This is a genomic window from Pseudoflavonifractor sp. MCC625, assembly GCF_018784545.1.
Taxonomy (GTDB): domain Bacteria; phylum Bacillota; class Clostridia; order Oscillospirales; family Oscillospiraceae; genus Pseudoflavonifractor_A; species Pseudoflavonifractor_A gallinarum.
In genome coordinates, this window is the sequence record NZ_WQOJ01000030.1 from 5,973 (window position 1) to 121,315 (window position 115,343).

Genomic DNA, 115,343 nt, shown 5'->3' on the forward strand with positions numbered 1-115,343 from the left:
CGATCTGGAGGTTTTGGCAGCTCACCCGCACCCAGAGGACGGCTTTGCCGGTATGGAGATTCGTGGAGACCTGCTGACCGATAAGGAGAACGCAGGTGCAGCTCTTTTGGATGCCTGCAAGGAGGTCAAAACCTCCGATCCGGTGCAGATCGGCAGCTACCGGGGGTATGCCATGTCCGTGGAATTTTCCGCTTGGAAACAGGAGTATACGCTCCTGCTGAAAGGACAGATGACCCACCGGGCAACCCTTGGTACAGACCCTCGCGGAAATCTTACCCGTATCGACAATGCCCTCGCCCAGATGCCCCAGCGTCTGGAGGCGGCAAAGGCCCAGCTGGATAACCTCTATCAGCAGCAGGTTGCCGCAAAGGAGGAAGTCGGAAAGCCATTCCTTTATGAAGAAGAACTGAGAAGCAAAAACGCCCGTCTGGTGGAGTTGGATACCCTGCTCAACATCGACGGAAAGGGGCAGGCACACACCGAGTCTGTTGTTGCCAAAAGCACACGGCCTTCGGTGCTGGATAACCTAAAACGCCCGGTGCAACCCCGCAGTACAGACAAGAAACCAAAACAGCATGAGGAGGTGCGATAACATGAATACTAACGATCTGAATACAGCTCTTTATGAGAAAATGTCTGATGAACAGGATAAATTCCGGGACTGGCTGAAAAGCCAGCCCCCGGAGGAAATCCTGCACCACACCTATGAGTACACGGTCCGGGAGGACATCGTGATGGCGATGGAGCAGCTGGAGCTGACCGACGCACAGGCACAGGCGCTTTTGGATTCCCCCTCGCCGCTGGCTGATGTGTACCGTTATTTTGAAAAGCTGGAGACCGGCTACATGGATGTGATCCGGGACAGCATTGAAAACCGTGCCGACGATGTGTGCAGAGCTAAAGAGGAACTGCGAACAACACCGGTCTATCCACATTCTGCTGCCTATGCGAGAGAACATGGGGAGCTGGAGCAGTACCGAGCTTCCAACAATGTAAATCGCCAATGCAAAGAGTCCATTGAAGCGGCGGTGCGGGAACACTTCGACGGAATGTATCTCAGTCACGATGCGGCAAAGGGTGTGATCGAGACCTATGGCATGGAGCGTGTGGCGCTGGTCCTTGCCAACACCGTCCAGCTTCAGGACTGGGATGGGCGTTACTCCCGACGCAATAAGGAATGGGCCAAGACCATTCCCAACGATAACCCCGAAACTGTCCGTTGTGGTTATGTCCTGAACAGCCACCCTGCTGTGCTGGATGGTTTTATTGATCTGGTGCGAGAAGAACAGCAGCGCAGCCGTACTCAGGGAGAAAAACTGCAACCGTCCCGTCCCTCTGTACGGGATAAGCTCAAGCAGGAACTGCCTGCCCATAAGCCTGCCGCCCCGAAGAAACGGGAGCCGGAACGATGAGCAGCCAAAAGCGCAAACGGGATGTGCCGGTCCTGTTTTGGGTATCCGCTGCGGAGATGGAAGCAATCCAGAAGAAAATGGCGCAGTTTGGGACAAAAAACCTGAGCGCCTATCTGCGGAAAATGGCTGTGGACGGCTATGTGGTGCAGCTGGATTTGCCGGAACTGAAAGAACTGGTATCCCTGCTGCGCCGGAGCAGCAACAACTTAAACCAGCTGACCCGTAAGGTGCATGAGACCGGGCGGATTTATGATGCCGATTTGGAGGATATATCCCAGCGGCAGGAACAGTTATGGGACGGCATTAAGGAGATACTGACCCGGCTCTCCAAACTTTCGTAACCGGGACAAATACCTCATCTGCGGAGGGAGGAACGGCGTTCTTTTCGCCGCGCCTTCCTCCGCTTTTTCTTTTTGCCCGTATCCTTGTCTTTTGGCTATGAGACAGGGATAATGGAATCAGGAACAGGAACTGTGATTTTGAGAGGAGGCATAACAATGAGGGCATTGGTATTTTTGTTGAAACTGCTGTTGAAGATTTTAGCGGCTCCCGTAATTCTGGCGTTGACATTGTTTGTATGGATTTGTGTGGGGATCGTCTATATCTCCGGTCTGGTGCTGGGGCTTATCAGCATGGTGATCGCCCTGTTGGGCGTGGCGGTCCTGCTGTCCTGTTCCCTGCAAAACGGTATTATCCTGCTGGTGATGGCATTTCTTATTAGTCCCTATGGTCTGCCGATGGCTGCCATCTGGCTGCTGGGCAAGGTGCAGGACTTGAAGTTTGCCATTCAGGATTTGGTTTATGGATAAAATGCGCGGTCACAAAAATGCCAGACAGTGTCTGTTAAATCGCTATATTTACTTCCGTGCTACATTCGTGTATAATGGTAGTACGAAAGGAAGTGATGAATGTGACCAAATCAGAACGGTTTGAGCAGTTAGACAGACTTCTGACCGAGCATGATGGGATGCTGCAAACCGCACAGGTAATCGCCAGCGGAATTGTAAAACCCATTTTTTATGAATATGTCAAAGAGAAAAATCTTCAGCAGGTTGCTCACGGAATTTATGTCTCCGAGGATACCTGGCTTGATGCGATGTTTCTGTTACATCTGCGGTGTGGTCAGGCAGTATTTTCCCATGAATCAGCGCTATTTTTCCATGACCTGACAGACCGGGAACCATCTCCATACGCTATCACGGTGCGCAGAGGGTACAGCACCACTCGCTTAAAGGCAGAGGGCCTTTCTGTTTACACCATCAAACCAGAACTATATGAGGTAGGGCTGACAACTGGCCAAACACCTTTTGGGCATACGGTTCCTGTCTATGATATGGAGCGCACCATCTGCGATCTGCTCCGCAGCCGGAACAGCATGGAAATACAGACGTTTCAAGGTGCGCTGAAGATGTATGCCAGAGGAAAGGACAAGGATCTGCGGACTTTGATGCGGTATGCCGGTATGTTCCGGGTTGAAAAAATTTTACGGCAGTATTTGGAGGTGCTTTTATGATAAAAACAGCAAGGCAGCTAAAAGATTTAATTCGCAATCTTTCCAGAGAAAAATCTGCGGATGCACAGCTTTTAATGCGAAACTATATGATGGAGCGTTTTCTGGAGAGAATTTCCCTTTCTGAATATCGTGACAAATTTATTCTGAAAGGCGGGATGCTGGTAGCGGCAATGGTTGGACTGGATGCCCGTTCCACCATGGACTTGGACGCTACTGTAAAAGGAGCCAATGTTAATGTAGAGGACATCGAGAACCTGATTTCTGCTATTGTGAGTGTACCGATTGATGATGGCGTCAAATTTCAGCTGAAAAGCATTTCAGAGATTATGGATGAAGCGGAGTATCCTGGGATTCGGGTCAGCATGACTACAACCTTTGACGGTGTGGTGACACCTTTGAAGATTGACATTTCCACAGGGGATGCCATTACCCCCAGGGAGGTACGCTACTCTTTCAAGCTGATGCTGGAAGATCGCTCCATTGATATTTGGGCATACAATCTGGAAACCGTTCTGGCTGAAAAGCTGGAAACAATCATCACCAGAACCACCACAAACACCCGCATGAGAGATTTCTATGACATTTATATTCTGGAACAGTTGCATGGGAACACATTGAACCCACAGATTCTCCATGATGCGCTGTGGGCCACTTCTCACAAACGCGGGACAGAACGACATCTTGCAGAAGCTGCCGAAGTTTTTGAGGAAGTGGAAAACAGCTCGGTTATGCAGAAACTTTGGGAATCTTACCGCAGGAAGTTTTCCTATGCGGCAGATCTGGAGTGGAGCATCATCATGGGGGCGGTTCGCAGCTTATACGCTCTATGTGAAAAGGGATCGAGCCTATGAAAAAACACGGTCATTATTGCAAAGTCTGCGGAGAATACAAAGCCAACGAAAAATTTTCCGGCAAAGGCCATGCGGCTCATATCTGTAAATCCTGTGCTTCTTTGCCGCCGGAGAAGCAAGCGGAGCAAATGACAATAAACCGCTTGCTAAATCTCCCCTGGCGATTATCAAAGGAACAAATTTCCTGGCTGAAAAACCGAATGAAAGATAAGCGCCCGGAAGTCCGTGCGCTGGCGAAAGAACAATACGAGATGAGGTTTCCTCCAAAACAGTTAGAGGACACCGATGACGATTTTGATTTTCTTGATGAGAATGATTTTATAGAATAACGAAAGCGGTCTGCACCATGCAGGCCATTTCTTTTTTGGAAAGGAGGCTCCATCTATGGCAACCACACGAATCATGCCGCTGCATATCGGCAAGGGCCGCACCGAAAGTCAAGCAATCAGCGACATTATTGATTATGTGGCAAATCCACAAAAGACCGACAACGGAAAACTAATTACCGGCTATGGCTGTGACAGCCGGACCGCCGATGCAGAGTTTCTGCTGGCAAAGCGGCAGTACATCGCCGCCACCGGGCGGGTGCGCGGAACGGATGATGTGATCGCTTACCATGTGCGCCAGTCGTTCAAACCCGGTGAGATTACCCCGGAGGAAGCCAACCGCCTGGGCGTGGAGTTTGCCAAGAGGTTTACCAAGGGCAATCACGCCTTTGTGGTCTGCACTCACATAGACAAATCGCACGTTCATAATCACATCATCTGGTCGGCGGTCAATACGGATTGTGACCGAAAATTCCGCAACTTTTGGGGCAGCACCAGGGCTGTCCGGCGCTTGAGCGACACCATTTGCATTGAGAACGGACTGTCCATTGTGGAGGACCCGAAACCCCACGGAAAAAGCTACAACAAGTGGCTGGGCGAACAGGCCAAGCCATCCCATCGGGAGCAGCTGCGGGTGATGATTGACCGTGCGCTGGAACAGAAACCGGCAGACTTTGATGCGCTGCTGAAGCTGCTTTCGGAAATGGGCTGCGAAGTATCCCGGCGCGGGAAAGCCATCCGGCTCAAAGCACCCGGCTGGAAGAATGTAGCCCGCATGGATGACAAGCTGGGAGCCGGGTACAGTGAAGCGGAAATTCGTGCGGTGCTGGCCGGTGAAAAACAGCACATCCCCCGTAAGAAATCCATCGTGCAGCCGGAGCAGCCCAAGGTCAATCTGCTGGTGGACATTCAGGCAAAATTACAGGCTGGGAAAGGCGCTGGGTATGCGCGCTGGGCCAAGGTTTTTAACCTGAAACAGATGGCGCAGACTGTAAATTTTCTTACCGAACATCAGCTGCTGGACTATGCGGAGCTGGCAGAAAAAGCGGCGGCAGCCACCGCCCACCACAACGAACTGTCGGCGCAGATCAAGGCAGCGGAAAAGCGCATGGCGGAGATTGCCGTACTGCGTACCCATATCACCAACTATGCCAAGACCCGCGAGACCTATGTGGCCTACCGGAAAGCTGGTTACTCCAAGAAATTCCGCGAGGAACATGAAGAAGAAATCCTGCTCCATCAGGCAGCCAAAAATGCCTTTGACGAGATGGGCGTGAAGAAGCTGCCCAAGGTTAAAGACCTGCAAGCCGAGTATGCCAAGCTGCTGGAAGAAAAGAAGAAAACCTATGCCGAGTACCGGCGTTCCCGTGAGGAAATGCGGGAACTTCTGACCGCCAAGGCCAATGTGGACCGGCTGCTGAAAATGGACGAGGAACAGAAAAAGGAACAGGAAAAAGACCACGGCCAGCGGTGAGCCGGTCATGGTCCAAAGCGTTCGCAGAACGCGCAGCCGCAGAATGAAATTCTGTGTCCAAAGGGGTTTGGGGGCGCTGCCCTCAACAAGCAAAGCGGAGGGGAAAATCACGGCAGGATTTTGCCCTCTGCGGGCCGAGTGTATTAACACCGGCATTGCTTGCCTCTTTTATCACCCCCTGTATCAGGAATTCTTGATAACCGCTTTTATCTGTACCTGTTAGGATTAGCCGATGAGCACATTGCGAGTGTCGGAATAAAGAACTATTTTTCAAAGGTTGATTTATGCTTGATTTTACAGATAGTCCGACAAAAATATTTGACATCATCTTTTGTCCATTCTATACTTAAATATAGTTAGATGTAGCAAACCGACAGGAGGTGTGAGAAATGCACTCTTATGAAAAACAAGCACTCTCTGGTGCGATTGAGATATTATCACAGTCGGAATTGCCAGATAGATTTGAGGGCATGAAGCTATATGGTTTCTCAGAAGAAGCTAAAGATGAATTGCGCCAGGACTGCAAAATTTTCCGACTATCAAATGAAACAGGACACGGAAAGATTACCGTCTATCAGGTTTTTCCAGGTATTGAGCTTTACTATAACGATATGCACATGGGGTATTGCAACCAAAACCAAGCTACCGCAAAAAATATGATAGAGATTAACCACTGTCTGATTGGACGTTTTGAGTGTAGCTTTGGTGAAAACAGTTGTTGCTACATGGCTGAAGGTGATTTATCCATCAGTTCTGGGATGAAGAAAAAATCAAATTCGTGTTTCCCTCTGAACCATTATCATGGTATTTCCATTATCATCAATCTGGATGAGCTACTGCCAGAGGTGCGGCGGATTATGGAACTGCTGAATATTGATTTGAAGTATATTCAAACATATATCTGTGAGGGCAACCGTTGCTGTATCATGCGAGCCAATCCGTCGATTGAGCATATTTTTTCAGAACTTTACCATGTCCGAGAAAAACGAAAACCGGGATATATGAAAATTAAAATGCTGGAACTGCTTTTGTTTTTAAGCGATCTTAATACGGCAGACGAAGTTTTGCAGATGGATTATTTCAATCGAAATCAGGTTGCATTGATTAAAGAAGTGGCGTCCTATATTACGGAGGATTTAACGACACATCACACAATTGAACAGCTTTCTCAGAAATTTGAGATTTCTACAACAGCGCTGAAAAAGTGCTTTCGGGGCGTATATGGAACCTCTGTTTATTCCTATCTTCGTACCTATCGGCTTCAAGTAGCTCAAAAACTACTACTGGAAACAGAGTTGTCAGTGACGGACATTGCAAGCAAAATCGGATATGAAAATCCGAACAAATTTACTTCTGCCTTCAAGGAAACGTATGGAAGTTCTCCAACGGAATTTAGAAAGAGTGTCCGTTTGGATAGGAATGGGTCTGTATGGAGTGGCGAAGAAATCTGAGTTGCATTAAAATATCCTTTGTCAGATAAAAGCAGAAAGAGCGCTTGAGGCTGGCCTATTTTTTGAATAGCCAGTTAGATGGTGCTAACTCTCTGCAAGACAAAGGAGGATTTCCAAATGGAAAATGAAAAATCGACAGGCAACAAGTACACTGTCAAAGACGCGGCAATCATCGGTATCTTCTGTGCGGTCATGTTCGTTGTATTTATGGTCTATTCGACCCTGACTGGCGCTTCTCTGTTCTATTCCATGATTTTTAACGCCGCCGGTGCGGCACTTATCCTCGCACCGTTCTATGTTTACATGTGCATGAAAGTTGGCAAGCATGGCCCCGCCCTTGTCTACAATATCATGTGGGCGATTATCGCCGGACTCATGATGGGGCCGTTTATGATCCCGTGGTTTCTGGGTGGTGGCATCATTGCGGAGCTCTCTATGTGCGGAAAGGGTGCCTACCATGACATTAAGCGCGTGTCTATTTCGTGGGTAATCACAGCATTAGTTCGTGCTGCACACGGGATGTCCGAAATCTGGTTCTTCAAGGACGCATTCCTCGCCACCGGCGTCAGTGAGCAGCAGGTTCAGGTTCAGACCCAGTATTACACTGATCCGAAGTATGTTATTCTGAGCCTGGCCGTTACCGCAGTCCTGGCCATCCTTGGCTGCATGATTAGCAACAAACTGATTGTGAAGCACTTCAGAAAGAGTGGCGCGATTAAATAAACTATGAACATGAAATTTGATTTTCGGACCAAATTGCTTGTCATAGTTCTCACTATGTCGCTTGTGGCGGTGCTCACAAGCGACATTTTGATATACACACTTTTGGGTGTCTTGAGTGTGTATCTGATTATTCAGGGCTTTGGCAGGCAGACAATAAAATATCTGATCGTCTGCGGCATTTTTATCGTGTTGAGGCTGCTTTCCGGGGGGCAGGGCATTACCATCCTTATGCCGGAAATGTTCCTGTTTATGGTGCTTCGTATTTTGATGATGGTTATGGCTGCACAGCCTGTGATCGGTATGCCTCCAGGAGAAGTTGTGGCAGTTTTTAAGAAAATCCACGCTCCAGACGGAATTGCGCTTCCCGTAACCTTTATGCTGCGCTTCTTTCCTACAGTACGCAGTGAGTTTTCTGATGTGTTTGCCTCACTTCGGCTGCGAAAGCTATTGTCATGGAAACACCCTTTGGACGCAATGGAGTATATTGTTACACCTGTTATTTTCCGTTCATCCAGAATAGCCGAAGAACTTGCTGCTTCTGCTGAAAGCAGGGGGATTTCCAATCCAGGGAAACATACTTGCCGCAGAAAGATAGAATTTCAAAAGCGGGATTGGATTATGTGCGCGATTGCTGTTTGTGTAACCGCACTCTATTTTGTGCTGGAAAGGACGGTAGCATAATGGTAAATGATGAAGCAAAGCAATCCGTTATCCAGTTTGAAGATGTATCTTTTGAATATCCGGGAGCTGAAACAGAGAGTATTCAGCATATCAACCTCGACATAAAAGAGGGAGAATTCCTTGTCTTGACTGGAGGAAGTGGCTGCGGAAAGACAACTCTGACACGATTGATAAACGGGTTAGCTGAACAATTTTATGAAGGAACACTGAAAGGGCGCGTCACCCTGTTGGGACGTAGCATATCGGAATATCCTCTGTATGAAATCGGGAAAAAAGTAGGCTCAATCTTTCAAGACCCCAAAAGCCAGTTTTTTGCCAGTATTACAGAGGATGAAATTGCGTTCGGGTGTGAAAATTATGGCGTTTCCTATGAAGAACTGGATGGGCGGGTTTCCAATGCAATTAAGCGTATTAACGGAGATATGCTGCGTGGGAAAGAGATTTATCCCATGTCCAGCGGAGAAAAACAGAAAATAGCGGTGGCCTCCGTCAATGCTGTTGATCCAGAAATTTATGTATTTGATGAACCTTCGGCCAATCTGGATATGTATTCCGTTGAGGCACTTAAAAATCTTATGCGCGAATTGAAGGCGGAGGGACATACCATCGTTGTTGCTGAACACAGGCTTTATTATCTTACAGACCTTGCAGATCGCTTCCTCTACATGGAAAATGGAAGCATAAAAGAAGAATGGAGTCCTGAAGAACTGCTTTCCATGTCAGAAAATAAACGGCAGAAAATTGGAATCCGGGCCGCGGATTTGCGCCATATCGAGGTAGATATTCCTCCCAGAGAAGATAAAAATGTGACATTAGAGGTAAAGCAGCTGGCCTTTTCTTACCGCAAACATCCAGTCTTTCACGACATATCTTTCCAGGTGTATGCTGGTGATCTGATTGCGATCGTAGGACATAATGGAATTGGGAAAACGACGTTGTCTAACATTCTTTGCGGGATACAGAAAGAAAAGACAGGGCAGGTTTTATACAATGGGCAAGAAATTTCCAAGGGTAAAAGAAAGAATTTTGCCTATTTCGTTATGCAGAATACGGATTGCCAGCTGTTTGGAGACAGTGTGGAGGAAGAATTGCTCTTGAACGGTAAAGGAAGTACCCAGGAGCAAAGGGATGATCTGCTGAAATTATATGGACTTTTTGAATGGAAAGACAAGCATCCTGCTACCCTGTCTGGAGGTCAGAAACAACGGCTTACTCTTGCCGTATCAGATTGGATAGATACGCCTGTTTTGCTTTTGGACGAACCTACCAGCGGCCTTGATTTCAAAAATATGATGAGAATATCTGAGCATTTGAAGGCTCTGGCTCAAAAGGGAAAGACCATTTTGATTATCACCCATGATTATGAATTTGCTGCTATGACTTGTAATCGAGTGCTTCATTTTGTTGATGAAGGTCATGCAGAAACATTCCCCCTGCAAGGAAACCTCCCTCGGTTATATTCTTGCCTCATGTGTCAGTAGTTGTGTGTCTGAATGGATAGATATGCCCTGTATGGAGTGGCAAAAACCATAAAATACTTTTATGATAATAGGCGGGTTAGAAGATTCTAACCCGCCTATTACTGCGAAAGGAGCCTTGCTTATGGAGAAGCAAAAAAATGGAGAGCTGTCCAGAATGTTCGGATATGCAGGAAACTACCATGTCCTGACTGTTTTAGGCTGTATCCTCTCCGGGATTAGTACCATTTTGTCTATGCTGCCCTTTGTTTGTATATGGCTTGTTATCCGTGATTTGATTCAGGCATTCGCTGCGGGGGATATATCTCTTGCAACGGAAAGTACTCGTTATGCGTGGATGGCAGTCGTGTTTGCAGCAGCAAGTATTTTAATTTATTTCATCGCGTTGAACTGCACCCACCTGGCGGCATTCCGCACAGCAACCAATATGCGGAAAACAGCAATTCATCATATTGTGACACTTCCGCTGGGATATTTCAGCCAGAACGCCAGTGGACGGCTGCGAAAAATCATTGATGACAACGCAGGACTTACAGAAGGATTCCTGGCTCATCAACTGCCGGATTTGACTGGTGCGGTTGTTATGCCGGTTGCTGTTATTGTGTTGATTTTTCTTTTTGACTGGCGGTTAGGAATCTGCTGCCTGATCCCTATGGGGATCAGTGTCATCTTTCTGAAACAGATGATGGGTGGAGACAATGCACAGTTTATGGGTAAATACATGACTGCACTGGAAACTATGAATAAAGAGGCCGTGGAATACATTCGCGGTATTCCTGTAGTAAAGGTGTTTCAGCAGACAATTTACTCCTTCAAAAATTTCCATGCAGCCATAGAAGAATATGAAAAATTTGCTTCCGGGTATGCTTTGAAATGCCGTATTCCTCTTACCGGATTTACAGTCACACTGAACGGCACATTTGTTTTACTTATCCCGGTCGCTATGTTGATTTTATCTGGAGTCAGCGGACAGGCCGCTTATGAAAATGTTGTACTGGATTTCCTGTTTTACAGTCTGTTTACTCCGGTCTGTGCAACTATGATGAACCGTATCATGTTTGCCAGTGAGCAGCTCATGGCCGCAAAAAGCGCAGTCAGCCGAGTGGAGGAAATTTTACAGGAACAGCCATTAAAGGAACCGGAGCATCCCATGATCCCGGCAGACGCTTCGATTGTATTTTCGGATGTGTCTTTTGCCTATCCGGGTGCCAAAGGAAACGCCTTAAACCATATCAGCTTTGAGGTCCCGGCAGGAAAAACAGTTGCACTTGTCGGAGCTTCCGGCAGCGGCAAAAGTACGGCGGCAAGTCTCATTCCCCGCTTTTATGATGTCCAATCAGGCTCCGTTACGATTGGCGGTGTGGACGTACGCAATATTGAAAAGCAGGAATTGATGAAAAGAGTTGCTTTCGTGTTTCAGAATACCCGCCTGTTCAAAGATACTTTACTTAACAACATTAAGGCGGCCCGTCCAGACGCCACCAGAGAAGAAGTGTTGAAAGCGGCCAATGAAGCACAGTGCAAAGATATTATTGACCGGCTTCCGGACGGGCTTGATACGCTTGTCGGAACAGGAGGCACTTATCTCTCAGGAGGTGAAAACCAGAGGATTGCGTTGGCAAGGGCAATCTTAAAAGATGCTCCCATCATCGTTCTCGATGAAGCCACAGCATTTGCAGACGCCGAGAACGAACATCAGATACAACTTGCCTTTGAGCGGTTGACCAAGAATAAAACTGTTTTGATGATAGCTCACCGGCTTTCTACAATACAAGACGCAGACCTTATTCTGGTATTTAAGGATGGACAAATTGCTGAAAGAGGTACACATGAAGAATTAGTCGCTTTGAATGGCATTTATTCTTCTATGTGGAAGGATTATCAAACTTCGATTGCATGGAAAGTCGGAAAGGAGGGTGAGCAGCATGATTAAAGCACTGAAAAACAAGTATGCGTTAAGCAATCAGGGTGCAAAGGATCTGCTGAAAGGAATTATTTATTCCGTACTGGCAAATATCAGTCTGATGTTTCCTGTTATTCTTCTGGCAATCGTTCTCAACCAGCTTCTTGCGCCTATTTTGGGAATGAATGCGCCGGAGATCAGCGCCATTGTTTATACAGTGATTGGTATTGTGATTTTAGCCGTTGTTTTTATCTTTCACTATTGCCAGTACACCGCAGCATATCTGGGAACTTATGATGAAAGTGCAAGGCGGCGTATCAGTCTTGCGGAAAAATTACGAACCCTTCCACTGACCTTTTTCCACCAGCGTGATATTGCTGATCTGACAAGCACAATTATGGGGGACTGTGCAAATTTTGAACACGCATTTTCCCATACCGTTCCGCAATTTTTTGGAGCGGTTATCTCAACAGGTATTGTTTGTGTGGGCCTGCTGATTTTCAACTGGCAAATGGGCCTGGCCCTTCTCTGGGTAGCTCCGATTTCCTTTGCGATTGTACTTCTGTCACGGAAATGGCAGGAAAAGCTAAGCAAAAAGCATATGAATGCCAGACTGGAACTTGCCGAAGGCATCCAGGAATGCCTGGAGACCGTACAGGATATAAAAGCCTGCAATCAAGAGGAAGATTATCTCCGCAAACTGGATGCAAAGATGGATGCTGCCGAAAAAGCACAGATTTCTTCTGAAATGACGACAGCGAGCTTACTGACAACCGGCCAGATGTTTTTACGGCTTGGGTTGGCGACAGTAATCGTTGTCGGAAATAGTCTTGTGGTAAACGGCAATGCGACCCTTTTTACCTATATTCTGTTTTTGATTGCGGCTTCTCGCTTGTACGATCCCCTTTCTGGGGCAATGGCAAATATGGCAGAACTGTTTTCCGTACAACTTCAAGTGAACCGTCTAAAAGAAATTGAAGAATACCCGGAAGAAACCGGCGAAAAAGAAATCCATACAAACGGATACGATATTACTTTCGATCATGTCCGGTTTTCTTATGAGAAGGACAAGCCGGTGCTGCGGGATGTCTCATTTACTGCAAAGCAGGGACAGGTTACCGCATTGGTCGGCCCGTCTGGTGGCGGTAAAAGTACGGTTGCAAAGCTGGCTGCCAAATTTTATCCCCTGGATGGAGGAAGAATCCTTTTGGGCGGAACCGATATCGCTCCGCTCAATTCAACCATGCTGATGAAAAATTTCTCTATCGTTTTTCAGGATGTCGTACTTTTCAATAACACCATCATGGAGAACATCCGTGTTGGTAAAAAAGACGCTACGGATGAGGAAGTCATTGCCGCAGCAAAGGCGGCTCAGTGTGATGAATTCATTTCAAAATTGCCGGATGGCTATCAGACGGTGATTGGAGAAAACGGTTCTACATTGTCTGGTGGAGAATGCCAGCGTCTTTCTATTGCCCGCGCTCTTTTGAAAGACGCCCCTGTGATTCTCTTGGATGAAGCAACCGCTTCTCTTGATGTAGACAACGAAACTGAAATTCAGAACGCAATTTCCAGACTGGTCAAAGGTAAGACTGTCCTTATTATTGCCCATAGAATGAGGACGGTTGAAGCTGCGGATAACATCGTTGTGTTGTCGGATGGCATGGTAGTTGAAAACGGAACTCACGAGAAACTTATGAAAGAAAATGGACTGTACCGTAAACTGGTCGATTTGCAGACAGCCTCTGCAAATTGGAGATTAAGCGTCTAACTCATAATAAGGAGGTACTGATGAAACTTCATGCGTCCGGCGAAGATTACTTGGAGGCCATCCTTGTCCTCCATAAGAAGATGGGCATGGTACGCTCCGTGGATGTTGCCAGGCACATGGAGGTTACAAAACCAAGCGTGTGCCATGCTGTAAACACCCTAAAAGACGGCGGCTTTCTGACGATGGATGAAGATCACTTTCTTTATCTGACCGATATAGGCCGGGAGGTTGCCGAAAAAATCTACGAGCGGCACTGCTTTTTCCGAGACAGGCTCATCGCCGCAGGCGTTGACCCAAAGACGGCGGAAACTGATGCCTGCCGGATGGAACACAACATCAGTATGGAATCCTTTGAAAAACTTCGGGATTACTATTCCTCTCAAAAGGGAAAATAGCTGGCCTGTACAGCAACGGACAAAGCAATGCGGCCGGGTAATACACCCGACCGCATTATTTGTTAGCGTTATTTTCTTTGGTATCCAACATTTTATCAATCAGGGCAAGCAACAGCTCCTGATCCCGCTGGCTGCATTGTGGAACCAACCGTCTGATCCGGTCAACAATTTCGCTGTCTGTGTTCGTCTGCGGCGCAAGGATTTCATCAAAAGAAGCGCCAATGGCATTGACAAGGCGAATCAAAACATCCAGGCTCGGCTTGCGCCTGCCGCTTTCTATGGCCGCTAAAAAACGAGGACTGATTTCTGCACGCTCCGCAATCTGTTCTCTCTTATAGTTTCGTTTTTCTCTGGCATTCCGCAAGGATGTCCCAAACGAAAAATCTATATGTCGTACTTTTTTATCCACTCTCCGTCACCTCACATAATAATATTTTACGAGTTACAAATATTATGCGGAATGATTGCAGAGTGGCTTTTTTATAGCTACTATGCGTTGCCTTTTTTGCTTAGGAGGAGATGATAATGCAAAAAGACAATGGCCTGCCTGCTCGTGGCAGGTCCTCTTAACGAAAAAAATCTGGCCGTGAAATTGCGCCAGAATCCGAAAAAAACAGTTTCTTCCCTGCCGGTTTTTTATGGCCTGCACAGGAACTATCAGTAGCAGAAAAAGAGCAACAAGATAAAACGGACACTGACATGGGATATTCCCATGCCTGTGTCCGTTTTGTTTTTCTTGTATTTCCACGATGCCGTTCGCCGCCTTCCGAGAGTTTGAAAACCACCCACTTTTCAAACTCTTGGAGGTAACGGCTATGAGTAAAAATCGTGAAGAAAGTACGAATTATTATCTTTACATAGATGGACAGGCTGTGCCGGTAAGCGAACAGGTTTACCGCGTGTATCAGCACTACGAGCGAAAAGAAGAATACTTTTCCTATGATCTGAAAACAGAAAAGTTCCAGAAAGACACTGCAATTTTCCTGCCCAGCAGAGAGGATTCCTATGAGCGCCTGCTGGAAAAGGACAAGCAGTTTGCCGCTTCTGGTCAGCCTGTGGAGGAACAGGCGGTCTCGTCCGTTTGGTTGGAGGAATTATTACAACATCTGTCATCGGATGAGAGGATCATTCTCCACAAACTGTATTTCGAGGACAAGTCAGAACGGATTGTCAGCATGGAGCTTGGAATTTCCAAAACAGCTCTGCATCAGCGTAAAGTCAAGCTGCTCCAAAAATTAAAAAATTTTTTGGAAAACATGGGAAAAGCATAGACCAAAACCACTCTCCCAACGGGGAAATAAGTGAGAGGGTCTATCTCTCTCATGCAGCTTGACAACTGAATACACGGCAGAACAGGTACATAACCCGCGCATGAGCGAGTGCAGGACGCCGCGAAGATGGAGCAGCCAGGAGGTGATGGACAAGCTGTTTCGGAGCGATCGACGTCTCTGTGACCCGGATGGTGGCACATCCGGCGCGATGAGGGCGCGGGGGCTTAAAGATACTTCCTCACGGCCCGCCAAAGACTTGGGGGGAACCCTGCGGCACACGATACGAACGATGCTGCGGAGTTATGACAGCCGCGCCAGCGGAGACCTGTTGTGTTCCCATCGTCAGGGGGCGTGGCAAATATGACGAGTAATCCGAACAGAATAACAGTAGCCGCACCAGGTTTTTATCCGAAGATTTCTTTCAGACTGGTGCGGCTATTTAAGTATTAAGATATTAAGGAGGCGAGAGTGATGTTTGAAAAATTCCATCGAGGTGACATATATTCGGCTGATTTAAGCCCTGGTATCGGCTCTGAACAAAGTGGCTCTCGTCCTGTACTCATTCTTCAAAATAATGTGGGAAATTGTTTCAGTCCTACGATTATTATTGCAGCAATTACCAGTGTAAGCAAAAAAAACAGAAAGTTCCCCACGCATTACCACTTAAATGACAGATGCGGTTTGGTGAAACCATCTGTTGTTATGCTGGAACAGATCAGAACAATCGACAAGTCGAGGTTAAAAAACTATATTGGTCATCTAAACAAGGATGACATGGAAAACATAAACAAGACGCTCTTGTGCAGTCTGGGGATTACATAAAAGTGCCGAAAGGCCGTATCATTTTCAGGCTGTGCAAGTAGAGTTATAATTTCGTTAGGAATTGCGGAGGTGATTCTGAATGGAGAATATCCAGAATAAAAGCGCATTGATTCCTTCAGATGAAATCCGGTCAGAAGAACTTCTGGCGGAACAAAAATTTGAAGCGTTTATCACTTCACTGGCACATATCATCGAGAAATATGGTATGAGAGTGCTGGGCGAGGTTGACGGAGCTGCGTGAGAATCGCAGCTTTACATAGGATATTTTCCAAAAGTAAATTTTGGAGGTATGAATTATGAACCGATATGGAAAACGCTGTGTTTTGTATCCGAGGGTCAGCACAGAGATGCAAGTGGACGGATACAGCCTGGAAGGTCAAAAAAATATGCTGACACGATTTGCGGATCGTGAGGAAATGATCATTGTTGATACTTATGAAGATGCCGGTAAATCCGGTAAATCTATTGAGGGACGGCCTGCCTTTCAAAAAATGCTCAGAGATATTGAGGATGGCTTGGACATTGACTATATTTTAGTGTATAAGCTGTCACGGTTTGGCCGTAATGCAGCAGATATACTTAACTCTTTGGAGTTGGTTCAATCTTATGGTGTAAATCTGATTTGCATAGAAGAAGGGATTGATTCCTCTCAGACAAGCGGAAAACTTTTGATTTCTGTACTATCTGCTGTGGCTGAGATTGAGCGTGAGAATATTATCGAGCAGACGATGAACGGGCGGCGCGAAAAGGCACGGCAAGGTGGATGGAATGGTGGCTTTGCTCCCTACGGGTATACACTGGAAGATAACAAGCTGATGATTGAAGAAACAGAGGCTGTGGCAATACGGAAGATTTTTGAATTATATACTTCATCGGAAATCGGTTTGGGTGGTATTGCGAATCAGTTGAACTTACAAGGCATACGGAAAATTCCGAGGCAGAATGGCACATTAGAGGATTGGACAGGACATTTTATTAAACTGATATTGGATAACCCGGTTTATTGCGGTAAAATTGCCTATGGACGGAGAACGAAGGAAAAAGTCAAAGGCACAAAAAACGATTACCAGATGAAAAGAAATGACGATTACATTCTGACAGAGGGACAGCATAAAGGAATCGTTAGTGAGGAGGTATGGGAAAAGGCTCATGCCAAGCGTCTTAGAACCGGAGTAAAGCAACCGTCAAAAATTGGGCGGGATCGAGTTCATTTGTTATCAGGTCTGCTGAAATGCCCGGTTTGTGGAAGTCCCATGTATACGAATAAACACGCATGGACAAATAAAGATGGCACTTACAAAGAAATTTACTATTATGTATGTAGTCGGAATAGGATGGTCAGGGGTAAGCATTGTGAATATAAGGCAATGCTGAAAAAGACCGATATTGAACCGATGGTCATTGAGGCAATTCGTGAGATCGTAAGGAATGAGGAATATGCCCAGGCCATTAAAAAACGGATTGGCGTTCAGATTGACACGAAAGCAGTGGATAAAGAACTGGAGGGCTATCAGGCAAAGCTGAAGGAAGTTGATCTGAATAAAACAAGATTGGAACGGGAAATTGACAGTCTCCCTGCTGATGCAAAATACCGGGAACGAAAGCTCCATGATATGACCTTGCGGTTAGATTCCCTATATGATGTCATTGTTGAGCTGGAGGAAAAAATCGAAGATGCCAGACTTCGGCGAGATGCAATTAAGCAACAGGCAATTACTCTTGAGAATATTTACAAAATCATGGTGAATTTCGACTGCGTTTATAATATAATAAATGACGAAGAAAAGAGAAATGTGGTCACAGCCTTGATTAAGGAAATTGAAATTTACAGGAATGACGAGTCTGAATATCCGCTAAAGCGGATTGGCCTGAATTTTCCGGTGTTCAAGGATGGCGGGGAAGTTACGGAACTTTTGTGGGACAAAGGGAATACCGTTGAATGGAGGGATCTCAATGGAACAGCGTATTGCCGACCTTCGGTGCAAGGAGATCATCAGCATCAACGACGGGACGCGGTACGGATTCGTGGGTGATGTGGAGGTAGAGCTGGACACCGGCCGGATCCGGGCCTTAGTGGTGCCGGGCCGCCTGCGGCTGTTTGGCCTGCTGGGGCGGCGGGAGGACCGGCTCTTCTCCTGGGAGAGCGTGCGCCGCTTTGGAGAGGACATCATCCTGGTGGAGGAGCATCCGAGGCGTTTGCCGGAGGAATAAATTTTTTGTTCGCCCGTTTGGTATGAAAAGCATGCTTTTTTTTCACAAACGGGAGGAAACGTCAGGAAATAGTAAAGGATGTTCCGGAAGGGGGCACCGCCCTCCGGAATCGGGGACTTTACGACGCTAAAAGATGTGATATAATAACGGGTATAGTTTAGGAACGATTTTTAAACTTGTTAGTATGTTAAAAAATGCACGAGACAGGCTGGGGGAACTATTATGTGCGGAATCGTAGGATTTGCAGGAAAAGAGGAAGCGGCGCCCATTTTGCTGGACGGCCTGCGCCGTCTGGAATACCGGGGATATGATTCGGCCGGTGTGGCCGTCTATCACCCGGAGCGGGGTCTCCAGGTCATCAAGACCAAGGGCCGCATCCAGGCGCTGGCCAACCAGGTGGAGGCCGCCGGCGGCATGCCCGGAAGCATCGGCCTGGGGCACACCCGCTGGGCCACCCACGGAGAGCCCTCCGACGTCAACTCCCACCCCCACATGAGCCAGAACGGCCGCATTGCGGTGGTACATAACGGCATCATCGAAAATTATGCCGAGATCAAGGAATTTCTCCAGTCCACCGGCGTGCATTTTGTCTCCCAGACCGACACGGAAGTGGTGGCCCAGCTGCTGGAATACTACTATGACGGCAACATTCTGGACGCGGTCACCAAGGTGCTCCACCGCATCCAGGGGGCCTATGCCCTGGGCATCCTGTGCGCCGACTGCCCCGACCGGCTGATCGCCGCCCGGAAGGACAGCCCGCTCATCCTGGGCTTTGGGGAGGGATTCCACCTCATGGCCTCCGACGTGACGGCGGTCATCCGCCACACCCGGGAGGTCTGCTACCTGGACGACGGGGAGATCGCCGAGCTCACCCCCGACCACTGCTGGGTGTACGACGCCTATCTCCGCCCGGTGGAAAAGAAGCACCACCAGGTGGACTGGGAGATCTCCGCCGCCGAAAAGGGCGGATACGAGCACTTCATGCTCAAGGAGATCCTGGAGCAGCCCAAGGCCGTGCGGGACACCATCTCCCCCCGCATCCAGAACGGGGAAGTGGTCCTGGACGGGGTGGAGCTGGACGCGGACTATCTCCACGGTCTGGACAAGATCTATGTGATCGCCTGCGGCTCCTCCTACCATGTGGGCGTGGCGGCCAAGTACATTCTGGAAAAGCTGCTGCGCAAGCCGGTGGAGGTGGCCCTGGCCTCCGAGTTCCGGTACTGCGACCCCATCGTGAGCAGCCGGACCCTGGCCCTGGTCATCAGCCAGTCGGGCGAGACCATCGACACCCTGGCCGCCCTGCGGGAGGCCAGACGGAGGGGGGCCCGGGTCCTGTCGGTGGTGAATGTAGTGGGCTCCACCATCGCCCGGGAGTCCGACGAGGTGCTCTACACCTGGGCCGGGCCCGAGATCGCGGTGGCCACCACCAAGGCCTACTCCACCCAGCTGGCCCTGGTGGATCTGATCGCCCTGTACGCCGCCCGGCAGATGGGGACCATTCCCGATGCGGAGTATGCCGCCGCTGTGGCTGCCCTGGAGGGGCTGCCTGAGCTGCTGGAGAAGGTCCTGGAGCAGCGGGAGCAGATCCAGTATCTGGCCTCCCTGTACTTCAACCACCCCTCGGTCTTCTTCATCGGCCGCAACCTGGATTACGCGGTGGGGCTGGAGGGCTCCCTCAAGCTCAAGGAGATCTCCTATCTCCACTCGGAGGCCTACGCCGCCGGAGAGCTCAAGCACGGCACCATCTCCCTGATCGAAAACGGGACCCTGGTGGTGGCCCTGGCCGGATACGCCCCCCTCTTTGAAAAGACCATGAGCAACGTGGTGGAGGTCAAGAGCCGGGGGGCCGACGTGCTGGGCCTGACCATGGAGGGCTTTGAGAAGCCCATGTCGGAGGCGGTCAACCACACCCTCGCAGTGCCCGCGGCCCATCCCATGCTGCTCCCCTCCCTGGAGGTGGTGCCCATGCAGCTGTTTGCCTACTACGTGGCCCTGATGCACGGGTGCGACATCGACAAGCCCCGCAACCTGGCAAAATCGGTGACCGTGGAATGACGGCACGTTTTTGACAAAGCGCCCCCTCTTCCGCCGGGAAGAACGGACGTAAAAAAGATCTGGAGGTATCCTGAATCGTGAAAAGACTGCTTGCACTGACGCTGTCCCTGGCTGTGGCCGGCACCCTGACCGCCTGCGGTTCCGCGCCCTCTGACTCCTCTGCGCCCTCTGGTTCCCCCGCGCCGACCCAAGAGCAGAACTCTGCACAGCCTGTTGTGATCAATTACGGACTCTCCAACCCGTGGGATTCGCTCATGCCCTACAACAGCCCCTCGGGCAGCAACTACTCCCGCATGATTTACGATAAGATCTACGACCGGCTGGTCTTTGTCCACGCCGACGGCACCCTGACCCCCAGAGCGGCCAAGTCCTGGGAGAGCGCCGCCGACGGCCTGGCGGTGATCTTCCACCTGGACGAGAAGGCCGCCTTCCACGACGGCACTCCGGTCACGGCCCAGCACTGGGTGGACAGCATCGCCCTGGTGACCAACCCCGACTGTCCCGCCCTGGGACGCTCGGCCTTCGCCGTGCTGGCCGGCACCGACAGCACCGGCGCCGCCGTGGCGGGGGAGAAGCTGGGCGCGGAGGCCCTGGACGACACCACGCTGAAGCTGACCTTCAAGAACGTGACCACGCCCGAGGACTTTTTGCTGGACAAGAACCGGGAGTTCTACGTCCTGCCCACCCATCTGCTGGAGGGGACCGACCCGTCGCAGGTGATGGAGCTGGACCTGTGGAAGGCCCCCATCGGCTCCGGCCCGTGCAAATTTGTCTCCGAGGTGGCGGGCAGCACCCTGACGCTGGAGGCCAATCCGGACTACCAGCTGGGCGCGCCCGGCTTTGACCAGCTGGTCATCACGGTGATGGACAAGTCCAGCCTCCTCACCGCCCTGATCGCCGGGGATCTGGACTACTACGGCATCGGCGGCAGCGTCACGGCGGACACCGCCCCCGCCGCCACGGAGGCCGGGCTGACCGTGCAGGAGGGCACGGTGCCCAACACCTTCTATGAGCTGATGCTCAACAACGAGACCATCTCGGATGCCCGCATCCGCCGGGCCATCGAGCTGGCCCTGGACAAGGAGCTGCTGAGCGAGCAGTCCACCGGCGGATACGGCACGGTCACCGGCACCTCGGTGCTGCCCACCTGCGCCAGCTACGCCGGAGACTACAACACCCCCTACGACGTGGAGGGGGCCAAGGAGCTGCTGACCGAGGCCGGGTATGACGGGACCACCTATACCCTGGCCTGTGCCTCCAACCGCGCGGGTCTCGCCGCCCTCATGCAGCAGGAGCTGGCCGAGGCCGGCATCACCATCACCATTGAGACAGTGGACTCCGCCACCATGTTCTCCGGCATGGCGGACGGCACCTATGACATGGGCATCGCCAGCCATACCCCCAGCGCTCTGCCCCTGTGGTTCGTGGAGAGCCGGTTCACCGAGAACAACAACATCTTCCACGTCCAGGACCTGAGCGAGGTGTCGGCCCTCATCCAGGCGGTGAAGGAGGAGACCGACCCCGATGCCCGCACCCAGGCCGTGAAGGCGCTGGAGGACTGGATGGCCCAGGAGCGTCCCTTCATCCCCCTGTGGTTCGGGACGGCCCTCCACGTGGAGTCCCCCACGGTGAGCGGCATCGAGTACACCGCGGCCAGCTTCTCCAACGAGAACGTGTGGGAGTGGGTCAAGAACTGACGGCCGGACCAGACGCCCGGCGGTGAAATTTGGAAAACCTCCGTAAGAGCCTGCGGGCTCTATGCTCCCCCACCGGGGAGCCGGAAGTGTAGGAGGAAACAATCGTGCTACATTATATCCGCAAGCGGCTTTTGACGGTGATCCCGGTCTTTTTTGGGATCACACTGTGTGTCTTTCTCTTTCTCCATCTGGGGCCGGGGACCATCGCCGACCTGATGGGGGACGGAAGTTCCTTCAACGACACGGACCGGGCGGCGCTGGAGGCCCAGCTGGGCCTGGACCAGCCCTTCCTGGTGCGCTATGGCCACTGGCTGGGGGACCTGCTCCAGGGAGATCTGGGCAGTTCCTACCAGACCGGCCGTCCGGTGGCCGAGACCATCGGACAGCGGGTGGTCCCCTCACTGATCCTGACGGGGACGGGCGTAGTCCTGGCGGTGGCCCTGGCCATCCCCCTGGGGGTGGCGGCGGCCTGGAAGCCGGGCTCCTTCTGGGACAAGCTGGCCTCCGGGTGCGCCATGGTGAGCTTTGGAGTGCCCGGGTTCCTGCTCAGCCTGATGGCGGTCTATGTGTTCTCCATCACGCTGGGCTGGCTCCCCTCGGCCCGGATGTACACCACCGGGAGCACGGGCACCCTGCCCGACCTGCTGCGGCATCTGATCCTGCCCGCGGCGGTCATCTGCGTGAGCAATATGGGAGAGCTGGTCAAGCAGACCCGCTCGGCCTGCCTGGAGACCCTGGGGGAGGACTATATCCGCACCGCCTGGGCCAAGGGGCTGCGGGGGCGGGTGGTCATGGTGCGCCATATGTTCCGCGGCTCCCTTATCCCCATCGTGACCACCGTGCTCAGCCACATCCCCCACATCATCGGCGGCTCGGTGGTGGTGGAGCGGGTCTTCGGCTGGCCGGGGATGGGAAGTCTCATGTTCTCGGCCATCAATAACCGGGATTTTACCATCGTCATGGGCGTGACGGTGGTCATCGCCCTGACCGTGCTGTGCACCAATCTGCTGCTGGACCTGGTCTACGGACTGGTAGACCCCAGGGTCCGGTATGGGAGGTGCGGCGGATGAGGCGGGGAGGAATGGCCGGCATCTGGAGCCGGTTTTGCCAGGACCGCCGGGCGGTGGCCGGGCTGTGCATCCTAGTGGCTGAGATCCTGTGCGTGCTCCTTCTGCCCCCCCTGATGGGGCTGGAGCCCAATGTGACCGACCGCTCCGCAGGCTTCTGGGCGGCCCCCTCCGCGGCCCACTGGCTGGGCACGGACGATGTGGGCCGGGATCTGTTTGCCCGGCTGGTCTGCGGCGGGCGGATCTCCCTGCTGGTGGGCTTTGCCGCCGCCGGGATCAGCGTGGCGGTGGGCGTCCCCCTGGGACTGCTGGCCGGATACCGCCGGGGCGCGTGGGAATTCTGGATCATGCGCTGTGCCGACGTGGTCCAGAGCTTTCCCAGCATCGTGCTGGTGCTCTGCCTGGTGGCCATGGTGGGCGCGTCGGTGTGGAACATCATTCTGGTGATCGGACTGCTGGGGTGGACCTCCATCGCCCGGCTGGTCTACGGCAACACCCTCTCCATCCGGGAGAAGGAGTATATCCTGGCGGTCCGGGCGCTGGGCGGGAGCACCGCCACCATCCTGCGGCGGAACGTCCTGCCCAACGCGGTGGCCCCGGTGTGGGCCGCGCTGGCCCTGCGGGTGGGGCGTGCCATCCTGTCCGAGTCCAGCCTGAGTTTTCTGGGCGTGGGCATCCGGACCCCCCAGGCCTCCTGGGGCAACATGATCCAGTATGCCACCAATCCCGTGGTCTTCGCGGGAAAGCCCTGGGTGTGGATCCCGCCCAGCATCTGCATCGTGGTGACGGTGTTCTGCCTCCAGTTTATCGGGGACGGCCTGCGGGACGCCATGGACCCCAAGTGGGTCCGCACCGCGGGGGTGGCCGAGTCCCGCGGCGTGTGCCACGAGACGCCCGAGGAGCTGACCCAGGTGGAGCACTGCGCCGTGGAGACGGAGGAGCCCGACGGCCGGGTCTGTGCCTTTGGCCGCAAGCGGATGAAAACCCATCATTTGACCTGAGAGAAAAGCAGCGGTCCCGCTTCCCAAACAGGAGGCGGGACCGCTTTTTAGTTTGCCCGGTATTCGATGTGGAGCCGTCCCCCGGGCAGCGGGATGGAGGCGGCATGGGAGCGGGGGGTGAGCCGGGTTGGGAAGGGTCCCTCCCGGGCCAGGGTGTCCATCCGGAACACCGACAGGAGCACCCCTGCCAGGAGGAAGGAGGGAATCTGCCCGGCGGGCGCGTAGGAGACAAAGGGGAGGGGGAGGGCGTTGGACAGCGGGCTGCACCCCAGGTTGCCCAGCCAGTAGAGGATGCCCTGGAAGAACAGGGGCCACAGGGCCGCCCAGGCCAGCAGGCGGCCGGAGGCACTTTGCAGGGCCAGAATGCGGCGGGCGCAGAGGAAGAAAAAGAGCAGGATGCACAGCAGAGCCGCCCAGAACACCACGCTCCCCATCCGGGAGGCCAGATTGGCCAGCATCAGGCTTATATCGTGGTAGAGGGCGGTGACCCGGTAGCCAGTATCCGTCCCCTGGAAGAGGGAGAGGCTGTCCCACAGGGAGCGGAGGGTGGCGTACAGATAGCCCGCCCCGTCCCGGTCCGGGTGCAGGAAGGTCTGGAAGCGCTGGGAAAAGAGAGCGGCGTGCCGGAGGCAGAAGGCCCCGGCCAGGAGGCACGGGGGTACCCAGATTGCCAGCAGGCCGGTCCGGCGCTTCAGGGAGAAAAACCCCTGCCAGACAGCGGCAGTCAGGACCAGAAGCATGGAGGCGTAGAGGATGGCACAGACCTCCAGCGCGGGAAAGAGGGCGGGGACCAGCGCCCCCAGGAGCATCACCGGATGGCAGAGGAGGAGGGAGGGGAGGCCCCGCCCGGGCCGGGCGCTGAGCCAGGCGGCAAAGAGAAGAGGGACAAAGAGAAAGAGGTAGAGGAGCCACCGTCCGGGTGCGCCGGGGAGGGCAGACCGGGAGAGCGGGGCAGTGAGGCACGCGGCGGCGAAGGCCAGGACCAGCAGCAGGAAGCAGAGGGGGACCCACCGCCGCCCCTTCCGCAGCAGGCGGGGATAGTCACACAGCCAGACCGCCCCCATGCCCAAGAGGCCCAGGGAGATTCCCAGATACTGCTCCGGCCCGTTGTAAAAGTGCGAGTTGGTAAATCCGTGCAGCACAAGGCCCACAAACACGATTCCCACCAGAAAGAGGACGATCTCCCAGCGGGTTTGGGGCCGGTGCAGGCGGTCCAGCTCCCGACCCACGGCCACCGGGTCCCCCATCTCTTCCACCGCCCGGGCGGCGGCCTCCTCCGGGGAGAGCCCCTGGTCCAGGAAGTCCCCCTCCTGGTCGGCAATGTGGTCGGAGAGCTCCCGGAGGAGATAGGTGCGGGCCCGGCCCCAGCGGATCTCCCGGCCCACGGAGTGAAGGTAAGTCCGGATCACATCACGCTCCACACAGGGCACCTCCTTCCAGTACGCCCCGCACCGCGTCGGCATAGGCATTCCACTCGGATTTCTGCTCCTCCAGGGCGGCGCGGCCCTGGGGGGTGATGCGGTAGTAGCGGCGCACCCGGCTCCCCGGCGCGCCGTCGTCGTAAGAGGTGACCCAGCCCTGCTGCTCCAGGGTGTGGAGCAGGGGATAGAGGGTCCCCGCCTTGAGAGCAAAGACCTGGTTGGAGCGCAGGTGGAGGGCCTCGATCATCTGATAGCCGTACATGTCCTGTCCGGCCAGAAGGGCCAGCAGCAGCATACCCAGCCCGCCCGGACCATGCTTTTCCCGGGGCATATGCATTCCTCCCTGATAGATAGATTATCTATATAAGATTATAGATAGATGATCTATCTATGTCAAGAGGGCGGTGGGGCTGATCTGGAGGAACGGGCCGAAACAGAAAACTGGGACCGCTCGCATCCGAGCGGTCCCAGTGGCGCAGAGACAGGAGAACGGGATGGGAAACACAGTGTGCGGTCCCTTAAAATCCCATGTTGCTGGACAGGTCGTCGGCCAGATTTCCCATGTTGCGCATGGCCTTGCGGGCGGTGCGCTTGAGGTCCTTTTTCTTGGGAGCCATGGCCATGCTCAGTGCGGCGCCGGCCACCATGCCCAGGCCCATCAGGCCCATACCGCCGAGAACGGGATGATGATTCATATGGTTTACCTCCTTACTTGAGTCTGCTGTTATTCTTCCCGAAAACCAGCAAAAATGCGTTGCTAAATCCTGAAAGTCACGGTATAATAAAAATGGATTTCCGGGCGATGGTGCGCCCGGAGGACCTTCATTCAGACAGGAACCGGATGCGGCCCCCAGGGGCGGTCCGGAGCAAGGGGCGGGGGAGGAACCTGGTCCCTTTTTCTATGTTCAAACGACCAGATTAATATGGTATCAAACGGGATACTGATCATGAGAAAGGAGTGATGGCGTGAAGCTGTTGATTCAACAGGGACGCCTGGTGGACCCGGTGAGCGGGATCGGCGGCGTCATGGACGTCCTGGTCGAGGACGGGAAGATCGCGGTCCTGGGCAGCGACATCCGTGATCCGGAGGCCGAGGTGCTGGACGCCCGCGGATTGACCATCTGTGCCGGCCTGGTGGATATGCACGTCCACCTGCGGGACCCGGGACAGGAGTATAAGGAGACCATCGAGACCGGCACCCGGGCGGCCGCCCGGGGAGGCTTTACCTCGGTGGCCTGTATGCCCAATACCCGTCCGGCCATTGACTGCGCGGAGCAGATTTCCTATGTCAAGCGCAAGGCGGAGGAGGCCTGCGGGGTCAACGTCTGGCCCATCGGCGCGGTGAGCCGGGGGGAGAAGGGCGAGGCCCTCACCGATTTTGAGGAGCTCAAGCAGGCGGGCGCGGTGGCCCTCTCGGACGACGGGATGCCGGTGCAGAACGCCAATCTCATGCGGGACGCCCTCATCCTGGCCCACCGGCAGGACCTGACCGTCCTCTCCCACTGTGAGGACGCCGACATGGTGAAAAACTATGCCGTCAACGAGGGACGGGTCTCCCGGCAGCTGCGTCTGCCCGGCCGTCCCGCCATCGCGGAGGAGATCATGGTGGCCCGGGACGCCATGCTGGCAGAGGAGACCGGCGCGGCCGTCCACATCTGCCACATCAGCACGGCCAAGGCGGTGGCCATCGTGCGCCGCTACAAGAAGAAGGGGGTCCACATCACCTGTGAGACCTGCCCCCAGTATTTCTCCCTCACCGAGGACGAGGTGTTGGAGCAGGGGGCCATGGCCCGGGTGAATCCCCCCCTGCGCACCCGCGCCGATGTGGAGGCCATCATTGAGGGCCTCAAGGACGGCACCATCGACGCCATCGCCACCGATCACGCCCCCCACTCTGCCGAGGAGAAGGCCCGCCTTCTGGAGGAGGCCCCCAGCGGCATGGTGGGCCTGGAGACCGCTCTGGGCGTGACCCTGACCTACCTCTACCACACCAAGCACATGCCCCTGTCCGACATCCTGCGGAAGATGACCCTGAACCCGGCCTGCATCCTGCGGATCAACAAGGGCCGTCTCGCCATCGGCGGGGACGCCGACATGGTGATCTTCGATCCCGACGAGGAGTGGACGGTGGACCCGGAGCAGTTTGCCTCCAAGGGCCGCAACACGCCCTTCGGCGGCCACAAGCTCAAGGGCAAGGTAAAGTATACCATCGTGGGCGGAAAGATCGTCTACCAGGACGCGTAAGCCCGGCAGATCCCGCCCCGGAAGAGAGAAAATAGAAAAGAAGGAGAACATTCACATGTCTTTTGATGCACTTCAGGAGAAGATCCTTGCGGTAAAGAACCCCACCGTGGCCGGCCTGGACCCCAAGCCCGAGTATGTGCCTGAGCACATCCGCAAGGCCGCCTACGCCGCCCACGGCGAGACCCTGGCCGGCGCCGCCGAGGCCATCTGGCAGTTCAACAAGGGCCTGATCGACGCCCTGTGCGACATCGTCCCCTCGGTCAAGCCCCAGAGCGCCTACTATGAGCGCCTGGGCTGGCGTGGCATGGAGGTCATGGAGCGCACCATCCGCTACGCCAAGGAGAAGGGCATGTACGTCATCGCCGACATCAAGCGGGGCGACATCGGCTCCACCGCGGAGGCCTACAGCGACGGCTGGCTGGGCGCCACTCAGGTGGGCGAGCAGAGCTGCACCGTGTTTGACGCCGACTGCGTGACCCTCAACGGCTACATGGGTGCCGACAGCGTCAATCCCTTCCTGAACACCTGCAAGGAGTATGGAAAGAGCTGCTTCGTGCTGGTCAAGACCTCCAACCCCGGCTCCGGCGAGCTGCAGAATGTCTCCGCCGGGGAGAACGACACGGTCTACGGTCTGATGGCCGACCTCATCGAGAAGTGGGGCGCGGGCACCGAGGGCAAGTACGGCTACACCATGGCCGGTGCGGTGGCAGGCGCCACCCATCCCGAGGAGCTGCGGCAGATCCGCGCCCGGATGCCCCACACCTTCCTGCTAGTGCCCGGCTACGGCGCTCAGGGCGGCACCGCCGAGGATGTGCAGTACGCCTTCCACCAGGGCGGCAAGGGCGCCATCGTCAACTCCTCCCGCGGCATCATCTGCGCCTGGAAGAAGACGGGCCACAACGGCGAGGACTACCAGGAGGCCGCCCGCAACGCCGCCATCGCCATGCGGGACGATATCTGCCGTTTCATCACCATCGAATAAAAAAGCGAAGAGAGCGCCATTCTGCGGAAGGAGGGTGTGCATATGGACTGTCCCATCTGTCACAGAGCCATGGAGCCCGGGAGCGTGAAGCTCCGGACGCTGGGGGGATTTATGAGCAGCCGGACCACCCTCACATGGTATCCCCGGAAGGCATCCGAGAAGCGCGGACTGGGCGCCATCCTGCCCGCTGTGGGGAAGCAGCTGTCCGTCATCAGCGGGATGCAGAGTGAGACCTGTCCCGACGCCTGGTACTGTCCGGCCTGCGGGCACGTGATGGCGCTCTTTTCCGCCGATCCATGAACATAACATAGAAGAGACAAGGGCGTGATACCAATGAAAGTGGAACGCAAGTGTAAGATTGTATCCAAGGAGTGGCTCAACCAGGACGCGGTGTATATGGTCCTGGAGGTGGGCGACATGGTGCGTACCTCCTGCAAGGGACCGGGCCAGTTCGTCCATGTGAAGTGCGGCGACGGCCTGCTGCTGCGCCGTCCCATCTCGGTGTGCTCCTGCATGGAGGACGAGCCGGAGGACACCCTGGCCATCGCCTTTGAGGTGCGGGGCGAGGGCACCGCGTGGCTCTCTGAGCGCCAGGTGGGGGATACCCTGGATGTGCTGGGCCTGCTGGGCAACGGCTTCCAGGTCCGGCCTGAGGGCCGCTACCTGCTGGTGGGCGGCGGCATCGGCATCCCCCCCATGCGAGGCTGCGCCCAGTACACCCAGGGCCGCTCCACCGCCATCCTGGGCGGCCGGTCGGCGGACAAGGTCATCCTGCAAAACTGCTTCCAGGACGAGTGCGCCAAGGTGCTCGTCGCCACCGACGACGGCTCCCTGGGCTACCACGGCTTTGTGGACGCCCTGGTGCGCCAGGAGCTGAGCGAGGACAAAAACTACGACGCGGTGCTGGCCTGCGGTCCCAAGCCCATGCTGCGCAATGTGGCGAAGGTGGCCGAGGAGTTCGGCGTGCCCTGCCAGGTCTCCATGGAGGAGCGGATGGGCTGCGGCGTGGGCGCCTGCCTGGTGTGCGTGTGCGACATGAAGGACGGCACCCGCAAGCACGCCTGCAAGGACGGCCCGGTGTTTGATTCCAAGGAGGTGGACTGGGATGCATAATGTGGATCTGTCGGTCACCCTGGCCGGGATGACCATGAAAAACCCGGTGGTGGTGGCCTCCGGTACCTTCGGCTTCGGCCGGGAGTATGGGGAGTTCTATGACCTCTCGGAGCTGGGCGGCATCTGCGCCAAGGGCCTGACCCTCCACCGGCGGGAGGGCAACCCCGGTCCCCGCATCGCTGAGACCCCCATGGGCATCCTCAACTCCGTGGGCCTCCAGAACCCCGGTGTGGACGCCTTTATCGCCACTGAGCTCCCCTTCCTGCGGCAGTATGACGTGAAGGTCATCGCCAACATCTCGGGCAACAGCCCCGAGGAGTACGGCGTGATGTGTGAGAAGCTGGCCGAGGCGGGGGTGGATATGATCGAGGTCAACATCTCCTGCCCCAATGTAAAGGCGGGGGGCCTCGCCTACGGCACCCGGCCCGAGCTGGCCGCCGAGGTCACCGAGGTGGCCAAGGCCCACGCCGGGCAGGTGCCCGTGATGGTGAAGCTCTCCCCCAACGTCACCGATATCACCGAGATCGCCCGGGCGGTGGAGGGCGCGGGGGCGGACGCCCTCTCCCTCATCAACACCCTGCGGGGCATGCGGATCGATGTGAACACCCGCCGCCCCATCCTGAAGATGAACACCGGCGGCATGTCCGGTCCCGCCGTGCTCCCCGTTGCGGTGCGCATGGTGTGGGAGGTCTCCAACGCCGTCAAGATCCCCGTGCTGGGCATGGGCGGCGTCTCCAAGGGCGAGGACGCGGCCCAGATGATGCTGGCCGGCGCCACCGCCGTGGCGGTGGGCACCGCCTGCTTTGCCGATCCCTACGCCCCGCTCAAGGTGCGGGACGGCCTGGCTGAAATCGCCGCCAGGCAGGGACTCTCCGCCGTGTCGGAGCTCACCGGCGGCGTAAAGCCCTGGTAAGACGCGGAGAGGAGGCGCGGAACATGGAGGACCACTACTATGTATCCCTGAGCCTGGAGGAGTGCATCGACCGGGTCCACGCCGCCGTCACCGGCAGCATCACCGGCGAGCTCATCGACCGGTATGAGGTCCCCCATCCCAAGGGCGGGACCTGCGTGGTGCTGGTCTACGAGAAGCACTACTGGCGGGCGGGCAACCGCCTCACCCTCACCGTGGTGCTGGACGACTTTGCCGGAACCGACGTGACGCAGGTCCACTGTGCCGGCGGAGGCGGGGGCGAGGGCCTGTTCCGCTTTGACTGGGGCGCGGCGGGGAGCTTTGAGGACGCCGTCCACCGTGCCCTGGAGGCATACCGGCTCTGAGGCCGGAGAGACTGAGAGAGGGGGAGGAGTCCCATGGCTTGTACACTGTATATCGTCCGCCACGCCGAGGCGGAGGGGAATCTCTACCGCCGCATCCACGGCTGGTATGATTCCCTCATCACCGACAACGGCTACCGCCAGATCGCCGCGCTGGAGGAGCGCTTCCGGGACATTCCGGTGGACGCGGTGTACTCCAGCGATCTCTTCCGCACCAAGACGACCGCCGGGGCCATCTACCGCCCCAAGGGGCTGGCGCTCCAGACCCGGGCCGACCTGCGGGAGCTCTCCATGGGCGTGTGGGAGGACCACACCTGGGGCGAGGTGGCCCACTTCCAGCCGGAGCACTATCTCCGGTACAGCACCTGTGACCCCGGGTGGAAGAACGAGGGGGGCGAGTCCCGGCAGGAGGGCCGCCGCCGCATCCGCGCCGCCATCCTGGACATTGCCGCCCGGCATCCGGGCGAACAGGTGGCCGTGGTCTGCCACGGGGACATCATCCGCTGTCTCCAGGCCGAGGTGCTGGGGGTGCCGGTGGAGGAGATGCCCTCCCTGGGGCACTGCGACAACACCGGCGTGACCGCCCTGCGGGTGGAGGGGGAGCGGATGGAGCTCCTCTTCCAGAACGACAACTCCCACCTGCCGGAGGAGTGCTCCACCCTGGCCCGCCAGCGGTGGTGGAAGGACGTGCGCAACACCATGGGGGACGCCAACTTCTGGTTCCGTCCCCTCACCGCTGCGGATGAGGCCTTTTACTGCTCCCTCCACCGGGAGACCTGGACCGGGCTGTACGGCGCCGAGTCCGGCTATGACGCGGGGGCCTTCTTCCGGGACGCGCTGGAGGCCGCCGGGCGGGATGCCCGGGCGGCAAGCGTGGCCATGCTGCGGGAGGAGGCGGCCGGGGTGGTCCAGCTGGACCTCGCCCGGGACGAGGCCCAGGGAGCAGGCCACATCCGCTTTCTGGCCCTGGCCCCCGAGCGGCGGGGGAAGGGGCTGGCCCCCCAGCTCCTGGGACAGGCCGTGTCGGTCTACCGGGGCATGGGCCGGGACCGGCTGCGCCTGCTGTGCGCGCCGAAAAATGAGCGGGCCCGGCGGTTCTATGACCGCCACGGCTTCCGCACCATCGCGGCTCAGCCCGGACACCGGGGGAGTCTGGATCAGATGGAAAAATACATCGGCTATCGTCCGGACGCCCGGGGAGGGCTCCTCTGACGGGGCCCATTTTAAGACAAGACGAGGTTTTTATGAATCAGTTTTTACCCGTATCCAAAGAGGAAATGGTGGAGCGCGGCTGGTACTGGTATGACTTTCTGGTCATCACCGGCGACGCCTATGTGGACCACCCCACCTTCGGCCCGGCCATCATCTCCCGGGTGCTGGAGGCGGAGGGCTACCGGGTGGCCGTGCTGGCCCAGCCCGACTGGCACAGTGCCGACGCCTTTGCCGCCATGGGGCGTCCCCGGCTGGGAGTGCTTCTCTCGGCGGGCAACATCGACTCCATGGTGGCCCACTACACCGCCGCCAAGCGCCGCCGGCACGACGACGCCTATTCCCCCGGCAATCAGGCCGGACGCCGTCCCGACCGGGCCACCATCGTCTACTCCAACCGGGTGCGGGAGGCCTTTGGGGACATCCCCCTCATCATCGGCGGCCTGGAGGCGTCCCTGCGCCGGTATGCCCACTACGACTACTGGGAGGACAAGGTGCGCCGCTCCATCCTGGTGGACAGCCAGGCCGACCTTCTGACCTACGGCATGGGCGAGCGGGCCACCCGGGAGATCGCCAGGCGGCTGGCCAAGAAGGAGCCCATCTCCTCCATCACCGATGTGAAGGGCACCTGCTTCCTGGCCCGCAGCGCCGACGCGTGCGCCTATCCCAAGGTGGAGGTGGCCTCCTTTGAGGAGGTGGCCCGGGACAAGCGGGCCTACGCCCTGGCCAACCAGGTGGAGTATGAGGAGCACGACCCCATCCGGGGCCGGGCCATTGTCCAGCGCCACGGGGATGCCTATGTCATCGCCAACCCGCCCGCCATGCCCCTGAACACGGCGGAGCTGGACGCGGTGGCGGAGCTCCCCTATGTGCGGGAGCCCCATCCCATGTACGACGCCATGGGCGGCGTGCCCGCCATCGAGGAAGTGCGCTTCTCGGTGGCCCACAACCGGGGCTGCTTCGGGGCGTGCAACTTCTGCTCCCTGGCCTTCCACCAGGGGCGGATGATCACCTCCCGCAGCCATGAGAGCGTCATCCGGGAGGTGGAGATGCTCACGAAGCATCCGGGCTTCAAGGGCTATATCCACGACGTGGGCGGCCCCACCGCCAACTTCCGCCATCCCTCCTGCGCCAAGCAGCTGGAGCACGGCCTGTGCAAAAAGCGGGCCTGTCTGGCCCCCACGCCCTGTCCCAACCTGGACGCCGACCACAGCGACTATTTAAAGCTCCTGCGGGAGCTGCGCGCCATCCCGGGCATCAAGAAGATCTTCATCCGCTCGGGCATCCGCTTTGACTATATGCTGGAGGACAAGAATGGGGAGTTCTTTGCCGAGCTGGTCAAGCACCATGTCTCCGGCCAGCTCAAGGTGGCCCCGGAGCACTGTGTCAACGGCGTGCTGGACTATATGGGCAAGCCCCATATCCAGGTCTATGAGAAGTTCAAGCAGAAGTACGACCGCCTGAACCAGAAGTACGGCAAGGAGCAGTATGTGGTGCCCTACCTCATGTCCTCCCACCCGGGCTGTACCCTCCAGGACGCGGTGAAGCTGGCCGAGTGGCTCAACAAGACCGGACGCCAGCCCGAGCAGGTCCAGGACTTCTATCCCACGCCGGGCACCCTGTCCACCTGCATGTACTATACCGGCATCGATCCCCGCACCATGGAGCCGGTCTATGTTCCCACCGATCCCCACGACAAGGCCATGCAGCGGGCGCTCATGCAGTGGAAGCGCCCGGACAAGCGCCCCCTGGTACTGGAGGCCCTGCGGAAGGCGGGCCGGGAGGATCTCATCGGCTACGGGAAGGAGTGCCTGCTCCGTCCCGTCCACGGAGCGCCTGCCGGCGGACCGGCAGAGAGCCGGAAGAGCGCCGGGAAGGGCCGTACCGGGGAGAAGAGCCGGGGCGGCAAGCCCAAGCTCAAGCAGGCGGGCCTCCGGGTGGAGCACAACGAGTCCCACGCCAAGCGAAAGGCCGGCTGGGCCAAACCCAAGAGCAAGAAGAACGCCAAGCCCGGAAAGGGCCGTTAAGCGCGTGTCAATGGCAAGGCCGCCGATAAAGTGTATTTCTGCGCTTTGTGCTGCAAGAGCCTCGCAGAGTTCCGCCGTCCGCAGACGGCGGAAGAGGGTCGGATCGTGTTTTCCGGCGGCATGTACGTCGGAAAACACTCTGCTCAGGCCACAAGTGTGCGAGCGGAAGCGAGTGCGCGCAGCGGCCTGCATCCCCTCGAAAAAATGCTTGCATTTTTGAGAAGCGTGTCGAAGTTTTTCGACACGCGGAAGGCCGCCGCGAAACCATTTCGGTTTCGCGGCGGCCTCTTTGCGTCAGATGTGGTTTCCCTGGATGACGGCCAGGAACTGCTTGCCGTACTGGGCCAGCTTGTGGCTGCCCACGCCGGGGACCCGCTCCATCTCGGAGAGGGTGGCGGGCTTGCGGGCCGCCATCTCCCGCAGGGTGCGGTCGGTGAAGATGACGTAGGCGGGCAGGCTCTTTTTCCGGGCCAGCTCTCCCCGCAGGGCCCGCAGGTTCTGGAAGAGGGTCTCGTCCACCGGTCCTCCGGGGAGGGGCTGAGGCCGCTCCCGGCGGGCGGGACGGGACTGCCCGGCCTTCATGCGCATGGTGACCTGTGCGCTTTCGGCGGAGAGCTCCCGGGCCCGGGGACCCTGGGAAAGGACGGGGTAGTCCCCGTCGCTGAGGGCCAGATACCCCTGGTCCACCAGGTGGCGGATCTGGGCCTTGACCTGCTCCACCTTCCGGTGGGACAGGAGCCCGAAGGAGCGCCGCCGGTCCAGATCCCAGCGGAGGGTGCGCTCGTTCTCCCGGCCGCAGAGGAGGTCTGCGATGGTGGTCACGCCGAAGCGCCCGCCGCACTCATCCACGGCGGAGAGGATGGCCCGGGCCTCCTTGGTGATGTCCACATCCTCCCACCCATCGGTGCAGTTGGAGCAGTGGCCGCAGGAGGGGGACGGGGGCTCCTCCCCAAAGTAGCGGAGGATGAAATGGCGCAGGCAGTCGTTGGTGGTGGCGTAGAAGGTCATGGTCTTGAGCCGGTCCATCTGCCGCTGGCGCAGGGCGGAGAGGGCCTCCTCCTCCACCCCCTCGGGGGCCTGGGACTGGTCGATGAGGTAGCGGTTCGTGATCACGTCCCGCCCGCTGTACAGGAGGATGCAGTCGGCGGGACTGCCGTCCCGTCCGGCCCGGCCCGCCTCCTGGTAGTACCCTTCCAGATCCAGGGGCATGTTGTAGTGGACCACATAGCGGACGTTGGACTTGTCGATGCCCATGCCGAAGGCGTTGGTGGCCACCATGACGGGGCACTCGTCGGTGGCAAAGGCGTCCTGGTTGGCCTGCCGTTCCTCGGGGCTCAGTCCGGCGTGATAGCGGGTGGCGGCCACGCCGTGGGCCTGGAGAAAGGCGCAGACCTCCTCCACCGCCTTGCGGGTGGAGCAGTAGACCACGCCGCTCTCATTCTGCCGCCGCAGGAGGATGGAGAGAAGCTCGTCCTTCCGGTTCTGGGGATGGCGCACCTCAAAATAGAGGTTTTTCCGGTCAAAGCCGGTGGTGGTGGTCACCGGGTCCTGGAGGGAGAGCTTTTGCAGGATGTCCTCCCGCACCTCGGGGGTGGCGGTGGCGGTAAAGGCTCCCAGGGCGGGGCGCCTGGGCAGGGAATCCAGAAAGGCGGGGATCTTCAGATAGCTGGGCCGGAAGTCGGTGCCCCACTGGGAGACGCAGTGGGCCTCGTCCACCGCCACCATGGAGATCTGGGCCTGCTGGGCGAAGCGGAGAAAGCCGGGACTCTCCAGCCGCTCGGGGGCCACATAGATGATCTTATAGCGGCCCTGCCAGGCCCGCTCCAGGGCCAGGGCATACTGCCGCTCGGTGAGGGAGCGGTTGAGATAGGCCGCCGGGATGCCGGCCTGCACCAGGCTTCCCACCTGGTCCTTCATCAGGGAGATGAGGGGGGAGATCACCAGCGCCACCCCCGGGAGCATGATGGCCGGGAGCTGGAAGCACAGGGATTTGCCCGCGCCGGTGGGCATGATGGAGAGCACGTCCCGCCCCTCCAGCAGGGCGTCCACCGCCCGCTCCTGGCCGGGAAGAAAGCCGCGGTATCCAAAATAGGCCTGGAGCATCTCCAGTTTATAGGACATGGGGGACCCCTCCTGTCTGCACTCGAACAATCGTTGCTATTGTAGCACAGATCGCGCCCCGAGACAACGGGGGAGGAAATTGCAAATGCCCTTTTACCATTTAGACTGATTTCGATGAAATGGGAATTCTATGTTCCAAATCGGAAGGGGTACAGATAAAAACCTCCACGAGATTTTCAATGCCTCGTGGAGGTTTTCTTCACATGATCCTCAGAAAGTAATATTCACAACTTCGGTATCCACAATGGTTTCCCAGTTCTCGAAGTCGAACACATGGAACGACAATTCCACATCATTGATTGCTGTGATGTCGTTTTCACTCAGATCGGATTCCATAAATGTGATGGTATCCACCGCTTTCTTTCCTGCAACCACATTGCAGGAGAACATAGCATTCACCATAAAACCGTTGATGGATACGTCCCTGGTCTGCACCGTGATATCCTTGTCGCTGTTGTTTTCCATATAAACTACGATGCTTGGGCCAAAGATGGATTCATCCTCTGCAAGGCCCTTGATGACAATTTTTACACCATTTCCATCATAGGCTAAACTGCCGCTGTCGTCAAAAGTGTATTCATAAGTATCCGCGATGGAAGTTTTAAGCTGGATTGCATCGGTATCGAGGTAGGTCTCCCATTCGGCCGTATCAAAGATGTGGAATGCAATCTCCATATCAGCGATTGTATCAATACCGCAGGCTTCAAAACTTGATGCCGCAAAAATTAAACTGTCGTTGGCTTTTTTGCCATTCACAACATCCACAGACATCATCGTTTCTGCCATGTATCCGTTCACGCAGGCGTTTTTACATTGAAAGGTTAAGTCTTTACCGGAATTGTTCTCAATAAGGAGTTTAATCTCCGGTCCAAAGATTCCGTCCATTTCGAGGCTTTTTGCTGTGATTTTTACTCCGGATTCCTCCAGAAGTACCGTTTCAGGAATCGTCACTTCTTCCGGCTCCGTTTTTCCTGCCTGCTCGCTCGGCTGTGCTTCTGCACCGCTGTTTCCAGTCGTAACAGAGGAAGCATCTTTGATTTCTCCACCGGAAGAATCTCCGCAGGCGGCGAAGGACATCACGATGACGAGGGAAAGGATAGCGGCTAAAACTCTTTTCATGTTCTCTTCTCCTTTACTTTGCATCTTGTGGCATGAAAATAACTCCAATATTACCAGACAAACATACAGCTCAGCATTTCTTTTCTCGCCACATTTGGGTTCAGTATACCAAGTTTAAAAATATATGTCAATAATCGTATATATGAATTATCGTATATATTAAAAATCGCACATACCTCCTATACTTCATAGTAATAGGAGGTACTGGTAGATGATCAGCTATGAACCGTTATTTCGGACAATGAAGGAAAAGGGGATCACATCCTATCGTTTGGGAAAAATGGGATTTCCCTTATCGAATTATTATGCTATGAAGCGTGGTGAGAATATATCTACACACACATTAAACCAGTTATGTAAATTACTTCAATGCAAAGTAGAAGATATATTGGAATATTTAGACGAAGAATGAACTGCGGATATGGGGAGTGATCCTGTATCTGTGGTTTTTTTATATCGTAAAATATGACTTGAGTGCACCTGTTGGAGCATATTTGGACCCTAAATCAGGATTTTACAAATCCGGGCAAATAGGATATAATAAAGTGTTATAAATCCCTATAATTCCCTATAAGACCTAGATTCTGAGGTGCTTGCGTGAAAAAAACTTACCTGGCAGGCCTGGCGGCCTGCGCACTCCTGCTGACCTCCTGCGCGCCTGCGGGGGAGGGAAAGCAGGATCTGCCCACCGTAGCGGCCACCACCTGGCCGGTCTACTGCTTTGCCTCCGCCGTGGCGGAGGGCGTGGAGGAGATCCGGGTGGTGCCGGTGGTGAATCAGCCCATGAGCTGTCTCCATGACTATACCCTGTCCATCCGGGACATGAAGGCCCTGGACGGGGCCGACCTGATCCTGGAAAACGGCGTGGGGATGGAGGACTTCATGGCGGATGCCGTGGCCGCGTCCAGAACGCCGGTGGTGGACTGCTCCGCCGGCGTGGAGCTGCGCCACCTGGACGAGGACGAGGAGGGCCATGTCCACGAGGAACACGAGGGGCATGACCACGGCGAGTATGACCCCCACATCTGGATGGACCCGGAGCGGGCCGCCGTGATGACCGGGACCATCGCCCAGGCTCTGGCCCAGTGGGACCCGGACCATGCCGAGACCTACTATACCAACGCCCAGGCGGCTCAGGAGAAGCTGTGCGCCCTGGCGGAGGAGGGGCGGGAGACCCTGTCCGGCCTGACCAATCGGGAGCTCATCACCTTCCACGATGGCTTCGGCTATTTTGCCGAGGCCTTTGACCTGCACATCCTCAAGGCCATTGAGGAGGAGGAGGGGAGCGAGACTTCCGCCCGGGAGTTCAAGGAGCTGGTGGAGCTCATCCGCGCCGAGGAGATCCCGGCGGTCTTCACCGAGGTCAACGGCTCGGACGCCACGGCCCGGGCGCTCTCCCGGGAGACGGGGGTGACCAGCGCCCCCCTCACCATGATCATGAGCGGAGAGGGGAGCGGCCTGGACCCCTACCTGGAGGCCATGGAATCCAATCTTGAGACCATTTTGGAGGCACTTGCATGAGCGTACAGAAACATCAGAATGCCGGAGAGGGGTGCACGGGCGCCTGCTGTCTCCGGCTGGACAAGCTGGGGGTGGACATCGGCGGAGACTCCATCCTCCACGACGTGAGCTTCCACCTCCACTGCGGGGAGATCGTGGCCCTCATCGGGCCCAACGGCGCGGGAAAGAGCTCTCTATTCCGGGCCATCCTGGGGCAGATCGGCCACACCGGCAGCATCGACTTCCAGCAGGCCGGCGGGAGCCGGACCCGCCCCCTCATCGGCTATGTGCCCCAGAGCCCCAGCTTTGACCGGGGGGACCCGGTGAGCGTGCTGGACTTTTTTGCGGCGGCCATCTCGGACTGGCCGGTCTTTCTGCCCACACCCCGCCGGCTGCGGGAGCGGGTGCGCAGCTGTCTGGAGCGGGTCCACGGGGCCTCCCTCATCGACAAGCGCCTGGGGGCCCTCTCGGGCGGCGAGCTCCAGCGGGTGCTGCTGGCCCTGGCACTGGAGCCGCTGCCCCACATCCTGATCCTGGACGAGCCCCTCTCCGGCGTGGACATCGACGGGGAGCGGCAGCTCCTGGACATGCTGGATGAGATCCGGCGCAGCTATGATCTCTCCATCCTCCTCTCCACCCACGACTTTGCCACCCTGGAGCAGTTTGCCGACAAGGTGGTCCTCCTCAAGAGCAGCGTGCTGCGGGTGGGCCCGCCCCGGGAGGTCCTCACCTCGCCGGAGTTCCGGGAGGTATTCCATCTGGATCTGCGAAAGGAGGGGATGTAACATGGAGCTGTGGTATGCTCTGGTAGAACTGCTCCCCTTTGAGTGGGCCCAGCCGGACAGCATGTATTTCATGAAAAACGCGCTGCTGGCCATCCTGGTGATCTCGCCCCTCTTTGGCCTGCTCTCCACGATGGTGGTGGAGAGCCGGATGTCCTTCTTCTCCGACGCGCTGGGCCACTCGGCCTTTACCGGGATCGCCATCGGGTCCCTGTGCGGTCTGGCCGAGCCCATGTGGTGCGCGGTGGTCTTTGCGGTGATCTTTGCCGTGCTGTTTACCTACGTCCGCCGGCACACCAACCTGGCCAGCGACACGGTGATCGGGGTCTTTTCCTCCACGGCGGTGGCCCTGGGCATCTTCATCGCCACCCTGGGCGGGGGAAGCTTTACCAAATTCAACGCCCTGCTGGTGGGCGATATCCTGAGCGTGGAGCCGGGAAAGATCGGCCTCCTGGCGGCCATCCTGCTGGTGGTGGTCGTGCTGTGGGTGTGCTCCTTCAACCAGCTGATGCTGGCCTCGGTCCATCCGGCCCTGGCCGACAGCCGGGGCATCCGGGTGTTCTGGCAGGAGAGCCTCTTTGCCGCCGCCATCGCCGTGGTGGTGACGGTGTCCATGACTTGGGTGGGCCTGCTGGTCATCAACTCGCTTCTGGTGCTGCCCGCGGCGGCGGGGCGGAATCTGGCCCGGAACCTGCGGCAGTATCATCTCTTCTCGGTGGTGGGCGCCCTGGTGGCCGGAATTGCGGGGCTCTTGACCTCCTATCAGGTGGGGGCCTCCACCGGCGCGTGCATCACCCTCTATCTGGCGATCTATTTTGCGCTGACCTTCTGTTTCCGCACCCGGCGGATGTAAGAAAAGAAGGGGGAACACTTCATGAAACAACGGCAGAGTCTTCAAATCGTCCTGGTCCTGGTGCTGCTGGCACTTTTGGTGGGCGCGCTGTCCTACTGGGATGGACAGCACCGGAGGGAAGGGCCCCCGGGCCAGACCTCTGCCGTCTGTATGACGGTCCCAGCCGTGGGATAGAAAGAAGGAATGAAACCATGAAAACGGGAATCGTGCTGGAGGGCGGAGCGCTGCGCACCATCTTCTCCAGCGGCGTGACGGACGGCCTGCTGCGGGGCGGGGTGGACTTCTCCTATGTGGTGGGGGTCTCCGCCGGGATCGCCTACGGGGTGAGCTACCTCTCGGGGCAGTTCGGGCGGAATCTGGAGATTCTGACCCGCTATGCCAACGATAAGCGGTATATGAGCAAGCGCAACCTCCTCCGTCCGGGCAACCACTGCTACTTCGGCCTGCGCTTTACCTATGAGGAGATTCCCAACCGCCTGGTCCCCTTTGACTATGAGACCTTTGCCGCCTGGCCCGGAAAGGCCGAGGCGGTGGTCACCAACCTGGAGACCGGGCGGCCCGAGTACCTGGAGGTCCCCCGCCGGGACGACCAGTTCCTGCTCTTACAGGCCACCTGCGCCATGCCCCTGCTCTTTCCCATCTATAAGCTGAACGGGATCAAGTGCCTGGACGGCGGGGCGGCCGACGCCATCCCCTTCCGGCGGGCCTTCCAGCAGGGATGCGACCGGGTGGTGGTGGTCCTCACCCGGGAGCGGAGCTACCGCCGGCAGCCGGAGAAGCTCCAGCCCCTCATCGACCTGCGCTATCACAAGTATCCCCATTTCTGCGAGACCATGCGCCGCCGGGCCGAGACCTACAACGCCGACCGGGAGGAGCTCTTCCGCCTGGAGCGGGAGGGAAAGGTCCTGCTGCTGGCCCCCGAGGACACCCGTGGATTCTCCCGGGTGGAGCGGGATGTGGACAAGATCCGCGCCCTCTGGCAGTCCGGCTATGACCAGGCCATGGAGCGCATGGAGGAGATCCGGGACTTTCTCGGTCTGGAAGAGACGGCGGGGCGGTAAAACGGTTTTGCAGGAAAATTTACAGGACCATTCATAATATGGTAACATTTTCATGCTATAGTAGACCTCAAACAATTGCGCCATAGGAGGCAAAAGTGTATGGTGCCGTGGAAAAAGTGCGCATAGAATGGAGGTTTTTGTATGGCGAGCAATCCGAATTACGGCGTCGTGACCGAAGAGATCCGGCGCTTGGCGGCCCTGACCCAAGAGAATAGTTGCATCAACCCGGATGACTACGTGCGTTATGACGTCAAGCGCGGTCTGCGAGACCTGAACGGCAAGGGCGTTGTGGCCGGTCTGACGGAGATTTCTGATATTGTGGCCAAGCAGGTGGTCAACGGTGAGAGCGTCCCCTGTGAGGGCAAGCTCTATTACCGGGGCATCAATGTGGAAGACCTGGTACAGGGCGTGCTGAAGGAGGGGCGCTACGGCTTTGAGGAGACGGCGTACCTTCTGATGCTGGGCCAGCTGCCCAATGAGGCCCAGCTCCGGGAGTTCCGCGGGCAGCTCTCCTACTACCGCACTCTGCCCAACAACTTTGTGCGGGACATCATCCTCAAGGCCCCCAGCCGGGACATCATGAACTCCCTGGCCCGGAGCGTGCTCAACCTGGCCTCCTATGACGAGGACGCCGACGACATCTCCCTGCCCAATGTGATGCGCCAGTGCCTCCAGCTGCTGGCGGTCTTTCCCATGCTGGCGGTGTACGGCTATCAGGCCTACAACTACAAGAGCGGCAGCAGCCTGTACATCCACGCCCCCCAGCCCGAGCACTCCACCGCCGAGAGCATCCTGGCCCTCCTGCGGCCTGATTCGGCCTACTCCTACTGGGAGGCCCACGTGCTGGACATCTGCCTGATGCTCCACGCCGAGCACGGCGGCGGCAACAACTCCACCTTTACCACCCACGTGGTCACCTCCTCGGGGACCGACACCTATTCCTGCATCGCAGCCGCCCTGGCCTCCCTGAAGGGCCCCCGGCACGGCGGTGCCAACATCAAGGTCATCCAGATGTTTGAGGACATGAAGCAGGTGGTCCGGGACTGGAAGGACGAGGACGAGGTGCGGGCCTATCTCCGGGCCCTGCTGGACAAGCGGGCCTTTGACAAGTCCGGCCTGATCTACGGCATGGGCCACGCGGTCTACTCCCTGTCCGATCCCCGCGCCAACATTCTCCATGGGATGGTGGAAAAGCTCTCCCGGGAGAAGGGACGCATGGAGGAGTACGAGCTCTACTCCCTGGTGGAGCGCCTGGGTCCCGAGGTCATCTCCGGCGAGCGGAAGATGTACAAGGGCGTATCGGCCAACGTGGACTTCTACTCCGGCTTCGTCTATCACATGCTGGACCTGCCCCAGGAGCTCTATACCCCCCTCTTTGCCATGGCCCGCATGGCAGGCTGGGGCGCCCACCGGATGGAGGAGCTCATCAACATGGGCAAGATCATCCGGCCCGCCTATCAGTATGTGGGCACCCATCAGGATTACCTGCCCCTCAAGGAGCGGGACTGAGCGCCCAGACATCCATGAAAAAGCCCCCGGCTGTCCTCCCGCAACAGGGAGGAAAGCCGGGGGCTTGTTTTGTGCTCAGGCCCCGGGCTTCTGGATCTGATCCAGGATGGAGGCCTTTTCGGCCCAGTTGTTGCCGTAGTCGGGGCGGTGGACGGTATCCATGATGTCCCGCACGTCATAGAACTGGGTGTAGTGGTGTCCGCCGTAGCGCAGGGTGGTCCCGTCCGGATGGAGCCGGTCGCAGATGACGGCGGAGAGATCGTCCTTGATGTAGGAGAAGGAGTTGACGCCCACGCTGGCAAAGATCCGGAAGCCCTGGCTCTGGAGGTACTGGAGCTTGGGGCCGGTCTGATGCCAGTCGTCCCCGTCGGGGCGGGCGCCGTGGGGATAGAAGAGGATATTGGTGGGACCCACCAGGGAGCCCACCTCCTCGGCCCAGCGGACGGTGTCCCGCTTGACCCAGTCCAGATCCACCTTGGAGGAGCCCAGGTTGATGTGGCCCCAGGTGTGGGAGCCGAAGGTCCAGCCGGTGTCCTTGAGGCGCTGAATAATGGGCTTGACCGCCTCGATCTCGGCCTGGCGGTTGGCGTCAAAGGCGGGACGGCGGGGGTCGTCGGCGGCGATGTCGATGTCGTTCTGGGTGCGGTAGCCCAGGATGCCCTCATAGCCGGTGAGGGAGAAGCAGCCCTTAGCGCCGTTGAGGGAGAAGTCCGGGTGGGCCCGGACAAACTGGTCCAGAATGGGAGTGGCGTCCAGATCCTGGGTGAGGAAGGTCTCCTTGGTGTTGGGATCGGTGCACTCGGCCCAGATGTCCCCGTCCTCGCCCAGCACCAGCTTGGAGGTGAAGCCCTCGGCCAGCATGTACTCGTAGTAGTTCACATCGTCAAAGGAGAGGACCAGGGGCTTCTTGCCCTCGGGCAGCATGAGGGTGTTGCGCTGCATCCGGGACTCGCCGCTCTCAGTGGTGTACTCGCTCCACACATCGCACATGTTGACCAGGATATAGTCCCGCCGGTAGAGCTCGTCCAGGATCTTCTTGAACTCGTCGGCGGTGAGCATCCAGTCGTCCAGGCCCTTCTGCCGGTTCTCCGGCACGGCACTGGAGAAGGTGAACTCCGGATAGGCGATGACCGGGTGGAAGAAGAGATGCTCCACCACCTGGTTGGGGCCCCAGGCCTGGGTGAGCTGGTCCTCCGACCAGTAGGTGCGCACGGCCTCCTCCGGGTCGGGCGTGGGTGTGGGCGTGGGGGCCGGGGCAGCGGAGGCGCTCGGCTCCGGTCCGGGTGTTGCGCCGGGCTTTTGGCAGGCGGCCAGAGAAAAGGTCATCAGTAGGGCCAGAGAAAAGGCCGCGCCGCGTTTCAGGCAATTCATAAAGCTCGCATCCTCTCTTTATCATCTGTATTTCCGGAGGAAGGAGGAGAAGACGGCGTCCCAGGGGACGATGCTCCTCCGGCAGACACTATCATAGCGCGGAAAGGACCGAAAAAAACCACAAACAGGTTACAAATTCTTACGAAATTCCGTCGAATCGTGTAAGATTTGGAAAAGGTCCGGTCAGGCGGCGGAGAAGGGTGCGGGCACCCGCCGTACCAGCAGGAGGGAGACCGCTCCGGTGACCGCCCCCGTCACCAGAGAGCAGAGGAGCAGCGGGGCCAGATAGACCAGCGGGGCCCGGCTGCCCAGCACAGCCATGGCGGCCAGGATCTGCCCGGTGTTGTGGGCGGCGGCCCCGGCGATGGATACGCCGTAGAGGGAGAGGGCGGGGAGCCGGAGCAGGAGGGCCATGACCCCCAGCGCCAGCAGTCCGCCGGTCAGGGAGAAGGCCAGGGCCATCAGATTGCCCCCCAGAAGGTTGCCCAGGAAGCAGCGGGCCAGGAGGATGAGGAGAGCCTCCCGCCCGGAGAGGCGGCACAGGGCGTATACCGTCACCAGATTGGCCAGGCCCAGCCGCAGGCCGGGCAGGGGGATGAGGATGGTCAGCGGGGCCAGACCCTCGGCCACCGAGAGGGCCAGGGCCAGAGCCGTCAGTACGGCGCAGCGGGTCAGTCGGGAAACAGACAAGGCGGGCGCTCCTTTCACAGCAGGGGAGAAATCAGGATCTGCCCCGGCAGGCCCTGCGCAGCTGGGCCGGGGTGGAGGTGATGGCGCCGGTGGGACAGGCCTGGAGGCAGTCGCCGCAGCGGATGCACTCCACGCTGTTGGGGCGCTGCCAGACCGGGATGTCCAGCTTACAGGCGCTCTGGCAGTGGCCGCAGCTGGTGCAGCGGTGGGCGTCCACCTTCAGCCGGTACAGGGAAATGGGGTTCAAGAGGCCGTAAATGGCCCCCAGGGGACACAGATACCGGCAGAAGGGACGGTAGACCAGAAGAGAGAGCACGATCAGCAGGATGAGGAGCAGACTCTTCCAGGCGAAGAGAAACCCGAGGACGTCCCGCAGCATGGGATTGACGGCGGCCAGGGGCCAGCCGGCCAGCAGGGTGCCGGAGGGGCAGACGTACTTGCAGAACCAGGGGGAGCCCTGTCCGAAGGCGTCCACCGCAAAGAGGGGGAGCAGGATGACAAAGCCGATCAGCAGCAGGTATTTGATCCTGCGCAGCCATTTCTCCCCGGGCAGACGGCGCAGCTTCCGCACGAAGGGGATCTTGTGGAGCAGGTCCTGCACCAGGCCGAAGGGACACAGCCAGCCGCACACAAAGCGGCCCAGGGCCGCGCCGATGAACATCAGAAAGCCCAGCACATACAGAGCGGTCCTGGCCCGGCCGCTGGCCAGGGTGGACTGGAGGGCGCCCAGGGGGCAGGCGCCCAGCGCGCCGGGGCAGGAGTAGCAGTTGAGCCCCGGGACGCAGTAGGCCTTGGAGGGACCCTTCCAGATGGTCCCGGAGGTAAAGCCCTGCACATAGCCGTTGGTGAGGGCGGTCCAGGCCAGCTGGACCCAGGTCCGGAGACCGCGGCGCTTCTTATCCAATGCCCACACACTCCAGACAGAGATTCACGGCCTTCATAAAGACCGCGTCCCGTCCCCCCAGACGGGTGCCCACCACCATCAGGGCCGCCCCCAGCCCCAGCACAAGCAGAGTGGGGAGAAAGGCGCGCACGTTCTTCACTGCACTTCCTCCAGGGTCTCCTCAATGACGGCGGCCCACTGGTCCTTGGTCTTGGCCCCCATGTAAAACTTCCCCACCTGGTTGCCCTCGGAGTCCACAAAGAAGGTGGAGGGCAGGGCGTAAATCTGCCCCAGGATGGGATAGAGGCTCTCCGAGGGGAGGAGATTGGTGTAGGTGACGCCCGAGCCCTCCGCGATGGTGCGGGCCTCCTCCACCTGCTCCGGATTGAGGGTGCCGTCCTGGTTGAGCACGTCGCTGACGATGCCCACGATCTGGAAGCCCTGGTCGGCGTACTCGGTGTGCAGCTCGGCCAGCGCGGGCATCTCCTCCTTGCAGGGGGGACAGAAGGTACCCCAGACGTTGATCATGGTCAGGTCATAGTCGGCCAGGATGGACTGGTCCACCGCCTGGTCGTTCAGGTCGGTGGCGGTAAAGGTGCTGAGGACGCCGCTCTGTTCCTGGGCCGTATCCTCCGCAGCGGCAGAGGGCGAGGGGGAAGGGGAGGGCGAGGGCGAGGCGGCGGTGGTTCCGCCGCCGCAGGCGCTCAGGGTACAGGCCAGCAGCAGAGCCGAGGGGAGCAAGAGTCGGGGAAATTTCATAAAATACTCCTTATAGATTTGGAATCAATGGGGGATTGCAGTAGTTTGATTCTACCACAGGGGAGCGGGAACGTCCATGTCTTTACCGGGCAGGGGACATGGACCAGGCCTGAAAGACGTGTCCGTCCTCCAGGTCCTTCCACTGGAAGCGGCCGTCCTCCAGCAGCAGGACGCTGTGGGGGCTGTTCTCCTTGGGAATGGAGACCGAGCCGGGGTTGAGATAGGTAAAGACCGGCCCCTCCACACAGACCGGGACGTGGGTATGTCCGTGGAGCAAAATGTCTCCGGGCTGGAGCTTGGGCGGGTGGTCCAGATGAAACTGGTGCCCGTGGGTGGCGAAAATCAGGTGCTCCCCCTCCTGGAGGAGGGCATAGTCGGCCAGGACGGGAAAGTCCAGCACCATCTGATCCACTTCCGCCTCGCAGTTGCCCCGGACGCACAGGATCTGGGAGGCGAGGGGATTGAGCATGGCGATGACCTCCTTGGGGGCATAGTCCCGGGGCAGGTCGTTGCGGGGCCCGTGGTAGAGCAGGTCCCCCAGCAGGAGCAGCCGGTGGGCGCCCTCGGTGTGGAAGGCGTCCAGCAGGCGGGCTGTCCAGTAAGCCGACCCGTGCAGGTCGGAAGCGATGAGCCATTTCATGAGCGGATACTCCTTTGCGTTGGAATACGATTGAGTATACCACAAAGACATGGGGAAAGAAAAGAGCGCCTGTCCCCCAAACGGGTGGACAGGCACTCAGCGTGCGTGAATAGGTTCGACAGGTCTCTCAAACAGGCTTTAGGACTTTGGCTTGGGCTTGAAGAGAAGGGCCACCAGGTAGCCGAAGAAGATGGCGGCGGTGATCCCTCCGGCGGCGGCAGTGATCCCGCCGGTGAGCGCCCCCATTACGCCCTGTTCCTCCACCGCCTTGCGCACGCCCTTGGCCAGCAGATAGCCGAACCCGGTCAGGGGGACGGTGGCCCCGGCGCCGGCAAAGTCCACCAGATGTTCATAGATCCCCAGCCCGCCCAGGACCACGCCGGAGACCACATAGGTCACCAGGATCTTGGCGGGCGTGAGGGAGGTCTTGTCAATGAGCAGCTGTCCGATCAGACACAGGACGCCCCCGCACAGAAAGGCGCGGGCATATTCCCAAAAGAGATCCATATGCATTCCTCCTCAAACCTGGGTGGAGATGGCCACCGCGTGGCAGATGGCTGGGATGCTCTCCCCCTGCATGGTGGAGGTGGGGGAGAGGAGGGCGCCGGTGCCGCAGAACAGGATGTGCTTCCACCGGCCCTGGAGCATGCCGTTCAGAAGATGGCCCGCCAGCACCACCGCGGAGCAGCCGCAGCCCGAGCCGCCGCAGTGGACGTCCTGCCCCTCCAGATCGTAGATGAGCACCCCGCAGTCCACCAGGTTTTTCAGATCCACGCCGTCCCGGTGGAAAAAGTCCAGCACGATCTCATGGCCCAGCTTGCCCAGATCCCCCGTGACGATGAGATCGTAGAAGGAGGGCTTGCGCCCCGTGTCCGAGAGATGGTTGCGGATGGTGTCGTAGGCCGCCGGGGCCATGGCGGCCCCCATATTGGCCGGGTCCTGGATGCCCTTGTCCACGATCTTGCCGGTGGTGACATGGGTCACATAGGGGCCGCTCCCCTCGGCGGTCAGGATGAGCGCGCCCGACCCGGTCACCGTCCACTGGGCGGTGGGGGTGCGCTGGCCGCCGTATTCCAGGGGGGTGCGGTACTGCCGCTCGGCGGAGCAGAAATGGGAGGAGGTCACGGCGGCCGTCAGGGTGCCGAACCCCCCGTCCAGCAGCATGGCTGCCAGAGAGAGGGACTCGGACATGGTGGAGCAGGCCCCATACAGGCCGAAAAAGGGGACGTCGGTCCCCCGGACGGCAAATCCGGTGCCGATGCACTGGTTGAGCAGGTCCCCGGCCAGGATATAATCCAGACAGGAGGCGGCCTTTTCCGCCTTCTCCAGGGCGGCGGACAGGGCCAGACGCTGCATGGCGCTCTCGGCCTTCTCCCAGCTGGTCTCGCCGAAGGTGTCATCCGCGCCGATCTGGTCAAAGGTGGCGGCCAGCGGCCCCTCGCCCTCTTTTTTCCCCACCACGCTGGCAAAGCCGGCGATGGAAGGAGGGCGCGTCAGAGCCACGGTCTGCTTGCCCCGTCGTTTGCTGTTCATGCCTTTCGCCTCCAAATGTTGTTCTCGGGCCTAGTTTGAACAAAAAGAAAGGGTCTTATGCACGCGGATTTTGTGGGGGGAACGTCTGGTCAAAGCGGGATGTTTCGAGTATAATATTTTTATCCTGTGCGGCCGCGGAAGACAGCGGGCACTCCTTTTGGGAGGAGTGCATGCGCGGCGCGGCGGCACTGCTTTTGTGGAAAAAAGGAGTTTTTATGGCGGAAGAGAAACGAACCATTGCCTATATCTGTCCCGCCTGCCGGCAGAGCGTGATCCTGGAGCGGAGCGTGTTCCAGCTGGCCGCGGCCCCCAATGAGCTGCCTTGTCCCTGCGGGAAATCGGCCCTGCGGGTGGAGATGATGGGGGATCGGGTGCATTTGACCGTGCCCTGTGTCTCCTGCGGAGGCGAGCACCGGGTGACCTGCGCCAGCCATGACTTTCTCCACCGGCGGGGACTGGCCTTCTCCTGCGGGAAGTCGGGCCTGGACTGCTGCTATGTGGGCGAGGAGGACACCGTGTTCGGCGCGGTGCGCCGCCTGGAGGAGGCCGTGGACAAGCTCCACCGGGAGGCCGGCGAGCGGGGCGCGTTCCTGGATGAGATCGTCATGCACGAGGTGCTCTCCGAGATCCGGGACATCGCCAAGCGGGGCGGGATCTCCTGCTCCTGCGGCGGGAAGGAGTGGAAGCTCCAGGTCAATTACAGCTCGGTGGACCTGGTCTGTGCCGCGTGCGGGGGCGATCTGCGCATCCCCGCCGCCACCGAGAGCGATATTGAGGACATCTGCTGCAAGCACACCCTCCGCATCCACGGACGCCGGGCGTGACGGCGGAAAGAGGAGGGAAATATATGTATTTCACCTATGAATATACCATTGACTCCCGGGATACCGATCCCTTCAACCAGTGCCGCCCCTCGGCCCTGCTGGGGCTTTTGCAGGAAGCGGCCACCGAGGCGGCCGTGGCCCTGCATGTCTCCCGGGAGGAGACGCTGGAGCGGTACAACTGCTTCTGGATGCTGGCCCGGATCTGGTACCGGCTGGAGCGGCCTCTCCACTGGAACGAGACCGTCACGGTAAAGACCTGGCACCGGGGCGGCAAGGGGGCCTCCACCTACCGGGACTATGACCTGTATGTGGACGGGGTCTATGTGGGCGAGGCGGTCTCCACCTGGGTGCTGGCCGATCTGGAGACCCACAAGCTCCTGCGCCTGTCCAAGGTGACGGAGTTTGTCGGGACCGACGGGGGAGAGCTGTGCAAGGAGCGCACCCTGGGCAAGATCCACCTGCCCGCGGAGATGGCCCTGGCGGAGGAGCGGCGCATGCACTACAGCGACGCCGACGTCAACCGCCATGTGAACAACAGCAAATACGCCGATTTTATCTGCGACGCTTTGCATATGGAGAAGCTGGGCGAGGGGAAGTTCCTCTCGGAGCTCCAGGTGGGATTTTTGGCGGAATGCCTGCCGGGCGAGACCATTGAGGTCTATACCGGCACGGAGAACGGCATGTGGTATGCCCACGGCTCCGACCGGGATGGAAAGAGCCGGTTTGACGCGGCCCTCACCCTTGCGCCCCTTTCGGAAACGGAGGGTTGACAACCTTCGACACAGATAGTAAAATAGGAAAAATTCATTGCAGATAAGGAGATGCACTATGGTCAATACGGATGCAAGCCAGAAGTTTACCAAGCAGGGGCTCACCTTCGATGATGTGCTCCTGGTGCCTGCTGAGAGCAACGTACTCCCCGCGGACATTGACCTGACCACCAAGCTCACCAAGAAGATCACCCTGAACATTCCTCTGATGAGCGCCGCTATGGATACCGTGACGGAGTACCGCATGGCGATCGCCATCGCCCGGGAGGGCGGCATCGGCATCATCCACAAGAACATGTCCATCGGCGCCCAGGCGGAGCAGGTGGATATGGTCAAGCGCTCGGAGAACGGCGTTATCACCAACCCCTTCTGGCTGGCGCCCGGCCACACGCTGGCCGAGGCCGACGAGCTGATGGCCAAGTACCGCATCTCCGGTGTGCCCATCTGTGACAACGGCCGTCTCATCGGTATCATCACCAACCGCGATATGAAGTTTGAGACCGATATGAACCAGCTCATCGACAACGTGATGACCAAGGAGAACCTGGTCACCGCCCGGGAGGGCATCACCCTGGAGGAGGCCAAGGAGATCCTGCGCCGCCACAAGATCGAGAAGCTGCCCCTGGTGGACGAGAAGGGCAACCTGAAGGGCCTCATCACCATCAAGGACATCGAGAAGGCCAGCGTCTACCCCAACTCCGCCCGTGACGAGAAGGGCCGCCTGCTGGTGGGTGCCGCCATCGGCGTCACCTCCGACGTGATGGACCGCGTCTCCGCCCTGGTGGACGCCGGCGCCGACGTGCTGGCTCTGGACTCCGCCCACGGCCACAGCCACAACATTCTGGAGTGTGTCAAGCGCATCAAGGCCCTGTACCCTGACGTGCAGCTCATCGCCGGCAACGTGGCCACCGCCGAGGGTACCCGTGCCCTCATCGAGGCGGGCGCCGACTGTGTGAAGATCGGTATCGGCCCCGGCTCCATCTGCACCACCCGCGTGGTGGCCGGTATCGGCGTGCCCCAGATCACCGCTGTGTATGACGCGGCCTGCGTGGCCGCCGAGTACGGCGTGCCCATCATCGCCGACGGCGGCGTGAAGTACTCCGGCGACATCGCCAAGGCCATCGCCGCCGGCGCCAACGTGGTCATGCTGGGCTCCCTGCTGGCCGGCTGTGAGGAGTCCCCCGGGGACACCGAGGTCTACCAGGGCCGTCAGTTCAAGGTGTACCGCGGCATGGGCTCTCTGGGCGCCATGGCCTGCGGCTCCAAGGACCGCTACTTCCAGCAGAACAACAAGAAGCTGGTGCCCGAGGGCGTCGAGGGCCGCGTCCCCTACAAGGGACTCACCGGCGAGACCATCTATCAGCTCATGGGCGGCCTGCGCGCCGGTATGGGCTACTGCGGCTGCCCCACCATCGCCGATCTGCAGCAGAAGGCTCAGTTCATCCAGATCACGGCGGCCGGCCTGCGGGAGTCTCACCCCCACGATATCTACATCACCAAGGAAGCTCCCAACTACACCGTCAGCCCCCAGTAAACTCAAACACAAGGGCCCGCGCCAGGCGTTGGCGCGGGCCCTTCCGCATGTCGGACAAGTCCGACATGCTTCTCAAAAATGCGAGCATTTTTTCGAGAGGATGCAGGCCGCTGCATGCATCGTCGGGTCAAAGTCCGCACCATTCGCCCCGGCCTGACAGCCAGGGCTCATTTCACTCCCTTGCCCCTCCTCTCCCAAACAAACCCGCTTCGCTGGGCTTCGTTTGGGTTCCTGGGAAGGGGCGCACGCTTGCGGCCTGAGGGGTGTGTTTTCCGACGTACACGCCGCCGGAAAACACGCTTTGCCTCTCTTCCGTTGTCTGCGGACAACGGAACTCTGCGAGGCTCTTGCAGTGCAAAGGGCAGAAGTACACGTTATTGACAGTCTGGAGGGACGGCCAGAGGCCGCCCTGCGGAAGGAGGAGGTCCAGTATACTGCATCTGTTGTTGAGCCGGGGAGGAGGCGCGGCCTCCGGCGAGCTCTTCCGGCGCATTCGGGAGAGCGGGGGGGAGCGCCCCCAGATCCTCATCGTGCCGGAACAGCACTCCCACGACAGTGAGCGCCGGCTGTGCGCCGCCGCGGGGAACCAGGTCTCCCGCTATGCGGAGGTCCTCTCCTTCACCCGGCTGGCCGGGCGGGTCTTTTCGGTCTACGGAGGAGTGGCCACCCTGGCACTGGACGCAGGGGGACGGCTCCTGCTCATGTATGCCGCCCTGCGGCAGATTGCCGACAAACTCACGGTCTACCGCCGGCCCTCCCGCAAGCCGGCCTTTTTGACGGGGCTCCTCTCCACGGTGGATGAGCTCAAGAGCTGCTGCATCTCTCCCGAGGCCCTCTGGGAGGCCGGGGAGGAGACCGGCGGGGGCGAGGGGGACAAGCTCCGGGACATCGCCCTGATCTTCGGGGCCTATGAGGCCCTCACCCAGCAGCAGGGGGCCGACCCCCGGGACCGGCTCACCCGGCTGGTCACCGCCCTGGAGGGGAGCGGCTGGGCCCAGGGAAAGGACTTCTATCTGGACTGCTTTACCGACTTCACTCCTCAGGAGCGCCAGGTGCTGGCCGTCCTGCTCCGGCAGGCCCGGTCGGTGACGGTGACCCTCACCTGTGACACCCTGGAGGAGGGGGACGGAGAGGGCGGACTCTTTACCACGGCCCGGCGCACCGCCCGGCAGCTCCTCCGCCTGGCCCGGGAGGGGAGAGTTCCCGCCGATACCCAGGTGCTGGAGGGGAGAGGGGAGCGGAGCCCGGCCCTCCAGGCGGTGGAGGAGGAGCTCTTCGCCCTGCGCCCGGGCGAGGCCAGAAGCGACTGGGAGGGGATCTCCCTCTTTGAGGCGGCCGCCCCCTACGCCGAGGTGGAGCGGGCTGCCGCCGGGATCCTCCGCCTGGTCCGGGAGGAGGGCTACCGTTTCCGGGACATCGCGGTGACCGCCCGCTCCATGGAGCTCTACGGCCCCCTGATCGAGACGGTGTTCGGGCGCTACGGAGTGCCCGTGTTCCTGGGGGAGATGAGCGACATCCTGCAAAAGCCGGTGCTCTCTCTTATCACAGCCGCCCTGGATACGGTGGCGGGGGAGTACCGCTATGAGGATCTCTTCCGCTATCTCAAGACCGGGCTCACCGACCTCACCGACGAGGAGCGGGACCGGCTGGAGAACTATGCCCTCAAATGGAACCTGCGGGGCGGGCAGTGGACCCAGAAGGGGGACTGGACCATGCACCCCCAGGGCTACGGCCTGTCCTGGAGCGAGGAGGACCGCGCCGCCCTGGCAGAGCTCAACGCCCTGCGCCGGAAGGTGACCGGGCCCCTGGAGAAGCTCCGGCTGGGGGTGGACCGGACCGGCCGGGGACAGACCATGGCCCTCTATCAGTTTTTGGAGGAGATCGGCCTGCCCCAGCGCCTTCTGGAGCGGGAGGAGGCCCTCCGCGCCCGGGGAGAGCCCGCCCTGGCGGAGGAGTACCGCCAGCTCTGGGACATCCTGTGCGACGCCATGGAGCAGTGCGCCCGCATTCTGGGCGATCTGCCGCTGGAGGGGGAGGAGTATGCCCGGCTCTTCTCCCTGGTGCTCTCCCAGTACAGCGTGGGCTCCATCCCGGTCTCCCTGGACCGGGTCCACGCCGGGGAGATGCCCCGCCTGGCCCACAAGAGGTGCAGGGCCCTCTTCCTGCTGGGGGCGGACGATGCCTCCATCCCCCAGGCCTCCCCTGGGCCGGGCCTGCTCAACGACGACGACCGGAGTCTTCTGGCCTCCTTCGGGCTGGAGCTGGCCCCCAGCTTGCCCGACCGGCTGGACCGGGAGATGACCACGGTCTATGAGTCCCTGTGTATTCCAACGGAGCGGCTCTCGGTGAGCTGGCCGGCCGCCGGACCGGAGGGAGAGGAGCGCCGTCCCGCCTTCCTGGTGGGCCGCCTGTGGGGGATGTTCCCCGGCCTGGGGGTGGAGCGGGAGAGTCAGACGGGCGGGACCTTCCGCCTGTGCGCCCCACGGCCCGCCCTAGAGCTGGCCGGGCGCTATCCGGAGGTGGAGGAGGCCCTGGAGGCCCTCCCGGAATACGCGGCGCTGGTGGAGCGGATGAAGCGGGCCGCCGCCCTGGAGCGGGGGCACCTGTCCCCCGCGGCGGTGGCCGCCCTGTACGGACAGCAGGTGCCTATGTCCGCCTCCCGCATGGACAAGTTCAAGTCCTGCCACTTCTCCTATTTCATGCAGTACGGCCTCAAGGCAAAGGCCCGCCGCCCGGCGGGCTTCCAGGCCCCGGAGTACGGCACCTTTGTCCACTATGTGCTGGAGCACGTGCTGCGCACCCTGACGAAAGAGGGCACCGTCCCCGTCCCCCGGGAGATGGAGCAGGAGGAGCTGCACGCCCTGAGCCGGTCGGTGGTGGAGCGGTATGTCCGGGAGAAGCTGGGCGGCCTGGAGGGGGAGTCCCCCCGCTTCCGCTACCTTTTCCGGCGTCTGCTCAAGTCGGTGTACGCCGTGGTGGAGAACGTGGTGGAGGAGCTCTCCCGCTCCGACTTCCAGCCCATCGCCTTTGAGCTGGGCTTCGGCCAGGGGAAGGACCTGCCGCCGGTCCAGCTGAAGGTGGACGGCCTGACCGTGAGCATCTCGGGCTTTGTGGACCGGGTGGACGGCTGGGTGGACGGGGACAAGCTCTGTCTCCGGGTGGTGGACTATAAGACGGGGCGGAAGTCCTTCGACCTCACGGACATCTGGAACGGTATGGGGCTTCAGATGCTCCTCTACCTCTTCACCCTGACCGAGGAGGGGAAGGAGCGCTTCGGGAAACATATCGTACCGGCGGGGGTGCTCTACCTGCCCGCCCGGGACGCCGTTCTGGCGGGGAGCCGCTCCATGAGCGAGAGCGAGCGCCGCCGGGCCATGGACCGGGAGCTCCAGCGCAAGGGGCTCATTCTGGACGAGCCGGAGGTGCTCTCGGCCATGGAGCACGCCGGGCCGGAGGGGATTCACTTCCTGCCTGTCAAGGTCTCCAGCCGGACGGGGGCCGTCACTGGCGACGCCCTGGTCTCGGCCGAGCGGCTTGGCCGGCTGGAGCGCCACATTTCCGCCATCCTCCGGGAGATCGGCGCGGAGCTGGCGGCCGGAAAGATTGCCGCCGATCCCTTCTGGCGGGGACCGGACCACAACGCCTGCCAGTGGTGTGACTACGCCCCCGCCTGCCACTTTGAGGAGGGGCGGGGCGAGGACCGCGTCCGCTACTTCCCCACGGTAAAGGGGGAGGATTTCTGGCGGAAGCTGGGGCTGTGAGGTCCCACACGATTTTGCAGATCAAATTTTTTAAGGAGAGAAGTATATGACCACCTGGTTCAACTCGCTGTTAGGAGAGCTGAGCAACTTTCTGTACACCTATATCCTCATCGCCCTGCTGGTGGTGACGGGACTCTATTTCACCTTCCGCACGAAGGCGGTGCAGTTCCGCCTCTTTCCCGAGGCCATCCGGGTTTTGGGGGAGAAGAAGCGGGACGGAAAGGACATTTCGTCCTTCCAGGCCCTGATGATCTCCACCGCCTCCCGGGTAGGGACGGGCAACATCGCCGGCGTGGCCACCGCCATCGCCACCGCCACCGCTGTGGGCGGATACGGCGCGGTGTTCTGGATGTGGCTGCTGGCGCTGGTGGGGGCGGCTTCCGCCTTTATCGAGAGCACCCTGGCCCAGTGCTATAAGGAAAAACACGGAGAGGACTGGGTGGGCGGTCCCGCCTACTATATCCAGAAGGCGCTGGGCAGCCGGAAGTGGGGCGTGGTCTTTGCCGTACTCCTCATCGCCTGCTTTGCCTACGGCTTCAACGCCCTCCAGGCCTTCAACGCGGGCACTTCTCTGAAATACTATATCCCCCACTATGCCGACTCGATCTGGCCTCTGGTGGTGGGCGGCATCCTGGCCGCCCTCACGGCGGTGAGCATCTTCGGCGGCGTGCGCCGCATCAGCGCCATCACCTCCGGCCTGGTGCCGGTCATGGCGGCCGTCTATATCGCCCTGGGCCTCTTCATCACGGTCAAGAACATCGGCCAGGTGCCCGCCATGCTCTCCATGATCTTCCAGCAGGCCTTTGACCCCAAGGCCATGTTTGCCGGTCTGGGTGCCTCCTGCATCATGCAGGGCGTCAAGCGGGGACTCTACTCCAACGAGGCGGGCATGGGCTCCGCACCCAATGCGGCGGCGGCGGCCGACGTGTCCCACCCGGTCAAGCAGGGCCTGGTGCAGATGCTCTCGGTCTTTATCGACACCATCCTCATCTGCTCCACCACCGCCTTCATGCTGCTCCTCTCCGGGGTGCCCATCGACCCGGCGGTCAAGGACATGGGCTATGTCCAGGCGGCGGTGCTCAACCAAGTGGGCGAGTTCGGACCCCTCTTCATTACGGTGTCCATCTTCCTCTTTGCCTTCAGCTCCCTGGTGGGCAATTACTACTACACCGAGACCAATTTCAAATTCATCCGGGATTCCAAAACCGGACTCAACCTGTTCCGGGTAACCTGTGTGGCCGCCGTCTTCCTGGGGGCCCAGATGGACTTCTCCACCGTGTGGAACCTGGCCGACGTGCTCATGGGCCTGATGGCTCTCGTGAACCTGGTGGCCATCCTCCTGCTGGGCGGACAGGCCCTCCGGGTCCTGCGGGACTACAATGAGCAGCGCCGGGCGGGAAAGAACCCGGTCTACCGGGCCAGCGAGGTGGGGGTGGGCGACCCCGAGATCTGGAACGAGGAACACGCCCGGAAGTGGGAGGAGTAAGCCCCTCCCTTGCATGAGACAGGGCCGGAAGAGCGGCCGGGAAAGGAGCCAGGCGCATGGGATTTCAACTGACCAAACAGCAGCAGGCGGTGGTGGACAACCGGGGCGGGACCCTTCTGGTGTCGGCGGCCGCCGGCTCGGGCAAGACCCGGGTGCTGGTGGAGCGGCTTCTGGACCGGGTGGAGCGGGAGGGGCTCAACGTGGACGCCTTCCTGGTCATCACCTACACCAAGGCGGCCGCCGCGGAGCTGCGCTCCCGCATCGTGGAGGAGCTCTCCGCCCGGCTGGCCGCCCATCCGGAGGACGGGCACCTGCGCCGCCAGTCCACGCTGGTCTACAAGGCGCAGATCTCCACCGTCCACGCCCTGTGCGCCCAGATCCTCCGGGAGCAGGGCCATCTGCTGGACCTGCATCCGGACTTCCGCCTGCTGGACGAGAGTGAGGCGGGCCTGCTCATGCTGGACACCCTCACAGAGGTGCTGGAGCGGCGCTATGAGACGCTGGAGGAGGGGGACGACTTCTCCTTCCTGGTGGACACCATGTCGGCAGGGCGGGACGACAGCCGCCTGGTCCAGATCGTGCTGGACATCCGGGGACGGGTCCAGAGCCATCCCCGCCCGGCGGCGTGGCTGGCGGAGCAGGAGCGTGCCTTCCTGCTGGACGGCGTGGCCGAGGCCGGCGAGACGGTATGGGGCCGGCTGCTGCTGGAGGACGCCGGGCGGCAGGCCGACTACTGGGCCGGGCAGATGGCCCGGGCCCTGGAGCTGTGCGCCTGCGACGATGTGTTTGAGGGAAATTACGCCCCCAGCCTGTCCGCCACACTGGAGGGGCTGCGCCGCTTTTCCCAGGCCGCCCGCCAGGGGTGGGACGCCGCCCGGGAGGCCCTTCCCATCCCCTTCCCCACGCCGGGGAGGAAGAAGGTCCCGGCGGGGCTGGCCGACGCCGAGCGGGTGAAGGACCTGCGCAATCGCTGCAAGAAGCGGATGGAGAAGCTGGCCGAGGGCTTTGTGGACGAGAGCGCCGATCTCCTGGACGACCTGCGGGCGGTCCACCCGGCGGTGCGGGCCCTCTTCGCCCTGGTGCGGGACTTTGAGGGGGCCTATGCCGCCGAGAAGAGCCGCCGGGGCGTGCTGGACTTCTCCGACCTGGAGCATTTGACCGTGGAGCTGCTGGTGGGACCGGAGGGGCCCACCGAGCTGGCCGGGCAGCTCTCCGGGCGGTACGCCGAGATCATGGTGGACGAGTATCAGGACACCAACGAGGTGCAGAACGCCATCTTCTCCGCCCTCTCCCGGGAGGGGAAAAACCTCTTCCTGGTGGGGGATGTGAAGCAGTCCATCTACCGCTTCCGGCTGGCCGACCCCACCATCTTTCTGGAGAAATACCGCACCTTCCCCTCCTATGAGTACGCCAGGGCGGGGGAGAGCCGGCGGATCAATCTGAGCAAGAACTTCCGCTCCCGGCCTGAGGTGCTGGAGGGGGCCAACTTCCTCTTCCGCAACCTCATGTCGGTGGAGTTCGGCGAGATGGACTATACGCCCGAGGAGTTTCTCTATCCGGGGCCCGATTTCCCGGAGATCCCCAATCCCGCCGTGGAGCTGGACGCCCTGGACCTGTCCGGAGAGGACGAGGAGGAGCGCCCCGCCGAGGAGCGGGCGGCCAGGGTCTCCCGGGACCTGCAGGAGGCCCGCTTTGCCGCGGCGCGCATCCGCGCCCTTCTGGACGAGGGCTTTCCCGTGGGGGACGGGAAGGGAGGAGTCCGCCCGGCGGAGCCCTCCGACATCGTCATCCTCTTGCGCTCCCCCAACACCGTGCTTCCCCACTATGCCCGGGCGCTGGCCGAGCGGGGCATCTCCTGGGAGGCCGACGGAGGAGGGGACTTTTTTGCCTCCACCGAGGTGAACGTAGCTCTGGCCCTCCTCCAGATCGTGGACAATCCCCGGCAGGATGTGCCCCTCATCTCGGCCCTGCGCTCCCCGGTGTACGGCTTTACCGCCGACCAGCTGGCCCTGCTGCGGGCGGGCTGCCCGGATGGAGACTTCTATCAGGCGGTTTGCTCCGGGGCCGAGCGGGGGGACGAGCCCTGCCGGGCCTTCCTGGAGGAGCTGGAGGAGCTGCGCTTCGGCGCGGCCGATCAGAGCTGCTATCAATTGCTCTGGCGGCTGTATGACCGCTCCAACCTGATGGGGGTCTTTGGGAGTATGTCCAACGGCGAGGAGCGGCAGGCCAACCTCCTGCTCCTCACCGAGCTGGCCCGGCGCTTTGAGAAGGCGGGCCACCGGGGACTGTACGGCTTCCTCTCCTACCTCACCCGCCTGCAGGAGAAGGGGGAGCGCATCACTGCGCCCGACCCGGGACGGGAGGGGAGCGGCGTGCGCATCCTGTCCATCCACCGCTCCAAGGGACTGGAATTCCCGGTGGTGCTGCTGTGCGGCCTGAGCCGGCGGCTCAACCGGGAGGACATGCAGCGCCCCATCCTCTTCCACCCCAGACTGGGCGTGGGGCCCAAGCGGCTGGACGTGGGGCGGATGGTGGAGTACCCCACCCTGGCCCGCCGGGCGGTGGCCCGGCAGCTGGAGTATGAGATGATGGCTGAGGAGCTGCGCCTGCTCTATGTGGCGGTGACCCGGGCCAAGGACAAGCTCATCCTCTCGGTGGCCCTCACCGGGGGCGGACGGGACATTGCCCGGCTGGCCCCCGACGCGGGTTGCCCGGTGGAGCCTCAGGCCCTGGCCGCCTGTCAGTCGGTGGGCCAGTGGGTCCTCCTGCCCGTCCTGGCCCGGCCCGAGGCGGCCCCCCTCCGGGACGCGGGTGCGGTGGAGGTCCCGCCCACCCTGGCCACCCTGGGTCCGGCCTGGGACATCCGCTGGATCCCCGGCGGGGCGCTGAAGCGTCCCCCTGTGTCCTCCCAGACGGAGGAGCGGACCGTGCGGACGGTCCGTCCCACCGGCATGGGGGAGGGGGAGCTGCGGGAAGCCCTCACCTGGCGCTATCCCTGGGCGCGGGACGTGGAGATCCCGTCCAAGCTGACCGCCACCCAGCTCAAGGGGCGGGAGCTGGACCGGGAGGCCGCCGAGCACACCCCCCAGGCGGGCACACGCCGGGGAGAGGGGGTGCTCCGCCGTCCCCGCTTTGCGGAGGAGGAGTTCGGTTTGACCCCGGCCCAGAAGGGAGTGGCCCTCCACCTGGTGATGCAGTACATCGACTTTTCCAAGGCGTCCTCGGAGGCCCAGGTGGCCCGGGAGGTGGAGCGCCTGGTCCGGGAGGAGTATCTCACGCCGGAGCAGGGAAAGGCGGTGGACCCCGCCCGTCTGGCCGCCTTCTTTGCCTCGCCCCTGGGGCGGGAGGTGTGTTCCTCCGCCACCCTCCGCCGGGAGTTCAAGTTTTCCATCCTGGTCCCCGCCCGGGACTACTGGCCCCAGGCGGGAGAGGGCGAAGAGGTCCTGCTCCAGGGCGTGGTGGACTGCTTCTTTGAGACGGCGGAGGGGATCACCGTGGTGGACTTCAAGACCGACCGGGTGGCGGGGGAGGCCCTGCGCCAAAGGGCGGAGGAGTACCGTCCCCAGCTGGAGGCGTACAGCCGTGCTCTGGAGGAGATCACCGGCCGCCCGGTCTGCCGCCGGGTGCTGTGGTTCTTTTCGGAGAACCGAGGGGTAGAAATGATGTGAACCTGCCGGAAAAATCGGCAGAGAGAAATCCCATGTGTTTGAGAAGAAAAAGAGGAGAGAAACATGATCAGTTTGCTGCTGGCGGAGCAGATCGGAGAGCTGTTCCTGATGATTTTGCTTGGGTGGGTCCTGGTGCGGAGCGGACTTCTGCGCTCTGAGGACAGCCGAAGTCTTTCGGTGGTGACCCTTTACCTGGTCTCGCCCTGCGTGATGCTCAACGCCTTTCAGATTGAGCGGACGCCGGAGCTGGTGAAAGGACTGCTCCTCTCTCTGCTGACGGCGGTAGTCATCCATGTGGTTCTCTTTTTGCTGGTCACCTTGCTTGGAAAGGTATGGCGGTTTCGTGCGGTGGAGCAGGCCTCTGTGATGTATTCCAATGCGGGAAATCTCATCATCCCCATCGTCAGTGCGATCCTGGGCAAAGAGTGGGTGGTCTTCACCAGCGTCTTTCTGGCCATTCAGGTCCCGCTGCTGTGGACACACTGCCGGATCCTCCTCAGCGGGGAGCGGGAGGTTTCCCTCCGGAAAATTTTGCTTAACCCCAATATTTTGGCGGTGCTGGCGGGAGTCGTTCTCTTTGCAGCGGGCATCCGGCTGCCCGAGCTGCTGACGGGCGCCATGGAGGGGATGGGCGGCATGATCGGGCCGCTCAGTATGGTGGTGGCCGGTATGCTGATCGGCGGGATGGACCTGAAGAAGGCCTTCTCCTTCCGGGGCATCTGGAAGGTGACGGCCCTGCGCCTGGTGGTGGTCCCGCTGATCCTGCTGGGGCTGCTGAAATTCAGCGGGCTTTCCGCCCTGGCGGAGAACGGCGAGACCATCCTGCTGGTGAGCCTTCTGGCCGCCATTACGCCGTCGGCGGCCACGGTGACCCAGATGGCACAGCTCTATGACCGGGAGGCCGACTATGCCAGCGCCATCTATGTGGTGACGACCCTCCTGTGTATCGTGACCATGCCCATTCTGGTGGGTCTCTATCAGATGGGATAGGCGCAGAGGTTCAGGGCTGGAGCTCCCGCCAATGGCGCAGCAGGCGGAGGGCCTCCGGGGTGAGGAGCAGGAGGGCCGCCAGGTTGGGCAGGGCCATGAGGCCGTTGAAGATGTCGGCCAGCTGCCACACGGCGGACACGTCCCCCACGCTCCCCAGCACCACCGTCACCAGAAAGACCACCCGGTAGAGGGCGCAGGCCCGGCGGCTCCCGGTGAGGTAGGCGAGGCCCCGCTCCCCGTAGTAGCTCCATCCCAGCAGGGAGGTAAAGGCAAAGAGGAGCAGGCACACCGAGACGAAGAGTCCCCCGTAGGGGCCGAACACGGTGGAGAAGGCCGCGGCCGAGAGGGGGGCGCCCAGCAGGGTGCCCGAGACATGGCCCCCGGCGATGGCGTCCAGGGCGGCCTGCGGATCGTACACGCCGGAGGTCAGGATGACCAGCGCCGTGATGGAGCAGACCGTCAGGGTGGCGATCCCCACCTCAAAGATCCCCCACATGCCCTCCTCGGCGGGATCGGTCACCTGGGCAGCGGCGTGGGCCATGGCGGAGGAGCCCATGCCGGCCTCGTTGGTGAAGACCCCCCGGGCCACGCCGTAGCGCATGGCGGCGGCCAGGCCATACCCCGCCGCGCCTCCCAGGGCGGCCTGGGGACACAGGGCGCAGGAGAAGATCTGGAAGAGGGCGGCGGGAAGGGCGTCGGCGTGGCGGAGGATAACAAAGAGCCCGCCGGTGAGGAAGAGCCCCGCCATGGCCGGGACCAGCTTCTCACTGACCGCGCCGATCCGCCCCACCCCGCCCAGGATGACCGCCCCGCAGCCCAGGGCCACCGCCAGACCGATGGTCAGTGGATCCCAGCCCAGGGTACTGTGGAGGGCGGCGGCGATGGAGTTGGCCTGCACCAGGTTCCCGCCTCCCAGGGAGGCTGCCACACAGCACAGGGAGAACCAGAGGGCCAGGGGCCGCGACCCAAGGCCCCGCTCCATGTAGCACATGGGGCCGCCCTGCCAGCCGCCGCCGGGGGCGCGCTCCCGGTAGCGCACGGCGAGGGTCTTTTCCGCGCAGCTGGTCATCATGCCCAGCAGGGCGGACACCCACATCCAGAAAACCGCCCCCGGACCGCCGTAGAAGATGGCGGTGGCCACCCCGGCGATGCTGCCCGTGCCGATGGTGGAGGCCAGGGCGGTGGAGAGGGCCTGAAACTGGGTCAGCCCCCCGGAGGACCGCGCTCCCCGCCGGCGGAAGAGGGAGCCCACGGTGGCGCGGAGCCAGCGGCGGACCTCGAAGATCTGAAAGAAGCCGGTGCGCAGGGAATACCATAGCCCCGTCAGCAGAAAAAGAAGCAGAAGCCAGGGGTTCCAGATGGCGTCCCCCAGCGCGGTGAGAAATGACATAGTTTACCCTCCGTCCGTTGCGCAGATCCGGGGGTACCCCCGGTGATACACAGGTATGCGCCGGGCGGGAGGACCATGTCCCTCAAAAAAGAAATCAAAAAAATTTGAAAAAACAGTTGCAATTTCAGGGGAAAGGTGGTAGTATATCAGTTGCGTTTATGACGACTGATCCCCTGGGAGAAAGAGGTGAACATAAAATGAAGGAAGGCATCCATCCCAATTACGAACAGACTACCATTAAGTGCGCCTGCGGTAATGTGATCGAAACCGGGTCTACCAAGAAGGACATTAAGGTTGAAGTTTGCTCTAAGTGTCACCCCTTCTTCACCGGCAAGCAGAAGATGGTGGATACTGGCGGACGTGTCAGCCGCTTCAACAAGAAGTTTGGTCTGGATCAGAAGTAAGATTCCAATGAAAACCCGTACCGGTTCCGGTACGGGTTTTTCTGTACCCGCCCCCCGGAGCATCCGGGCGGAGCATCCATCCAAGGAGGGACAACCATGTTCAGGAAGATCAGACCGGAGGAGATCGATCAGAATCTCTTCTCCATGCTCAACGACCAGTGGATGCTGGTCACGGCCGGCACGCCGGAACACTGCAACACCATGACCGCCTCCTGGGGCGGACTGGGTGTGCTCTGGCGCAGAAATGTGGCCATGTGCGTCATCCGTCCCCAGCGCTACACGATGGAATTTGTGGAGCGGGAGGGATACTATACTCTGTCCTTCTTTGGCGACAAGTACCGCCGGGAGCTGGCCCTGTGCGGGGCCAAGAGCGGCCGGGAGCTGGACAAGATCCGGGAGTGCGGCTTCACCGTGGCCGCGGCGGAGGGGAACGCCCCCTATTTTGAGGAGGCCGAGCTGGTCATCGTCTGCCGCAAGCTCTACTGGCAGGACCTGGAGCCCGGACACTTCACCGACCCGGCGGTGCTGGAGCAGTGCTATCCCGAGAAGGACTATCACCGGATGTATATCGGCGAGATCGTGGAGGTCCTGCAAAAAGCATAAGGGACGCCCACAGGAGGTACTATGACCGAACAAAACACGAAAGAGATCAACCGCGCCGTGCTGGTGGGCCTCTCCGCCCACTGCCTGAGCGCCGAGGAGAACGCCACCGAGACCACCATGGAGGAGCTGGAGGACCTGCTGGAGACGGCGGGAGGCACCTGCGTGGGCTCGGTGCTCCAGAACAAGGACACCCCCGATCCCCGCACCTTCATCGGCGAGGGCAAGGTGGCCGAGGTGCGGGAGCTGGTGGAGAACAGCGGAGCGGACATGGTCATCTTTGACAATGCCCTCTCTCCCTCCCAGCAGCGGGTACTCTCCGAGGAGCTGAAGGTGGCGGTGATGGACCGCTCGGCCCTCATTCTGGACATTTTTGCCCAGCGGGCCCGTACCCGGGAGGGCCGCCTCCAGGTGGAGCTGGCCCAGTACCAGTACCTGCTCCCCCGGCTGACCGGCATGTGGGGACACTTGGTGCGCCAGACCGCCTCGGGCGGCAAGTCCCCCATCGGCACCCGCGGCCCCGGTGAGACCCAGCTGGAGACCGACCGCCGCCACATCCGCCGCAAGATCTCCAAGCTCAAGGAGGAGCTGGAGGAGGTGCGCCGGGTCCGGGGCGTCCAGCGGGAGCGGCGCATCAAAAACGAGGTGCCGGTGGTGGCCATCGTGGGCTACACCAACGCGGGCAAATCCACCCTGCTCAACAAGCTGACCGGGGCGGATATCCCCGCCAACAACCGCCTCTTCGATACCCTGGACACCACCACCCGCACGCTGGAGATCTCGGACACCTGCACCGTGCTCATCTCGGACACGGTCGGGTTCATCTCCAAGCTGCCCCACCACCTGGTGGAGGCCTTCAAGGCCACGCTGGAGGAGCTGAGCTACGCCGATCTTCTGCTGCACGTGATCGACTCCTCCAACCCGGAGTGGCGGGACCAGGCCGCGGTGGTGGAGAAGCTCATCGTGGAGCTGGGGGCCGCCGAGACCCCCCGCATCGACGTATTCAACAAGTGCGACCGCTATACCGGGGAGATCGTGCCCCACGGGGAGGATATCGTGGCCATCTCGGCCAAGACCGGCCAGGGGCTGGACCAGCTGCTGGAGCAGATCGGCAAGCGGCTGGATACCGGTGCCTGCCGGGTGGTGCTCCACCTGCCCTATGACCAGGGCGGGCTGCTGGATATGCTCTACCGGGATGCCAAGGTGGAGCAGGTGGAGTATGGGGAGACCATCGAGGTGACGGGCATCCTCACCCCCATCCTGCTGGGGCGCATGAAGGACTATATCGTAGAGGGCTGGAAACCGCCCAAGGAATTCTGGGAGGACTGAGGAGGAGAGAGGATGCGTCTGGAAACCGAACGGCTGATCCTGCGGCCCTTTGAGGCGGGGGACGCGGAGGAGCTCTTCTCCTACGCCCAGGACCCCAGGGTGGGTCCCCCCGCGGGCTGGAAGCCCCATGAGAGCCTGGAAGAGAGCCGGGAGATCATCCGCACCGTATTCTCCGAGCCCGGGGTCTTTGCCGTGGTACACCGGCAGGATGGACGGGTCATCGGCTCGGCGGGCTTCACCGGGCGGCACCGGAAGGAGGCCGGAGGGCCGGACGACGAGATCGGCTACTCCCTGGACCCGGCCTACTGGGGACGGGGACTCATCCCCGAGGCGGTGGAGGAGCTGCTGCGCTACGGGTTTGAGGACCTGGGCCTCCACACCATCTGGTGCGATCACTATGACGGCAATCAGAAGTCCAAGCGGGTCATCCGGAAGTGCGGCTTTTCCTTCCGCTTCCTCCGGATGCAGCGTCTGACCGCGTTCGGCGGGGAGCCCCGCCTGACGCTGTGCTATGCCATGACGCGCGCGGACTGGGCGAGAACAAGGGGAAAGTGAGGGGCGGCGATGACCGAGTACTATATCCCCACGGGGGATGCGGAGACCGAGTTTGTGGAGAAGCGCTCCCGCTTCATCGGCCATGTCTGGCGGGTGGAGTCCGAGGAGGAGGCCCGGGCCCGGATCGAGGCCACCAAGAAGAAATACCACGACGCCCGGCACAACTGCTGGTGCTATCTGATCCGGGAGGGCGGGATCGTCCGCTACTCCGATGACGGGGAGCCCCAGGGAACCGCGGGACAGCCCATGCTGGGGGTGTTCCAGAAGGAGGAGATCACCAACGTCTGCTGCGTGGTGACCCGCTACTTCGGCGGCATCCTGCTGGGGGCGGGGGGCCTGGTGCGGGCCTATACCCGCTCGGCCAAGGACGCCCTGGACGCGGCGGGCCGTTCCGTAGTCCGCCGCTGGGTGGATACGGCCGTGCCCTGTCCCTATGCGATGTTTGAGCGGGTCAAGCTGGAAGTGGAGGCCTGCGGCGGCGTGCTGGGAGAGACCGAATACGCCGCTGACGTCACCGTCCATGCCCTCCTGCCGGAGGGGGCGGTGGAGCCCTTCCAGGCCCGCATTACCGAGCTCACCGCCGGCACCTCCGCGGCCCAGGTGGTGGGAGAGGTATTCAAGGACGTACCCATCGGCTGAGTGAGGAGGAGAGAACATGACAGAGGAACTGTATCTGGAGACCGAGCGCCTGGTGGGCCGGGTCCCGGAGGAGTCCATGGCCGCTCTGGTTCTGGATTTCTACACCCGCAACCGGGACTTTCTGGAGCCCTATGAGCCCGAGCGCGCGCCGGAATTCTACACGCTGGAGGAGCAGAGCCGCCTGCTCCGGCAGGCCCGGATCGACCGGGAGGAGGGCCGGGGCTATTCCTTCTGGCTCTTCCGCAAAGGGGAGCCGGAGCGGGCCATCGGCTACATCGCCCTCAACAACATCGTGCGGGGTGCCTTTCAGTCCTGCTTCCTGGGCTGCAAGATGGACGGGAGCGAGATCAACAAGGGCTATATGACCGAGGCGGTCAAGGCCTGCGCCGCGTTTGCCTTCGGGACGCTGGGCCTGCACCGCATCGAGGGGAACATCATGCCCCGCAACCGCCGCTCCCTCCGGGTGGCGGAGAAATGCGGCTTCCGGGAGGAGGGCCTGGCCCGGGCCTATCTGCGCATCCACGGGGTGTGGGAGGACCACATCCACATGGTCCGTCTGGCCGACGACCCGGTGTAAGCCGGAGTGCAAAAAAATTTTTGCAAAAAGAAGGATTTTCACGCCGGAAAGCGTATATAGTAATTGGAGTGCCTTTTCAGTCGTTTCGGGAGGAGGAGCGCCATGACAGTACGGGAAGCGGTGGAACAGGCCCAGCGGGAGCAGCTGTCGCCCTGGGCCTGCCGGGCGGAGGAGAGCCGCGGCCGGGCCCGGCCGGTACCGCCCTGTCCCATGCGCACGGACTTTCAGCGGGATGTGGACCGGATCGTCCACTCCAAGGCCTTCCGGCGGCTGATGCACAAGACCCAGGTCTTTCTGGCCCCCGAGGGGGACCACTACCGTACCCGCATGACCCACACCCTGGAGGTGGCCCGGGTGGCCCGGACCATGGCCCGGGGACTGCGCCTCAACGAGGACCTGACCGAGGCGGCCGCCCTGGGGCACGATCTGGGGCACACCCCCTTCGGCCACGCCGGGGAGGCTGTCCTCAACGAGATCATGCCCGGCGGGTTTGAACACAATGTCCAGTCCCTCCGGGTGGTGGAGCGGCTGGAGCAGGGGGGCGCGGGACTCAACCTCACCTGGGAGGTGCGCAACGCCATCCGCTGCCATACCGGCGCGGAGGAGGCCGCCACCCTGGAGGGACGGCTCATCCGCCTGGCCGACCGGATCGCCTATATCAACCACGATATCGACGACGCCATCCGGGGCGGCGTGCTCTATCCGCTGGATGTGCCGCTGGAGCTGTCCCAGGTGCTGGGCTTCTCCCACGGGGAGCGGATCGACACCCTGGTCTCCGACGTGATCGAGCAGAGCCGGGACAAGGGAGAGATCTGCCAGTCGGAGCCCTGCCGCCGGGCCATGGAGGAGCTGCGGGCCTTTCTCTTTGCACGGGTCTACCACAGCCCCCTGGCCAAGGGGGAGGAGCGCAAGGCCCAGGATATGCTCCGCTTTCTCTTTGAGTACTACCGGAAGGAGGCCGACCGCCTCCCCGGTGAGTTCCAGGAGATCCGGGCGCTGGAGGGGACCGAGCGGGCGGTGTGCGACTACATCGCCGGCATGACCGACAAATACGCCGTGGAGCAGTTCCGCACCCTGGCCATCCCAAGGGCCTGGGCGGTAAAATGAGGGGAGAGGGGGGAGCGCCATGGCCATACCTGAGGCATTTATCGACGAGCTGGTGGCCCGGAACGAGATTTCCGACGTGGTCTCCTCCTATGTCCACCTGACCCGAAAGGGAAACAATCTCTGGGGCCTGTGCCCCTTTCACAACGAAAAGACCCCCTCCTTCTCCGTGGCGCCCGAAAAGCAGATCTACCACTGCTTCGGCTGCGGCAAGGGCGGCGGGGTGATCTCCTTCATCATGGAGATGGAGAACCTGCCCTTTGTGGAGGCGGTGCGTTTTCTGGCCCAGCGCTCCGGCATGGAGATGCCCGAGCAGGGGGAGAATGAGGGATACCGCCGCCGGCGGGAGCGGCTCCTGGCTCTGAACAAGGACGCGGCCCGGTTTTTCCACGAAAAACTGCGGGCCCCGGAGGGAAGAGCGGGGGCGGAATATCTCTTCCAGAAGCGGGGCCTCTCCCCAGGGGTGGTCACCCGCTTTGGACTGGGCGTTGCCCCGGAAGGGTGGGACAACCTGATCCAGGCCATGATGGAGAAGGGCTATACCAAGCGGGAGCTGCTGGATGCCGGACTGGCGGTGGACAACAAAAAGGGGCGGATCTATGACCGCTTCCGCAACCGGGTGATGTTCCCCATCATCGACCTGCGGGGGGAGGTCATCGGATTCGGCGGCCGCGTGCTGGACGACTCCACGCCCAAGTACCTCAACTCCCCGGATACGGTGATCTACAACAAGAGCCGCAACCTCTTTGCCCTGAATATCGCCAAAAAATCCAAGCAGGGCCGGATCATCCTCACGGAAGGGTATATGGATACCCTCTCCCTCCACCAGGCGGGGTTTGACTGCGCGGTGGCGAGCCTGGGCACCTCCCTGACCCAGGAGCACGCCCAGCTCCTCTCCCGGTATACCAAGGAGGCGGTCATCGCCTACGACGGGGACGGCGCGGGGATGAAGGCCGCCCAGCGGGCCATCCCCATTCTGGAAAAGACGGGCATTCAGGTCAAGGTCCTCCAGATGCGGGGGGCCAAGGATCCGGATGAGTTTATCAAGAAATACGGCCGGGAGGCCTTTGCCAAGCTGCTGGATCAGAGCGAGAACCACATTGAGTACCGCCTGCGTCAGATCCAGGTGAAATACGACCTGAGCGACGACGCCCAGAAGGTGGAATTTCTCCGGGAGAGCGCCGCCATGCTCTCCACCCTCCCCAGCCCGGTGGAGCGGGAGATCTACGGCGGCCGGGCCGCCCAGGCGGCGGGGATCTCCCCCCAGGCCATGGCGCAGGAGATCCAGCGGGAGTATCAGCGCCGGCTCCGGCAGGCCAAGAAGCAGCAGGAGCGGCGGGACCTGACCCCGGCGGCCCAGCTTCAGCCCCGGGAGTACGGCATCCGCTATCCCAACATGCGCTCGGGACGGGCGGAAGAGGGGGTTTTGCGGCTGATGCTGCTGGAGCCCGCCCTCTTCCGGGAGAGCGAATCCCTGACGCCGGAGCAATTTTCCGTCCCGGTGCTGGGGCGGGTATACGCCCTGCTGCGCCAGCGCTTTCAGGAGGGACGCAGCACCCAGCTGGCCGCACTGGCGGGCGAACTGACCAGCGAGGAGATGAGCTTCCTGGCCGGGGTGCTGGAAAAGCCGGAGTCTCTGGCCCACAGCCAGCAGGCCCTGCGGGATTACATAGCCATCATTCAGACCGAGGCCCTCAAGCGGGCGGGGGAGAGCGCAGTGGACCCCCTCCTGGCGGCCGCGGAAAAATTTAGAGAAAAAAAAGCCTACGGAGGATGAGCACATGAGTGAAAAGAAAGTAAACGCGGCCAAGGGTGCCAAGGGCCCCAGCGAGGCTCAGATCGAAGCCGGACGCCTGGAGATCATGAAGGTCGTGGAGGGTGTGCCCGGTGCGGAGAAGCTCAGCGAGCTCATCGAGCGGGGCAAGAAGAAGGGCAAGCTCTCGGCCAGCGAGCTGATGGACGTGCTGGAGAACATGAATCTGGAGAGCGACCAGATGGACAAGATCTACGATACCCTGGAAAACCTGGGTATCGACACCGCCGGCGAGGATTATCTCCCCGACCTGGGCGATGACATCGTCCCCTCCATCGACGATCTGGAGGACATCCCCGAGGAGGAGATCGTAGATCCCAACACGCTGGTGGACGCCTTCAACATCGACGACCCCGTGCGCATGTACCTCAAGGAGATCGGCAAGGTCAACCTCCTCTCCCCCGACGAGGAGATCCAGCTGGCCCAGGACATGGGCGCCGGTGACGCCGCTGAGGAGCAGTGGGCCGAGATCGAGAAGGCCCGCAAGAACGGGGAGGACTATCCCCTCACCGCCGAGGAGGAGGCCGCCATCAAGAAGGCCATCCGCCGGGGCAAGGCGGCCAAGCAGCGTCTGGCCGAGGCCAACCTCCGTCTGGTGGTCTCCATCGCCAAGCGCTATGTGGGCCGCGGCATGCTCTTCCTGGACCTGATCCAGGAGGGCAACCTGGGCCTCATCAAGGCCGTGGAGAAGTTTGACTACACGAAGGGCTACAAGTTCTCCACCTACGCCACCTGGTGGATCCGGCAGGCCATCACCCGCGCCATCGCCGACCAGGCCCGTACCATCCGCATCCCCGTCCACATGGTGGAGACCATCAACAAGGTCATCCGCGTCTCCCGTCAGCTCCTCCAGGAGCTGGGCCACGATCCCAGCCCCGAGGAGATCGCCGCCGAGATGTCCATGCCGGTGGACAAGGTGCGGGAGATCCTGAAGATCGCCCAGGAGCCGGTCTCTCTGGAGACCCCCATCGGCGAGGAGGAGGATTCCCACCTGGGCGACTTCATCCCCGACGAGGACGCTTCCGAGCCCTCCGAGGCCGCCAGCTTCACCCTGCTCAAGGAGCAGCTGGTGGACGTGCTCTCCACCCTGACCCCCAGGGAGGAGAAGGTCCTCAAGCTCCGCTTCGGCATCGAGGACGGCCGCACCCGCACCCTGGAGGAAGTGGGCAAGGAGTTCAACGTCACCCGTGAGCGTATCCGCCAGATCGAGGCCAAGGCCCTGCGGAAGCTCCGCCACCCCAGCCGCTCCAAGAAGCTCAAGGACTTTTTGAACTGATATCATAAGAGAAAATCGATCTGGGTGTATTTGGAAGCCTCAGTTCGATGTATGACATGTGCCCCTCAGGACACGGCAATCAGCCGTTGGTCCTGAGGGGCATTTTTTGTGCGTTGTATTCGGCAAAATCACAAAAGAAGCGCGCCGCTTTATGGCCTTGCGTGGGAAGGCATGGACTGTGCGGGAGACCCGGAAGAATGTATGAAAATTTACAAAATAATTGTACAATCTTTATTTTGCTCTGAAATAGCCCGGATGTGATTTTAAATGGGAAGAAGAAAAATGTACAGATAAAATGGATATTTTCCCTTGGGGTGGTCTGCCTGCAGAAGGGAAGAAAGCGGAGACTCTGCTTTACGAGAACTTATCGGAAGGCGGATATCAGACTTTACAGAGAATATTTATACTTATCCTATGGATCCCCTGAAGAAAGGTTCGCATGTATGGAAAACCGTATTTGGGGTAAGGACAGCCGCTGGGTTGACACAGGGGTGCCCTTGTACATTTGAGAGCGAAGAGAGGTAATTTGCTATGCACATGAGACGATGGATGGCGACCGCGCTGAGCGGGGCGCTGATGCTCTCCATCCTTCCCACCGCCATGGCAGCCGCGCCGGAAGGCGTACAGGCCATGACGCAGGAGCGGGTGGATCAGGCCAATGAGGCCTATAATGATGTCCCTGCGGCGCTGGAATTCATCAGTATGTCGGATACCCATGTCTCCAGCTATGAGAAGTGGAAGAATGTCTTCACCAATATCAAAGACTGGGCTGTGGACAATGGGTTCGAAACCGATGCGGTACTGGTGGACGGCGACGTGGAGGCCAATGAGCGCCTGGAATATCCAGACAGCAGCCGCGACTTCTACAACGCAGTCATCCAGCTGATGGATGAGACCTTCGGCAAGGAGATGCCCATTCTCTATGCCGTAGGCAACCATGACCGCCCCGGCGACTACATGATACCCATGTTCAGCGAGGCGAAGGCGGACGGCCGTCCCAACTGGTATTTTGAGCAGGCGGACGGCGGCGATTACAGCAACTACCATGTGGAGATCAACGGCTACGACTTTATCTCCCTGGATTACCGCAATTACCAATCCTTCCTCTCTCAGGCGCTGGAGGAGATCTCTTCGGCCGAGGACTACGACATGGGCAAGCCCATCTTCGTACAGGTTCACAGCGGCCTCAACGGAACCACCTGGGGCGGCTATCAGGATATTGTGGGTACCGCGATCCAGAATGCATTGGCGGACTATCCGCAGGCCATCGTGTTTACCGCCCACTCCCACTACAGCAATGAGGCGGAGAACGGGATCTACCAGGATGACTTCACAGTGGTGAACAACGGCTCCATGGACTATGTGGAACTGCCCTCCAGTCTGGAGCCGGTCCTCCCGCCCGCCCAGGGAAAGTATGAGGGAGATCAGCTGGTGGAGTATGAGCGCACCTGTAATTTCGTCTCGGTCCTAGAGGACGGTACCACGGTCATCCGCCGCTTTGATGCGACCAATGAGCGCTGGATGGGAATGCCCTGGGTCATCGAGACGCAGGAGGGGACCGACGGTTTCCGCTACACCAGCGACCAGCGCAGCAAGGTCGCGCCCTGGTTTGAGGAGGATGCCCAGATCTCCATGTCCGAGGTCAGTGAGACCGGCGCCACGCTTACCTTTACCCAGGCGGTGGACGATGAGCTCACCGAGCACTATGAGATCTCGGTCAAGGAACTGCTGGGCAACAAGGACGCCACTTACTCTGTGGCTCCTACCCTCTTCGGCGGCAATGAGCCCAAGTCCTATACCGGGTCCTTTACCGTCTACTCCCGGTTCTACCTGCGGCCCTATCCCACCGAGATGACCCTGCTCTTCTCGGAGCTGAAGCCGGGCACGCTCTACCAGATCCAGGTCACTGCCGTGGATAACTTCGGCAATCAATCTACGCCTCAGAGCATCACCTTCCAGACTGCGGGAGAGGGTGCGGACCTGCCGGAAGGGGACTATCCCGCCCTGCTGGCCGAGGCGGTGGAAAAGGCCCAGGCTCTGCTGGAAAAGGCGGAGGCCGGCACAGATGGGGTCTATCAAATCACATATCCCGCCGCCACGATCCAGGCCCTGAAAGAGAAACTGAGTGAGGTCGCTGCCGGTCAGGATGCGGCAGAAGATCTCCAGCGCTACATCTGGATCAGTGAACTGGAGTCCCTCATGGAGCAGGCTGAGGCAGGGAAGGAAGTCTCCCTGGACCCGCCCACCGTCCTGCCCGAAGGCATTTGGGATGGCCTGCAGATGGACCTGCAGTTTGAACATGACCTGACGGATGGAGCCGACAGCACCGCTGCGGTGACCACTGACGACACCATTAGCTACGAGTCCGGCGTCAACAACGGCACTGCTGTCCGCCTGGAGAGCGGAGAGCGCATTGATCTGGGCGCCCGGGAGACCCTGGATCAACTGGGCAAGGACCAGGACATGACCATCAGCTTCTGGTATAAGCCCTATACCGCCAGGGCCGATCAGACCATCATGGGCAACAAGAGCTGGAGCAGCGCCACCAATTCCGGTGTGATTTTCGCCTATGATTACAACGACGGCACCCCCGACCATATCAGCGGCTCCATTGGGCCGGGCAACGGAAACTATGATCAGACCGCCTACATCCGTTTCCGTGATTTTGACAAGAACGAGTGGTCCATGATTACGCTGAAAGTGGACCGCCAGGCCAAGACCTATACCACCTATGTCAACGGCATCCCCTATGCCAGCGGAAGCCTGCACGAGAATGCCACGCTGACCTCCGGCTCCCCCTTCTACATCGGCGGAACCGATCTGGATTTCGGGATGGATAACCTGCGCATCTGGAATCGCGCCCTGAGCGACGCGGAGATCGCCGCAGTCTATGGTACGGATCTCAAGGGGGAAAGCCAGCCCGAGGAGAATCAGATTTCCGTCTCGGTCTCCGGCCCTGCGCAGGCCGGTCAGAACGCCCGTGTTCCCTATGTGTTCTCCGCGGAGGGGAGCGATGAGGGCCTCAAGACCATCCATCTGACCTTCCAGGTACAGGGAGAGGGCCTCTTTGCCGATGCCGCCTCTCTGGTGGCGGCCGATCCCTTTACGCTGCTGACCTACAAAAAGACTGCACAGGAAGACGGCTCCCTGCGCTATGATGCGGTGCTGAGCTATGGCCTTTCCGATGTACAGGCTCTGGCGGAGCAGAAGGACATGATGACCCTGTATATCCGTACCCTGGAATCTGAGGGCAACCTTACGGTCACGTTGAACGAGGTCAAATGCAACGACGGTGTTCAGGGACAGGTGAACGCGCAGGCTGCCGCGGTCACGACGGCGGTGAGCAATCGCTATGATGTGAACGGAGACGGTACGCTGGACATCAACGACATCGCGGCGGCTCAGGACTTCTATCAGGTTAGAGAGGGCGATTCCGGATGGGATGAGGCCCAGAAGGCCGACGTAAACCAGGACGGCAGAGTCGACCTGCAGGATCTGGTGGAGATCGCCGGGGCCTACCTGGATGGGATGACGGTAACGGCATGATCTAAGCACGGATTTCTTTCCACAAAACTGACGTGTGGCCCGGGCGGTACTTCCGTCCGGGCCGCACATTATGGAGCACTCCTCCACAGTCCGCAGGGGCGCTTTTTCGTTTCGGAAAAAAGCAGCTCTCCCGGTTTGCGCCAGACGCGCCGGGAGAGCTGCTTTCTTATCCCTCCCGCGGGTCCGGATCGCCGTCCAGGGAGGAGAAATAGGTGTAGAAGGGGAGTAGGAAGTCGTATCCCTCCAGCAGAGTGTCCACCAGGTCGTGGGAGTAGAGAAGGTCGTCCAGCTTGTGATCGCACTCCAGCGCCAAACTCTTCTTGTTGTACCAGGGAGCGAGAAGGGGGGAGGGAGGGGCCCCCTTGGGACGCTTGTAGTCCACGCCGGTGAGCTGAAAGACCGCCTGCCGGTCCAGGCTGCGGACCAGGCGCTCAAAGGGCGCGGGGTCCCGGTCCAGCCGGGCGCGGAACTTGGCCATGGTCAGCGGAGTGGCCGAGTAATACCCCAGACCGTAGGACCAGCCCTCCGGCTCTAGCTCAAACCAGAAGACCGGGCGGGTGGAGAAGGCGTCCTCGGTGGGGCGCTCCATGGACCACCAGAGATGATCCTTATAGGGGCCTCTGCCGTGCAGGCGCCGGGCGTCCCGGTAGATACGGGAGACCTTGCAGCACAGGCCCGGCACCTGGTGCCGGGCCTGGAAGGCGTCATAGACCTCCTGGGCCAGGGCCTTCATGGGCTGATAGAAATGGGTCAGATACTCCTCTTTGTGGGCCTGAAACCAGGGGCGCTCATTGTTGAACCGGATGCCCCACATAAAGTCGATGGTGGCATCGGAAAAGCCTTGAAACATAGGGGAATCCCTCCTTGAAGTGATAAACAGGAGCGCGGGTCAGAGATGACCCGCGCTCCATGTGGCGAAAAAACTCAAGTTCCGGTCTGAGCCTCCGGGGGAAGGACCGGCACATTGGGATCGGTGGATGCAGTGGGCGCCGGTGTACTGCTGGGGGGTGCGGAGGTGGTAGGCGCCGGAGTCGGTGTCGACGAGGGCGCCGCAGTGGGAGCGGGGGTACTGGAGGGCGCCGGTGTGGGCGCCGGTGTCGCGGTGGGGGACGGCGTGGGCGTCGGTGTGGGCGTGACAGGCACCTCGGTCATCAGACCGGTGGAGGTGTCGATGCCCAGACGGGCCGCGTCAGCGGGGTTATAGAAGTAGACCGCGTTGCGTACATCGAAGCGGTCGTTGTGGATGACCGTGTCGCTGATGACCTTACCGTTGGCGTCCCGCAGGCGCTGATGGACCTCCACCACCTTGCCGGTGTAGGCGGTGCGGGTGGGGTCCTTCTGGGGCTTGGAGCCCTGGGGCACCGAGCTGTTGGGCTCGTAGACGGTCTTGGGGGCGGTGGTGCTCACCACCACCGAGTAGGGATCGCCGTAGATACCGGTGGTGTTGGTGCCGTAGATGGTGACGTTGCAGTACCGGGTGCCGCCGCTCTTGGTGAGAGAGGCCACGATCTTGATGGGGTAGTCGGTGTTGTTCTTGAACCGGAAGTCCAGGCTGTTGCTGTAGACCGTGGCATCCAGGCCGGAGGGGAGATACCCCACGTCGTACTTGTGCTTGTGGCGCTCCACGGTCTCCAGATTGGCCTTGAGGGTCGTATAATAGAGGGTGGAGGAGAGCTGGCACACGCCGCCGGCCCAGGTGTCCTGGGTGGTGCCGCTCACATAGGCGCCTGCCTTCTGATAGCCGCCGGCCTGGGAGTAGGGACCCACCGTGGCGTTGTAGGAGAAGGTCTCGCCGGGGAGAAGAATGGTGCCGTTGACCCGCTGGCAGGCCAGATCCACATTGTGCCAGCGGGAGGAGCCGCCGGCGGTCTTGGTGGAGGACTTGCCCAGGACATCCTTGAAGAGGTTGGCGTTGAGCTTGGCGGTGGTGATGTTGGGCTCCTCCTTCTCCAGAGGCACGGAGCAGACCTCACCCTCCGCGGTGTCGGCCAGGGCGGTACGGGCGGCGTCCGTGTCAAACCGGATGCCGGTGACCGAGGGGATGATCTCCTTGGTGTTCTTGTCCAGGTAGGCGTCGGCGGGCTCGGTGTAGACCTCCTGATAGATGGCCTCAAAGTCGGGCTCGGGGGGCTCTTCCGTCATCACGGGGACCTCGATGGGTACAGGGGCGGAGGTGCCGCCCTCGGACAGCAGGGTCTGGAACTCCCGCAGGAGCTGCTCCTCCAGGGCGTCCACGTCGATGGCCTGCCCGGTGGTGCCCTTGGTAAAGTCCAGCGTGTCGGCCGTTACGGTCCAGCTGGTCTCCACCATGGGGTTGGAGATATGCTCCTCCGCCTGGGTGATGGAGGCGGGGGTCTGGGAGAAGGAGAGCTGGACCTCCACCTCGCTGGACTGCCCTGCCAGGGCGGAGAGGAAGCGGAAGCCGCCGGCCGCCGCGCCGCCCTTTTGGTTGTCGTTCCAGGCCGCCTCTACCGCGCCGGAGATATCGGCGCTCAGGGCATCCCCGGAGACAGTAAAGGTGCTGCCGTTGCAGGTGAAGTCAGCGGAGAGGGACGAGAGCCGGGCGGGAAGCTCCGCCTCCAGCTTGGCCTGGGCCTCTTCCCGGGTCAGACTGCCCACCTGGATGCCGCTGATGCGGGTGTTGGGCAGCAGCTTCCCGCTGGTGGCAGCATAGGCGCACATACCGGCGTAGCCGGCACAGAGCAGCAAAAGGAAAATGAGTACACCGACCAGGACCTTGGGTGGTCGGCCGGATTTTCTGCGTCTGCCGCCCTCCGGGTCGGGCATGACGCGTTTGCCTTTCGAGTGTTCCATGGATATCAACTCCCAATATTGAGGTAACGAACTGGATACGCTCTCCATTATAGGTGTCCCTGCCCCAAAATGCAATTACAGAACGGTTACAGGGCTTATTCCTGCCGGTTTGCGCTCCATCTAAGCGTGTTGTATGAGTTTGAAGTACTTTTTAGACGTGCCAAAAGGGATTCGGTTCCCTGTGTGGGGCGGGTTTAAAAAAATTTAAATATATTTTTCATCGATTCTTTCAGAGTTCTGTGCTACAATCAGAGATAATAAGAGTGGAAAAACCATTGCCGAACAGGAGGGCCCGGATATGGCGGGTTATGGGAAGAAAGATACAAATAACAGTGAGATCGGATCCTGGATCCTGATCGTGCTTATGCTGGCGCTGTTTTGGCCGGTGGGGCTGTTTCTGCTGTTCCGGAAATTGACCGAGAACAACCGCCCGGCGAGCCATGGGCGTTCGGCCCCCACCGGACGGACCTATGTGCAGCCCGGTACCCAGGGCGTGCACCAGGAGGAGCGGCCGGTGGTACGCCGGCGGACGGAGGTGCGCCAGCCCGGCACCCAGGGGGTATCCACCGGAATGGGGGCAGCGCGGAAGGTCCAGCGCCGGGTCCCGGCAGAGCAGGAACACCTGCGCCTGAACCGGGGGAAGAGCATGATGATCGTCGGCGGCGTGATTGCGGGCGTCTTCGGTCTGGGCACTGCCAGCGCCATCCTGGAGATGGTGGAGAGCCTGTTCTGGGGTGGCAATCCCATCTGGTATCTGGAGGACGTATTCTTCCCCCTGGGCTTTTGCTGCGCGGGCTTCGTGGTGCTGGCCGTGGGGATGAGCAGGAACAAAAAGGCCCGCCGGTTCCGCAAGTATCTGGCGCTGATCGGACACCAGACCTCGATTTGGGTGGAGACCCTGGCCCAGGCCATGCCGGTGTCGGTGCATACGGCCTGTGATGATCTGCAGGAGATGCTGGATGAGGGCCTCTTGCCCACCGGCTATCTGGACATGAGCACCGGACGCCTCATCCTCAGCGACGAGGGAATTCAGGAGGAGAAGCCTGAGCCGAAGCCCGAACCCGCCCAGGGAGAGGACGACCGGACGCTGGCCCAGATCCGCGCGGTGAACGACGCCATTGAGGACGCCGCCATGAGCGAGAAGATCGACCGCATCGAGGAGATCACCCGCAAGATCTTTGAGTATCAGAAGAAGAACCCGGAAAAGGGCGGCCAGCTGCGCAGCTTCCTGAATTACTACCTTCCCACCACGCTGAAGATCCTCAACTCCTATGCCCAGCTGGAGGAGCAGGGCGTGGAGGGCGAGAACATCAGCGCCGCCAAGGTCCGCATCGAGGGGATGATGGATAAGGTGGTGGAGGGCTTTGAAAAGCAGCTGGATAAGCTCTTTGAGAACACGGCCATGGACATCACCACCGATGTGAAGGTGCTGGAGCAGATGCTGGAAAAGGACGGTCTCTCCCAGAAGGGAAGCGGCCTGACCCTGGGCGGCTGATCTCCCAAGGGGGCCGCAGGGTGTCCGAAAAGAGAGGCGGCGCATAGGATACTCCGGGAGGAGAGACCATGCAGCTGACCGAACACATTTTAACACGAAACGACTGCTATAAGGCGGGGCGCACCATCGTACCCAAGGGCATTATGGTCCATTCCACAGGGACGCCGCAGCCGGACGTGAACGTCTGGCTGCGGCTGTGGGACCAGCCGGGGGTGGATAAATGCGCCCACGCCTTTGTTCATGCCGACGGCGTGACCGAGACCCTGCCCTGGAACTGGCGGGGCTGGCACGCCGGGACGCCGCCCAACGGCGGCACGTCGGCCAACAACACCCACATCAGCTTTGAGATCCTGGAGCCCGCCGGGCACACCTACCAGGGCGGGACCATGGTGGGCTATGACGCGGAGAAGAATGCGGACTATTTCCGGCGGGTCTACACCAACGCCGTGGAGCTGTGCGCCATGCTCTGCCGCAAATACGGCCTGGACCCCCTGCGAGACATCGTGGACCACCGGGAGGGCTACCAGGAGGATATGGCCAGCAACCACGCCGACGTGTCCCACTGGTTTCCCAGGCACGGCAAGAGCATGGATACCCTGCGGGCCGATGTGAAGGCCCTTCTGGAAGGAGAGGACGAGTTGACACAGGAGCAGTTTGACGCCATGTTTCAGACCGCCATGGCGGCCTACCGCAAGGAGCAGGCGGCTAAGCCGGTCAGTTCCTGGGCGGAGACGGACTGGGAGGCGGCGGTGCAGGCGGGGCTCTTTGACGGGACCCAGCCCTGCGCCCCCCTGACCCGGGAGCAGGCCGCCGTCGTATTCCAGCGCATGCAGAAATAACAGTGCGGGCATACCCGGGAAGAGGGGACTTTCCGGGGATGCCCGCTTTTTGACTGGATTACTGGTGTTTGACCAGAGCCTCTCCGGCGGTGTAGATGTCGCCGGCGCCCACGGTCAGGATGAGATCCCCCGGACGGGCGATCTCCCGCAGGAGAGCCGTGACCTCCTCCAGGGTGGCGCAGTAGCGGCTGCCCGGGATCTGCTCGGCCAGGTCCCGGGAGGAGATGCCCAGGGTGTCGGTCTCCCGGGCGGCATAGATCTCGGCCAGGATGGCCAGATCAGGCTCCCGGAGCACCTGGACGAAATCGGAGAAGAGGGCCTTGGTCCGGGTGTAGGTGTGGGGCTGGAAGGCGCAGATGATGCGCTTATAGCCCATGCCCTTCACGGCGGAGAAGAGAGCCTGGAGCTCTCCGGGATGGTGGGCATAGTCGTCGTAGACCTCCGCCCCGTGGAAGCTGCCCTTGTGCTCAAAGCGGCGGCCCGCGCCGTGGAAGGCTGCAAGCCCCTCCTCCACCGCGGCAGGGGGGAAGTGCAGGGCGATGGCCGAAGCGGCGGCGGCCAGGGCGTTTTTCACATTGTGTACGCCGGGGACCTGGAGCTCCACATGGGCGAATTTCTCCCCGCGGCAGATCACGTCAAAGGCGGGCAGGCCGTTGACCCAGGTCAGACCGGCGGCGTGGACGTCGCCCTCCTCCAGACCGAAGGTGAGGATGGGACGCTCCTCCCCCTCCAGGGCGTGCATGGTGTTGGCATCGTCCCGGTTGGCGATGATGAGACCGCCCTCGGGCACCCGGTCGGCAAAGGCGCGGAAGGAGTGCTCCACATCCTCCAGATCCTTGAAGAAGTCCAGGTGGTCGGCCTCGATGTTGAGGATCACCGCCACGGTGGGGAAGAAGGAGAGGAAGGAGTTGCAGTACTCGCAGCTCTCCAGAATGATGGTGTCCCCCTTGCCCACACGGTGGCCTGCGCCCAGCAGGGGAAGGGTACCGCCGATCATGACGGTGGGGTCGGCGGCGGCGGCCATGGCGATGTGGGTGCACATGGAGGTAGTGGTGGTCTTGCCGTGGGTGCCCGCGATGCACAGGGCGTTGCGGTAGCCCCGCATGATGGAGCCCCAGGCTTGGGCCCGTTCAAAGACCGGGATGCCCAGACGGTGGGCCTCGGCGATCTCGGGGTTGGAGTCGTGGGCGGCGGCGGTGCGGATGATGAGATCGGCGCCGGCGACATTTTCGGCCCGGTGGCCGATGTCCACCCGGATGCCCAGGGAGCGCAGATGCTCCGTGGTGGCGCTCTCCCGCATATCGGAACCGGTGATGGTCATACCGGCCCCGTGGAGGACCTCCGCCAGAGGGGACATGGAAACGCCGCCGATGCCGACCAGATGGGCCCGCCGGCCGGGACGCAGATAATCATGGATGTCAGTTGCAGCCATGGGTTTACACACCCTTTCCAGAAGTTTATAATGACGATATGGTATCGTATTGCGCCCTGGGCGCAGAGGGAAAACAGATTTGGAACATATTATTATATACCGCAGTATAGTCCCCTTACAAGAGAAAAATACGGGAAATGGGGTGGTATGGTGAAAGAGCTGTACATACCGGACGGCGTGCGGAGGTGCCGGGACCGCCTGTGGGAGGCGGGGTGGCCCACCTATCCGGTGGGCGGATGTGTCCGGGATCTGCTCCTGGGACGGACGCCGGGCGACTTTGACCTGACCACGGCGGCACGGCCCGAGACCGTGATGGCCCTCTTTCCCCGCACCGTCCCCACGGGCATGCGCCACGGGACGGTCACCGTGCTCACCGGGGACGGGCCGGTGGAGATCACCACCTTCCGGCGGGAGAGCGGCTATACCGACGGGCGCCACCCGGGCGAGGTGCGCTTTGACGCCACGCTGGAGGAGGATCTGGCCCGGCGGGATTTTACCATCAATGCCATGGCTCTGGCCCCGGACGGAGGGGTGATCGACCCCTTCGGCGGACGGCAGGATCTGGAGCGGGAGCTCATCCGGTGCGTGGGAGAGCCGGAGAAGCGCTTTACCGAGGACGCCCTGCGGATGTTCCGGGGGGTGCGCTTTGCGGCCCAGCTGGGGTTTGAGCTCCAGACCGACACGGCGCGGGGCATCTGGCGGTGTGCGGCGCTGGCCGAAGTGCTCTCCCATGAGCGGGTGCGGGGAGAGCTGGAGAAAATCTTGTGCTCTCCCCGGCCGGGATGGGCCCGGATGCTCTTTGACACCGGGCTGATGCGGCGGTACGAGTGTATCCCCCGGGGGGCCTTCGTCACCCTGAGCCGTCTGCCCCGGACGCCGGAGGCCCGCTGGGCGGGCTTATGCTCCGTGGTGGGAGAGGAGGGACCCTCCCTGTTGGAGACGCTGCGCCTGGAGAGAAAGACCATCCGGGCCTGTGCCGACGGATTCCGGCTGTGGAAGGGGGGACTGCCCCAGACCGACGAGGCGTGGCGGCGCGCCCTGTGGGAGTATGGCGTCGACGGGGCCCGGGCCGGGGCCTGGATGGGCGACTGGGAGGGCCGTGAGAGCTCCCCTGCGCTGGAGCAGGTGCTCCGCCGGGGGGATTGCTGGAACGTGAAGGACCTGGCCCTGTCTGGGCGGGACCTGGCGGCCCTGGGCTACCGGGGGAAGGACATCGGCGCGGCCCAGCGGCAGCTGCTGGACCACGTACTGGAAGACCCCTCTGCCAATACGCCGGAGCGGCTGCGGGCCTATCTGAGCGAGACATCCGAGACAATCGAGGAGGATACGACATGCTGACCTTGCATACCGAGGGGGAGGGGATCGCCCTGACCCTGACGGCCCAGAGCATGGGCCGGGACTGGAACGTGACCATCACCGGAGGGGAGGTTCCCCATCTGGGGGCGGCGGCGCTGGGTGCGCCCTACCGCCATCCGGACGGGAGCATCGGCTCCAGCGCGTCGGTGCTGGTCCTGCCCAGCCATAAAGAGGACGGCGTGGTGAAAAAGGCCGCCGAGCGGCTGGCCAAGCGGCTGGACTGCGCGGTCCTGGTGAGCGGCGGCATCCATGTGGACGGCATCACGCCGGAACAGATCGGCGCGGTGGTCGCCCTGGTCGGAGCGGCTGTGGATCGGCTGGCAGAGCAGATGGAGCAGGAAGCGAACAGAGCGTAAAAAGGTGCCGCCCGGAGGTTCGGGCGGCACCTTTTTGGGCGGAGAGAGACGAAATGACGCAAAAAATTTACAGATTTGTACTTGATATCGGAAATGGATTCCGTATCATTGAAAGATAGAAATTTACCTCAGGTCCGGTGAGCGGACCGCCAAGGAGCGAGTGTACCATGACAAAAAAACGAGCGATCCTGCTGATCGGAGGAGGGATCCTGCTGGTTGCCGGTATTTTGCTGGGGTGTAAGCTGGCGGTGGATTCTTTTCTGGGCGCGGAGATGAGCAGCCGGGACAGCTGGGATATCGCGGTGGGAGAGCATATCTACACCAGTGAAGAGCGGGGGATCGAGGTCTATACGGCGCCCTGCGAGGCCAGCATCCCGGTGGTGCAGATGGTGCCCGAGGAGTATGAGCAGGAGGGCTTCACCTACTATGACGAGGCGGTACAGCAGCGTTTGGCCCAGCATCTGCTGGAACTCATCCAGCAGGAGGCGCATGGGATCGGGGAGCCGCTGGCGGTGCTCAATCCTTTCGGTACGGGCTCCAACGGACTGCTGCTGTGCTTTGACACCGGGGAGAAGACCCAGATCCGCTATACGGTCCATACCACCAGCGCGGATGATCCCGACTTTACCGCGACGGCCAAGAGCGGAAAGGAGGCCTACACGGGCCGCCACTGCTTTTTGCTGATCGGTCTGGTCCCGGGGGAGACCAACCAGGTCACTCTGGAGGCGGTGGACGAGCGGGGGGAGGTACAGGAGTCGGCCGCATTTACGGTGGAGATGCCGGACGCCCTCTCGGGCTATGACACCCGCCTGGACGCTACCGGCCAGGCGGAGGGAGAGGCCCTCTCCGACGGGCTCTTCTATGCCACGGGGATCGGAGATTATTACGGCTACACCTTCTTCTTTGACAATGAGGGGGTCCTGCGGTATGAGATGGTGCTGGAGGGCTATCACTCCGACCGCTTCCTGTGGGAGGAGCGGGGATTCTACACCTGTGTGGGCAGCCGGAAGATCGCCCTGCTCAATCCGCTGGGCCAGGCGGTGCGGGTCTATGATCTGGGACAGTATGAGCTCCACCACGACATCAACTGGGGGCCGGACGGGACCATCCTTGCCCTGGTGACCGACACAGAGCAGGAGACCACGATGGACGTGGTCATCGAGATCGATCTGGAGAGCGGCGCGGTGACCGAGCGGGTGGATTTTTCCGAGCTGATGGACTCCTACTGTCAAAGTACCCGGCCGATCAGCGCCACAGACCCCTTTTTCTGGCAGGCAGGGGAGCGGGACTGGCTGCACCTGAATTCCATCCAGTATCTGGAGGAGAGCGACAGCATCGTGGTCAGCTCCCGGGAGACCTCCACCATTCTACAGGTCACGGGCCTTCAGACCGAGCCGGTCCTCACCGCGCTCATCGGAGACCCGGACTTCTGGGCGGGCACAGAGTATGAGAACCTGTGCTATCAGCCGGAGGGGGACTTTGTCTTCCAGTATGGACAGCACGATGTGGAACGGGTGGAGGATGAGAGCCTGCCGGAGGGCGTGTACCTTCTGCGCATGTACAACAACAACTACTGGGGGCTGAGTACCCGGGACGGCTATGAGCCGGAGCTGGACGAGAGTGTGGGCACGTCTCTGACAGACGGGGCGGGCGTATCCTCCTACATCTACTACTACCGGGTGGACGAGACAAACCGGACCTTTGCTCTGGTGGAGTCCATCCCGCTGGTCTACTCCAGCATTGTATCCAATGTCCAGGAGGTGGGGGAGCACTATGTGTTCAACAGCGGCGTGGCCCATACCTTTGGCGAGTGCGATAGGGAAGGAAATGTACTGCGCTCCTTCTCCTACCCGTGTATGATGAACGGATACCGGGTCATGAAAGACAGCTTTACCGGCTTCTGGTTTGAGGAGTCCTGAGCGAAGCGGCAGAATACAGGGTGTGCGTCCGGAGAAGATCCGGATGCACACCCTTTTCGTTGGGACAGGCAATTCCGAGCGGGGCGGCGCATAAAGTAGTCGGGAACAGGAGGGCGTTGCCATGGCAGGGAAGCGAAAAAAGGAGAGCGTTCTGGAGCGGACCGCCCAGGTCTTTGATCTGCCCGGCGATCTGGTGGCGGGACTGCCCCGGATGGAGCTGATCGGAGACCGGGAACTGCGGATGGAGAATCACCGGGGGATTCTGGCCTATGGGTCGGAGGAGATCCATATTTCCGGGGGAAAACTCATCCTGAAAGTGCGGGGCGAGGGGTTGGAGCTGCGTTCCATGAACGCCGGAGAGCTGCTCATCACCGGACAGATCCGGGCCGTGGAGCTGGATTAGGAGGAAGCGGATGAAAAAAGTGGTCAATTTCCTCCGGGGCAGCGTGGAGGTGGAGGCCCAGGGGGCCTTTCCGGAGCGGTTTCTCAACCTGTGTGCCCAGCGCGGAGTGTCCTTCTGGGGGGTGGAATGGGTGGAGAGTACCGCCGTGCGGCTCAAAGTGCCCCGGCAGGAGCGCGGCGACCTGGAGGACCTGGCGGTCCGGTCCGGCTGCACCCTCTCCGAGGTGGAGCGGGGCGGGCTGCCCACCTTTTTGGAGCGCTTCCGCAGGCGGTACGCCCTCTTAGCCGGACTGGCCCTGTCGCTGCTGGCGGTCCTCCTGATGACCCAGTTTGTGCTGGTGGTGGATGTCTCGGGCAATACCGAGGTGCCGTCGGCCACGATTTTGTCCACCCTGCGCCGTCTGGGGGTGCGCCCCGGGGCCTTTGGTCCGGCGCTGGAGATCAACTACATCGAGCAGCGGGCGCTGCTGGAGCTGGAGGGCATCTCGTGGATGTCCATCAACCTCCACGGGGCCCGGGCCGAGGTGCTGGTGCGGGAGCGGGTCAAGGCCCCCGAGCTGGTGGACGAGAGCGAGCACGGAGACATCATTGCCGAGACCGACGGCGTCATCACCCGCCTGGAGGTCCTCGCCGGAGAGACCGAGCGCAAGGTGGGGGAGCCGGTGGCCGCGGGGGACGTGCTCATCCAGGGAAATGTGCTGCTGGAGGGGCCCATGTACAGCGAACAGGACGTGGGCTGGCAGCAGGTCCGGGCCCAGGGACGGGTGGAGGCACAGACCTGGCGCACCCTTCAGGCCACCATTCCCCTCACGGCCCAGGTCAAGGAGTACACCGGGCGGGAGACCGGACGCTGGTTTCTCACCATTCTGGGAAAACGCATCAATTTTTACCGAAAGAGTGGAATTTCCTTCCCACAGTATGATAAAATAAGCAGTACTTGGAATGCGGGGAGCGGAATGGATCTGGCTCTCCCTCTGAGCCTGGGCCGGGAGACCATGCGGGAATACACGCTCACCCCGGCAGAAGTGGACCTGGCTGCCGCCCAAGAGATGCTGGAGGCGCAGCTGGAGCGGGCTCTCACGGAACAGATCGAAGGAGGAAGCATCACGCGGACCGAGTATACCGCCGTTGTGACGGATGAGATGCTGACCGTCACCCTCCGGGCGGAGTGCACAGAAGAGATCGGACGGTTCGTACCCTTTGACGAGCCTGGATACCAGACCCGCCTGCCGGCGGGAAGAGGAGACGAAACAAATTCATGATCGAACACACCATCAACATCGAACGGATGGAGGAGGCCATCAATATCTTTGGCTCCTTCGATGAAAATATCAAACTGATCGAGCAGGAGCTGGGGGTGACGGTGCTCAACCGGGACTCCCAGCTCAAGGTGACCGGCGAGGCCGAGGCCGTCATGTATGGCGTGAAGGCCATCGAGGGCCTGCTCACCCTTTCGGCTAAGGGGGAGTCCATCAACGAGCAGAATGTGCGCTACATCATCAATCTGGTGCGGGCGGGCAATGAGGACAAGATCGGCACCCTGGCCAAGGACGTGCTCTGCGTCACCGCAAAGGGAAAGCCCATCAAGCCCAAGACCCTGGGCCAGAAGCGGTATGTGGAGGCCATCAAGAAGAATACCATCACCCTGGGCATCGGCCCGGCGGGCACCGGCAAGACCTATCTGGCGGTGGCCGCCGCGGTGGCCGCCTTCCGGGACAAGCAGGTCAACCGCATCATCCTGACCCGCCCGGCCGTGGAGGCGGGGGAGCGGCTGGGCTTCCTGCCCGGCGATCTTCAGTCCAAGGTGGACCCCTACCTGCGCCCGCTGTACGACGCCCTCTTCGACATGCTGGGGCCGGAGAACTATCAGAAATATGTGGAGCGGGGCAACATCGAGGTGGCCCCCCTGGCCTATATGCGCGGCCGGACCCTGGACGACTCCTTCATCATCCTGGACGAGGCCCAGAACACCAGCCGGGAGCAGATGAAGATGTTCCTGACCCGGTTGGGCTTCGGCTCCAAGATCGTCATCACCGGCGACATCACCCAGATCGACCTGCCCACCGACAAGGTCAGCGGTCTGAAGGAGGCCATGCGGGTGCTCAAGGGCGTGCAGGACATCGAGATCTGCAAGCTCAATGAGGGAGACGTGGTGCGCCATGTGATCGTACAGCGCATCATCAAGGCCTATGAAGAGGATGAAAACCGCCGCAACGCCCGGCGGGACAAGTAACGGGAAGCGCCGCACAAGGGGGAGAAGCAGATGGAACATCAGATCATCATTGAGACCGAGGTAGAGGGCGTCGAGACCTTTGCCGACGCCCTGCGGGAGGTCATCCCGGCCGCACTGGAGGCGGAGGGAGTGGGGCTTCCCTGTGAGGTGGACGTGCTCTTCACCGACGACGAGGGCATCCACCAGATCAATCTGGAGCAGCGGGATGTGGACCGCGCCACCGACGTGCTCTCCTTTCCCATGTTCGAGTTCACGCCGGGGGAGCCTCCCACGCCGGAGGACGAGGACCTGCTGGACCCGGGCAGCGAGGTGCTCCCCCTGGGAGACATGGTGCTCTCGGTAGACCATATCAAGGCCCAGGCCGCGGAGTTCGGCCACAGTGAGCGAAGGGAGCTGTGCTATCTGGCGGTCCACTCGGTGCTCCACCTGCTGGGCTACGACCACCTGGACGAAGGTCCCCAGAAGAAGCAGATGCGGGAGCGGGAGGAGGCCATCCTGGGTGCGCTGGGTATCACCCGGGAGGAGGACCATGGCGCAGAATAAGTGGCCCCTGGCGCTGAGTGCCGCGGTACTACTGACCGGCCTGTGCGCCTGCGCGGCCCCGGAGTCTGTACCCACGCCCACCCCGCAAACCGCCGACACTCCGGAGCAGGAAGCGGTGCGGTGGCTCTCCGACGAGAACCACCGGGCCTTTGCGGTAGGGGACTTCTGGGTCACCCTGAACCATATCGAGGAGGACAAGTCCCGCATCCAGGTGTGGGACCCCGCCGATCTGTCCGCCCCCCTCCAGACCATGGAGCAGACGCTGGAGACCCCCTACTTTTTCGGCGTGAGCGAGGTGGCGGACGCCAATTTTGACGGATACCCGGACTTCGGATGTCTGTACTTTATGGGCAATCAGCCCACCTACTGGAACTACTGGCTCTGGGACCCGGAAGCGGGAGAATTTGTGGAGGAGCCCGCCCTGGCGGAGGTCTGCGCACCGGAGTTTGACGCAGCCGGGCAGGTGGTGCGCAGCTATACCCGGGGCGGCTATGCCGGGCTGGTGGGGACCCACGCCTTCTACCGCTGGGAGGAGGGCGAGCTGGTGTGCATCCGCCGCACGGACAGCAGCGTCATCCCCGGCGCGACGGAGGAACAGGACCGGGTATTGCTGACCGTGGAGGACCGGATCGACGGGAAGCTTACCCCGGTGGTCCGGGCGGAGTACACCGTGGACAGCCGGGGGTGGTTCCCGGTGGAAGAGGCCTGGCAGGATCTCGCTTATCACGGAGAATCCTAACATAAATACGCTCAAGAAAGTTGAGGATAACCTATGGAAATCAAAAAATCGGGCATGATATCGATCGTGGGACGGCCCAACGTGGGCAAGTCCACTCTGACCAACGCCCTGGTGGGCGAGAAGATCGCCATTGTCACCAACAAGCCCCAGACCACCCGCAACCGCATCTGCGCCGTGGTCAACCGGAACGACTGCCAGTTCGTCTTTATGGATACCCCGGGCCTGCACAAGGCCCGCACCAAGCTGGGCGACTACATGGTGAAGGTGGTCAAGGACAGCGTGGCTGATGTGGACGCGGTGTGTCTCATCGTGGAGCCCATTCCCCACGTGGGTGGACCGGAGGAGGAGCTCATCGGGCGCATCAAGAGCCTGGGCGTCCCCTCGGTGCTCATCATCAACAAGATCGATACCGTGGAGAAGGAGGAGCTGCTGGCCGTCATGCAGACCTACGCTGCGGCCCATGAGTTCAACGCCATCCTGCCCATCTCCGCCAAAAACGGCGAGGGAGTGGAAGAGGTGCTGGACGTGCTCGCCCAGTTCCTGCCGGAGGGGCCCCAGCTCTTCCCTGAGGACATGGTCACCGACCAGCCCGAGCGGCAGGTCTGTGCCGAGATCATCCGGGAGAAGCTCCTGCTGTGCCTGGACAAGGAGATCCCCCACGGCACCGCTGTGGAGCTCATCCGCTTTGCCGAACGGGAGCGGGACGGCGTCATCGAGATCGACGCCACCATCTACTGTGAGAAGGACAGCCACAAGGGCATCATCATCGGCAAGGGGGGCGCCATGCTCAAGAAGATCTCCACCCTGGCCCGGCAGGACATCGAGCGCTTCATGGGCGCCAAGGTGTACCTCCAGACTTGGGTGAAGGTGAAGGAGAACTGGCGGGACAACCTGAATTTGATCCATAATTTTGGATATAAAGACGAGTGACCATAAAATTTACCGCTTATAAATCCACGCGTCCTCAGCCAAGCTAACCGTGAAAAGGGGGCTTGCGCCATGGACAGCGAGACCTTGTGGGAACTCTTCTGGGCCACCGGCCTGCCGGAGGCCGCCGCGCTGGCGGAGCATCTCCGGCACAGCGAGGAGGAGGCCCAAAACGATAAGACCGCCTGAGGCGGCGGGGGACTTGTCCCCCTTACATAGAATGGGGAAAGGGACATGCTGCTCACCACACAGGGGATCATCCTGCGGGAGGTCAATTACAAGGAATCGGACAAGATCCTCACCGTACTCACCCGGAGCGGGTGGAAGGTGACGGTCAAGGCCAGGGGCTGCCGCCGGAAGGGGAGCCGCCTGGCCGCCTCCACCCAGCTGCTGGTCTACTCGGAGATGACCCTCTTCTCCTACCGGGACCACTATACCCTCAACGAGGCCGAGCCGCTGGAGCTCTTCTGGGGTGTGCGCTCCGACGTGGAGAAGGTGGCCCTGGGCTCCTACTTTGCCGAGGTGCTGGAGGCGGTGGTGGGGGAGGAGCAGCCCGATCCCGCCGTGCTCTCCCTCCTCCTCAACGCCCTCTACGCGCTGGACCGGCTGAACAAGCCCCTGCCGCTGGTCAAGGCGGCCTTTGAGCTCAAGCTCCTCTCCCTCATCGGGTATGAGCCGCTGCTGGACGCTTGTGCCGTCTGCGGCGTGCCCGAGCCGGAGGACGCCCGCTTTCAGCTGGTGGACGGAGTGCTGCTGTGCGCCCGCTGCCGCGGAGGCGGGGAGGGGCTCTCCGTCCCGGTGAGCCCGGGGGTGCTGGCCGCCATGCGCCATGTGGTGTACGGCGACCCCAAGCGGCTCTTTTCCTTTGCCCTGGGGGAGGAGGGGCTGCGGCAGCTAGGGCGTGTGAGCGAGCGGTTTCTGACCACGCAGCTGGACCGGGGCTTTCGCACCCTGGACTTTTATAAGAATCTGGCCTTTCCCATACCCGGGCTCAGCCCGGCGGCGGGGGGCAACGACCAACAGGAGAACCGATCAGTATGAACAGTATTTTTCAGCGGGTAAGCGTACGTAAATTTCAGGACAAGCCGGTGACCGACGCCCAGGTGGAGCAGCTCCTCCGGGCGGCCATGGCGGCTCCCTCCGCCACCAACCAGCAGCCCTGGGAGTTCTATGTGGTGCGGGACCGGGGGCTGCTGGAGCAGTTGTCCCAGTGTCATGCCTATTCCATGTGTGCCAAAAACGCACCCATGGCCATCGTGCCCTGTTACCGGAAGGACGCGGCCCATCCGGAGTATGCCCAGATCGACCTGAGCGCCGCCACCGAAAACATCCTGCTGGAGGCGGTGGAGCTGGGCCTGGGCGCCGTCTGGCTGGGCATCGCCCCGGTTCCGGAGCGAATGGATAAGATGCGGGAGATCCTGAATCTGCCCGATCATCTGGAGGCCTTCGCCATCGTGCCTGTGGGCTATCCCGAGCGGGAGAAGGCCCAGCAGGACCGCTATGACCCGGCGCGGGTCCACTGCCTGTAAGGACGGGCGCCGGGAAACCGATTGGAGTATATCGAAACTATGACAGATCTATTTGAAAAATCCATACAGACGCTGGAGCTGCCCCGGGTGCTGGAGCGCCTGGCCGAGCAAGCGGTGACGGCCGAGGGTAAGGAGCGCTGCGCCGCCCTGCGTCCCCTCACCGACGCCGACGACGTGAAGCGGCGTCTGGCCGAGACCACGGCGGCGGTGGAGCTGATGACCCTGAGCGGGACGCCCTCCTTCTCCGGCGTGAAGCCGGTGGGGGCCTCCCTCCAGCGGGCCAATATGGGGGGCGCCCTCAACACCCGGGAGCTGCTGGACATCGCGGCCGTCCTGCGTGCCGCCCGCAGTGCCAAGGAGTACGCTGATGGTCGGGCGGGCGGGGAGAAGCGCACCTGCATCGACCACCTCTTCGCCTCCCTGACCCCCAACCGCTATCTGGAGGAGAAGATCACCGGTTCCATCGTGGGAGAGGATGAGATCGCCGACTCGGCCAGTCCCGAGCTGGCCTCCATCCGCCGCCACATCCGTTCCACCGCCAGCAAGGTGCGGGACATCCTCAACAAGCTCATCTCCTCCAACCAGGCCAAGTACCTTCAGGAGGCCATCATCACCCAGCGCAACGACCGCTATGTGGTGCCCGTGAAGTCGGAGCACAAGAACGAGGTGCCCGGACTGGTCCACGACGTGTCCTCCTCCGGCTCCACCTTCTTCATTGAGCCCATGGGCGTGGTCAAGGCCAACAACGAGCTCCGGGAGCTCCAGGCCCGGGAGGAAAAGGAGATCGAGCGCATCCTGGCCGAGCTCTCCGCCGAGTGCGCCTCCTACCGGGAGGACATCGCCCAGAACTACGACCTGCTCATCCTGCTGGATGTGATCTTTGCCCGGGCCAAGCTCTCCTACCGGATGAAGGGGTCCGAGCCCAGGATTGTCTCCCGGGGGATCTACCTCCGCCGGGCCCGCCATCCCCTGCTGGACCCCAACAAGGCGGTGCCCAACGATCTGATGCTGGGGGAGGAGTTTGACACCCTGGTCATTACCGGTCCCAACACCGGCGGTAAGACGGTCACCCTCAAGACCATTGGCCTCTTGGTCCTCATGGCCCAGTGCGGCCTCCACATCCCTGTGGACGGGGACAGCCACATCCAGGTGTTCTCCCGGGTGCTGGCCGACGTGGGAGACGAGCAGTCCATTGCCCAGAGCCTGTCCACTTTCTCCTCCCACATGGTGAACATCGTGGGCATTCTGGAGGCGGCCGACGACGAGACCCTCATCCTCTTCGATGAGCTGGGAGCGGGCACCGACCCCATCGAGGGCGCGGCCCTGGCCGCCGCCATCATCGAGAGCGCCCGGGAACTGGGGGCCCTGGTGGCGGCCACCACCCACTATGCCGAGCTCAAGGTGTACGCCATGACCACCAAGGGAGTGGAGAACGCCTCCTGCGAGTTCAATGTGGACTCTCTGGCCCCCACCTACCGGCTGCTCATCGGCATCCCCGGCAAGTCCAACGCCTTTGCCATCTCGGAGCGGCTGGGCCTGCCCAAGCACATCATCCAGAAGGCCGCCGACCGGCTGGACGCGGAGAATGTCCGCTTTGAGGACGTTCTCACCCAGCTGGACGAGCAGCGCCAGCAGATGGAGCAAGAGAAGGAGAATGCCGCCAAGCTCCGCCGGGAGATGGAGAACTCCGCCAAGGTGGCCCGGGAGTACCGGGAGAAGCTGGAGCAGGAGCGGGCCAAGGCGGTGGAGAAGGCCCAGGCCGAGGCCCGGCGTATCCTGGAGGAGGCCCGGGAGACCGCCGACCAGGTCTTCCAGGAGCTCAACGACATGCGAAAGCGCCAGCGCAAGGAGGAGGACTGGCAGCGGGTCAACGAGGCCCGCTCCGGCCTGAAGCACCGGCTGAACGAGGCCGAGGACAAGCTGGGCCGCCGGAAGGAGACCCCCGCGCCGCCCCCCACCCGGCCTGCCAAGGCCGGCGACACGGTGGAGCTGGTCAAAATGGGCACCCAGGCCACTGTCCTGAGCGTCAACAAGGACGGTTCCCTTCAGCTCCAGGCCGGCATCCTGAAGATCACCGCCAAGCAGAGCGAGGTCCGGGTGGTGGAGGGCGAGAGCCAGACCAAGAAGGAGGCCCAGAAGGTCATCCGCCGGGCCGAGCACAAGCTGCGCAGCCTGGGCGCCTCGCCCGAGGTGGACCTGCGGGGCATGATGACCGACGAGGCCGTGGGCGCGTTGGACATCTTCCTGGACAACGCCGTCATGGGCCGCCTGACCGAGGTGGTGGTCATCCACGGCAAGGGCACCGGCGCGGTGCGCAAGGCGGTACGGGAGCACCTCAAGCGCAGCCGCTATGTAAAGTCCTTCCGGCCCGGCCGCTACGGCGAGGGCGAGGACGGCGTCACCGTGGTGGAGCTGAAGTAACCGACGGATATCGGAAGGAACGTCCGCCTGTGACAAACAGATGACTCTTTTCCATGTCTGCGTGGAAAGGAGCGACATGGTTCGCTGGAATTTGTGTAAAATGTCATTGACGGGTTGGGACAAATTTGCTATTCTATATTACAGAGTATGCAAGTGCATATGGGGAGGAAACGCTTATGTATATGAAAGAGGCAGTGGTGAACAACCAGGTCGGTCTGCATGCGCGTCCGGCGACGTTTTTCATCCAGAAGGCCAATGAGTTCAAGAGCTCCATCTGGGTCGAGAAGGAGGAGCGCCGGGTGAACGCTAAGAGTCTGCTGGGTGTGCTCTCCCTTGGTATCGTGAAGGGCACCTCCATCAACCTGATCGCGGACGGCCCCGATGAAAAGGAAGCTGTGGAGGCTCTCATCGAGCTGATCAGCTCCAATTTCTCCGAGTAATCTTTATGCGCACAAGAAAAAAGCGCCGCTGACCGCGGCGCTTTTTTTCAACCGTTTTCCTGGGATGTCCTCCAGAGGTGGAATATGACCTTTGATGAACTGAAAGAAAAAGCCCACAGCCTGCCCCTCCAGCCCGGCGTGTACATCATGCAGGACGCCAAAAACACGGTCATCTACGTGGGGAAGGCCAAGGCTCTGAAAAATCGGGTCAGCCAGTACTTTGCCAATCTGGCCTCCCACACGGAAAAGACCCGGGCCATGGTCAGCCAGATCGACCATTTCGACGTCATCGTGGCCGACTCGGAGTTTGAGGCCCTGGTGCTGGAAAACGCCCTCATCAAGCGGCACCAGCCCCACTATAACATCCTGCTCAAGGATGGAAAGGGCTATCCCTATGTTCGGCTCTCGGTTCAGGACGCCTATCCCCGCTTTTCCCTGGTGGGCAAGGTGGCGGAGGACGGGGCGCGGTATTTCGGGCCCTTTGCCAGCCGGGGGAATACCCAGGCCATCCTGGACGCCATCTGCGCCGCCCTGCACCTGCCCACCTGTGCACGGGTCTTCCCCCGGGACATCGGAAAGGGCCGTCCCTGCCTCAATTACCACATGGGACGGTGCGACGGCTACTGCCGGAAGGACATGGACCAGTCCCGCTATGGGGAGGCCATCGAACAGGCGGTGCGCCTTCTGGAGGGAAAGTTCCAGGAGGTGGGGGAGGAGATCCGCGCCGAGATGGAGCGGGCCGCCGAGGAGCTGCGCTTTGAGCGGGCCGCCCAGCTGCGGGACCGTTACCGGGCCATCGAGCTGCTGGGAAAGCGGCAGAAGGTGGTGGCGGGCAGTCTGGCCGACACCGACGTGGTGGGTTTTCACCGGGGAGAGGCCAAGAGCTGCTTTGTGGTCCTCCACTATGTGGACGGGGAGCTGGCCGCCAAGGACTGGGACCTGCTGGAGACCCCCATGGAGGAGGACGAGGGGGATGTGATCTCCGCGCTGGTGCGGGGCTTCTACGGGGACCGGGGGGACCTGCCCCGGCAGATCCTGCTGCCCTGCGAGCTGGAGGACGAGGTGCCCATCACCCGGATGCTCTCCGAACAGGCCGGCCGGCGGGTGCATCTCATCACACCCCAGCGGGGGGCCAAGATGGATCTCATCCGCCTGGCCACCAAGAACGCCGTGGAGGAGGTGGCCCGGGCCACCTCCCGGGAGGAGCGCCAGAGCAAGCGCATGGAGCTGCTGGGAAAGCTCCTGGATCTGCCCGAGCCTCCGCACCGCATCGAGGCCTACGACATCTCCAACACCGGCAGCGACGACATCGTGGCCTCCATGACGGTCTTTGTGGACGGAAAGCCCCGCAAGCGGGATTACCGCCACTTCAAGCTCCGGGACATGGACGGACCGGATGACTACGCCTCCATGGAGCAGGTGCTGACCCGGCGCTTCCGGCGCTATCTGGACGGGGATGAGAAGTTTGACCAGAAGCCCGACCTCCTCTTCATCGACGGCGGGACCACCCACGCCCGGGTGGCAACGGGCGTGCTGGAGCGGATGGAGCTCTCCATTCCGGTGTACGGCATGGTGAAGGACGACCGCCACCGGACCCGGGCCCTGGTCACTCCGGCCGGGGAGGAGATCGGTATTCAGGGCAATCCCGCCCTCTTCTCCCTGGTGGGACAGATCCAGGAGGAGACCCACCGCTTTGCCATCGAATTCAACCGCCTCCAGCGGAAGGGGCGGGTCCGGGGCTCCGAGCTGGACCAGATCCCGGGCGTAGGGGAGAAGCGGCGCAGTGAGCTGCTGCGCCACTTCAAGAGCATCAAAAACATCCGGGCCGCCACGGTGGAAGAGCTGGAAAACGTGGTGCCCAGAAATGCGGCCCAGGCGGTCTATGCGCACTTCCACCCCCGGCAGGAGCCGGAGGGGCAGACCCAACAACCAGGAAAGGAATGAAGCGATATGCGCGTGATATCGGGAGAGGCCCGGGGACGCCGGCTCAAGGAGCTGAGCGGCATGGAGACCCGGCCCACCACCGACAAGGTGAAGGAATCCATTTTCAATATCGTACAGTTTGACATCGAGGGGCGCAAGGTGCTGGACCTGTTCGGCGGAACGGGCCAGCTGGGCATCGAGGCCCTGTCCCGGGGAGCGGCGGAGTGTACCTTTGTGGACCTGCGCCGGGAGGCGGCCGCCCTCATCCGGGAGAACCTGAAGGCTACCCGTCTGGAGGAGCGGGGCAAGGTGGTCCAGGGGGATTCCCTGTCCTTCCTGCTCACCTGCCGGCAGAAATACGACCTGATTTTCCTGGACCCGCCCTATGCTTCCGGCCTGCTGGAAAAGGCCCTGGAACAGATCGCTGCAATTGACATCCTTTCGGAACATGGTATAATGGTCTGCGAAAGTGCGGCCGAACAGGCCCTTCCCGCTCTGGCTGAGCCCTATCAGAAGGGCAGGGAGTACCGTTACGGCAAAATCAAGATCACCCTGTACCGGCGCGGACTGTAACGGACGTCCGCGGGGGAGGAGAGAGTTATCCCTTGAAGACTGCGATTTATCCTGGAAGCTTTGATCCCATTACGCTGGGCCATCTGAATATCATCAAGCGGGCGGCGGTGTGCTTTGACAAGCTGATCGTCTGCGTGATGGTGAATTCCGACAAACTCCACACGGGCCTCTTCACCCCGCCCGAGCGGGCGGAGCTCATCCGCAAAGTGGTGTACAAGCTGCCCAATGTGGAGGTGGACTGGTCCACGACCCTCCTGGCGGAGTACGCCAGGGAGCGGAAGGCCTGCACCCTGGTGAAGGGCCTGCGGGCGGTGTCGGACTATGAGAACGAGCTGCAAATGGCTCTGCTCAACCGAAAGCTCAATCCCAGACTGGATACCATGCTGATGCCGTCCAGCGCCAAATACACCTACATCAGCTCCAGTGTGGTGAAGGAAATGGCCCGCTATGGGGCCGACCTCTCGGACTTCGTGCCCCGGGAGATCATCGACGATGTGAACGAACGAATGAGACAGAGGAGGGGAGAGTAATGGCCAGCGGTGTGGAAGAACTGATGGACCTGCTCTATCAACTGATCGACGAGGCCAAGGGCGTGCCCCTGAGCAGTGACAAGTGCATCATCGAGCGGGACAAGGCGCTGGACCTTCTGGATGAGATCCGGGGCCAATTCCCCATGGAGCTGAGCGAGGCCAAGAAGCTGATCGCCAGCCGGAACGACTATATCGCCTCCGCCAAGCGGGAGGCCGACCTTATCAAGCGCCAGGCCGAGGACCGGGCCAAGCAGATCCTGGCCGAGGATGAGCTGACCGCCCAAGCCAAGCAGCGGGGCAACGAGATGCTCCGCCAGGCCGAGGAGCGCAGCCGGGAACTGCGTCAGGCCGCCAACGCCTACTGTGAGGACGCCCTGCGCCGCACGGAAGAGGCAGTGGCCGAGGCCTATGACGAGATCAAGAAGTCCCGTGCCCGGTTCCGCAGCGCCGCCTCCAGCATGGGCAATAAATAAATGCAAAGAAACGCTCCCCCTTCCGGGTTGTTCGGAAGAGGGAGCGTTTTTTGTTTTGGCCGGGGGAGAGGATCAGTCCTCCCGGGGCGGATAGAGCTTTTTGCGGTAATAGCCTTGGGCCTGGTAGATGGGGGCCAGGGGATTGTGTCCGGTGACCCGGTCCTTGACGGCGAGGACCGAGGCGGGACCCTCCAGGTATTTCAGGATCAGGGTATCATGCCCCACGCACAGACCCAGCAGCAGGTTGAAGTCGGTGCGGGCCTCGTTGAGGACCAGTGCCTGCGCAATGGGATTGCACATGACCTCGTCCGCACAGCCCCGGACGGTCTCCTGGTCGCTCAGGCCCAGATCCCGCTTGGGGTGACAGCCGTTTTTGCAGATGGCGGAGCAGACCTCAAAGCCGTGGTACTCCAGGATCTTGGTCAGCTCGTGGGCCTCCCGCCACAGCCCGGTGCAGAAGGCCAGACCGATCTTGTGACAGCCCATCTTCTTCAAAAAGAGGATGGTTTCCTCCACCCGGGTAAGGCGGCCGTACCCTTCCGCCTCCACCTGGGCAGCCGTGCGGGCCAGCCTCTGGTTTTCCTCCTCCGCCAGAAGGGACATGGCCTGCTCCTGGAGCGGAGCGGCACAGCTGGGGCAGTCCACAGGCGGGTGCTCCAAAACGCCCCCCGCGCAGGAGTGGGGGGCACAGTTGGCACAGTGACTCATCCGATTTCCTCCTTCCAGTCCTGTATACGCAGGATGGGATTCTGTCCCATCTTACCATGTTTGGGCCGGAAAGTCACGGTTTTTACAAAATTATGCCAGATTCCGGAGCGAAAGAGGACGGGGATATTATTTAAATCGAACATATGTTTTTGTGACGAAAACCGTGAAATTTTCCCGAAAAGACGGAACTTTTTTGAAAAAAAGAAATAGAAAATACTTGCAATTTGGTTACAGAGCCTTTATACTAAGAAACAGAGTGGAGCAGAATGGAGGAATAGGGAGCAAAATCCCATTCCGGTGAGGGGAGTGAGCGGAGCATGACCGGCACCTACGAGCATACCCTGGATGCCAAGGGCCGTATGTTCCTGCCAGCCAAGCTCCGGGAGGAGCTGGGCCCCAGCTTCCACGTGGCGGTGGGCGCCAATCGCGACGCCGCCGGCATCTGCAAATACCTGGTGATGTATCCGGACGCCACCTGGCGCCGTTTACAGGAGCGGGTGGCCGAGCTGCCCAGCAGCCAGGCGGCCGCCATGGATGTGATCTTCGGCAACGCCGCCCGGTGTGAGCCGGACAGCCAGTGGCGGATCCTGATCCCCCAGGATCTGCGGGACTATGCGGGGCTCACCCGGGACATCGTCGTGGTGGGCAACAATGACAAGGCCAAGATCTGGGACGCCCAGGCTTGGAACGAGAAGAAGAAGCGCGAGCTCACCCCGGAGCAGGTGGCGGAGACCATGCTCCTGCTGGGGCTTTGAGTTCGGGCGGAGAAGATACAGAGATACGTAGAGAGGAGACCGCTCCGGTATGGCAGAATTTACCCACCTTCCTGTGCTGCTGCATGAGTGCATCGAGGGGCTGGACATCAAACCGGAAGGGATCTATCTGGACGGTACCCTGGGCCGGGCAGGCCACTCCCGGGAGATCGCAAAGCGCCTGACCACCGGTCGGCTCATCTGCGTGGACCGGGATCAGGCTGCGCTGGACGCCGCGCAGGAGCGGCTGGGTCCCTGGATGGACCGGGTCTCCCTGGTACATAGCAATTTCTGCGAGATCGACGCCATTCTGGACGGGCTGGAGATCCCGGCGGTGGATGGAATGCTCTTTGACTTGGGCGTATCCTCCCCGCAGCTGGACGACGCGTCCCGGGGCTTTTCTTATATGGCGGACGCCCCGCTGGACATGCGCATGGATCAGAGCGATACCCTGACGGCCCGCACCGTGGTCAACGAGTGGCCCCGGGAGGAGCTGCGCCGCATCTTTTCCCAGTACGGGGAGGAGCGCTATGCCGGCCCCATTGCCGCGGCCATTGAGCGCCGCCGGACAGAGCGGCCCATCGAGACCACGCTGGAGCTGGTAGAAGTGATCCGCTCGGCCATGCCGGGCAAGGCCCTTAAGGAAAAGCAGCACCCCGCCAAGCGGTGTTTTCAGGCCATCCGCATCGCGGTCAACGATGAGCTCAGCTCGGTGGACCGGATGCTTCAGAGCGCCGTGCCCCGGCTCAAGCCCGGTGGGCGGCTGGCGGTGATCTCCTTCCACTCTTTGGAAGATCGGATCGTGAAAAACGCCCTGGCCGGATTTGCCAAGGGGTGCACCTGTCCGCCGGATTTCCCGGTGTGCGTATGCGGAAAGAAGCCGGTGATCCGGCTGGTCAGCCGTAAGCCCATCGTCTCGGGCGCGGAAGAGCTGGAAGTGAATCCCCGTGCCAGAAGCGCCAAGCTTCGGGTGGCGGAGAAATTGTGATCCCACGGAACCGGGGGATCGCCTTACGAAAGAAAAGGAGTTGGTTCCCATGGCCTCAATCGCCAAGCGTAAAACGAGATCTGCGTACCAGAGGATACCGGGAACTGCCTATGATGGCTCCGCTGCCCGCCGCCTGGAGCGGGCGGAGGTACTGGAGCCCCGTCCCCGGGTCCGCCCCAGAGAGCGGGCTGTCTCCCGCCCCCGGGTACAGGTACGGGAGGCCGGACGTGTCTCCATCTTTGCGGTGGTCGGTTTTGCGGCGGTGGCCGTGTTTGCCGTGCTGCTTCTGATGAGCTATGTCCAGCTGGCGCAGATCTCGGACGATGTGGTCTCTCTCAAGCGGGAAATGACCACCCTTCAGAGCGACGAGGCGCAGCTCCGGGCGGAGTATGCCCTGGCCTATGATCTGAGCGAGATTGAGCAGAAGCTCACGGCGGACGGCAGTATGATCCGTCCGGATGACAGCCAGATCTGCTATGTGGATCTCTCGGAGCCCGATGCCATTGAGTTCCTGACGGAGGATGCCCCGGTGAAAGGGGTAGAAGGGGTGATCCGGAGCATTCAGGAGATCGTGGGCGAAGTGGTGGAATATTTCCGCTGAGTCCTTCCATATAGTACATTGCAGACCCCAAAAAAGAGAACCGGGCTGCCCAGGATTGGCAGCCTTCCGGCGAGGGCGTAAGAAAAGTGAAATTTTCTTACGCCCTCATGCAGTATATCAAGGAGAACGGCATGAGAAATGACAAAAAACGACCGCAGCCGGACCGAAAAGCCAACCGGACCATCCTGATGCGCACCCTCTTCCTGATGGTGGTGTGCGGTGTGGTGGCCTTTATCCCGCTGTTTATCCGCCTTTACAGCCTTCAGATCGTGCAGCATGACGAGCTGGAGGCCAAGGCGCTGGATCAGCAGACCTGGGACCAGGCCGTCACCGCCAACCGGGGGACCATCTATGACAGCAAGGGCTCTCCCCTGGCCATGAGCGCCGAGGCCTATTATATCCAGCTTGCCCCCCGGGAGATCATCGAGCGGCAGCAGGAATACCGGGAGAAGGTGGAAAAGGCCCAGGCAGAGAGTGACCCGGAGAAGCGGGAAAAGCTTATGCCGGACTATCCGGAGCCCACGAATGAGTCCATTGCGGAGAATCTCTCCGCCATTCTGGGGGTGGAGCAGGAGGAGATCCTCAAGCGCCTGGCCAAGACCAACTCGGCCTATGAGGTCATCAAGTCCCAGGTGGAGCGGGATGTGGCCGACCAGGTCCGGAGCTATGCCTCGGAAAACGGCCTCTCCGAGGGCATCTATGTCCAGCCCAGCTCCAAGCGCTACTACCCCAACAACAGCCTGGCGGCCCAGGTCATCGGCTGGGTCAACTATGAGAACAACACGGTCAGCCACGGCGCCTACGGCATGGAGGCCATCTATGACGAGGAGCTGGGCGGCAAGGTGGGCCGCGTGGTCACCGCCAAGAACGGCCGGGGAACCCAGATGCTCTACCGGTATGAGGACTATGAGGACGCCATTGACGGCAACGACCTCCACCTGACCATCGACGCCACCATCCAGTACTACTGCGAGCGGGTGCTGGCCGAGGGTATCGAGAAATTTGAGGTGCAGGACGGCGGATTTGCCATCGCCATGGACCCCAAGACCGGGGCCATCCTGGCCTGGGCCAACTCGCCCACCTATGACCTGAACAATCCCCGCACCATCAGCGACCCGGTCCTCTCCGCCAAGCTGGACGCCATCAAGAACGACTCCAGCCTGAGCGACGAGGAGCGCTCCAAACAGAGCACGGAGCTGCTCTATGAGCAGTGGAGCAACAAGGCCATCAACGAGCCCTATGAGCCGGGCTCTACCTTTAAATCCATGGTGCTGGCCGCCGCCCTGGAGGAGGGCGTGGTCAGCGAGAGCGACACCTTTGTCTGTACCGGATCGGCCACCGTGGCCGACCGGACCATCAAGTGTTCCAAGCGGACGGGACATGGGACCCAGACCCTGGCCCAGGCGGTGGCCAACTCCTGCAACCCGGCGTTCATCGCCATCGGGCAGCGGCTGGGGGCGGAGAAGTTCTACGAGTATGTGGAGGACTTCGGGTTCCTCTCCCAGACCGGCATCGACATGATGGGAGAGCCCAATTACAGCGTGTTCTGGTCCGAGGACCTCTTTACCAGCGCCAACGGTATTACCAACCTGGCCACGGCCTCCTTTGGACAGCGGTTCAAGGTGACCCCCATCCAGCTTCTGACGGCTGCGGCCTCGGTGGTCAACGGGGGACACCTGATGAAGCCCTATGTGATGGAGAGTATCACCGACGCCAACGGGAACATCCTCCAGCATACCGAGCCCACCGAGGTGCGGCAGGTCATCAGCGAGCAGACCAGCGAGCGCTGCCGCTCCATTCTGGAGGGCGTGGTCAAGCCGCCGGGCACTGGTAAGGGCGCCTATGTGGCAGGCTACCGGATCGGCGGAAAGACCGGCTCCTCTGAGACCGAGGAGAAGGACCACACCATCGTGTCCTTCCTGGGCTTTGCCCCGGCGGACGATCCCCAGGTCATCGTTCTGCTGGCCTATGACAATCCCAAGCCGGTGGCTCCCGGCGCCAACACCACGGCCGGCGGCTGGTACATCAGCGGCGGCAGTATGGCGGCCCCCCAGGCGGGCAAACTGCTCACCGATATCCTGGACTATATGGGAGTCGCCAAGCAGTATACGGAAGAGGAGAAGGCAGCCATGGATATGGTGGTGCCCTCCGTGCTGGGCATGACCCAGGCCGACGCGACGGCCCGCCTCAAGGAGAGCGGACTGGATGTGCGCGTGGAAGGAGAGGGCGATACCGTTACCGCCCAGATCCCGGCCCAGGGTGTGGCCATCCCGGGCGGAAGCCAGGTCATCCTCTACATGGGTGTGGAGAAGCCCACCGACAAGGTGACGGTGCCCAATGTGGTGGGAATGAACCGGGAGCAGGCCCAAACCGCCATGACCAACGCGGGGCTCTACCTCAAATCCACCGGTCTCACCGTGGGCAGCGATGTAAAGGCAGAGAGCCAGACCATCACGGCCGGGACCCAGGTGGAGCGGGGCACCGTGGTGGAGGTCCACTTTATCCAGAGCACCGCCAGCGGCGGCGCCGGGACCGGCATCTGACCCGATACCAAACCATAGATAAAAAATAGATCTCACAGACATTTTAGAGAGAATCCATACATAGAGTGAATGGAAGCGACAAACCCAAAGGGGTGATAGTATGAGATTACGCCAGCTTCTGGCCGGCGTCGCCCCTTTGGGGGCGTCGCTTGACTCTAAAATGGAAATTTCAGGAATTTGTTACGATTCCAGGACGCTGCAGCCGGGGGAGCTCTTTGTGGCTCTGCCGGGCAGCCGTACCGACGGACACCGCTTTATTTGGGAAGCGGTGGAGCGGGGGGCCTCCTGTGTGGTGTGTGAGCACCCGCCGGAGGGGGAGGGACCGTGGATCACGGTGCCCGACGCCCGCGCGGCCCTGGCCGCACTCTCGGCCAACTGGTTTGGGCACCCGGCCCGGGAGCTGACCGTGATCGGCGTCACCGGGACCAATGGCAAGACCACCACCACGTATCTGCTCAAGGCAGTTCTGGAGGAGGTGCTGGGGGCCCGGGTGGGGCTCATCGGCACCAACCGGAATATGATCGGCGGGGAGAGCCTGCCGGCCCAGCGCACCACGCCGGAGAGCTGGGAGGTCCAGAAGCTCCTGCGGGAGATGGCAGACGCCGGATGCAGCCATGTGGTGATGGAGGTCTCTTCCCACGGGCTGGTCCTCCAGCGGGTGGTGGGGATCTCCTTTGCAGTGGGGATCTTCACCAATCTCACCCAGGATCACCTGGACTTCCATGGGACCATGGAGGCATATCGGGCGGCCAAGGGCCTGCTCTTCCGGCAGTGTGAGCAGGCGGTGGTCAATCTGGACGACGAGGCTGGGCGGTATTACGCCGCCACAGCCCCCTGTCCCTGCTACACCTATTCGGAAAATAAGGACAGCGCCGACCTGACGGCCAAGTGTATCCGGCTTTTCCCGGGACATGTGGAGTTTGAGGCGGTAATCCGGGGCGGAATTTCCCGGGTCCATCTGCCCATTCCGGGCGGATTTACCATTTACAATGCCCTGGGTGTCATCGGATGCGGCCTGGTTCTGGGGCTTCCCCTGGACGGGATCGCCCAGGCGCTGGAACACGCCCAGGGGGTCAAGGGCCGCATCGAGGTGGTGCCAACCCCCACCGACTACACCGTCCTCATCGACTACGCCCACACCCCGGATGCCCTGGAGAACATCCTCACCACGGTGCGGGATTTTACGGCGGGACGGGTGATCTGTCTCTTCGGCTGCGGGGGAGACCGGGACCGGGCCAAGCGTCCCAAGATGGGAGCGGTGGTCTCGGCCCTGGCGGATCTGGCGGTAGTGACCTCGGATAATCCCCGCTCGGAGGAGCCCATGGAGATCATCTATGACATCCTCCGGGGCATGGACCCATCCGGAGCCCCCTGGCGGGTGGAGCCCGACCGGCGCAGGGCCATCCGGCTGGCCCTCTCCCTGGCCCGGACGGGGGACACCGTGGTCCTGGCCGGGAAAGGACATGAGACCTATCAGGAGGTGGGGGGCATCCGCTTCCACCTGGATGAGCGGGAGGAGGTGGCCTCCTGCTTCCCCCCGGACGCCCCGGCGGTGGCCGCCATGGCAAAAGAGGGAGAGAACCCCGCTGCGGGGCGGGATATTTCGTGACATATTTCTCCACCCTTTTGGTGGAAATACCAGCGTGTGTGTGATAAAATACGTCTTTGTGAGTGAATCCAGGTTTATTACAAAGAGGTACGGAGGTTCAAAAGAATGGATTTGAGTATTGTCCTGAGCATCCTTCTGGGATTCGTGGTGTCCGCCGTGGCGGGCCGGCTGCTGATCCCGGTTCTGCGCCGGCTGAAGGCGGGGCAGGCCATCAAGGAGATCGGTCCCACCTGGCACATGACCAAGCAGGGGACCCCCACCATGGGCGGACTGATGTTTATCATCGCCATCGCGGTGGTGCTGGTGGTCATCGGCTGGAAGGACCTGATGGCGGGCCGTCTGGGCGGTCTGTATACCTATCTGTTTGCGCTGGTGTTCGGCGCCATCGGCTTTCTGGACGACTATATGAAGGTGAAGAAAAAGGAGAACACCGGACTCACCGCCGGACCCAAGTTCCTCCTTCAGCTGGCGGCTGCCATTGTGTTTACCATCCTGCTGCGCAATGAGGGGTACCTGAGCCCCGATCTCTACATCCCCTTTGTCAACGTGACCTTCCAGCTGCCCTGGGTGGTCTATATGGTCTTTGCTGCTTTTGTCATGGTGGGCACGGTCAATGCCGTGAATATCACGGACGGAATCGACGGCCTGTCCAGCAGTGTCACGGTGCCGGTGGCCATGTTCTTCACCATTGTGGCGGTCCAGTGGGACCGCGGGGAGATCGGTGTGGTCTCCGGCGCCCTGGTAGGCGGACTGCTGGGCTTCCTGATCTATAACTTCCACCCGGCCAAGGTCTTTATGGGCGACACCGGCTCCCTCTTCATGGGCGGTATGGTGTGCGGCCTGGCCTTCGCGCTGGATATGCCCCTGATCCTGATCCTGGTGGGGATCATCTACATCGCGGAGACCCTCTCCGACATCATCCAGGTCACCTATTTTAAAGCCACCCATGGCAAGCGGATCTTCCGCATGGCGCCCCTCCATCACCACTTTGAGATGGGCGGCTGGAGCGAGGTCAAGCTGGTGGTGGTCTTTACCAGCGTGACCGTGGTATTCTGTGTGCTGGCCTACCTGGGTGTGACCAACCGTTTTCCCGTATAATCTGCCCGGAAGTCCGGGCGGGGCCAAGAGCAAGGAGGCGATTCTTTGGCGCGGAAACACAAGCGAGACCTGACCGTGGAGGAACAGCTGGCCCGCGGGCCGGTGGACCTGCCCTTTCTGATGCTGGTGGTCATGCTGACCGTGATCGGCGTGGTCATGGTCTTTTCCGCCTCCTATGCCACGGCGCTCTATGACGCCAAGACGGCCCATAACAACCCTACTTATTATTTTGTCAAGCAGGCGGGCTTTGCGGTGGCGGGACTGGTGGCCATGTATGTGGTCACCAAGATCAACTATCAGTCCTTCCGCTGGATGTCGGTCTTTGTGCTGGGAGCGGCTTATGTGCTGCTGCTGCTGGTCTTTACCCCGCTGGGCTTTGGTAAGGCCACGGTGGGCGCCCAGCGGTGGATTCAGATCGGCCCCATCAATTTTCAGCCCTCTGAGGTGGCCAAGATCGGCGTCATCATGTATTTTTCCGCCCGGCTCTGTAAGCGCAACACAGAAAAACCACGGCGGATCAATCCCCGCTCCTACTGGAGCGGTCCGCTCACCGCGCTGCAGCGGACCGGTTTTCTGGAGCTGGTGCCCTATGGGGCCATCCTGCTCTCCATCGCGGTGCTTATGATGCTGGAGCCCCACATGTCGGGTACCATCCTCATCATGCTGGGCGGCGCGGCGGTGCTCTTTGCGGCGGGGATCAAGCTCTACTGGTTTGTGGGCGGCGCGGCCGGCCTGGCCGGGCTGCTCCTGCTGATGATGAGCGGCTATCAGTCCACCCGTATCAAGATCTGGAGAGACCCCTGGAACGACGGCATGAACGGACGAGGGGACGGCTTCCAGATCATCCAGTCCCTGCTCTCCATCGGCTCCGGCGGCCTTCTGGGCGTGGGCCTGGGCAAGAGCCGGCAGAAATTTGATTTCCTGCCCGAGCCGGAGAACGACTTCATTTTTGCGGTGGTCTGTGAGGAGCTGGGTCTGGTGGGGGCCTGCGTGATCCTCTTCCTCTTCGCGCTGCTCATCATCCGGGGATTCTGGATCGCCATCCACGCCCGGGACCGGTTCGGCGCGCTGCTGGTGGTGGGTATCATGACGCTGCTGGCCGGACAGGTGTTTCTGAACATCGCGGTGGTGACCAACCTCATTCCCACCACAGGCATTTCTCTCCCATTTTTCAGTTACGGCGGCACCGCCCTGATGATCCAGCTGGCCGAGATGGGGATGGTATTGAGCGTATCCCGTCAGATCCCGGCAGCCAAGCAGGGATAGCACCGGTGCAAGATACAGAGAATCAAGAAGGTTGTGAGAAAGATGAACGTACTCTTTACCTGTGGCGGCACAGCCGGACACATCAATCCCGCTGTGGCGCTGGCCCGGCTTTTTCAGCTCCGGGACCCGGACTGCAAGGTGCTCTTCGTGGGAGCGGACGGCGGCATGGAGACCCGTCTGGTGCCCAAGGAGGGCTATGATCTGCGCACGGTGACCATCACCAACTTCCGCCGCTCCTTCACCCCCGCGGCCATCGGACACAACCTGAAGACTGTGGTCAACATGGGCCGCTCCAAGAAGCAGGCCCAGCGGATCCTGAAGGAATTTCAGCCCGATCTGGTGGTGGGGACGGGTGGCTATGCCTCCTATCCCATCGTGAACGCGGCGGCGGCCAAGGGGATTCCCACTGCGGTCCACGAGTCCAACGCGGTGCCCGGCCTGACCACCAAGGCCCTGTCCAAGGTGGTGGATCAGGTGATGGTGGGCTTTGAGGAGAGCCGCAGCCACTACGACTGCCCGGAGAAGGTCGTGGTCACCGGGACCCCGGTGCGGGGAGACTTTTTCCAGTACACCCGCAAGGAGGCCCGTGCCAAGCTGGGCATCACCGACGAGCGGCCGGTGGTGGTCTCGGTCTGGGGCAGCCTGGGCGCGTCGGTGATGAACCGGCAGATGGCCGACTTCATCGCCCTGGAGTGCAAGGCCGGGGAGCCCTTCCATCACATCCACGGCGCGGGCCGGGATTATAAGAACGTGTGCGCCGCGCTGAAGGAGCTGGGTGTGGATCTGAAGGATCACCCCTCCATCGACGTGCGGGAGTATATCTACGACATGCCGGTGGTCATGGCGGCGGCCGACCTGGTGCTCTGCCGGGCGGGAGCCTCCACCATCTCGGAGCTGACCGCCATCGCCAAGCCGTCGGTGCTGGTCCCCTCGCCCAACGTGGTGGCCGACCATCAGACCAAGAACGCCCGGGTCCTCTCCGAGGCGGGCGGCGCCGTGCTGCTGCCGGAGAAGGAGTCCTCCGGCCAGAAGCTCTATGAGATCACCGCCGATCTGCTCACCCACAAGGAGAAGCGGGACGCCATGGGAGAGGCCCTGCGGCACATGGCGGTGCCCGATGCCAGCGAGCAGATCTACAAGACCCTTCTGGCTCTGACGCGGAAATAAGGTTTTTCACCGATGGTTCTGCTCTGCATAGGATGGTTTGTAAAACCAACAAACCAATGTTGCGGAGGACGGAATCCATGAGTGCTTTGATCGTTGAAGGCGGACGGCCGCTGAGCGGCACAGTCCGCGTCCATGGGGCGAAGAACAGCGCCCTTCCCATCCTGGCTGCCGCCATTCTGGCGCCGGGGACCAGTGTGATCCATAACTGCCCGCCCCTGTCCGATGTGACGGCCTCTCTGGAGATCCTGCGCCATCTGGGCTGCCGGGTCACCCAGGAGGGGACCACCGTGACGGTGGACGCCACGGCCCCGGTACGCTGGGACGTTCCCCACGCCCTGATGCGGGAGATGCGCTCCTCCGTGATCTTCCTGGGGGCCATCCTGGGACGGATGGGGGAGGCCGACCTCTCCTTTCCGGGCGGGTGTGAGCTGGGACCCCGTCCCATCGACCTGCACCTCAAGGCCATTCGTACCCTGGGAGGAGAGATCGAGGAGCGGGGCGGACGCCTGTACTGCCGGGGCGCGCTGAAGGGCCGGGAAGTGATCTTTGCCCGTCCCAGCGTAGGGGCCACCGAGAACGCCATGCTGGCGGCGGTGGCGGCGCCCGGGACCACCATTTTGTGCAACGCGGCCCGGGAGCCGGAGATCGTGGATCTCCAGGGCTTCCTCACGGCCATGGGCGCCAGCGTGCGGGGCGCTGGGACCTCTATGGTGGTGATTGAGGGCGGCCGGCCCCTGCACGGCGGGGAATATACCGTCATGGGGGACCGGATCGTGGCCTGTACATATCTGGCGGCGGCTGCGGCGGCCGGAGGCGAAGTGACGGTGACCGGAGTGGACCCCCGGCACATCTCCACCGTGACGTCGGTCCTGGCGGAGGCGGGCTGCCGGGTGGTCAGCCAGCGGGATGCCGTCTGCCTGAGCAGCGACGCCCCCCTCTTTGGGAGCCGCCCCATCCATACCGCCCCCTATCCCGGCTTTCCCACCGACGCCCAACCCCCGCTGATGGCGGCCCTCTGCAAGGGAAAGGGGACTACCCTCTTCGTGGAGAATATTTTTGAGAGCCGGTACCGCCATGTGGACGAATTGGCCCGGATGGGAGCCGATATCCGAGTGGAGGGCCGGGTGGCCGTGGTGTGCGGCGTGCCCGAGCTCCACGGCGCGGCCGTGGAGGCCGCCGATCTGCGGGGCGGAGCCGCGCTGGTGGTGGCCGCTCTGGCGGCCGAGGGACGCAGTGTCATCACGGGTCTCAAGCACCTGGACCGGGGCTATTGGCACCTGGAAGAGACCCTGGGCGAACTGGGGGCCCAGATCACCCGCGGCGGAGCGGAAGAGGAGTCCGAGCCGTCCGCATCGGTCGGCCGGTAGCAGACCGGAACGGGAGATCCCCGGGAGTGGACGATGCTCCCGGGGCGGGGCTTACCAAGGAGAAGAACAGCGGAGGACAGACAAATGGCGGCGAGAAGAAAACGACGGGGAAGGCGCAGACGGGGACGCTTCGGCATCCTCTATAAAGTGCTGTCCTTTTTTCTCATCCTGGCTGCCATCGTCACGGGCTGTATCGTCTTTTTCCGGGTCAATGAGATCGTGGTGGTGGGGGAGACCCGCTATTCCGAGGCGGAGATCATCGCCGCTACCGGCGTGGAACAGGGGGAAAACCTCTTCCAGCTCAACAAGTTCGACATGGCCCACAAGGTATTGACACAGCTTCCCTATGTGGATGAAATCACCATCAGCCGCAAGCTGCCCGATACGCTGGTGCTCAAGGTGACCGAGAGCACTCCGGTGGCCGTACTGGAGAGCGGAGGGAACTGGTGGCTGCTGGATGTACGCGGAAAACTGCTGGAGCAGGGAGATGCCTCCCTGGCCCAGGGACGGGCGGTGCTGACCGGACTCGACCCGCTCTCCCCGGCGGTGGGAGGCAAGCTGGCCGTGGGCGAGGAGCAGCAAAAGAAGCTGGAGAGCCTTATGGCCCTCTTCAATGCCCTCCAGGCCAGAGGAATGGCCGGACAGGTGACCGAGTTTATCGACCTGACCGCGGAGAATGTGGTGCGGTTTGGCTACGGGGGGACCCTCACGGTGGAGATGCCCCTCTTTGACGACTTCGGAAGCCAGACCTGGCGGCTCCAGCGGGCGCTGGAAGAATTGAGCGCCCGAAACGGAACGGTGAGCGGTACGCTGCACCTCCCCTCCGAGGGAAACAAGGCCTGGCTGCTGGCCCAGCGCTGGATGCCGGGGGATGAGACGGAGAGCTCCTCCACCGGGGAGGAGAGCACGGCCTCGCCCTCGCCCAGCCCAAGCCCCGCGCCGGAGGCTTAAATCAGCTTGTCCCCAACGGTCGGGGTAGAAGGAGGAAAATATGCCAAAGAGACGCAAACGCGGAGAGTTCGCGGTGGTGGCGGCCTTTGCCGTCCTGGGATTTCTGCTGGCGGTCCAGCTCAAGAGCGTCAAGCTCAATACGGCGCTGGACGCCACCAGTGCCGGCCGTCTGGAGACCCTTCAGGAGCTCTATAACGATCTGACCACTGAGCGGGACGGATTGAAGAGCCGTCTGGAGGAGACGCAGAAGGAGCTGGAGCAGTACCGGGACGCGGCGGTCTCCGGAGAGAGCAGTGCCGCCCTCAAGGCGGAGGTGGAGTACCTGTCCATGGTGGCGGGGCTGACCGACGTGGAGGGACCGGGGGTGTCCGTCATCTTGAGCGACTCCAAGGCGGAAAACACCACCGGGGATGAGGCCGACTATCTCATCCATGACAGCGACCTGCTCTCGGTCATCAACGAGCTGCGGGACGCGGGGGCCCAGGCCATCTCCTTCAATGGAGAGCGCATCCTCTCCACCAGTGAGGTCCGCTGTGCCGGCTCGGTGGTCATGGTCAACGGAAAGCGCTTTGCCGCCCCCTTCATCATCTATGCCATCGGCGATCCCACCACCCTCTACAACGCGCTGACCATGCGGGGCGGCGTGGTGGATGTGCTCAGCCAGTGGAAGATCAACGTCACGGTACAGATGAGTGAAAAGCTCCTGATCGAGAAGTATACCGGGACCATCCCCACCGATTATCTGAGTACCCCCACGGCCACCGGGGAAGAAGGGAGTGAGGGCTGATGCTGAAACTGGAATTCATCGGCCTCGCGGTGGGCCTTCTGCTGGGGTGGCTGTGCCCCTGGACCTTCCCGGCCTCCTCCTCCCTCTATGTGGCGGCAGGTCTGCTGGGTGCGCTGGACTCGGCCTTCGGAGGCTGCAATGCCCGCATCAAGGGTCACTTCAAACTGGGAATCTTTCTCTCCGGAGCCATTGGAAATACCCTCATCGCGGTCTTTCTGGCCTGGCTGGGACAGAAGATGGGGATCCCCCTCTATCTGGCGGCCGTGGTGGTGTTCGGCACCCGCATGTTCCAAAACTTTGCAGAAATCCGGCGTGAGCTATTGACCAACAGGCAAAAGAGCGATAAAATAAACCAAGATATTGATTCTGAGCCGTTCGACGGCACTAAATAGCAGATTTTTACTTTGATAGAGTCGAATTGTTTTACTTAGGAGGAGCAGATATGCCATTTGGACTGGATACCGGGCCGGACAGCGTAGTTACCATTAAGGTAATCGGTGTAGGCGGCGGCGGAAATAACGTGGTAAACCGGATGATCGAGACCGGTATGGAGGGCGTTGACTTCATTGCGGCCAATACGGACAAGCCCTTTCTGGATGTGTCCCGCGCCACCTACAAGGTGCAGCTGGGCGAGAAGCTGACCGGCGGCCGGGGCGCAGGTGCCGATCCCGAGAAGGGCCGCAAGGCCGCGGAGGAGAGCCGGGCCCAGATCTCCAAGACGCTGGAGAATACCGACATGGTGTTCATCACCGCCGGTATGGGCGGCGGTACGGGTACCGGCGCCGCTCCCATCGTGGCCGACGTGGCCAAGGAGATGGGTATCCTCACCGTGGGCGTGGTGACCAAGCCCTTCAACTTTGAGGGCCGCCGCCGCATGATGCAGGCGGAAAAGGGCATCGAGGACCTGCGGGACAAGGTGGACAGCCTGGTCATCATCCCCAATGAGCGTCTGAAATACGCCACCGACCAGAAGATCACCTTCCTCAACGCCTTCCAGATCGCGGACGACGTGCTCCGCCAGGCGGTGCAGTCCATCTCCGACCTCATCAAGAAGACCGGCCTCATCAACCTGGACTTTGCCGATGTGTCCGCCGTTATGAAGGACGCCGGCATGGCCCACATGGGCGTGGGCCGGGCCGCCGGCAAGAACAAGGCCGAGGAGGCCGCCAAGATGGCCATTTCCAGCCCCCTGCTGGAGACCTCCATCGACGGGGCCAAGGGCGTGCTCATCAACTTCACCGGTTCCATGGACATGAGCCTGGAGGAAGTGGACGCCGCCGCCGGTCTGGTCAGCCAGGCCGTCCATCCCGACGCCAACATCATCTTCGGTACTACCTTCGATGAGAACATGGAGGATGAGATCCGGATCACCGTGATCGCCACCGGTTTCGAGGACAACTACCCCGGCGCCCTCTCCAACAAGCCCTTCTCCGCTCCGGAGAAGAAGGAGGAGTCCGCCCCGGTGAGCGCCGCTCCGGTGTCTCAGAGCGTGTCTTCTTCCGTGTCCAGCGCGCCGGCTCCTGCGGCCGGTGAGAGCACCGGTATGACCGATGACGGCTGGGACGATATCTTCAAGATCTTTAATCAGAAGCACTGATTCTGCCATGCGGCCCCGGTGATCCGGGGCCGCATTTTTTGTCCTTGCATTCGGGCGCGGCGGGAGGTATAATGAAGCGTACGGGACAGGCGGACATGCCGTCCCCATGGCAAGGTGACCGGTTTTGTTCGGCCGGTCCCTTCGCGGAGTGAGATCCGCAGATCAGCTTGGCCAGCGAAGGAGTGATATGCGCCGTGAGCAGCGACCCTTGGAGTCGAAAACGGAACAACGAGATCCAACCAGCGGCGCGCAGAGCCTGAGCCGGAGCCTTTTTTCCGTGCTGTCTGTGCAGCCGTGGTATTCTTGCGCTTATCCGGGTGCAGGAAACGAAACGAAAACACAGACGCGCGGGTGAATTTGTCTGTTGATACAGACCCCATCCGCCGGGAAAGGCGTGATTTTTTTGCTCTCGATCCACAAGACCATTGACGGGAAAATGACAAAGCTGGATACCATCCAGGACGGATGCTGGGTCAATCTGACCTATCCCAGCGAGGACGAACTCAACACGGTGGCTGCCACGCTGGGCGTGGAACCCACCTTCCTCCGGGCCGCGCTGGATGAGGAGGAGACCTCCCGTATCGACACGGAGGACGGGCAGACCCTCCTGATTATCGACGTGCCCGCCGTAGAGAAGGACGACGCGGTGGTGTACTCCACCCTCCCTCTGGGCATCATCGTCACGGAGAAGCACATCATCACCGTCTGCCTGAAGGAATCCTCCATCATCAAGGACTTCCAGGACGGTCTGGTGCGCAATGCCGAGACCCAGAAGCGGACCAGCTTTATCCTCTATATGCTGCTGCGGGTGGCCAAGCGCTTCCTCCAGTACCTCAAGCAGATCGACAAGATCTACAACTACATGGAGCGGCAGCTCTACAAATCCCAGCGGAACAAGGAGCTGATCCAGCTGCTGGATTTGGAAAAGTCACTGGTCTACTTCAATACCTCTCTGAAGGCCAACGAGGTCACCCTGGAGAAGATCCTCCGCGGACGGATCATCACCCTCTACGAGGAGGATCACGACCTGCTGGAGGACGTGCTCATCGAGGTGCGCCAGGCCATCGAGATGGCCAACATCTACTCCTCCATCATCTCGGGTATGATGGACGCCTTTGCCAGCGTCATCTCCAACAACCTGAACGTCATCATGAAGGTACTCACCTCCATTACCATTCTGCTGACGGTACCCAATATCGTCTTCAGCTTCTACGGCATGAATATCGAGGGGAGCGGATTGCCGCTGGCGCAGTTCTGGTGGTTCCCCCTGACTGTCACCGCGGTCATTATCGGCATCGTGGCGGTCATTCTGAAAAAGCGGGATCTCTTCTGATTGGATAAGAAAAAAGAACGGTCACAGAAAAGGACATTTGCCTTTTCTGTGACCGTTTTTCTTATCCCAGACCGGGGAGAAGCAGATAGAGGATGCCCCCCAGTACGCCGCAGCCCAGCATGACCACAACCGGGTCACACTTCCAGCGGCGCAGCACGGCGAAGGCTCCCACGAA

General features: G+C 60.9%; 108 protein-coding genes and 1 pseudogene (1 of these 109 only partly in view). 89 read left to right on the forward strand and 20 right to left on the reverse strand.

Annotated elements, in window-relative coordinates; genetic code table 11:
- The 15 genes and pseudogenes from GPK94_RS16010 to GPK94_RS07445 form a co-directional block, all read left to right on the forward strand.
- Positions 1-592 (forward strand): annotated as a pseudogene (locus GPK94_RS16010) (helicase); the annotation flags it as partial.
- 1 nt (position 593) lies between these two features.
- Positions 594-1,412, forward strand: a complete 819-nt coding sequence (locus tag GPK94_RS07380; RefSeq protein WP_144101178.1) for a DUF3849 domain-containing protein — start codon at positions 594-596, stop codon at positions 1,410-1,412.
- A complete protein-coding gene (gene mobC / locus GPK94_RS07385; RefSeq protein ID WP_144101177.1) occupies positions 1,409-1,753 on the forward strand; it encodes a plasmid mobilization relaxosome protein MobC in 345 nt (114 codons plus the stop codon). The genes GPK94_RS07380 and mobC overlap by 4 nt, the downstream gene beginning before the upstream one ends.
- Positions 1,754-1,909: 156 nt before the next feature.
- Complete coding sequence (locus tag GPK94_RS07390) at positions 1,910-2,221, forward strand: CD1845 family protein (RefSeq protein ID WP_144101176.1); 312 nt, start codon at positions 1,910-1,912, stop codon at positions 2,219-2,221.
- A gap of 95 nt (positions 2,222-2,316) precedes the next feature.
- Positions 2,317-2,925, forward strand: coding sequence for an abortive phage infection protein (locus tag GPK94_RS07395; protein ID WP_144101175.1), 609 nt, complete (start codon positions 2,317-2,319; stop codon positions 2,923-2,925).
- On the forward strand, positions 2,922-3,776 hold the full coding sequence (locus GPK94_RS07400) for a nucleotidyl transferase AbiEii/AbiGii toxin family protein (protein ID WP_215631448.1): 855 nt from the start codon (positions 2,922-2,924) through the stop codon (positions 3,774-3,776). The genes GPK94_RS07395 and GPK94_RS07400 overlap by 4 nt, the downstream gene beginning before the upstream one ends.
- Positions 3,773-4,105, forward strand: coding sequence for a hypothetical protein (locus GPK94_RS07405; RefSeq protein WP_144101173.1), 333 nt, complete (start codon positions 3,773-3,775; stop codon positions 4,103-4,105). Before GPK94_RS07400 ends, GPK94_RS07405 begins: the two co-directional genes overlap by 4 nt.
- Positions 4,106-4,160: 55 nt before the next feature.
- On the forward strand, positions 4,161-5,576 hold the full coding sequence (locus tag GPK94_RS07410) for a relaxase/mobilization nuclease domain-containing protein (protein WP_144101172.1): 1,416 nt from the start codon (positions 4,161-4,163) through the stop codon (positions 5,574-5,576).
- 389 nt (positions 5,577-5,965) lie between these two features.
- Complete coding sequence (locus GPK94_RS07415; RefSeq protein ID WP_243123626.1) at positions 5,966-7,027, forward strand: AraC family transcriptional regulator; 1,062 nt, start codon at positions 5,966-5,968, stop codon at positions 7,025-7,027.
- Between the two features lie 117 nt (positions 7,028-7,144).
- Complete coding sequence (locus GPK94_RS07420; protein ID WP_144101170.1) at positions 7,145-7,750, forward strand: MptD family putative ECF transporter S component; 606 nt, start codon at positions 7,145-7,147, stop codon at positions 7,748-7,750.
- A gap of 9 nt (positions 7,751-7,759) precedes the next feature.
- The gene (locus GPK94_RS07425; protein WP_256170970.1) at positions 7,760-8,431 is read left to right on the forward strand and encodes an energy-coupling factor transporter transmembrane component T; all 672 of its coding nucleotides are present in this window, start codon (positions 7,760-7,762) and stop codon (positions 8,429-8,431) included.
- On the forward strand, positions 8,431-9,912 hold the full coding sequence (locus GPK94_RS07430; protein ID WP_215655377.1) for an ABC transporter ATP-binding protein: 1,482 nt from the start codon (positions 8,431-8,433) through the stop codon (positions 9,910-9,912). Before GPK94_RS07425 ends, GPK94_RS07430 begins: the two co-directional genes overlap by 1 nt.
- Positions 9,913-10,033: 121 nt before the next feature.
- A complete protein-coding gene (locus GPK94_RS07435) occupies positions 10,034-11,842 on the forward strand; it encodes an ABC transporter ATP-binding protein (RefSeq protein ID WP_144101167.1) in 1,809 nt (602 codons plus the stop codon).
- Positions 11,835-13,583: an ABC transporter ATP-binding protein gene (locus GPK94_RS07440; RefSeq protein WP_144101166.1), complete on the forward strand. Its 1,749-nt coding sequence runs from the start codon at positions 11,835-11,837 to the stop codon at positions 13,581-13,583. The genes GPK94_RS07435 and GPK94_RS07440 overlap by 8 nt, the downstream gene beginning before the upstream one ends.
- Before the next feature lie 20 nt (positions 13,584-13,603).
- Positions 13,604-13,978, forward strand: coding sequence for a metal-dependent transcriptional regulator (locus GPK94_RS07445; RefSeq protein WP_144101165.1), 375 nt, complete (start codon positions 13,604-13,606; stop codon positions 13,976-13,978).
- Between the two features lie 55 nt (positions 13,979-14,033).
- On the opposite strand, the gene GPK94_RS07450 is transcribed toward GPK94_RS07445, so the two are convergent.
- Positions 14,034-14,387: a helix-turn-helix transcriptional regulator gene (locus GPK94_RS07450; RefSeq protein ID WP_173690035.1), complete on the reverse strand. Its 354-nt coding sequence runs from the start codon at positions 14,385-14,387 to the stop codon at positions 14,034-14,036.
- A gap of 406 nt (positions 14,388-14,793) precedes the next feature.
- Between GPK94_RS07450 and GPK94_RS07455 the strand changes: the two genes are divergently transcribed.
- The 9 genes from GPK94_RS07455 (at position 14,794) to GPK94_RS07495 (ending at position 24,102) form a co-directional block, all read left to right on the forward strand.
- On the forward strand, positions 14,794-15,249 hold the full coding sequence (locus GPK94_RS07455) for a sigma-70 family RNA polymerase sigma factor (protein ID WP_144101164.1): 456 nt from the start codon (positions 14,794-14,796) through the stop codon (positions 15,247-15,249).
- Between the two features lie 471 nt (positions 15,250-15,720).
- Positions 15,721-16,071: a type II toxin-antitoxin system PemK/MazF family toxin gene (locus GPK94_RS07460; protein WP_055200209.1), complete on the forward strand. Its 351-nt coding sequence runs from the start codon at positions 15,721-15,723 to the stop codon at positions 16,069-16,071.
- 79 nt (positions 16,072-16,150) lie between these two features.
- Positions 16,151-16,312, forward strand: a complete 162-nt coding sequence (locus GPK94_RS07465; RefSeq protein ID WP_004797315.1) for a hypothetical protein — start codon at positions 16,151-16,153, stop codon at positions 16,310-16,312.
- A gap of 55 nt (positions 16,313-16,367) precedes the next feature.
- On the forward strand, positions 16,368-18,104 hold the full coding sequence (locus tag GPK94_RS07470) for a recombinase family protein (RefSeq protein ID WP_252192544.1): 1,737 nt from the start codon (positions 16,368-16,370) through the stop codon (positions 18,102-18,104).
- Entirely contained in the window at positions 18,025-18,282 is a 258-nt protein-coding gene (locus GPK94_RS07475; protein ID WP_101693603.1) for a YlmC/YmxH family sporulation protein, read from the forward strand. The genes GPK94_RS07470 and GPK94_RS07475 overlap by 80 nt, the downstream gene beginning before the upstream one ends.
- Before the next feature lie 222 nt (positions 18,283-18,504).
- Positions 18,505-20,337 carry a glutamine--fructose-6-phosphate transaminase (isomerizing) gene (gene glmS, locus GPK94_RS07480; RefSeq protein WP_215655379.1) on the forward strand — a complete coding sequence of 611 codons (1,833 nt, stop codon included), beginning with the start codon at positions 18,505-18,507 and terminating at the stop codon, positions 20,335-20,337.
- 77 nt (positions 20,338-20,414) lie between these two features.
- The gene (locus GPK94_RS07485) at positions 20,415-22,034 is read left to right on the forward strand and encodes an ABC transporter substrate-binding protein (RefSeq protein ID WP_215655381.1); all 1,620 of its coding nucleotides are present in this window, start codon (positions 20,415-20,417) and stop codon (positions 22,032-22,034) included.
- A gap of 104 nt (positions 22,035-22,138) precedes the next feature.
- Entirely contained in the window at positions 22,139-23,104 is a 966-nt protein-coding gene (locus tag GPK94_RS07490) for an ABC transporter permease (RefSeq protein ID WP_193536372.1), read from the forward strand.
- Positions 23,101-24,102, forward strand: coding sequence for an ABC transporter permease (locus GPK94_RS07495; protein ID WP_215655383.1), 1,002 nt, complete (start codon positions 23,101-23,103; stop codon positions 24,100-24,102). The genes GPK94_RS07490 and GPK94_RS07495 overlap by 4 nt, the downstream gene beginning before the upstream one ends.
- 47 nt (positions 24,103-24,149) lie before the next feature.
- Here the strand turns inward: GPK94_RS07495 and GPK94_RS07500 are convergent, their stop codons facing one another.
- The 3 genes from GPK94_RS07500 to GPK94_RS07510 all read right to left on the reverse strand — a co-directional run bounded on the left by GPK94_RS07500 (position 24,150) and on the right by GPK94_RS07510 (position 26,218).
- A complete protein-coding gene (locus GPK94_RS07500) occupies positions 24,150-25,523 on the reverse strand; it encodes a permease prefix domain 1-containing protein (protein WP_215655385.1) in 1,374 nt (457 codons plus the stop codon).
- Positions 25,513-25,854: a PadR family transcriptional regulator gene (locus tag GPK94_RS07505; protein WP_215655387.1), complete on the reverse strand. Its 342-nt coding sequence runs from the start codon at positions 25,852-25,854 to the stop codon at positions 25,513-25,515. The genes GPK94_RS07500 and GPK94_RS07505 overlap by 11 nt, the downstream gene beginning before the upstream one ends.
- 187 nt (positions 25,855-26,041) lie before the next feature.
- The gene (locus GPK94_RS07510) at positions 26,042-26,218 is read right to left on the reverse strand and encodes a hypothetical protein (RefSeq protein ID WP_180956924.1); all 177 of its coding nucleotides are present in this window, start codon (positions 26,216-26,218) and stop codon (positions 26,042-26,044) included.
- Between the two features lie 271 nt (positions 26,219-26,489).
- Between GPK94_RS07510 and GPK94_RS07515 the strand changes: the two genes are divergently transcribed.
- Genes GPK94_RS07515 through GPK94_RS07550 form a run of 8 tightly spaced genes read left to right on the forward strand, consistent with a single transcriptional unit; the run spans position 26,490 to position 34,370 of the window.
- Complete coding sequence (locus GPK94_RS07515) at positions 26,490-27,767, forward strand: dihydroorotase (protein ID WP_215655389.1); 1,278 nt, start codon at positions 26,490-26,492, stop codon at positions 27,765-27,767.
- Positions 27,768-27,822: 55 nt separating this feature from the next.
- The gene (pyrF, locus tag GPK94_RS07520) at positions 27,823-28,749 is read left to right on the forward strand and encodes an orotidine-5'-phosphate decarboxylase (protein ID WP_193536383.1); all 927 of its coding nucleotides are present in this window, start codon (positions 27,823-27,825) and stop codon (positions 28,747-28,749) included.
- Positions 28,750-28,791: 42 nt separating this feature from the next.
- A complete protein-coding gene (locus tag GPK94_RS07525; RefSeq protein WP_215655391.1) occupies positions 28,792-29,049 on the forward strand; it encodes a PF20097 family protein in 258 nt (85 codons plus the stop codon).
- Positions 29,050-29,082: 33 nt separating this feature from the next.
- Positions 29,083-29,862, forward strand: a complete 780-nt coding sequence (locus GPK94_RS07530) for a dihydroorotate dehydrogenase electron transfer subunit (RefSeq protein ID WP_101693593.1) — start codon at positions 29,083-29,085, stop codon at positions 29,860-29,862.
- A complete protein-coding gene (locus GPK94_RS07535) occupies positions 29,855-30,775 on the forward strand; it encodes a dihydroorotate dehydrogenase (protein ID WP_101693592.1) in 921 nt (306 codons plus the stop codon). Before GPK94_RS07530 ends, GPK94_RS07535 begins: the two co-directional genes overlap by 8 nt.
- Before the next feature lie 23 nt (positions 30,776-30,798).
- Entirely contained in the window at positions 30,799-31,137 is a 339-nt protein-coding gene (locus GPK94_RS07540) for a DUF6054 family protein (protein WP_186962843.1), read from the forward strand.
- Between the two features lie 33 nt (positions 31,138-31,170).
- Positions 31,171-32,346, forward strand: a complete 1,176-nt coding sequence (locus GPK94_RS07545; protein ID WP_215655393.1) for a bifunctional histidine phosphatase family protein/GNAT family N-acetyltransferase — start codon at positions 31,171-31,173, stop codon at positions 32,344-32,346.
- A 32-nt stretch (positions 32,347-32,378) separates the two neighbouring features.
- Positions 32,379-34,370 (forward strand): YgiQ family radical SAM protein, encoded by a 1,992-nt coding sequence (locus tag GPK94_RS07550; RefSeq protein WP_215655395.1) that lies wholly within the window; start codon positions 32,379-32,381, stop codon positions 34,368-34,370.
- A 294-nt stretch (positions 34,371-34,664) separates the two neighbouring features.
- Here GPK94_RS07550 and recQ read toward each other — a convergent pair whose 3' ends face one another.
- Entirely contained in the window at positions 34,665-36,491 is a 1,827-nt protein-coding gene (gene recQ, locus GPK94_RS07555; protein WP_215655396.1) for a DNA helicase RecQ, read from the reverse strand.
- A gap of 210 nt (positions 36,492-36,701) precedes the next feature.
- On the reverse strand, positions 36,702-37,610 hold the full coding sequence (locus GPK94_RS07560; protein WP_215655398.1) for a hypothetical protein: 909 nt from the start codon (positions 37,608-37,610) through the stop codon (positions 36,702-36,704).
- A 211-nt stretch (positions 37,611-37,821) separates the two neighbouring features.
- Here GPK94_RS07560 and GPK94_RS07565 point away from each other — a divergent pair, with 211 nt between their 5' ends.
- The 7 genes from GPK94_RS07565 (at position 37,822) to GPK94_RS07595 (ending at position 43,315) form a co-directional block, all read left to right on the forward strand.
- The gene (locus GPK94_RS07565; RefSeq protein ID WP_186962837.1) at positions 37,822-38,022 is read left to right on the forward strand and encodes a helix-turn-helix transcriptional regulator; all 201 of its coding nucleotides are present in this window, start codon (positions 37,822-37,824) and stop codon (positions 38,020-38,022) included.
- A 185-nt stretch (positions 38,023-38,207) separates the two neighbouring features.
- On the forward strand, positions 38,208-39,131 hold the full coding sequence (locus tag GPK94_RS07570) for a metal ABC transporter substrate-binding protein (protein WP_346728002.1): 924 nt from the start codon (positions 38,208-38,210) through the stop codon (positions 39,129-39,131).
- Entirely contained in the window at positions 39,128-39,895 is a 768-nt protein-coding gene (locus GPK94_RS07575) for a metal ABC transporter ATP-binding protein (RefSeq protein WP_101693585.1), read from the forward strand. Before GPK94_RS07570 ends, GPK94_RS07575 begins: the two co-directional genes overlap by 4 nt.
- 1 nt (position 39,896) lies before the next feature.
- On the forward strand, positions 39,897-40,745 hold the full coding sequence (locus GPK94_RS07580) for a metal ABC transporter permease (RefSeq protein WP_186962836.1): 849 nt from the start codon (positions 39,897-39,899) through the stop codon (positions 40,743-40,745).
- 21 nt (positions 40,746-40,766) lie between these two features.
- Entirely contained in the window at positions 40,767-40,919 is a 153-nt protein-coding gene (locus GPK94_RS07585) for a hypothetical protein (protein ID WP_180956888.1), read from the forward strand.
- A gap of 17 nt (positions 40,920-40,936) precedes the next feature.
- Positions 40,937-41,806 carry a patatin family protein gene (locus GPK94_RS07590; protein WP_215655400.1) on the forward strand — a complete coding sequence of 290 codons (870 nt, stop codon included), beginning with the start codon at positions 40,937-40,939 and terminating at the stop codon, positions 41,804-41,806.
- Between the two features lie 141 nt (positions 41,807-41,947).
- Entirely contained in the window at positions 41,948-43,315 is a 1,368-nt protein-coding gene (locus tag GPK94_RS07595) for a citrate/2-methylcitrate synthase (RefSeq protein WP_215655402.1), read from the forward strand.
- 75 nt (positions 43,316-43,390) lie between these two features.
- Here GPK94_RS07595 and GPK94_RS07600 read toward each other — a convergent pair whose 3' ends face one another.
- From GPK94_RS07600 to spoVAD, 8 genes are all read right to left on the reverse strand, one after another.
- Positions 43,391-44,686, reverse strand: coding sequence for a hydrolase (locus GPK94_RS07600; RefSeq protein ID WP_195278344.1), 1,296 nt, complete (start codon positions 44,684-44,686; stop codon positions 43,391-43,393).
- A gap of 183 nt (positions 44,687-44,869) precedes the next feature.
- Positions 44,870-45,376 (reverse strand): Gx transporter family protein, encoded by a 507-nt coding sequence (locus tag GPK94_RS07605; RefSeq protein WP_101693580.1) that lies wholly within the window; start codon positions 45,374-45,376, stop codon positions 44,870-44,872.
- Positions 45,377-45,407: 31 nt separating this feature from the next.
- Positions 45,408-46,280 carry a 4Fe-4S binding protein gene (locus GPK94_RS07610; protein ID WP_207730425.1) on the reverse strand — a complete coding sequence of 291 codons (873 nt, stop codon included), beginning with the start codon at positions 46,278-46,280 and terminating at the stop codon, positions 45,408-45,410.
- Positions 46,273-46,419, reverse strand: coding sequence for a CD1871A family CXXC motif-containing protein (locus tag GPK94_RS07615; RefSeq protein WP_180956887.1), 147 nt, complete (start codon positions 46,417-46,419; stop codon positions 46,273-46,275). Before GPK94_RS07615 ends, GPK94_RS07610 begins: the two co-directional genes overlap by 8 nt.
- Positions 46,416-47,018 (reverse strand): TlpA disulfide reductase family protein, encoded by a 603-nt coding sequence (locus tag GPK94_RS07620; RefSeq protein ID WP_215655404.1) that lies wholly within the window; start codon positions 47,016-47,018, stop codon positions 46,416-46,418. The genes GPK94_RS07615 and GPK94_RS07620 overlap by 4 nt, the downstream gene beginning before the upstream one ends.
- A gap of 82 nt (positions 47,019-47,100) precedes the next feature.
- Positions 47,101-47,658 carry a phosphodiesterase gene (gene yfcE, locus GPK94_RS07625; RefSeq protein WP_101693577.1) on the reverse strand — a complete coding sequence of 186 codons (558 nt, stop codon included), beginning with the start codon at positions 47,656-47,658 and terminating at the stop codon, positions 47,101-47,103.
- A 138-nt stretch (positions 47,659-47,796) separates the two neighbouring features.
- Complete coding sequence (spoVAE, locus tag GPK94_RS07630) at positions 47,797-48,165, reverse strand: stage V sporulation protein AE (protein ID WP_101693576.1); 369 nt, start codon at positions 48,163-48,165, stop codon at positions 47,797-47,799.
- 12 nt (positions 48,166-48,177) lie between these two features.
- Positions 48,178-49,191 carry a stage V sporulation protein AD gene (gene spoVAD, locus GPK94_RS07635; protein ID WP_215655406.1) on the reverse strand — a complete coding sequence of 338 codons (1,014 nt, stop codon included), beginning with the start codon at positions 49,189-49,191 and terminating at the stop codon, positions 48,178-48,180.
- Between the two features lie 215 nt (positions 49,192-49,406).
- Here spoVAD and GPK94_RS07640 point away from each other — a divergent pair, with 215 nt between their 5' ends.
- The 7 genes from GPK94_RS07640 to GPK94_RS07670 all read left to right on the forward strand — a co-directional run bounded on the left by GPK94_RS07640 (position 49,407) and on the right by GPK94_RS07670 (position 62,224).
- Positions 49,407-50,015: a hypothetical protein gene (locus GPK94_RS07640; protein ID WP_101693574.1), complete on the forward strand. Its 609-nt coding sequence runs from the start codon at positions 49,407-49,409 to the stop codon at positions 50,013-50,015.
- Positions 50,016-50,038: 23 nt separating this feature from the next.
- Positions 50,039-50,785, forward strand: coding sequence for an acyl-ACP thioesterase domain-containing protein (locus GPK94_RS07645; protein ID WP_215655408.1), 747 nt, complete (start codon positions 50,039-50,041; stop codon positions 50,783-50,785).
- Positions 50,786-50,843: 58 nt separating this feature from the next.
- Positions 50,844-52,319 (forward strand): IMP dehydrogenase, encoded by a 1,476-nt coding sequence (gene guaB / locus GPK94_RS07650; RefSeq protein ID WP_101693572.1) that lies wholly within the window; start codon positions 50,844-50,846, stop codon positions 52,317-52,319.
- A 446-nt stretch (positions 52,320-52,765) separates the two neighbouring features.
- On the forward strand, positions 52,766-56,080 hold the full coding sequence (locus GPK94_RS07655) for a PD-(D/E)XK nuclease family protein (protein WP_252192546.1): 3,315 nt from the start codon (positions 52,766-52,768) through the stop codon (positions 56,078-56,080).
- A 46-nt stretch (positions 56,081-56,126) separates the two neighbouring features.
- On the forward strand, positions 56,127-57,566 hold the full coding sequence (locus GPK94_RS07660; RefSeq protein WP_193536411.1) for an alanine/glycine:cation symporter family protein: 1,440 nt from the start codon (positions 56,127-56,129) through the stop codon (positions 57,564-57,566).
- Positions 57,567-57,622: 56 nt separating this feature from the next.
- Positions 57,623-61,234, forward strand: a complete 3,612-nt coding sequence (gene addA / locus GPK94_RS07665; RefSeq protein WP_215655410.1) for a helicase-exonuclease AddAB subunit AddA — start codon at positions 57,623-57,625, stop codon at positions 61,232-61,234.
- Between the two features lie 63 nt (positions 61,235-61,297).
- Positions 61,298-62,224: an AEC family transporter gene (locus tag GPK94_RS07670; RefSeq protein ID WP_215655412.1), complete on the forward strand. Its 927-nt coding sequence runs from the start codon at positions 61,298-61,300 to the stop codon at positions 62,222-62,224.
- A gap of 10 nt (positions 62,225-62,234) precedes the next feature.
- Here the strand turns inward: GPK94_RS07670 and GPK94_RS07675 are convergent, their stop codons facing one another.
- Positions 62,235-63,614, reverse strand: a complete 1,380-nt coding sequence (locus tag GPK94_RS07675; RefSeq protein ID WP_215655414.1) for an alanine/glycine:cation symporter family protein — start codon at positions 63,612-63,614, stop codon at positions 62,235-62,237.
- Positions 63,615-63,811: 197 nt separating this feature from the next.
- On the opposite strand from GPK94_RS07675, the gene rpmE reads away from it, so the two are divergent.
- The 10 genes from rpmE to GPK94_RS07725 all read left to right on the forward strand — a co-directional run bounded on the left by rpmE (position 63,812) and on the right by GPK94_RS07725 (position 75,457).
- Entirely contained in the window at positions 63,812-64,018 is a 207-nt protein-coding gene (rpmE, locus tag GPK94_RS07680; RefSeq protein WP_101693566.1) for a 50S ribosomal protein L31, read from the forward strand.
- A gap of 96 nt (positions 64,019-64,114) precedes the next feature.
- On the forward strand, positions 64,115-64,621 hold the full coding sequence (locus GPK94_RS07685) for a flavin reductase (protein ID WP_101693565.1): 507 nt from the start codon (positions 64,115-64,117) through the stop codon (positions 64,619-64,621).
- Between the two features lie 21 nt (positions 64,622-64,642).
- The gene (gene hflX / locus GPK94_RS07690; protein ID WP_186962827.1) at positions 64,643-65,947 is read left to right on the forward strand and encodes a GTPase HflX; all 1,305 of its coding nucleotides are present in this window, start codon (positions 64,643-64,645) and stop codon (positions 65,945-65,947) included.
- 12 nt (positions 65,948-65,959) lie between these two features.
- Positions 65,960-66,502, forward strand: coding sequence for a GNAT family protein (locus GPK94_RS07695; protein ID WP_215655416.1), 543 nt, complete (start codon positions 65,960-65,962; stop codon positions 66,500-66,502).
- A 9-nt stretch (positions 66,503-66,511) separates the two neighbouring features.
- Entirely contained in the window at positions 66,512-67,141 is a 630-nt protein-coding gene (locus tag GPK94_RS07700) for a YigZ family protein (protein WP_215655418.1), read from the forward strand.
- A 16-nt stretch (positions 67,142-67,157) separates the two neighbouring features.
- A complete protein-coding gene (locus tag GPK94_RS07705; protein ID WP_101693561.1) occupies positions 67,158-67,718 on the forward strand; it encodes a GNAT family N-acetyltransferase in 561 nt (186 codons plus the stop codon).
- Between the two features lie 102 nt (positions 67,719-67,820).
- Positions 67,821-68,825: a deoxyguanosinetriphosphate triphosphohydrolase gene (locus GPK94_RS07710; RefSeq protein WP_195278337.1), complete on the forward strand. Its 1,005-nt coding sequence runs from the start codon at positions 67,821-67,823 to the stop codon at positions 68,823-68,825.
- A 19-nt stretch (positions 68,826-68,844) separates the two neighbouring features.
- Positions 68,845-70,599, forward strand: coding sequence for a DNA primase (gene dnaG / locus GPK94_RS07715; RefSeq protein ID WP_101693559.1), 1,755 nt, complete (start codon positions 68,845-68,847; stop codon positions 70,597-70,599).
- Positions 70,600-70,603: 4 nt separating this feature from the next.
- Positions 70,604-71,911: an RNA polymerase sigma factor RpoD gene (gene rpoD, locus GPK94_RS07720; protein ID WP_186962825.1), complete on the forward strand. Its 1,308-nt coding sequence runs from the start codon at positions 70,604-70,606 to the stop codon at positions 71,909-71,911.
- A gap of 531 nt (positions 71,912-72,442) precedes the next feature.
- Positions 72,443-75,457, forward strand: coding sequence for a LamG-like jellyroll fold domain-containing protein (locus GPK94_RS07725; protein ID WP_215655421.1), 3,015 nt, complete (start codon positions 72,443-72,445; stop codon positions 75,455-75,457).
- Between the two features lie 166 nt (positions 75,458-75,623).
- Here GPK94_RS07725 and GPK94_RS07730 read toward each other — a convergent pair whose 3' ends face one another.
- A complete protein-coding gene (locus tag GPK94_RS07730) occupies positions 75,624-76,307 on the reverse strand; it encodes a DUF2461 domain-containing protein (protein WP_215655423.1) in 684 nt (227 codons plus the stop codon).
- A 74-nt stretch (positions 76,308-76,381) separates the two neighbouring features.
- A complete protein-coding gene (locus GPK94_RS07735; RefSeq protein ID WP_215655425.1) occupies positions 76,382-78,271 on the reverse strand; it encodes a VanW family protein in 1,890 nt (629 codons plus the stop codon).
- 298 nt (positions 78,272-78,569) lie between these two features.
- On the opposite strand from GPK94_RS07735, the gene GPK94_RS07740 reads away from it, so the two are divergent.
- Both GPK94_RS07740 and GPK94_RS07745 read left to right on the forward strand, forming a co-directional pair.
- Positions 78,570-79,766, forward strand: coding sequence for a 5-bromo-4-chloroindolyl phosphate hydrolysis family protein (locus GPK94_RS07740; RefSeq protein ID WP_101693556.1), 1,197 nt, complete (start codon positions 78,570-78,572; stop codon positions 79,764-79,766).
- Positions 79,767-79,834: 68 nt separating this feature from the next.
- Entirely contained in the window at positions 79,835-80,605 is a 771-nt protein-coding gene (locus tag GPK94_RS07745; RefSeq protein WP_215655427.1) for a peptidoglycan recognition family protein, read from the forward strand.
- Positions 80,606-80,663: 58 nt separating this feature from the next.
- On the opposite strand, the gene murC is transcribed toward GPK94_RS07745, so the two are convergent.
- A complete protein-coding gene (gene murC, locus GPK94_RS07750; RefSeq protein WP_215655429.1) occupies positions 80,664-82,037 on the reverse strand; it encodes a UDP-N-acetylmuramate--L-alanine ligase in 1,374 nt (457 codons plus the stop codon).
- Between the two features lie 147 nt (positions 82,038-82,184).
- Here murC and GPK94_RS07755 point away from each other — a divergent pair, with 147 nt between their 5' ends.
- The 17 genes from GPK94_RS07755 to GPK94_RS07835 all read left to right on the forward strand — a co-directional run bounded on the left by GPK94_RS07755 (position 82,185) and on the right by GPK94_RS07835 (position 98,401).
- On the forward strand, positions 82,185-83,375 hold the full coding sequence (locus GPK94_RS07755) for a tRNA nucleotidyltransferase (RefSeq protein ID WP_215655431.1): 1,191 nt from the start codon (positions 82,185-82,187) through the stop codon (positions 83,373-83,375).
- Positions 83,369-83,749: a hypothetical protein gene (locus tag GPK94_RS07760; protein ID WP_193536436.1), complete on the forward strand. Its 381-nt coding sequence runs from the start codon at positions 83,369-83,371 to the stop codon at positions 83,747-83,749. The genes GPK94_RS07755 and GPK94_RS07760 overlap by 7 nt, the downstream gene beginning before the upstream one ends.
- Before the next feature lie 167 nt (positions 83,750-83,916).
- Entirely contained in the window at positions 83,917-85,668 is a 1,752-nt protein-coding gene (locus tag GPK94_RS07765; RefSeq protein ID WP_215655433.1) for an aryl-sulfate sulfotransferase, read from the forward strand.
- Positions 85,669-85,789: 121 nt separating this feature from the next.
- The gene (locus tag GPK94_RS07770; protein ID WP_101693551.1) at positions 85,790-86,071 is read left to right on the forward strand and encodes a YabP/YqfC family sporulation protein; all 282 of its coding nucleotides are present in this window, start codon (positions 85,790-85,792) and stop codon (positions 86,069-86,071) included.
- Positions 86,072-86,081: 10 nt separating this feature from the next.
- The gene (locus GPK94_RS07775) at positions 86,082-87,332 is read left to right on the forward strand and encodes a sporulation protein YqfD (protein ID WP_101693550.1); all 1,251 of its coding nucleotides are present in this window, start codon (positions 86,082-86,084) and stop codon (positions 87,330-87,332) included.
- Entirely contained in the window at positions 87,329-88,303 is a 975-nt protein-coding gene (locus GPK94_RS07780) for a PhoH family protein (protein WP_101693549.1), read from the forward strand. Before GPK94_RS07775 ends, GPK94_RS07780 begins: the two co-directional genes overlap by 4 nt.
- Positions 88,304-88,333: 30 nt before the next feature.
- The gene (ybeY, locus tag GPK94_RS07785; RefSeq protein WP_215655440.1) at positions 88,334-88,846 is read left to right on the forward strand and encodes an rRNA maturation RNase YbeY; all 513 of its coding nucleotides are present in this window, start codon (positions 88,334-88,336) and stop codon (positions 88,844-88,846) included.
- Positions 88,833-89,585 carry a hypothetical protein gene (locus tag GPK94_RS07790; RefSeq protein WP_215655442.1) on the forward strand — a complete coding sequence of 251 codons (753 nt, stop codon included), beginning with the start codon at positions 88,833-88,835 and terminating at the stop codon, positions 89,583-89,585. Before ybeY ends, GPK94_RS07790 begins: the two co-directional genes overlap by 14 nt.
- A 33-nt stretch (positions 89,586-89,618) precedes the next feature.
- Positions 89,619-90,515, forward strand: coding sequence for a GTPase Era (gene era / locus GPK94_RS07795; protein WP_101693546.1), 897 nt, complete (start codon positions 89,619-89,621; stop codon positions 90,513-90,515).
- Between the two features lie 231 nt (positions 90,516-90,746).
- Entirely contained in the window at positions 90,747-91,553 is an 807-nt protein-coding gene (gene recO / locus GPK94_RS07800) for a DNA repair protein RecO (protein WP_215655445.1), read from the forward strand.
- On the forward strand, positions 91,550-92,041 hold the full coding sequence (locus GPK94_RS07805; RefSeq protein WP_101693544.1) for a nitroreductase family protein: 492 nt from the start codon (positions 91,550-91,552) through the stop codon (positions 92,039-92,041). Before recO ends, GPK94_RS07805 begins: the two co-directional genes overlap by 4 nt.
- A 39-nt stretch (positions 92,042-92,080) precedes the next feature.
- Positions 92,081-94,462 carry an endonuclease MutS2 gene (locus tag GPK94_RS07810; RefSeq protein WP_101693543.1) on the forward strand — a complete coding sequence of 794 codons (2,382 nt, stop codon included), beginning with the start codon at positions 92,081-92,083 and terminating at the stop codon, positions 94,460-94,462.
- Positions 94,463-94,638: 176 nt separating this feature from the next.
- Positions 94,639-94,902, forward strand: coding sequence for an HPr family phosphocarrier protein (locus GPK94_RS07815; RefSeq protein ID WP_101693542.1), 264 nt, complete (start codon positions 94,639-94,641; stop codon positions 94,900-94,902).
- Between the two features lie 84 nt (positions 94,903-94,986).
- Positions 94,987-96,846, forward strand: coding sequence for an excinuclease ABC subunit UvrC (uvrC, locus tag GPK94_RS07820; protein ID WP_215655447.1), 1,860 nt, complete (start codon positions 94,987-94,989; stop codon positions 96,844-96,846).
- Between the two features lie 6 nt (positions 96,847-96,852).
- Positions 96,853-97,398: a 16S rRNA (guanine(966)-N(2))-methyltransferase RsmD gene (rsmD, locus tag GPK94_RS07825; RefSeq protein WP_101693540.1), complete on the forward strand. Its 546-nt coding sequence runs from the start codon at positions 96,853-96,855 to the stop codon at positions 97,396-97,398.
- A gap of 32 nt (positions 97,399-97,430) precedes the next feature.
- On the forward strand, positions 97,431-97,928 hold the full coding sequence (gene coaD / locus GPK94_RS07830) for a pantetheine-phosphate adenylyltransferase (protein WP_101693539.1): 498 nt from the start codon (positions 97,431-97,433) through the stop codon (positions 97,926-97,928).
- Positions 97,928-98,401 carry a hypothetical protein gene (locus tag GPK94_RS07835; protein WP_101693538.1) on the forward strand — a complete coding sequence of 158 codons (474 nt, stop codon included), beginning with the start codon at positions 97,928-97,930 and terminating at the stop codon, positions 98,399-98,401. The genes coaD and GPK94_RS07835 overlap by 1 nt, the downstream gene beginning before the upstream one ends.
- A 72-nt stretch (positions 98,402-98,473) precedes the next feature.
- Here the strand turns inward: GPK94_RS07835 and GPK94_RS07840 are convergent, their stop codons facing one another.
- Positions 98,474-99,109: a DUF1847 domain-containing protein gene (locus tag GPK94_RS07840; RefSeq protein ID WP_186962816.1), complete on the reverse strand. Its 636-nt coding sequence runs from the start codon at positions 99,107-99,109 to the stop codon at positions 98,474-98,476.
- Between the two features lie 317 nt (positions 99,110-99,426).
- Here GPK94_RS07840 and mraZ point away from each other — a divergent pair, with 317 nt between their 5' ends.
- The 14 genes from mraZ (at position 99,427) to GPK94_RS07910 (ending at position 115,168) form a co-directional block, all read left to right on the forward strand.
- The gene (gene mraZ, locus GPK94_RS07845; RefSeq protein ID WP_101693536.1) at positions 99,427-99,864 is read left to right on the forward strand and encodes a division/cell wall cluster transcriptional repressor MraZ; all 438 of its coding nucleotides are present in this window, start codon (positions 99,427-99,429) and stop codon (positions 99,862-99,864) included.
- A 49-nt stretch (positions 99,865-99,913) separates the two neighbouring features.
- Positions 99,914-100,849: a 16S rRNA (cytosine(1402)-N(4))-methyltransferase RsmH gene (gene rsmH, locus GPK94_RS07850; protein WP_215655449.1), complete on the forward strand. Its 936-nt coding sequence runs from the start codon at positions 99,914-99,916 to the stop codon at positions 100,847-100,849.
- Positions 100,850-100,898: 49 nt separating this feature from the next.
- Entirely contained in the window at positions 100,899-101,450 is a 552-nt protein-coding gene (locus tag GPK94_RS07855; RefSeq protein WP_186962815.1) for a hypothetical protein, read from the forward strand.
- 131 nt (positions 101,451-101,581) lie between these two features.
- Positions 101,582-103,993 carry a penicillin-binding transpeptidase domain-containing protein gene (locus tag GPK94_RS07860; RefSeq protein WP_193536457.1) on the forward strand — a complete coding sequence of 804 codons (2,412 nt, stop codon included), beginning with the start codon at positions 101,582-101,584 and terminating at the stop codon, positions 103,991-103,993.
- Between the two features lie 100 nt (positions 103,994-104,093).
- Entirely contained in the window at positions 104,094-105,602 is a 1,509-nt protein-coding gene (locus GPK94_RS07865) for a UDP-N-acetylmuramoyl-L-alanyl-D-glutamate--2,6-diaminopimelate ligase (RefSeq protein WP_215655450.1), read from the forward strand.
- Between the two features lie 105 nt (positions 105,603-105,707).
- Positions 105,708-106,700 carry a phospho-N-acetylmuramoyl-pentapeptide-transferase gene (gene mraY, locus GPK94_RS07870; RefSeq protein ID WP_215655452.1) on the forward strand — a complete coding sequence of 331 codons (993 nt, stop codon included), beginning with the start codon at positions 105,708-105,710 and terminating at the stop codon, positions 106,698-106,700.
- A 45-nt stretch (positions 106,701-106,745) separates the two neighbouring features.
- A complete protein-coding gene (locus tag GPK94_RS07875) occupies positions 106,746-107,966 on the forward strand; it encodes a putative peptidoglycan glycosyltransferase FtsW (RefSeq protein ID WP_243207868.1) in 1,221 nt (406 codons plus the stop codon).
- 42 nt (positions 107,967-108,008) lie between these two features.
- Complete coding sequence (gene murG, locus GPK94_RS07880; RefSeq protein ID WP_101693531.1) at positions 108,009-109,133, forward strand: undecaprenyldiphospho-muramoylpentapeptide beta-N-acetylglucosaminyltransferase; 1,125 nt, start codon at positions 108,009-108,011, stop codon at positions 109,131-109,133.
- A gap of 77 nt (positions 109,134-109,210) precedes the next feature.
- The gene (gene murA / locus GPK94_RS07885; protein WP_215655454.1) at positions 109,211-110,500 is read left to right on the forward strand and encodes a UDP-N-acetylglucosamine 1-carboxyvinyltransferase; all 1,290 of its coding nucleotides are present in this window, start codon (positions 109,211-109,213) and stop codon (positions 110,498-110,500) included.
- 84 nt (positions 110,501-110,584) lie between these two features.
- Positions 110,585-111,451, forward strand: a complete 867-nt coding sequence (locus tag GPK94_RS07890) for an FtsQ-type POTRA domain-containing protein (protein ID WP_215655456.1) — start codon at positions 110,585-110,587, stop codon at positions 111,449-111,451.
- Positions 111,452-111,491: 40 nt separating this feature from the next.
- Complete coding sequence (locus GPK94_RS07895) at positions 111,492-112,238, forward strand: DUF881 domain-containing protein (protein ID WP_101693528.1); 747 nt, start codon at positions 111,492-111,494, stop codon at positions 112,236-112,238.
- Entirely contained in the window at positions 112,238-112,630 is a 393-nt protein-coding gene (locus GPK94_RS07900; protein WP_101693527.1) for a small basic family protein, read from the forward strand. The genes GPK94_RS07895 and GPK94_RS07900 overlap by 1 nt, the downstream gene beginning before the upstream one ends.
- Positions 112,631-112,680: 50 nt before the next feature.
- On the forward strand, positions 112,681-113,835 hold the full coding sequence (gene ftsZ / locus GPK94_RS07905; RefSeq protein WP_101693526.1) for a cell division protein FtsZ: 1,155 nt from the start codon (positions 112,681-112,683) through the stop codon (positions 113,833-113,835).
- A gap of 403 nt (positions 113,836-114,238) precedes the next feature.
- On the forward strand, positions 114,239-115,168 hold the full coding sequence (locus GPK94_RS07910; protein ID WP_180956917.1) for a magnesium transporter CorA family protein: 930 nt from the start codon (positions 114,239-114,241) through the stop codon (positions 115,166-115,168).
- Between the two features lie 61 nt (positions 115,169-115,229).
- Here GPK94_RS07910 and GPK94_RS07915 read toward each other — a convergent pair whose 3' ends face one another.
- Positions 115,230-115,343 carry the final stretch of a chromate transporter gene (locus GPK94_RS07915; RefSeq protein WP_215655458.1) on the reverse strand. Its footprint extends 456 nt past the window's final position, so only the last 114 of its 570 coding nucleotides appear in the window; its start codon lies beyond the right edge, outside the window — the gene reads right to left on this strand; its stop codon occupies positions 115,230-115,232.

Coding starts and splice junctions, on each gene's coding strand:
- GPK94_RS07660 (WP_193536411.1), top strand. CDS start 56,127: ATGACCACCTGGTTCAACTCGCTGTTAGGAGAGCTGAGCAACTTTCTG.
- GPK94_RS07475 (WP_101693603.1), top strand. CDS start 18,025: ATGGAACAGCGTATTGCCGACCTTCGGTGCAAGGAGATCATCAGCATC.
- murC (WP_215655429.1), bottom strand. CDS start 82,037: ATGGCTGCAACTGACATCCATGATTATCTGCGTCCCGGCCGGCGGGCC.
- GPK94_RS07580 (WP_186962836.1), top strand. CDS start 39,897: ATGGAGCTGTGGTATGCTCTGGTAGAACTGCTCCCCTTTGAGTGGGCC.
- guaB (WP_101693572.1), top strand. CDS start 50,844: ATGGTCAATACGGATGCAAGCCAGAAGTTTACCAAGCAGGGGCTCACC.
- mobC (WP_144101177.1), top strand. CDS start 1,409: ATGAGCAGCCAAAAGCGCAAACGGGATGTGCCGGTCCTGTTTTGGGTA.
- yfcE (WP_101693577.1), bottom strand. CDS start 47,658: ATGAAATGGCTCATCGCTTCCGACCTGCACGGGTCGGCTTACTGGACA.
- GPK94_RS07560 (WP_215655398.1), bottom strand. CDS start 37,610: ATGAAAAGAGTTTTAGCCGCTATCCTTTCCCTCGTCATCGTGATGTCC.
- GPK94_RS07415 (WP_243123626.1), top strand. CDS start 5,966: ATGCACTCTTATGAAAAACAAGCACTCTCTGGTGCGATTGAGATATTA.
- GPK94_RS07395 (WP_144101175.1), top strand. CDS start 2,317: ATGAATGTGACCAAATCAGAACGGTTTGAGCAGTTAGACAGACTTCTG.
- GPK94_RS07725 (WP_215655421.1), top strand. CDS start 72,443: ATGCACATGAGACGATGGATGGCGACCGCGCTGAGCGGGGCGCTGATG.
- murA (WP_215655454.1), top strand. CDS start 109,211: ATGAGTGCTTTGATCGTTGAAGGCGGACGGCCGCTGAGCGGCACAGTC.
- GPK94_RS07745 (WP_215655427.1), top strand. CDS start 79,835: ATGCAGCTGACCGAACACATTTTAACACGAAACGACTGCTATAAGGCG.
- GPK94_RS07685 (WP_101693565.1), top strand. CDS start 64,115: ATGTTCAGGAAGATCAGACCGGAGGAGATCGATCAGAATCTCTTCTCC.
- GPK94_RS07895 (WP_101693528.1), top strand. CDS start 111,492: ATGCCAAAGAGACGCAAACGCGGAGAGTTCGCGGTGGTGGCGGCCTTT.
- GPK94_RS07565 (WP_186962837.1), top strand. CDS start 37,822: ATGATCAGCTATGAACCGTTATTTCGGACAATGAAGGAAAAGGGGATC.
- GPK94_RS07645 (WP_215655408.1), top strand. CDS start 50,039: ATGTATTTCACCTATGAATATACCATTGACTCCCGGGATACCGATCCC.
- GPK94_RS07710 (WP_195278337.1), top strand. CDS start 67,821: ATGACAGTACGGGAAGCGGTGGAACAGGCCCAGCGGGAGCAGCTGTCG.
- GPK94_RS07460 (WP_055200209.1), top strand. CDS start 15,721: ATGTTTGAAAAATTCCATCGAGGTGACATATATTCGGCTGATTTAAGC.
- GPK94_RS07530 (WP_101693593.1), top strand. CDS start 29,083: ATGAAAGTGGAACGCAAGTGTAAGATTGTATCCAAGGAGTGGCTCAAC.
- GPK94_RS07540 (WP_186962843.1), top strand. CDS start 30,799: ATGGAGGACCACTACTATGTATCCCTGAGCCTGGAGGAGTGCATCGAC.
- GPK94_RS07860 (WP_193536457.1), top strand. CDS start 101,582: ATGAGAAATGACAAAAAACGACCGCAGCCGGACCGAAAAGCCAACCGG.
- murG (WP_101693531.1), top strand. CDS start 108,009: ATGAACGTACTCTTTACCTGTGGCGGCACAGCCGGACACATCAATCCC.
- mraY (WP_215655452.1), top strand. CDS start 105,708: ATGGATTTGAGTATTGTCCTGAGCATCCTTCTGGGATTCGTGGTGTCC.
- GPK94_RS07595 (WP_215655402.1), top strand. CDS start 41,948: ATGGCGAGCAATCCGAATTACGGCGTCGTGACCGAAGAGATCCGGCGC.
- GPK94_RS07590 (WP_215655400.1), top strand. CDS start 40,937: ATGAAAACGGGAATCGTGCTGGAGGGCGGAGCGCTGCGCACCATCTTC.
- GPK94_RS07735 (WP_215655425.1), bottom strand. CDS start 78,271: ATGGAACACTCGAAAGGCAAACGCGTCATGCCCGACCCGGAGGGCGGC.
- GPK94_RS07550 (WP_215655395.1), top strand. CDS start 32,379: ATGAATCAGTTTTTACCCGTATCCAAAGAGGAAATGGTGGAGCGCGGC.
- GPK94_RS07465 (WP_004797315.1), top strand. CDS start 16,151: ATGGAGAATATCCAGAATAAAAGCGCATTGATTCCTTCAGATGAAATC.
- glmS (WP_215655379.1), top strand. CDS start 18,505: ATGTGCGGAATCGTAGGATTTGCAGGAAAAGAGGAAGCGGCGCCCATT.
- GPK94_RS07705 (WP_101693561.1), top strand. CDS start 67,158: ATGACAGAGGAACTGTATCTGGAGACCGAGCGCCTGGTGGGCCGGGTC.
- recQ (WP_215655396.1), bottom strand. CDS start 36,491: ATGTCCTATAAACTGGAGATGCTCCAGGCCTATTTTGGATACCGCGGC.
- GPK94_RS07760 (WP_193536436.1), top strand. CDS start 83,369: ATGCTGACCTTGCATACCGAGGGGGAGGGGATCGCCCTGACCCTGACG.
- GPK94_RS07495 (WP_215655383.1), top strand. CDS start 23,101: ATGAGGCGGGGAGGAATGGCCGGCATCTGGAGCCGGTTTTGCCAGGAC.
- GPK94_RS07380 (WP_144101178.1), top strand. CDS start 594: ATGAATACTAACGATCTGAATACAGCTCTTTATGAGAAAATGTCTGAT.
- GPK94_RS07900 (WP_101693527.1), top strand. CDS start 112,238: ATGCTGAAACTGGAATTCATCGGCCTCGCGGTGGGCCTTCTGCTGGGG.
- spoVAE (WP_101693576.1), bottom strand. CDS start 48,165: ATGGATCTCTTTTGGGAATATGCCCGCGCCTTTCTGTGCGGGGGCGTC.
- GPK94_RS07765 (WP_215655433.1), top strand. CDS start 83,917: ATGACAAAAAAACGAGCGATCCTGCTGATCGGAGGAGGGATCCTGCTG.
- GPK94_RS07505 (WP_215655387.1), bottom strand. CDS start 25,854: ATGCCCCGGGAAAAGCATGGTCCGGGCGGGCTGGGTATGCTGCTGCTG.
- GPK94_RS07770 (WP_101693551.1), top strand. CDS start 85,790: ATGGCAGGGAAGCGAAAAAAGGAGAGCGTTCTGGAGCGGACCGCCCAG.
- GPK94_RS07790 (WP_215655442.1), top strand. CDS start 88,833: ATGGCGCAGAATAAGTGGCCCCTGGCGCTGAGTGCCGCGGTACTACTG.
- GPK94_RS07525 (WP_215655391.1), top strand. CDS start 28,792: ATGGACTGTCCCATCTGTCACAGAGCCATGGAGCCCGGGAGCGTGAAG.
- GPK94_RS07775 (WP_101693550.1), top strand. CDS start 86,082: ATGAAAAAAGTGGTCAATTTCCTCCGGGGCAGCGTGGAGGTGGAGGCC.
- GPK94_RS07670 (WP_215655412.1), top strand. CDS start 61,298: ATGATCAGTTTGCTGCTGGCGGAGCAGATCGGAGAGCTGTTCCTGATG.
- GPK94_RS07840 (WP_186962816.1), bottom strand. CDS start 99,109: ATGAGTCACTGTGCCAACTGTGCCCCCCACTCCTGCGCGGGGGGCGTT.
- era (WP_101693546.1), top strand. CDS start 89,619: ATGGAAATCAAAAAATCGGGCATGATATCGATCGTGGGACGGCCCAAC.
- addA (WP_215655410.1), top strand. CDS start 57,623: ATGGGATTTCAACTGACCAAACAGCAGCAGGCGGTGGTGGACAACCGG.
- GPK94_RS07405 (WP_144101173.1), top strand. CDS start 3,773: ATGAAAAAACACGGTCATTATTGCAAAGTCTGCGGAGAATACAAAGCC.
- GPK94_RS07585 (WP_180956888.1), top strand. CDS start 40,767: ATGAAACAACGGCAGAGTCTTCAAATCGTCCTGGTCCTGGTGCTGCTG.
- recO (WP_215655445.1), top strand. CDS start 90,747: ATGCTGCTCACCACACAGGGGATCATCCTGCGGGAGGTCAATTACAAG.
- spoVAD (WP_215655406.1), bottom strand. CDS start 49,191: ATGAACAGCAAACGACGGGGCAAGCAGACCGTGGCTCTGACGCGCCCT.
- mraZ (WP_101693536.1), top strand. CDS start 99,427: ATGACCGGCACCTACGAGCATACCCTGGATGCCAAGGGCCGTATGTTC.
- GPK94_RS07730 (WP_215655423.1), bottom strand. CDS start 76,307: ATGTTTCAAGGCTTTTCCGATGCCACCATCGACTTTATGTGGGGCATC.
- ftsZ (WP_101693526.1), top strand. CDS start 112,681: ATGCCATTTGGACTGGATACCGGGCCGGACAGCGTAGTTACCATTAAG.
- GPK94_RS07445 (WP_144101165.1), top strand. CDS start 13,604: ATGAAACTTCATGCGTCCGGCGAAGATTACTTGGAGGCCATCCTTGTC.
- GPK94_RS07855 (WP_186962815.1), top strand. CDS start 100,899: ATGGCCTCAATCGCCAAGCGTAAAACGAGATCTGCGTACCAGAGGATA.
- GPK94_RS07510 (WP_180956924.1), bottom strand. CDS start 26,218: ATGAATCATCATCCCGTTCTCGGCGGTATGGGCCTGATGGGCCTGGGC.
- uvrC (WP_215655447.1), top strand. CDS start 94,987: ATGACCTTTGATGAACTGAAAGAAAAAGCCCACAGCCTGCCCCTCCAG.
- GPK94_RS07865 (WP_215655450.1), top strand. CDS start 104,094: ATGAGATTACGCCAGCTTCTGGCCGGCGTCGCCCCTTTGGGGGCGTCG.
- pyrF (WP_193536383.1), top strand. CDS start 27,823: ATGTCTTTTGATGCACTTCAGGAGAAGATCCTTGCGGTAAAGAACCCC.
- GPK94_RS07890 (WP_215655456.1), top strand. CDS start 110,585: ATGGCGGCGAGAAGAAAACGACGGGGAAGGCGCAGACGGGGACGCTTC.
- GPK94_RS07700 (WP_215655418.1), top strand. CDS start 66,512: ATGACCGAGTACTATATCCCCACGGGGGATGCGGAGACCGAGTTTGTG.
- GPK94_RS07780 (WP_101693549.1), top strand. CDS start 87,329: ATGATCGAACACACCATCAACATCGAACGGATGGAGGAGGCCATCAAT.
- GPK94_RS07600 (WP_195278344.1), bottom strand. CDS start 44,686: ATGAATTGCCTGAAACGCGGCGCGGCCTTTTCTCTGGCCCTACTGATG.
- rpmE (WP_101693566.1), top strand. CDS start 63,812: ATGAAGGAAGGCATCCATCCCAATTACGAACAGACTACCATTAAGTGC.
- GPK94_RS07440 (WP_144101166.1), top strand. CDS start 11,835: ATGATTAAAGCACTGAAAAACAAGTATGCGTTAAGCAATCAGGGTGCA.
- GPK94_RS07425 (WP_256170970.1), top strand. CDS start 7,760: ATGAAATTTGATTTTCGGACCAAATTGCTTGTCATAGTTCTCACTATG.
- rsmD (WP_101693540.1), top strand. CDS start 96,853: ATGCGCGTGATATCGGGAGAGGCCCGGGGACGCCGGCTCAAGGAGCTG.
- GPK94_RS07835 (WP_101693538.1), top strand. CDS start 97,928: ATGGCCAGCGGTGTGGAAGAACTGATGGACCTGCTCTATCAACTGATC.
- GPK94_RS07675 (WP_215655414.1), bottom strand. CDS start 63,614: ATGTCATTTCTCACCGCGCTGGGGGACGCCATCTGGAACCCCTGGCTT.
- rsmH (WP_215655449.1), top strand. CDS start 99,914: ATGGCAGAATTTACCCACCTTCCTGTGCTGCTGCATGAGTGCATCGAG.
- GPK94_RS07755 (WP_215655431.1), top strand. CDS start 82,185: ATGGTGAAAGAGCTGTACATACCGGACGGCGTGCGGAGGTGCCGGGAC.
- rpoD (WP_186962825.1), top strand. CDS start 70,604: ATGAGTGAAAAGAAAGTAAACGCGGCCAAGGGTGCCAAGGGCCCCAGC.
- GPK94_RS07420 (WP_144101170.1), top strand. CDS start 7,145: ATGGAAAATGAAAAATCGACAGGCAACAAGTACACTGTCAAAGACGCG.
- GPK94_RS07640 (WP_101693574.1), top strand. CDS start 49,407: ATGGCGGAAGAGAAACGAACCATTGCCTATATCTGTCCCGCCTGCCGG.
- GPK94_RS07455 (WP_144101164.1), top strand. CDS start 14,794: ATGAGTAAAAATCGTGAAGAAAGTACGAATTATTATCTTTACATAGAT.
- GPK94_RS07620 (WP_215655404.1), bottom strand. CDS start 47,018: ATGAAATTTCCCCGACTCTTGCTCCCCTCGGCTCTGCTGCTGGCCTGT.
- hflX (WP_186962827.1), top strand. CDS start 64,643: ATGACCGAACAAAACACGAAAGAGATCAACCGCGCCGTGCTGGTGGGC.
- GPK94_RS07390 (WP_144101176.1), top strand. CDS start 1,910: ATGAGGGCATTGGTATTTTTGTTGAAACTGCTGTTGAAGATTTTAGCG.
- GPK94_RS07815 (WP_101693542.1), top strand. CDS start 94,639: ATGTATATGAAAGAGGCAGTGGTGAACAACCAGGTCGGTCTGCATGCG.
- GPK94_RS07740 (WP_101693556.1), top strand. CDS start 78,570: ATGGCGGGTTATGGGAAGAAAGATACAAATAACAGTGAGATCGGATCC.
- GPK94_RS07545 (WP_215655393.1), top strand. CDS start 31,171: ATGGCTTGTACACTGTATATCGTCCGCCACGCCGAGGCGGAGGGGAAT.
- GPK94_RS07575 (WP_101693585.1), top strand. CDS start 39,128: ATGAGCGTACAGAAACATCAGAATGCCGGAGAGGGGTGCACGGGCGCC.
- GPK94_RS07435 (WP_144101167.1), top strand. CDS start 10,034: ATGGAGAAGCAAAAAAATGGAGAGCTGTCCAGAATGTTCGGATATGCA.
- GPK94_RS07695 (WP_215655416.1), top strand. CDS start 65,960: ATGCGTCTGGAAACCGAACGGCTGATCCTGCGGCCCTTTGAGGCGGGG.
- GPK94_RS07805 (WP_101693544.1), top strand. CDS start 91,550: ATGAACAGTATTTTTCAGCGGGTAAGCGTACGTAAATTTCAGGACAAG.
- GPK94_RS07535 (WP_101693592.1), top strand. CDS start 29,855: ATGCATAATGTGGATCTGTCGGTCACCCTGGCCGGGATGACCATGAAA.
- GPK94_RS07430 (WP_215655377.1), top strand. CDS start 8,431: ATGGTAAATGATGAAGCAAAGCAATCCGTTATCCAGTTTGAAGATGTA.
- GPK94_RS07410 (WP_144101172.1), top strand. CDS start 4,161: ATGGCAACCACACGAATCATGCCGCTGCATATCGGCAAGGGCCGCACC.
- ybeY (WP_215655440.1), top strand. CDS start 88,334: ATGGAACATCAGATCATCATTGAGACCGAGGTAGAGGGCGTCGAGACC.
- GPK94_RS07400 (WP_215631448.1), top strand. CDS start 2,922: ATGATAAAAACAGCAAGGCAGCTAAAAGATTTAATTCGCAATCTTTCC.
- GPK94_RS07470 (WP_252192544.1), top strand. CDS start 16,368: ATGAACCGATATGGAAAACGCTGTGTTTTGTATCCGAGGGTCAGCACA.
- dnaG (WP_101693559.1), top strand. CDS start 68,845: ATGGCCATACCTGAGGCATTTATCGACGAGCTGGTGGCCCGGAACGAG.
- GPK94_RS07810 (WP_101693543.1), top strand. CDS start 92,081: ATGACAGATCTATTTGAAAAATCCATACAGACGCTGGAGCTGCCCCGG.